92 protein-coding genes and 1 tRNA gene (2 of these 93 running past the window's edge) are annotated in these 115343 nt (G+C 68.5%); 50 read left to right on the top strand and 43 right to left on the bottom strand.

The annotated features are described in order from the left end of the window. Positions 1-485, bottom strand: partial view of a galactokinase gene (gene galK, locus AC1D1A_RS05545; protein ID WP_476947302.1) — the 5' portion only. Its footprint begins 676 nt before the window's first position; the window shows 485 of its 1161 coding nt (coding positions 1-485); its start codon is at positions 483-485; the stop codon falls past the left edge of the window. A 90-nt stretch (positions 486-575) separates the two neighbouring features. Here galK and AC1D1A_RS05550 point away from each other — a divergent pair, with 90 nt between their 5' ends. From AC1D1A_RS05550 to AC1D1A_RS05565, 4 genes are all read left to right on the top strand, one after another. After that, entirely contained in the window at positions 576-1553 is a 978-nt protein-coding gene (locus AC1D1A_RS05550) for an aldose 1-epimerase family protein (protein ID WP_476856578.1), read from the top strand. Positions 1554-1684: 131 nt separating this feature from the next. Then, the gene (locus tag AC1D1A_RS05555) at positions 1685-2998 is read left to right on the top strand and encodes an AI-2E family transporter (protein ID WP_476856577.1); all 1314 of its coding nucleotides are present in this window, start codon (positions 1685-1687) and stop codon (positions 2996-2998) included. Positions 2999-3019: 21 nt separating this feature from the next. After that, the gene (gene ilvA / locus AC1D1A_RS05560; RefSeq protein ID WP_026537791.1) at positions 3020-4258 is read left to right on the top strand and encodes a threonine ammonia-lyase; all 1239 of its coding nucleotides are present in this window, start codon (positions 3020-3022) and stop codon (positions 4256-4258) included. Between the two features lie 5 nt (positions 4259-4263). Beyond that, positions 4264-4890: a rhomboid family intramembrane serine protease gene (locus AC1D1A_RS05565; protein ID WP_476931486.1), complete on the top strand. Its 627-nt coding sequence runs from the start codon at positions 4264-4266 to the stop codon at positions 4888-4890. Positions 4891-5012: 122 nt separating this feature from the next. On the opposite strand, the gene greA is transcribed toward AC1D1A_RS05565, so the two are convergent. Together greA and AC1D1A_RS05575 are read right to left on the bottom strand one after the other, a co-directional pair. Continuing rightward, positions 5013-5507: a transcription elongation factor GreA gene (gene greA, locus AC1D1A_RS05570; RefSeq protein WP_028277369.1), complete on the bottom strand. Its 495-nt coding sequence runs from the start codon at positions 5505-5507 to the stop codon at positions 5013-5015. A 219-nt stretch (positions 5508-5726) separates the two neighbouring features. Next, positions 5727-6179, bottom strand: a complete 453-nt coding sequence (locus tag AC1D1A_RS05575; RefSeq protein WP_476947303.1) for a DUF4307 domain-containing protein — start codon at positions 6177-6179, stop codon at positions 5727-5729. A gap of 116 nt (positions 6180-6295) precedes the next feature. Between AC1D1A_RS05575 and mca the strand changes: the two genes are divergently transcribed. The 4 genes from mca (at position 6296) to AC1D1A_RS05595 (ending at position 10600) form a co-directional block, all read left to right on the top strand. Further along, entirely contained in the window at positions 6296-7201 is a 906-nt protein-coding gene (gene mca, locus AC1D1A_RS05580) for a mycothiol conjugate amidase Mca (protein WP_230008780.1), read from the top strand. A 105-nt stretch (positions 7202-7306) separates the two neighbouring features. Beyond that, entirely contained in the window at positions 7307-7693 is a 387-nt protein-coding gene (locus AC1D1A_RS05585) for a hypothetical protein (RefSeq protein ID WP_223914167.1), read from the top strand. After that, positions 7671-9938: a thioredoxin domain-containing protein gene (locus AC1D1A_RS05590; protein ID WP_476947304.1), complete on the top strand. Its 2268-nt coding sequence runs from the start codon at positions 7671-7673 to the stop codon at positions 9936-9938. The genes AC1D1A_RS05585 and AC1D1A_RS05590 overlap by 23 nt, the downstream gene beginning before the upstream one ends. Further along, on the top strand, positions 9935-10600 hold the full coding sequence (locus AC1D1A_RS05595) for an HAD family hydrolase (protein WP_230012707.1): 666 nt from the start codon (positions 9935-9937) through the stop codon (positions 10598-10600). The genes AC1D1A_RS05590 and AC1D1A_RS05595 overlap by 4 nt, the downstream gene beginning before the upstream one ends. A gap of 126 nt (positions 10601-10726) precedes the next feature. Here AC1D1A_RS05595 and trhA read toward each other — a convergent pair whose 3' ends face one another. Then, the gene (gene trhA / locus AC1D1A_RS05600) at positions 10727-11443 is read right to left on the bottom strand and encodes a PAQR family membrane homeostasis protein TrhA (RefSeq protein WP_230009209.1); all 717 of its coding nucleotides are present in this window, start codon (positions 11441-11443) and stop codon (positions 10727-10729) included. Positions 11444-11597: 154 nt separating this feature from the next. Between trhA and AC1D1A_RS05605 the strand changes: the two genes are divergently transcribed. Then, positions 11598-12359, top strand: coding sequence for an isoprenyl transferase (locus AC1D1A_RS05605; RefSeq protein WP_476947418.1), 762 nt, complete (start codon positions 11598-11600; stop codon positions 12357-12359). 233 nt (positions 12360-12592) lie between these two features. Continuing rightward, positions 12593-14032 (top strand): PhoH family protein, encoded by a 1440-nt coding sequence (locus tag AC1D1A_RS05610; protein ID WP_028277376.1) that lies wholly within the window; start codon positions 12593-12595, stop codon positions 14030-14032. Positions 14033-14498: 466 nt separating this feature from the next. Here the strand turns inward: AC1D1A_RS05610 and AC1D1A_RS05615 are convergent, their stop codons facing one another. Together AC1D1A_RS05615 and AC1D1A_RS05620 are read right to left on the bottom strand one after the other, a co-directional pair. After that, entirely contained in the window at positions 14499-15149 is a 651-nt protein-coding gene (locus AC1D1A_RS05615) for a GNAT family N-acetyltransferase (RefSeq protein ID WP_476947305.1), read from the bottom strand. A 47-nt stretch (positions 15150-15196) separates the two neighbouring features. After that, positions 15197-16024 (bottom strand): hypothetical protein, encoded by an 828-nt coding sequence (locus AC1D1A_RS05620; protein WP_476872697.1) that lies wholly within the window; start codon positions 16022-16024, stop codon positions 15197-15199. A gap of 58 nt (positions 16025-16082) precedes the next feature. Between AC1D1A_RS05620 and AC1D1A_RS05625 the strand changes: the two genes are divergently transcribed. Further along, positions 16083-16640 (top strand): prepilin peptidase, encoded by a 558-nt coding sequence (locus tag AC1D1A_RS05625; protein WP_476947306.1) that lies wholly within the window; start codon positions 16083-16085, stop codon positions 16638-16640. A 142-nt stretch (positions 16641-16782) separates the two neighbouring features. Here the strand turns inward: AC1D1A_RS05625 and AC1D1A_RS05630 are convergent, their stop codons facing one another. After that, complete coding sequence (locus AC1D1A_RS05630; RefSeq protein WP_476947307.1) at positions 16783-18498, bottom strand: MDR family MFS transporter; 1716 nt, start codon at positions 18496-18498, stop codon at positions 16783-16785. Continuing rightward, positions 18495-19211, bottom strand: a complete 717-nt coding sequence (locus tag AC1D1A_RS05635) for a TetR/AcrR family transcriptional regulator (RefSeq protein ID WP_476947308.1) — start codon at positions 19209-19211, stop codon at positions 18495-18497. Before AC1D1A_RS05635 ends, AC1D1A_RS05630 begins: the two co-directional genes overlap by 4 nt. 185 nt (positions 19212-19396) lie before the next feature. Between AC1D1A_RS05635 and AC1D1A_RS05640 the strand changes: the two genes are divergently transcribed. Then, the gene (locus AC1D1A_RS05640) at positions 19397-20065 is read left to right on the top strand and encodes a VWA domain-containing protein (RefSeq protein WP_476947309.1); all 669 of its coding nucleotides are present in this window, start codon (positions 19397-19399) and stop codon (positions 20063-20065) included. A gap of 102 nt (positions 20066-20167) precedes the next feature. Here AC1D1A_RS05640 and AC1D1A_RS05645 read toward each other — a convergent pair whose 3' ends face one another. The 3 genes from AC1D1A_RS05645 to AC1D1A_RS05655 form a co-directional block, all read right to left on the bottom strand. After that, positions 20168-21604 carry a class II fumarate hydratase gene (locus AC1D1A_RS05645; RefSeq protein WP_079553135.1) on the bottom strand — a complete coding sequence of 479 codons (1437 nt, stop codon included), beginning with the start codon at positions 21602-21604 and terminating at the stop codon, positions 20168-20170. A gap of 71 nt (positions 21605-21675) precedes the next feature. Further along, positions 21676-22290 carry a carbonic anhydrase gene (locus tag AC1D1A_RS05650; protein WP_028277382.1) on the bottom strand — a complete coding sequence of 205 codons (615 nt, stop codon included), beginning with the start codon at positions 22288-22290 and terminating at the stop codon, positions 21676-21678. A gap of 9 nt (positions 22291-22299) precedes the next feature. Further along, a complete protein-coding gene (locus AC1D1A_RS05655; RefSeq protein WP_476947310.1) occupies positions 22300-23034 on the bottom strand; it encodes a DUF4245 domain-containing protein in 735 nt (244 codons plus the stop codon). A gap of 195 nt (positions 23035-23229) precedes the next feature. Here AC1D1A_RS05655 and glpX point away from each other — a divergent pair, with 195 nt between their 5' ends. Then, a complete protein-coding gene (gene glpX, locus AC1D1A_RS05660) occupies positions 23230-24252 on the top strand; it encodes a class II fructose-bisphosphatase (RefSeq protein WP_028277383.1) in 1023 nt (340 codons plus the stop codon). A gap of 152 nt (positions 24253-24404) precedes the next feature. Next, complete coding sequence (gene galE, locus AC1D1A_RS05665) at positions 24405-25376, top strand: UDP-glucose 4-epimerase GalE (protein WP_476947311.1); 972 nt, start codon at positions 24405-24407, stop codon at positions 25374-25376. 82 nt (positions 25377-25458) lie between these two features. Here galE and AC1D1A_RS05670 read toward each other — a convergent pair whose 3' ends face one another. The 5 genes from AC1D1A_RS05670 to AC1D1A_RS05690 form a co-directional block, all read right to left on the bottom strand. Further along, complete coding sequence (locus AC1D1A_RS05670) at positions 25459-26430, bottom strand: lipid II:glycine glycyltransferase FemX (protein WP_230008873.1); 972 nt, start codon at positions 26428-26430, stop codon at positions 25459-25461. A gap of 4 nt (positions 26431-26434) precedes the next feature. Continuing rightward, positions 26435-27724, bottom strand: a complete 1290-nt coding sequence (gene manA, locus AC1D1A_RS05675) for a mannose-6-phosphate isomerase, class I (RefSeq protein WP_476947312.1) — start codon at positions 27722-27724, stop codon at positions 26435-26437. An 80-nt stretch (positions 27725-27804) separates the two neighbouring features. Then, positions 27805-29436: an LCP family protein gene (locus AC1D1A_RS05680; protein WP_476947313.1), complete on the bottom strand. Its 1632-nt coding sequence runs from the start codon at positions 29434-29436 to the stop codon at positions 27805-27807. A 22-nt stretch (positions 29437-29458) separates the two neighbouring features. Further along, a complete protein-coding gene (purE, locus tag AC1D1A_RS05685) occupies positions 29459-30070 on the bottom strand; it encodes a 5-(carboxyamino)imidazole ribonucleotide mutase (protein ID WP_476947314.1) in 612 nt (203 codons plus the stop codon). Then, positions 30067-31215: a 5-(carboxyamino)imidazole ribonucleotide synthase gene (locus tag AC1D1A_RS05690; RefSeq protein ID WP_476856644.1), complete on the bottom strand. Its 1149-nt coding sequence runs from the start codon at positions 31213-31215 to the stop codon at positions 30067-30069. The genes purE and AC1D1A_RS05690 overlap by 4 nt, the downstream gene beginning before the upstream one ends. Positions 31216-31483: 268 nt before the next feature. Here AC1D1A_RS05690 and AC1D1A_RS05695 point away from each other — a divergent pair, with 268 nt between their 5' ends. After that, complete coding sequence (locus AC1D1A_RS05695) at positions 31484-32050, top strand: GtrA family protein (RefSeq protein WP_223914153.1); 567 nt, start codon at positions 31484-31486, stop codon at positions 32048-32050. A gap of 49 nt (positions 32051-32099) precedes the next feature. On the opposite strand, the gene AC1D1A_RS05700 is transcribed toward AC1D1A_RS05695, so the two are convergent. Continuing rightward, positions 32100-32804 carry a TIGR03089 family protein gene (locus AC1D1A_RS05700; protein WP_476872704.1) on the bottom strand — a complete coding sequence of 235 codons (705 nt, stop codon included), beginning with the start codon at positions 32802-32804 and terminating at the stop codon, positions 32100-32102. Between the two features lie 370 nt (positions 32805-33174). On the opposite strand from AC1D1A_RS05700, the gene AC1D1A_RS05705 reads away from it, so the two are divergent. From AC1D1A_RS05705 to AC1D1A_RS05715, 3 genes are read left to right on the top strand one after another with little or no spacing between them, the layout of a single operon-like run. Then, on the top strand, positions 33175-33717 hold the full coding sequence (locus tag AC1D1A_RS05705; RefSeq protein WP_230008885.1) for a WhiB family transcriptional regulator: 543 nt from the start codon (positions 33175-33177) through the stop codon (positions 33715-33717). A 29-nt stretch (positions 33718-33746) separates the two neighbouring features. Then, complete coding sequence (locus AC1D1A_RS05710) at positions 33747-37142, top strand: glycosyltransferase family 2 protein (RefSeq protein WP_476947315.1); 3396 nt, start codon at positions 33747-33749, stop codon at positions 37140-37142. Then, positions 37135-38796: a DUF5719 family protein gene (locus tag AC1D1A_RS05715; RefSeq protein ID WP_476947316.1), complete on the top strand. Its 1662-nt coding sequence runs from the start codon at positions 37135-37137 to the stop codon at positions 38794-38796. Before AC1D1A_RS05710 ends, AC1D1A_RS05715 begins: the two co-directional genes overlap by 8 nt. Positions 38797-38825: 29 nt before the next feature. On the opposite strand, the gene AC1D1A_RS05720 is transcribed toward AC1D1A_RS05715, so the two are convergent. Then, on the bottom strand, positions 38826-39377 hold the full coding sequence (locus AC1D1A_RS05720; RefSeq protein ID WP_028277395.1) for a metallopeptidase family protein: 552 nt from the start codon (positions 39375-39377) through the stop codon (positions 38826-38828). A gap of 155 nt (positions 39378-39532) precedes the next feature. On the opposite strand from AC1D1A_RS05720, the gene AC1D1A_RS05725 reads away from it, so the two are divergent. The 5 genes from AC1D1A_RS05725 to AC1D1A_RS05745 all read left to right on the top strand — a co-directional run bounded on the left by AC1D1A_RS05725 (position 39533) and on the right by AC1D1A_RS05745 (position 44712). Further along, on the top strand, positions 39533-39922 hold the full coding sequence (locus AC1D1A_RS05725; protein WP_476856560.1) for a DUF3499 domain-containing protein: 390 nt from the start codon (positions 39533-39535) through the stop codon (positions 39920-39922). 93 nt (positions 39923-40015) lie between these two features. Next, positions 40016-40249, top strand: coding sequence for a hypothetical protein (locus AC1D1A_RS05730; protein ID WP_476931499.1), 234 nt, complete (start codon positions 40016-40018; stop codon positions 40247-40249). Between the two features lie 183 nt (positions 40250-40432). Beyond that, on the top strand, positions 40433-41920 hold the full coding sequence (gene ahcY / locus AC1D1A_RS05735; RefSeq protein ID WP_476947317.1) for an adenosylhomocysteinase: 1488 nt from the start codon (positions 40433-40435) through the stop codon (positions 41918-41920). 157 nt (positions 41921-42077) lie between these two features. Then, positions 42078-43304, top strand: coding sequence for a L,D-transpeptidase (locus AC1D1A_RS05740; protein WP_476856558.1), 1227 nt, complete (start codon positions 42078-42080; stop codon positions 43302-43304). 112 nt (positions 43305-43416) lie between these two features. After that, positions 43417-44712: a TIGR01906 family membrane protein gene (locus AC1D1A_RS05745; RefSeq protein WP_476947318.1), complete on the top strand. Its 1296-nt coding sequence runs from the start codon at positions 43417-43419 to the stop codon at positions 44710-44712. A gap of 21 nt (positions 44713-44733) precedes the next feature. Here AC1D1A_RS05745 and AC1D1A_RS05750 read toward each other — a convergent pair whose 3' ends face one another. After that, complete coding sequence (locus AC1D1A_RS05750) at positions 44734-46563, bottom strand: AMP-dependent synthetase/ligase (RefSeq protein WP_476947319.1); 1830 nt, start codon at positions 46561-46563, stop codon at positions 44734-44736. Between the two features lie 61 nt (positions 46564-46624). Then, entirely contained in the window at positions 46625-48382 is a 1758-nt protein-coding gene (locus AC1D1A_RS05755; RefSeq protein ID WP_476859134.1) for a dolichyl-phosphate-mannose--protein mannosyltransferase, read from the bottom strand. Positions 48383-48586: 204 nt separating this feature from the next. On the opposite strand from AC1D1A_RS05755, the gene rsmI reads away from it, so the two are divergent. Together rsmI and AC1D1A_RS05765 are read left to right on the top strand one after the other, a co-directional pair. Next, a complete protein-coding gene (rsmI, locus tag AC1D1A_RS05760; RefSeq protein ID WP_476859217.1) occupies positions 48587-49408 on the top strand; it encodes a 16S rRNA (cytidine(1402)-2'-O)-methyltransferase in 822 nt (273 codons plus the stop codon). Between the two features lie 292 nt (positions 49409-49700). Then, positions 49701-51200 (top strand): NAD-dependent succinate-semialdehyde dehydrogenase, encoded by a 1500-nt coding sequence (locus AC1D1A_RS05765; RefSeq protein WP_223914141.1) that lies wholly within the window; start codon positions 49701-49703, stop codon positions 51198-51200. Positions 51201-51209: 9 nt separating this feature from the next. Here the strand turns inward: AC1D1A_RS05765 and AC1D1A_RS05770 are convergent, their stop codons facing one another. From AC1D1A_RS05770 to AC1D1A_RS05780, 3 genes are read right to left on the bottom strand one after another with little or no spacing between them, the layout of a single operon-like run. Continuing rightward, positions 51210-53753: a transglutaminase TgpA family protein gene (locus tag AC1D1A_RS05770; RefSeq protein ID WP_476947320.1), complete on the bottom strand. Its 2544-nt coding sequence runs from the start codon at positions 53751-53753 to the stop codon at positions 51210-51212. Beyond that, entirely contained in the window at positions 53750-55279 is a 1530-nt protein-coding gene (locus tag AC1D1A_RS05775) for a DUF58 domain-containing protein (RefSeq protein ID WP_476947321.1), read from the bottom strand. Before AC1D1A_RS05775 ends, AC1D1A_RS05770 begins: the two co-directional genes overlap by 4 nt. Positions 55280-55293: 14 nt before the next feature. Next, entirely contained in the window at positions 55294-56451 is a 1158-nt protein-coding gene (locus AC1D1A_RS05780) for an AAA family ATPase (RefSeq protein ID WP_476849067.1), read from the bottom strand. 177 nt (positions 56452-56628) lie between these two features. Between AC1D1A_RS05780 and AC1D1A_RS05785 the strand changes: the two genes are divergently transcribed. From AC1D1A_RS05785 to sufU, 16 genes are all read left to right on the top strand, one after another. Next, on the top strand, positions 56629-57516 hold the full coding sequence (locus AC1D1A_RS05785; protein WP_476849066.1) for a TatD family hydrolase: 888 nt from the start codon (positions 56629-56631) through the stop codon (positions 57514-57516). A gap of 304 nt (positions 57517-57820) precedes the next feature. Further along, positions 57821-58966, top strand: coding sequence for a ubiquitin-like domain-containing protein (locus AC1D1A_RS05790; RefSeq protein WP_476849065.1), 1146 nt, complete (start codon positions 57821-57823; stop codon positions 58964-58966). Positions 58967-59183: 217 nt separating this feature from the next. After that, positions 59184-60023: a 16S rRNA (adenine(1518)-N(6)/adenine(1519)-N(6))-dimethyltransferase RsmA gene (rsmA, locus tag AC1D1A_RS05795; protein WP_476859216.1), complete on the top strand. Its 840-nt coding sequence runs from the start codon at positions 59184-59186 to the stop codon at positions 60021-60023. A gap of 81 nt (positions 60024-60104) precedes the next feature. Then, the gene (locus tag AC1D1A_RS05800) at positions 60105-61067 is read left to right on the top strand and encodes a 4-(cytidine 5'-diphospho)-2-C-methyl-D-erythritol kinase (protein ID WP_028276492.1); all 963 of its coding nucleotides are present in this window, start codon (positions 60105-60107) and stop codon (positions 61065-61067) included. Between the two features lie 72 nt (positions 61068-61139). Next, on the top strand, positions 61140-62969 hold the full coding sequence (locus AC1D1A_RS05805; RefSeq protein WP_476947322.1) for an ABC-F family ATP-binding cassette domain-containing protein: 1830 nt from the start codon (positions 61140-61142) through the stop codon (positions 62967-62969). Positions 62970-63974: 1005 nt separating this feature from the next. Further along, a tRNA-Gln gene (locus AC1D1A_RS05810) sits at positions 63975-64046 on the top strand. 43 nt (positions 64047-64089) lie between these two features. After that, the gene (gene glmU, locus AC1D1A_RS05815) at positions 64090-65616 is read left to right on the top strand and encodes a bifunctional UDP-N-acetylglucosamine diphosphorylase/glucosamine-1-phosphate N-acetyltransferase GlmU (protein ID WP_476947323.1); all 1527 of its coding nucleotides are present in this window, start codon (positions 64090-64092) and stop codon (positions 65614-65616) included. Positions 65617-65621: 5 nt separating this feature from the next. Continuing rightward, the gene (locus tag AC1D1A_RS05820) at positions 65622-66602 is read left to right on the top strand and encodes a ribose-phosphate diphosphokinase (protein WP_018774662.1); all 981 of its coding nucleotides are present in this window, start codon (positions 65622-65624) and stop codon (positions 66600-66602) included. A gap of 277 nt (positions 66603-66879) precedes the next feature. Beyond that, positions 66880-67479, top strand: coding sequence for a 50S ribosomal protein L25/general stress protein Ctc (locus AC1D1A_RS05825; RefSeq protein ID WP_028276489.1), 600 nt, complete (start codon positions 66880-66882; stop codon positions 67477-67479). A 179-nt stretch (positions 67480-67658) separates the two neighbouring features. After that, on the top strand, positions 67659-68246 hold the full coding sequence (gene pth, locus AC1D1A_RS05830; protein ID WP_223914139.1) for an aminoacyl-tRNA hydrolase: 588 nt from the start codon (positions 67659-67661) through the stop codon (positions 68244-68246). A 238-nt stretch (positions 68247-68484) separates the two neighbouring features. Continuing rightward, positions 68485-71229, top strand: coding sequence for a helix-turn-helix transcriptional regulator (locus AC1D1A_RS05835; protein ID WP_476856549.1), 2745 nt, complete (start codon positions 68485-68487; stop codon positions 71227-71229). Beyond that, positions 71207-73975 carry a LuxR C-terminal-related transcriptional regulator gene (locus tag AC1D1A_RS05840; RefSeq protein WP_476947324.1) on the top strand — a complete coding sequence of 923 codons (2769 nt, stop codon included), beginning with the start codon at positions 71207-71209 and terminating at the stop codon, positions 73973-73975. The genes AC1D1A_RS05835 and AC1D1A_RS05840 overlap by 23 nt, the downstream gene beginning before the upstream one ends. Positions 73976-74259: 284 nt before the next feature. Next, a complete protein-coding gene (locus AC1D1A_RS05845) occupies positions 74260-77001 on the top strand; it encodes a LuxR C-terminal-related transcriptional regulator (protein ID WP_476859125.1) in 2742 nt (913 codons plus the stop codon). Between the two features lie 71 nt (positions 77002-77072). Continuing rightward, the gene (locus AC1D1A_RS05850) at positions 77073-79796 is read left to right on the top strand and encodes a helix-turn-helix transcriptional regulator (protein WP_476947325.1); all 2724 of its coding nucleotides are present in this window, start codon (positions 77073-77075) and stop codon (positions 79794-79796) included. Between the two features lie 1167 nt (positions 79797-80963). Beyond that, on the top strand, positions 80964-82271 hold the full coding sequence (locus tag AC1D1A_RS05855; protein ID WP_476947326.1) for a SufS family cysteine desulfurase: 1308 nt from the start codon (positions 80964-80966) through the stop codon (positions 82269-82271). A gap of 11 nt (positions 82272-82282) precedes the next feature. Beyond that, positions 82283-82738 carry a Fe-S cluster assembly sulfur transfer protein SufU gene (sufU, locus tag AC1D1A_RS05860; protein WP_230009833.1) on the top strand — a complete coding sequence of 152 codons (456 nt, stop codon included), beginning with the start codon at positions 82283-82285 and terminating at the stop codon, positions 82736-82738. Positions 82739-82748: 10 nt separating this feature from the next. On the opposite strand, the gene AC1D1A_RS05865 is transcribed toward sufU, so the two are convergent. From AC1D1A_RS05865 to AC1D1A_RS05885, 5 genes are all read right to left on the bottom strand, one after another. Further along, positions 82749-84062 (bottom strand): UDP-glucose dehydrogenase family protein, encoded by a 1314-nt coding sequence (locus AC1D1A_RS05865; protein WP_476856545.1) that lies wholly within the window; start codon positions 84060-84062, stop codon positions 82749-82751. 29 nt (positions 84063-84091) lie between these two features. Further along, positions 84092-84535 carry a VanZ family protein gene (locus AC1D1A_RS05870; RefSeq protein ID WP_230009621.1) on the bottom strand — a complete coding sequence of 148 codons (444 nt, stop codon included), beginning with the start codon at positions 84533-84535 and terminating at the stop codon, positions 84092-84094. Positions 84536-84630: 95 nt separating this feature from the next. Then, positions 84631-84852, bottom strand: a complete 222-nt coding sequence (locus AC1D1A_RS05875) for an SCO4848 family membrane protein (protein WP_018774651.1) — start codon at positions 84850-84852, stop codon at positions 84631-84633. A gap of 4 nt (positions 84853-84856) precedes the next feature. Next, on the bottom strand, positions 84857-85354 hold the full coding sequence (locus AC1D1A_RS05880; RefSeq protein WP_223914131.1) for a DUF2505 domain-containing protein: 498 nt from the start codon (positions 85352-85354) through the stop codon (positions 84857-84859). 47 nt (positions 85355-85401) lie between these two features. Beyond that, positions 85402-86967 carry an SDR family oxidoreductase gene (locus tag AC1D1A_RS05885; protein ID WP_476887163.1) on the bottom strand — a complete coding sequence of 522 codons (1566 nt, stop codon included), beginning with the start codon at positions 86965-86967 and terminating at the stop codon, positions 85402-85404. 247 nt (positions 86968-87214) lie between these two features. On the opposite strand from AC1D1A_RS05885, the gene mfd reads away from it, so the two are divergent. Both mfd and AC1D1A_RS05895 read left to right on the top strand, forming a co-directional pair. Beyond that, positions 87215-90886 carry a transcription-repair coupling factor gene (gene mfd / locus AC1D1A_RS05890; RefSeq protein WP_476947327.1) on the top strand — a complete coding sequence of 1224 codons (3672 nt, stop codon included), beginning with the start codon at positions 87215-87217 and terminating at the stop codon, positions 90884-90886. 4 nt (positions 90887-90890) lie between these two features. Then, positions 90891-91721: a metal-dependent hydrolase gene (locus tag AC1D1A_RS05895; protein ID WP_018774647.1), complete on the top strand. Its 831-nt coding sequence runs from the start codon at positions 90891-90893 to the stop codon at positions 91719-91721. A 71-nt stretch (positions 91722-91792) separates the two neighbouring features. Here the strand turns inward: AC1D1A_RS05895 and AC1D1A_RS05900 are convergent, their stop codons facing one another. The 6 genes from AC1D1A_RS05900 to nirB all read right to left on the bottom strand — a co-directional run bounded on the left by AC1D1A_RS05900 (position 91793) and on the right by nirB (position 99063). Beyond that, positions 91793-92017, bottom strand: coding sequence for a hypothetical protein (locus AC1D1A_RS05900; RefSeq protein ID WP_230010712.1), 225 nt, complete (start codon positions 92015-92017; stop codon positions 91793-91795). A gap of 52 nt (positions 92018-92069) precedes the next feature. Next, a complete protein-coding gene (gene deoC, locus AC1D1A_RS05905) occupies positions 92070-92768 on the bottom strand; it encodes a deoxyribose-phosphate aldolase (protein WP_476849037.1) in 699 nt (232 codons plus the stop codon). A 160-nt stretch (positions 92769-92928) separates the two neighbouring features. Then, positions 92929-93828 (bottom strand): FAD-dependent oxidoreductase, encoded by a 900-nt coding sequence (locus AC1D1A_RS05910; protein WP_476871277.1) that lies wholly within the window; start codon positions 93826-93828, stop codon positions 92929-92931. A gap of 242 nt (positions 93829-94070) precedes the next feature. Beyond that, positions 94071-95225, bottom strand: a complete 1155-nt coding sequence (locus AC1D1A_RS05915) for a uroporphyrinogen-III synthase (RefSeq protein ID WP_476856642.1) — start codon at positions 95223-95225, stop codon at positions 94071-94073. A 92-nt stretch (positions 95226-95317) separates the two neighbouring features. Beyond that, positions 95318-96352 (bottom strand): uroporphyrinogen-III C-methyltransferase, encoded by a 1035-nt coding sequence (cobA, locus tag AC1D1A_RS05920; RefSeq protein ID WP_476947328.1) that lies wholly within the window; start codon positions 96350-96352, stop codon positions 95318-95320. A 2-nt stretch (positions 96353-96354) separates the two neighbouring features. Further along, positions 96355-99063: a nitrite reductase large subunit NirB gene (gene nirB / locus AC1D1A_RS05925; protein WP_476947329.1), complete on the bottom strand. Its 2709-nt coding sequence runs from the start codon at positions 99061-99063 to the stop codon at positions 96355-96357. A 256-nt stretch (positions 99064-99319) separates the two neighbouring features. On the opposite strand from nirB, the gene nirD reads away from it, so the two are divergent. Then, positions 99320-99700: a nitrite reductase small subunit NirD gene (gene nirD, locus AC1D1A_RS05930; RefSeq protein WP_476931518.1), complete on the top strand. Its 381-nt coding sequence runs from the start codon at positions 99320-99322 to the stop codon at positions 99698-99700. Here nirD and AC1D1A_RS05935 read toward each other — a convergent pair. Then, positions 99697-101436: a phospho-sugar mutase gene (locus tag AC1D1A_RS05935; protein WP_476947330.1), complete on the bottom strand. Its 1740-nt coding sequence runs from the start codon at positions 101434-101436 to the stop codon at positions 99697-99699. The two genes, nirD and AC1D1A_RS05935, sit on opposite strands and share 4 nt — an antisense overlap. Positions 101437-101563: 127 nt before the next feature. Here AC1D1A_RS05935 and AC1D1A_RS05940 point away from each other — a divergent pair, with 127 nt between their 5' ends. Then, positions 101564-102043: an RrF2 family transcriptional regulator gene (locus AC1D1A_RS05940; RefSeq protein ID WP_028278356.1), complete on the top strand. Its 480-nt coding sequence runs from the start codon at positions 101564-101566 to the stop codon at positions 102041-102043. 51 nt (positions 102044-102094) lie between these two features. Here AC1D1A_RS05940 and AC1D1A_RS05945 read toward each other — a convergent pair whose 3' ends face one another. Beyond that, positions 102095-102913 carry a purine-nucleoside phosphorylase gene (locus AC1D1A_RS05945; RefSeq protein WP_028278355.1) on the bottom strand — a complete coding sequence of 273 codons (819 nt, stop codon included), beginning with the start codon at positions 102911-102913 and terminating at the stop codon, positions 102095-102097. A gap of 108 nt (positions 102914-103021) precedes the next feature. On the opposite strand from AC1D1A_RS05945, the gene AC1D1A_RS05950 reads away from it, so the two are divergent. From AC1D1A_RS05950 to AC1D1A_RS05960, 3 genes are all read left to right on the top strand, one after another. Then, the gene (locus AC1D1A_RS05950; RefSeq protein ID WP_028278354.1) at positions 103022-104437 is read left to right on the top strand and encodes an NAD(P)H-quinone dehydrogenase; all 1416 of its coding nucleotides are present in this window, start codon (positions 103022-103024) and stop codon (positions 104435-104437) included. Positions 104438-104490: 53 nt separating this feature from the next. After that, the gene (locus AC1D1A_RS05955; protein WP_476947331.1) at positions 104491-105222 is read left to right on the top strand and encodes a hypothetical protein; all 732 of its coding nucleotides are present in this window, start codon (positions 104491-104493) and stop codon (positions 105220-105222) included. Between the two features lie 174 nt (positions 105223-105396). Next, entirely contained in the window at positions 105397-105870 is a 474-nt protein-coding gene (locus tag AC1D1A_RS05960; protein ID WP_476856537.1) for a DUF805 domain-containing protein, read from the top strand. A gap of 406 nt (positions 105871-106276) precedes the next feature. Here AC1D1A_RS05960 and AC1D1A_RS05965 read toward each other — a convergent pair whose 3' ends face one another. Continuing rightward, on the bottom strand, positions 106277-107734 hold the full coding sequence (locus AC1D1A_RS05965; protein ID WP_476872725.1) for a benzaldehyde dehydrogenase: 1458 nt from the start codon (positions 107732-107734) through the stop codon (positions 106277-106279). A 188-nt stretch (positions 107735-107922) separates the two neighbouring features. Here AC1D1A_RS05965 and AC1D1A_RS05970 point away from each other — a divergent pair, with 188 nt between their 5' ends. Next, on the top strand, positions 107923-108468 hold the full coding sequence (locus AC1D1A_RS05970; protein ID WP_476947332.1) for a flavodoxin domain-containing protein: 546 nt from the start codon (positions 107923-107925) through the stop codon (positions 108466-108468). A gap of 3 nt (positions 108469-108471) precedes the next feature. On the opposite strand, the gene AC1D1A_RS05975 is transcribed toward AC1D1A_RS05970, so the two are convergent. From AC1D1A_RS05975 to AC1D1A_RS05985, 3 genes are all read right to left on the bottom strand, one after another. Next, on the bottom strand, positions 108472-109164 hold the full coding sequence (locus tag AC1D1A_RS05975) for a hypothetical protein (protein WP_476849027.1): 693 nt from the start codon (positions 109162-109164) through the stop codon (positions 108472-108474). A 76-nt stretch (positions 109165-109240) separates the two neighbouring features. Continuing rightward, on the bottom strand, positions 109241-109879 hold the full coding sequence (locus AC1D1A_RS05980) for a hypothetical protein (protein WP_476872726.1): 639 nt from the start codon (positions 109877-109879) through the stop codon (positions 109241-109243). A gap of 337 nt (positions 109880-110216) precedes the next feature. After that, complete coding sequence (locus tag AC1D1A_RS05985) at positions 110217-110438, bottom strand: hypothetical protein (protein WP_230009052.1); 222 nt, start codon at positions 110436-110438, stop codon at positions 110217-110219. A 606-nt stretch (positions 110439-111044) separates the two neighbouring features. Here AC1D1A_RS05985 and AC1D1A_RS05990 point away from each other — a divergent pair. Continuing rightward, positions 111045-111398, top strand: a complete 354-nt coding sequence (locus tag AC1D1A_RS05990) for a hypothetical protein (protein WP_476849025.1) — start codon at positions 111045-111047, stop codon at positions 111396-111398. A 305-nt stretch (positions 111399-111703) separates the two neighbouring features. On the opposite strand, the gene AC1D1A_RS05995 is transcribed toward AC1D1A_RS05990, so the two are convergent. The 3 genes from AC1D1A_RS05995 to AC1D1A_RS06005 all read right to left on the bottom strand — a co-directional run. Beyond that, positions 111704-112417 carry a hypothetical protein gene (locus AC1D1A_RS05995; protein ID WP_476849024.1) on the bottom strand — a complete coding sequence of 238 codons (714 nt, stop codon included), beginning with the start codon at positions 112415-112417 and terminating at the stop codon, positions 111704-111706. 91 nt (positions 112418-112508) lie between these two features. Next, positions 112509-114068, bottom strand: a complete 1560-nt coding sequence (locus AC1D1A_RS06000) for an FAD-dependent oxidoreductase (protein ID WP_230007967.1) — start codon at positions 114066-114068, stop codon at positions 112509-112511. Further along, positions 114065-115343, bottom strand: partial view of a molybdopterin oxidoreductase family protein gene (locus AC1D1A_RS06005; RefSeq protein ID WP_476947333.1) — the 3' portion only. It continues 1013 nt past the right edge of the window; only the last 1279 of its 2292 coding nucleotides appear in the window; its start codon lies off the right edge, out of view; its stop codon occupies positions 114065-114067. Before AC1D1A_RS06005 ends, AC1D1A_RS06000 begins: the two co-directional genes overlap by 4 nt.

Here is a 115343-nt window from a genome sequence, read left to right on the forward strand (position 1 = left end):
CGCTGGGTGGCCAGGACCATGTCCTGCACGGAGAGGCCGGCGTCCATGAGCCCGTTCAGCGCCGAAATCACGGCGCATTCGATGGCATGGGAGGACGACAGGCCCGCCCCGCGCGGAACCTCGGAATCCAGGAGCAGGTCCACGCCGGGAACCTGGAGGCCCCGCTGCTGCAGGGCCCAGATGACCCCGAGCGGGTATTTTGTCCAGCCCCTGGCGCTGGCGCGGTCCAGCGAGCCGGTCTCCGCGGTGGTCAGCCCCTGGTTGCCGAACGTGGAGAGCATCCGCACGGTGGAATCCGGCCGGACTCGGACGGCAACCCGGGCCGCCCGGTCGATGGCGAACGGCAGGACGAAGCCCTCGTTGTAATCGGTGTGCTCGCCGATGAGGTTGACCCGTCCCGGGGCCTGCCACACGCCGTCGGGCCGGGCGCCGAAGACCGTCTCAAACCGGGCGGCGAGCCCGCGGCTGTCCAGGGGTGGATTCATGGCCTGGCTCCTGCGCTGCTGGAAGTCATGGGTCCAAGGTATACGGGTTCGCGGGGTTGTTTGTGTGGTGCGGGCTGTACGGTGGTCACCATGGATCTCTCAGCGACACCCCCGGCATCCGGCACAGTATCCGCCGCCAATGACACGATGCGCAGGTACGCGTCCGGCCGGCAGTACGAGCTCCGGCGCGGCGACGCCCTGGCAGTCGTCACCGAACTCGCCGCCGGCCTGCGGCTCTACAGCCGCGGAGACACCGCCCTGACGGAAACCTACGGGGATGCCGACATTGCGCCCGGCGCCACCGGAATCACGCTGGCACCGTGGGCCAACCGGGTGGAGGACGGGGTCTGGCACCTCAACGGCAAGAAGCTGCAGCTGGACATCACCGAGGTCTCCCGCAATAACGCCAGCCACGGTCTGCTGCGGAACTCCTCCTACGATCTCGTGGACGAGGACGAGTTCTCCGTAACCCTGGAGGCGGCAGTCTTTCCGCAGCACGGCTACCCGTTTCTTCTGCGGCACCGGGTCCGCTATGAACTGGCCGAGGACCTGGGCCTGGTGGTGCGCCAAACCCTGATCAACGATTCCCAGTACCGCGCGCCGTTCGTGCTTGGTGCGCACCCGTACCTGCGGCTGGGCGACGTGCCCAGCGAGGACCTCACCGTGAGCGTCGACGCCCGGACCAGGCTGGTCGCCGACGACCGCCTCATCCCGCGCAGCAGTGAACCGGTCAGCGGCGACTTCGATCTGCGCGGCGGCCGGCCGGTAGGGACACTTGACCTCGATTCGGCCTACACGGACCTGGAGTTCGACGGCGGCGTCGCCCGGCACACGCTGCGCTCACCCGACGGGCGGACGGTGAGCCTGTGGCAGGACGCGAGCTGCGGGTACGTCCATGTCTTCGTGACGACGGAATTTCCGGGCCGGTCGAAGGCGGTCGCGATCGAGCCGATGACCGGTCCCGCCAACGCGTTCAACAGCGGCGAGGGACTGCGCTGGCTTGCGCCGGGGGAGCAGTTCTCCATGACCTGGGGCATCTCGGCCTCGCTGACGGCCGCTGCAGGCTGACCCGGCGGCCTGACCCCAGGAACGGCCCCCGGGCCGGTGCCTCGGCCGTCGACCGGTGTCTGGGCCGTCGCCCGGTGCTGATTGCTGGTTGCTGGTTTCCTATTGAACGTCGCCTACGGAATCATGGGGCTATGACGCCAGCTGAGGACGCCGCACCTGCCACAAGCCCCTCCTATTCCGCGGCCGGGACCGGCGCACGTGCCGGGGCCCGGGTATGGACCGACCGGGAGATCGACCAGGATATTCCCTACGGCGTGCGGATCGCCGCCGCCTGGGCGTGGCGCGGCGGGCTGATCCTGCTCGTGATCGGGTTGCTGGTCTGGCTGCTCAGCCACGTCAGCTTCCTCATCATCCCCGTCATGGTGGCCGCCCTCCTCTCGGGGCTCCTCAGCCCCGCAGTGCGCTGGATGGCCAACCGGCGCGTGCCCAAGGGGCTCGCCGTCGCCATCACTGTGCTCGGCTTCATCGGCCTCATCGTCGGTGCCCTGACCCTGGTCGGGCGCCAGCTCATGCAGGGCTTCGGCGAGCTGTGGTCCCAGGCGCTCGCGGGCGTGCAGCAGGTACAGACCTGGCTGTCGGAAGGCCCGCTGCACCTGACGGCCGCCCAGATCGACAAGTACATCGAGGACGCCACCGCTGCCCTGCAGAACAACAGCAGCAGCATCCTCAGCGGGGCTCTGACGTTCGGGAGCACCGCCGGGCACTTCGCCGCCGGCCTGGTCCTGGCGCTGTTCATCCTGATCTTCTTCCTGCTCGAAGGCGACAGAATCTGGGCCTTCCTGGTCAGGCTCATGCCCCGGAAGGCGCGCCGGGCCACGGACGGCGCGGGCCGCCGCGGCTGGACATCCATGGTCAGCTACGCACGCATCCAAATGTTCGTCGCCTTCGTGGACGCCGTGGGAATCGGCGTCGGCGCCGCCATCATCGGCGTGCCGCTCGCGCTGCCGCTGGGCGTGCTGGTCTTCCTCGGTTCGTTCATCCCGGTGGTCGGCGCGCTGTTCACCGGCGCGATCGCCGTGCTGCTGGCGCTGGTCGCCAACGGGCCCGTCAACGCCCTCATCATGCTGGCGATCGTGCTCGGCGTCCAGCAGCTCGAAAGCCACATCCTGCAGCCCCTCGTCATGGGCAAGGCCGTCTCCCTCCACCCCGTCGCCGTGATCCTGTCCGTCGCGGCCGGCTCCTACCTCGCCGGGATCCCCGGCGCATTGTTCTCCGTTCCGATCCTTGCCGTAGCAAACTCGTCGATTCGCTACATTGCGGGCAGAACGTGGGAACATGATGAAGTGTTGGCAACCGCGGGAGCCGGGGGCGGTCATGCCCCCGAACCCGGCGCAGACACCACCTTCACAGACGTCCACCTGCCGGGCGCAAACCCCGGCGGCGAGGGCGCCGCACCCAACAGCGGTGCTCCGGGCAGTGATGCCGGACGGGGCACCGACGCCTGATCCAAAGAAGGAGAACAGTTCGTGAATACCCTTGAGAGCCTGCCCGTCACGCTGGACGATGTCCTGGAGGCGCAGAAGCTGCTCGACGGGATTATTACGCGGACGCCCGTGGAATCATCGCGAGCCCTCGGCAGCACGGTCGGCGGCGAGGTCTTCCTCAAGTGCGAAAACCTGCAGCGCGCCGGCTCCTTCAAGGTCCGCGGCGCCTACGTGCGGATGGCCAAGCTCTCCGACGCCGAAAAGAAGCGCGGCGTCGTGGCGGCCTCTGCCGGAAACCACGCCCAGGGCGTGGCTGTCGCAGCCAAGAGCCTGGGCATCAAGGCCCGGATCTACATGCCGCTCGGCGTCGCATTGCCCAAGCTCGCCGCCACCCGCAGCCACGGCGCCGAGGTTGTGCTGCATGGCCACAACGTGGACGAGGCGCTGGCGGAAGCCAAGCGCTACGCCGATGAAAGCGGTGCCGTCTTTGTCCACCCCTTCGATGACGTCGACGTCGTCGCCGGCCAGGGGACGGTCGGGCTGGAGATCCTCGAACAGGTCCCCGACGTCGACACCATCCTGATGGGTGTCGGCGGCGGCGGACTCCTCGCGGGCGTTGCCGTTGCGGTGAAGGCGCGCGCCAAAGAACTCGGCCGCGATATCCGCATTATCGGCGTCCAGGCTGAAAACGCCGCCGCCTATCCACCCTCGCTCGCCGCCGACGCCCTCGTCCCGCTCAAGAAGGTCTCCACCATGGCCGACGGCATCGCCGTGGGCCGGCCGGGCCAGTTGCCGTTCAGCATCATCCGCGAGCTCGTCGACGACGTCGTCACCGTCAGCGAAGACGCCCTGGCCCGGGCGCTGATCTTCCTGCTGGAGCGCGCCAAGATGGTGGTGGAACCTGCCGGGGCCGTCGGCGTCGCGGCGCTCATGGAAGGCAAGATCGAAAACCCCGGAACCGTTGCGGTGGTCCTCTCGGGCGGCAACATCGACCCCATGCTGATGCTCAAGGTCATCCAGCGCGGCCTCTCCGCCGCCGGCCGGTACATGACCGTGCGGATGATGCTGGACGACCGTCCGGGCTCGCTGGCCACGATTGCCCGCATCATCGCCGAGAACGACGCCAACGTCACGGGCCTGGACCACACCAGGGTGGGCGGCTCCATCAGCATGGGCGACGTCTCCATCACCGTCAACCTGGAAACCAAGGGCCACGAGCACTGCAGCCAGGTCCTGGCGGCGCTGCGCGCCGAGGGTTTCCAGCCGATCGTGGTGCACTAGGGACCATGGTGACGGACGCGTTTGGGGGCGGGGAGCCGCGGGAAGGGGAGAGCACCGCGGTGCGGGCCCGCCGGGGACTGCTGGTGGTCGGCTCCTTCGTGGTGCTGCTCTACCTGATCGAGATCCTCAACACCGCACTGTTCCACTCCCTGAACCGCACTTTCGGGCTGCGGCCGCGCAGCCTGGACGGGATCCTGGACATCCTGACCTTTCCGCTGCTGCACTCCAGCCTGGCCCACCTGATGTCCAACACGCTCCCGTTGATCATCTTCGGCTTCCTCGTGTTCCTCTCCGGGCGCCGGGTGTTCATCACCGCACTGGCCGCCAGCTGGCTGGCATCCGGGCTCGTGGTGTGGCTCATCGGAGGCGCCAGCGTCACCGTTGGCGCCTCCGGGCTGGTGTTCGGGCTCTTCGCGTTCCTCCTGGTCCGCGGCTTCATCAACCGGAACTGGTGGCAGATCGCCCTGTCCGTGGTGTTGTTCATGGCCTACGGCGGCATCCTGTTCGGAATCCTGCCCACCGTGGCCAGTTTCGTCTCATGGCAGGCCCACCTGGGCGGGGCTATCGGCGGCATCACAGCCGCGCTGCTGCTCAGCACCAGGCGCCCCGGGGCGCTGTCCGCGGGACGCTGAGTACCCCGGGAAGAGGACACCTCCCCAGGACTCCGGCCAAACCGGCCGGCGCCAACGGGCGGAAAAAAACGACGCCGGCCTCCCCGCGAGGGGAGACCGGCGTCGCTGTTATGTCGCTGGTGTCAGCCGGCGTACGGCTTGGCGGAGATGATCTCCACCGTGATGTCCTTGCCGTTCGGGGCGGTGTAGCTGAGCTTGTCGCCCTCCTTGTGGCCGACGATGGCCGCGCCGAGGGGGGACTTCTCGCTGAAGACATCCAGGTCCGAGTCGCCGGCAATTTCACGGGAGCCGAGCAGGAAGCTCTCCTCGTCGCCGGCAATCCTGGCCACGACGATCATGCCGGGCTCCACGATGCCGTCGTCGGCCGGGGCCTCCCCGACGTGGGCGTCCCGGAGGAGGGCCGTGAGCTGGCGGATGCGGGCCTCGATCTTGCCCTGCTCCTCCTTGGCAGCGTGGTAGCCACCGTTCTCCTTGAGGTCGCCCTCCTGGCGCGCCGCTTCGATCTTCTGGACGATTTCTGCCCGGCCGGGGCCGGAAAGGTTGTCCAGCTCTGCCTTCAGGCGGTCAAAAGCTTCCTGGGTAAGCCAAGCCGCAGTTGCGCTGTTGGTGGTAGACACGGACTTCTCCTTTGGGTGGTCATACAAGCAAAGACCCCGCCACGGTGGCCACTTTTATGACGCAGTAACCAGCTCAGCGGGGGAAAGGTATTGATCCATTGTAGTCAATCCTGTGGATAAACCAAAGAGGACTGCGGCGTGGATCACACGGTGTCCCAAGCAGCCTCGGACGGCATCACTGCGTGCGCGGCCCGGCACTTGCCGCGGCCTGTGGTCCCGTTATTGTCCGGCGTCGGGAATCCAGCAGCTGTCCACGACGGCGGAGACCGCCTGGGATTCCGTGCGCAGCTGGGTGCGGTGGGCTGTGGTGCGTCCGCCGTCCGTGCCGGCATCGCCCGCGTTCGGCCCGATGTCCACAACCTTCCAGCCAACAATCGCGAACTTCGAGTCCATGGCCTTCACAGCGCATTTCGCCTCCGCTGCCGGGTCCTTCGTGACCTGGAAGTCGATTTCCGTGACCGTGGCGTCGGGGGTGCTGTAGCCGACATCCTTGTAGCTGACACCGCCGATGGCCGCCGACGTCGAGACCCAGGCCAGAAAGGCAATGCCCACGGCGAGGGCGGCGATCAGGATGTTGCGTTTGACCTTGCGGGACAGCGCGCGCTTTTGGCCGCCGTAACGATTGGATAGGCTGTTAGGTGCCGGCGCGGCAGGCTGGTCCTCGGAAGTCACCAGTCCAGTTTAGTGTGGATCGGACCGGGATATTTCCGGCTGGCCGCACAGACCAAGCCGCACACCAACAGACGCACCCAACAGGGCAGCACAGCAGAAAGAGGAGCCGTCCCACGATGACAGCATCCCCCAGCCCGTCAGCACCGCTTCGTCTGCTGGCGGTCCATGCTCATCCCGACGACGAATCCAGCAAGGGTGCCGCCACGATGGCGATGTATGCTGCCGCCGGCGTGGACGTCCTGGTGGCCACGTGCACCGACGGCTCCCGCGGCGACATCCAGAACCCCGCGATGGAGGGGCAACCGCACCCCAAACGCGACATGGCAGGGGCACGCCGGCTGGAGATGGACGCCGCCGCGAACGTCCTCGGCATCCGGCAGCGCTGGCTCGGCTTCGTCGATTCCGGGCTGCCCGAGGGCGACCCCCTGCCGGCCCTGCCGCCCGGGTGCTTCGCCCTGCAGCCGCTGGAGCGGGCGGCCGCACCGCTGGTCCGGCTGGTCCGGGACTTCAAGCCCCACGTGATCCTCAGCTATGACGAGAACGGCGGTTACCCGCACCCGGACCACATCATGGCGCACCGGGTGGCCGTCGAGGCCTTCGCGGCGGCCGGCGATCCCGCCCGGTATCCGGACGCCGGGGAACCCTGGGTGCCCAGCAAGCTCTACTACGACCGCGCCTTCAGCCCGGACCGTTTCCGTGCCCTCCACTCCGCGCTGGAGGAGGCCGGCCTGCAGTCCCCGTATGCCGAGCGGCTCGCTGCGTGGCTGGAAGCGGACGCCGAGGGGCATACCCCGCCGCCGCCGACACACGCCACCACAACCCAGGTCGAGTGCGGCGATTTCTTCGAAGCCCGCGACGACGCACTCCGCTCACACCGGACCCAGGTGGACCCGGAAGGATTCTTCTTCGCGGTCTCCTCGGCCATGCAGCGCAAGGTCTGGCCGTGGGAGGACTACTCCCTGATCGAATCCCGGATCCCCGTAGATCTGCCGGAAACGGACCTCTTCGCCGGGCTAAGATAGAGACGAAATGGCTCTTCTATCCAGTGTAGAAAAGATGTTGTAGACAAAGCACTGTAGAAAAGTCACCGCAGAAAAGACACCCAGTTCCACAGAAGGTTTCCCACCGTGCATTCCTTGCTCATCGCCCTCGCAACAACCCCGGCGCCGACCCCTACGCCGTCGCTGCGCCCGGGCCTGTCCGAGGACCAGGTCACCCCGGGTCTGCTGGGCTTCCTGCTGACAGCCTTCATCGTGGTGTTGACCGCGCTGCTGATCGTGGACATGGTGCGGCGTATCCGCCGGGTCCGCTACCGTGCCCAGGTGGAGGAAGAGCGTGCGGCCGCCGAGGACGCATCCCAGGAACCAGGGGCCCCGGGCGGCGTATTCCCTGCCGACGGCGCTGCCTTCCGCGCTGACGGCACGGCCTTCCCCGCCGACGGCGGGGTTTCCCGGTCCGACGGCGCGGTTAACCGGCCGGAAGTCAACGGCGATGCGGGACCCGGAACCCGCTGACCGCGGATTCCCCAACCCGCCGTCCGGGGCCTCGAATGCCCTGGCGGCGGAACCCTCTGCGTACCTGCGCCAGCACGCCGGCAACCCCGTTCACTGGCAGCCGTTCGGTGACGCGGCCTTCGCCGCCGCTGCCGCCCGGGACGTGCCGGTGTTCCTCTCAATCGGCTACGCGGCCTGCCACTGGTGCCACGTCATGGCCCATGAATCCTTTGAGGACCATGACACCGCCGACTACCTGAACGCCCACTTTGTCTCCATCAAGGTGGACCGGGAAGAGCGCCCCGACGTCGATGCCGTCTACATGACAGCGACGCAGGCGATCAGCGGCGAGGGCGGCTGGCCGATGTCCGTCTTCCTCCTGCCCGATGGCCGCGCCTTCCATGCCGGCACCTATTTCCCACCCCGGCCCATGCCGGGCCGTCCGTCCTTCCGGCAGGTCCTTGAAGCCGTGAGCGAGGCCTGGACGGAACGCCGCGGCGCCGTCGAGGCCAACGCGGCCACCCTGGCGCGCGGCATCGCCGCCTCCCAGCCGGCAGCCGCCCTGCGCCTCGACGGGCCGCCCGAACCCCTGGACGCGGCGCTCCTTGGCGAAGCCGTCACCGCCCTCTCCGGCGTCGAGGATCGGGCCCACGGCGGCTTCGGCGGCGCACCGAAGTTCCCGCCCGCGGCCGTGCTCGAATTCCTGATCCGTCACGCCGCAGTGCCCTCGGACAGCATGCCGCCGGCAGCCGCTCCGGACACCGCTGGCCACGACTCCGCGGGCCTGGAGACCGCGACGGCGGCCCGGGACATGGCCGGTCAGTGCCTGGCAGCAATGTCCCGCTCGGCGTTGTTCGACCAGCTCGACGGCGGCTTCGCGCGCTATTCGGTGACGGGAGACTGGTCCGTTCCGCACTTCGAGAAAATGCTCTACGACAACGCCCAGTTGCTGCGCGTCTATGTCCATTGGGTCCGGCTGGGCGGCACGCCGGAGTACCCGGCGGCCGAGGCCGCCGGGATTGCCGGGCTTACCGCCGACTGGCTCCTGGCCCGCCTCGGGCTGGCACCTGCGACGGGCCCGGCACCAGCCCCTGCGGCGGGCCCTGCGACGGGACCGGACACCGGGGTCGTGGCCCTGGCGTCGTCGCTGGACGCCGACACGGTCGTCGACGGCGTGCACGCCGAGGGGGCCAGCTACCTGTGGACTCCCGGCGGCCTGGAGTCGCTCCTGGGCCCGGCCGACGGCGCCGCCGTGGCGGCCCTCATGAACGTCCGAATGCCCGGAAGCGTGACCGCCGACGGTTCGCCGCTGCATCCGGGCCGGGAGATGTCCGGCGGGGACGCCACGCTGTGGCAGCGGGTGCGCCCGCTGCTGGCGCAGGCGCGCAGGAACCGGCCCCAGCCCGGCCGGGATGACAAGGTGGTGGCGGGCTGGAACGGGCTGGCAGTCGCCGCCCTCGCCGACGCCGGCGCCGTCCTGGCACGCCCGGAGCTTGTGGCCGCGGCGGAGCGGATCGCGGACTATCTTGAGCGCGTGCACTGGCGGCCCGCGGCGGATGGCCCCGGCAGGCTTCTGCGCGTCTCCCATGACGGAGTGGCGGGCGGAATCGGCGGTTTGCTGGAGGACTACGCCTTCTGCGCCGAGGGACTGTTCGCGCTCTATGCGGTTACCGGGCACACCCGCTGGTTTAGGCTGGCCGAGGCCATTCTGGACGCCGCCTGCAGGCGGTTCGCGGCCGACGGCGGCCTGAGGGACGCTGCGGGGGAGTCCGCGCAGGTCACGGCCGCTCAGGGCGGCCGTGACGGCCTGGAACCGTTCGACGGCGCCACCCCCAGCGGCGCCGCCGCGCTGGCCGGTGCCCTGCTGACCCACTCGGCCTTCTCCGGCTCGTCCGAACACCGCACCCTGGCGGCCAGCATCCTCGCCCTGTTGCTTCCTCCGCTTGCGGGCCAGGCACCCCGCGCCGCCGGCTGGCTGCTCGCGACCGCCCAGGCCGCCCTCGCCGGTCCCATCGAGGCCGCCGTCGCCGGACCGGACACCCCGGAACGGGCCGTGCTGCACCGGGAGCTGCTGCTCTCGGCGAGCCCCGGGCTGGTGGTCGCGGTCCAGGACGACGGCGCCGCCCGGCCAATACCGCTGCTGCAGGGCCGCGGCGCGGGCCCGGACGGCGCCCCGCAGGTGTTCCTGTGCCGCGGCATGGTCTGCGGCCTCCCCTCGACTTCCGTCGAAGAAATGCGCGGGCAGCTGGCTAGGATGTCCTCATGACTGGTCAGGACGGCTTTGAGCTGGTGGTGTTCGATTGCGACGGTGTGCTGGTGGATTCCGAGGTGATCGCCATCCGGGTGGACCAGCGAGTGCTGGCCGATCTCGGCTGGGACCTGGAACTCGATGACATCGTGGAACGGTTCGTCGGAAAATCCGAGGCGCACTTTGTGGCCGCCGTGGAACAGCAGCTCGGGGTCCGGCTGGCCGACGGCTGGGACCGCGACTACGGTCGCTGGTACCAGGAGGCGTTTGAACGTGACCTCGAGGCCGTTGATGGCATCGAGGACGCCCTGGACCGGCTGTCCCTGCCGCACTGTGTCGCCTCCAGCGGCAGCCACGAAAAGATGCGCCGGACCCTGGGCAAGACCGGGCTGCTGCGCCGCTTCCAGGGCCGCATCTACAGCGCCACAGAGGTGGCCAACGGCAAACCCGCGCCGGACCTGTTCCTCCACGCCGCGGCGAGCCTGGGCACTGCTCCCGGGCGGTGCGCCGTCGTCGAGGACAGCGCCTACGGCGTCCAGGCCGCCCGGGCGGCGGGAATGCACGTCTTCGCGTATGCCGGCGGTGTCACCCCGGCTTCCCGATTGGCCGGTCCCGGAACCACCGTCTTTTCAGACATGCGGCTGCTGCCCGAGCTCATTGCGGCAGGGCATCCCGGCTGAGCCGGGGGCGAGCTCCTAACGCCGGAATTCCCCTCGATTGAAGCTGGCGCCCGGCGTGTCGGGCCGAACTGCCGGCGAGTCCCGGCGTCGCAGTTTCAAAGGTGGGGAGAATCAGCGCAGCCGGCGTCAGCCCAGGACCGCGATGGCAATGGCGATGTAGTGCGCGGCGAAGGCAAAGACCGTCAGCGCATGGAACAGTTCATGAAAGCCGAAGTGTTCATAGCTGAAATTCGGCTTCTTCAGCGCATAGAACACGGCTCCCGTGATGTACAGGACCCCGCCGACGCAGATCAGCACCGCCGAGGCAGCGTTGGCGGCGAAAAAGTCCGGCAGATAGAACAGCGAGCCGCAGCCGAGTGCGATATAGATCGGCACATAGAGCCACCGCGGGGCATTGGTCCACAGCAGGCGGAACAGCACACCGAGGATGGCCCCGGACCAGATCACCCAGAGCAGCACTTCGGCTTGCTGCCGGTCCAGCAGGGCCCAGGCGAGCGGCGTGTAGCTTCCGGCGATCACCAGCATGATGTTCGTGTGATCCAGCCGCTTCAGGACGATCTTCACACGCGGTGACCAGTTCCCGCGGTGATAGACGGCACTGACGCCGAACAGCAGGACCCCGGTAACGGCATAGACGGCGCAGGCCACCTTCAGGTCCGGCGGCGCCAGGATCACCAGCACCAGCCCGGCGGCCAGTGCCAGCGGGGCGGTGACGGTGTGGATCCAGCCCCGCCATTTGGGCTTGATCATCAGCAGTTCAGCCAGGCGCACCGCGGCGTCGTCCACCGGGGTTGCCCGCTTCGCCGGAGGCTCCGGCCGGGGCTCCGGACTGTTGCTTTCCATGCCGTAATAGTAACCTACGCCCTAGTAAGTTACCGGTGAGTAACAAGCGGTCCGGGGCTGTCCTGTGACGGAGCTGCACCCGGCACGGCCCTCCGGCAGGTAGCCTAGGATGTGCACTGAACAAGTACCTCAAGGAAGCCAGGTGAATCTCCGGATGGAAATGCCCGGATTCCTCTACGGCTTTTACGAGCGCAAGCTCCAGCGCTCCCTCGATCCTGACCGGATCCCGCGCCACGTCGGCGTCATGGTCGACGGCAACCGGCGCTGGGCCCGCCAGTTCAACGCCCCCACGAGCCAGGGCCATCAGGCCGGCGCGGACAAGATCCACGAATTCCTCGGCTGGTGCCAGGAGCTGGGCATCAAGGTGGTCACCTTGTACATGCTGTCCACGGACAACATGAACCGCTCCGGCGAGGAACTCGACCTCCTGATGGGCATCATCGCCAACACCCTGGACCGGCTGGACGAGGACGCCAACATCTCGGTTCACGCCATGGGCGCCCCCGAGCTGCTGCCGGACTACCTCGCCGAGCGGCTGAACAACCTGACGGCGCGCACGCCCGCGCAGGAGAGGCTGCACGTCAACGTCGCCGTCGGCTACGGCGGACGGCGGGAGATCGTCGACGCCGTCCGGGAACTGCTGCACGACGCCGTCGCCCGGGGAGCGGACATTGGACAATTGGCCGATGAACTCACCGTGGATGACATCTCGCGCTTCCTCTACACCCGGGGCCAGCCGGATCCGGACCTGGTGATCCGGACCTCCGGGGAGCAGCGGCTGTCCGGATTCCTCATGTGGCAGAGCGCGTACAGTGAGTTCTACTTCTGCGAGGCCTTGTGGCCGGCGTTCCGCAAGGTGGATTTCCTGCGTGCCCTGCGCGACTACGCCGGCAGGCAGCGCCGCTTCGGCGCCTGAGCGGTTCACGCGGAGTTCACAAGACGGCAACAAGAATCGCCGAAAAATTATCGGACAAACCGGCCCCCGGAGACGTACGTTAATCCCATCGGCAGGCAATTCGCCGGCCGATCGGGGAGGCCAGTACATGGAGCGGATTTTCGCACCGGGTGTATGGGAGGCCGCGTCCGGCCTCCAGGCCGAGCCGCCTCACCAATAACAATTCCGGGCATTGGCCCGGGGCTGGAGTCGATGTGGCTATTTCTGAGCAACTGCCCGACGTCATTTCCGATCAGGGACAGAAAGCTACCTCTCGCGCCAAGCGAGCCACCTCAAAGACCGGTGCAGCGGATTCCGCGGCGGCCGGTCTTGCTGTTTCCGGGGAAGGAACAGGGAGCCGGGGCACGGCCCGCAGTTTCGTGATCGATACCTCCGTCCTGCTCTCCGATCCGCGGGCCCTCCTGCGCTTCGCCGAGCACGAGGTCATCCTGCCGATCGTTGTCATCACCGAGCTCGAAGGAAAGCGCCACGACCCGGAGCTGGGTTACTTTGCGCGCAAGGCCCTCCGGCTGCTCGATGACCTGCGGCTCGAGCACGGCGGCCTGGACCGTCCCATCCCGCTCGGCCCCGACGGCGGCACGCTCATGGTGGAGCTGAACCATATCTCCGCCGAGGTGCTGCCCGCCGGGTTCCGCGGGGTGGACAACGACAGCCGCATCCTAGCGGTGGCCAAGAACATGGCCAACGAGGGCCGCGACGTGACGGTGGTGTCAAAGGACCTGCCGATGCGCGTCAAGGCCTCGGCCATGGGGCTGCTGGCCGACGAGTACCGCAATGAACTCGTCAAGGACTCCGGCTGGACCGGCGTCGCCGAGCTCGACGCGGGCGAGGACGAGGTTGCCACCTTGTACGGGCACGAGCCGGTATTCATCCCGGCGGCGGCCGAGATGCCGACCAACACCGGGCTGGTCCTGCTGTCCAGCCGCGGCTCGGCCCTCGGACGGGTAGGGGCGGACAAACAGGTCAGGCTCGTCAAGGGCGACCGCGACGTCTTCGGACTCCACGGCCGCTCGGCCGAGCAACGGTTGGCGATCGACCTCCTGATGGACCCGTCGGTCGGCATCGTGTCCCTCGGCGGCCGGGCCGGCACGGGCAAGTCCGCACTGGCCCTGTGCGCCGGTCTCGAAGCCGTCCTGGAGCGCCGGGAGCACCGCAAGGTGATAGTCTTCCGCCCCCTGTACGCGGTGGGCGGCCAGGAACTCGGCTACCTGCCCGGGTCCGAAGCGGAAAAGATGAACCCGTGGGCGCAGGCGGTCTTTGACACCCTGGGCGCGCTGGTCAGCCAGGAAGTGGTGGAGGAAGTGATGGACCGGGGCATGCTTGAGGTCATGCCGCTGACGCACATCCGCGGACGCTCCCTGCACGACGCATTCGTGATCGTCGACGAGGCGCAGTCCCTGGAGAAGAATGTGCTGCTGACAGTGATGAGCCGGATCGGCCAGAACTCCAAGATCGTCCTGACGCACGACGTCGCCCAGCGGGACAACCTGCGGGTGGGACGGCACGACGGCGTGGCGGCCGTCGTCGAGACCCTGAAGGGACACCCGCTGTTCGGCCACATCACCCTCACCCGCTCGGAGCGCTCGCCGATCGCAGCCCTCGTGACGGAGCTGCTGGAGGGGGCGGAGATCTAGCCTCCCGAGGTTGGGGGCCGTGGTCCGGTTCGCCGGACCACGGCCCTTCGCCGTGGTTGGGTACGCCGTGCAGCGGTCCTTCGCTGTGGTCGGGTAACCGTGGTTGGGTTCGCCGGGCAGCGGCGTCCCGCCGTCGCTTAGACACCTCCCGTCGCTGCGCTGCGGTCGCTGGGCGACCTTCGCTTCGCTTTGGTCGGCGATGCGCTCCTTAGCGGGACACCGCTGCCCCGCGATGGTGAGACGCCCACCAGCCGGGTCGCCGTCTTTCGTAGAGGAGCGCATCGCGGCGCATCGGATCCCCGGAGGTCGCCCAGCGACCGCAGCGGGTCCCATGCGTCGTGTCTAAGCGACGGCGAAAGGTGGCGGTCCGGCGAACCCAACCACGGCACCCGCAACCACCGCAACCCAGCGACGGGAAGCGACAGGAGGCGTCTGAGCGACGGCGGGCGCCGCGGCCCCGCTGGGGCTATTCGTGGATGCCCAGGAATTTGGCCGTGGGTTCGTGGCCTTTTACCTCGAGCTGCCAGTCGGGGCGTTTGAAGGTGGCGGGGGTGAGGCGGACGTTTTGGACCTCCTGGGCCTTGCCGCCCCAGGCGGCGCGGGTGACGCCGTTGAGCTCGTAGCCGAGGGAGCGTGAGACGCCCAGGGACTGCTGGTTCCAGGCGGCGGCCTCGGATTCCGCCACTTCGGCGCCGAGCCAGTCGAAGGCATAGAGGGCGACGGCGGCACGCATTTCCTTGCCGATGCCGCGGCCCTGGACGCTCTGGCGGAGCCATGAGCCTGTGGTGACCGTCTTCAGCGTGGCGAAGTCTTTGGCCTCGACGTCCTGGCATCCGACGAATTCGTCCTCGTGCCAGATGCCGAGCAGGAGGGTCCAGTCCTGCGGTGTCATGTTCCCGCGGCACCGCCAGTACCACTGCGCCATGTTCGGGCCGAGCTCCTCAGCGGGGGATTCGGCCCAGGGCCTGCTGAAGGGGCTGCGGCCCGGCTCGTGCACGCCGCTCAGGGCGGCTGAGACCGCGGCCGGAATGTCCGCGTCGCGGATGGGGCGCAGCTGAAGACGCGGCGTGGTCAGGCTCAATCCGAAAGGGGGCCAGTAGTCGGCGGGTTCAGTCATCGGCGAAGCCTAGCGGTGCCGGCGGGCGGATGCGAGTCACGGCCGGGCTACTCCGCGGGGACGTCCCAGCTGATGTGGCGCCGGACGTCCGTGAGGTTCATCGATTCGGCCAGGAACAGGTCATCGAGCATGTATTCGTCGACGCCCAGGATGCGGAGCCAGTGCCCGTAACCGTCCTGCTCTGAGCCGGCCCCGGGCGCGTCCAGCCAGCGGCTCGCAACGCAGACGCCCGTGCCGGCGTCAATCCTCAGCAGTGTGCGTCCCGGACGGCATAGCGGGGCTCCGGGATCGGCGGGACGGTAGGAGAGGTTCGGGCTGACCGTCGATTCCAGGGCCGGCCGGCCCTCGTGGTCTACCTCCGTGATGGGGCCAAGCTCGACGGCGTTGGAGTTGGGGAACTCCAACGGGACGGGGGCGTTCCCCGCAAGCTCCACCGGGTCCAGGACGGCGGCGAACCTGCCGTTGCCGAACGACGGCTCGCCATAAGCTGCCTCCGGGCGGCGGCGCACCAGCCCGTCGTCGTCGTACACCGGCGTAACCAACTGCGGGGGCAGGAGCCAGGTCTTCCTCGTGGAGCTGATATAGAAGCCGCCGCGGGAATCATTGATGCCGGTGGTGCTGCCGATGACCAGTCCGTCGGCAGTCTCCAGCCGCAAGGCACCGGGCCGGCGCAGCCACCCCCTGACGAGGTCGCCGGGGGAGGGGGCGGCCGGGGAAACCGCGGAAACCGTGAGCGGCCGGTCCAGGTACTCGAACCTCAGCGACTGCCACTTCCAGGGCGATGACCGGCACAGGTTCCGGAAGGCCGCGGCCTTCTCCGCCGGGCCGCGGGGCGCGTCCGGCCCGCGCCGGTTCGTGCTGTCCCATGCGGCCATATCCACAGTTTACGCGCGGGGACCGCCGGGCCGGACGAATATCAAGTAGCATCCGAGGGTGATCGAACGACTCGGCACCCTGGGCGCCGCCAACCCGCTGGCTTTCTGGCTTGCCCTGGCTGCGTGCGCGTATTTCTTCGTGATGGCCGCTCGGCTCACGGTCATTGACGTCCGGCACCACCTGCTCCCGGACAGGATCGTCTTTCCCTCCTATGGGATCGCCGGAGTCCTTCTGCTGGGCGCGGCGGCCAGCCAGTTGCTTCCCGGCGGGCAGGACGTGGCCGGCACAGCCGACGCCGGGGCTTTCGGCATTCCGGGGCTCCGTGTCCTGGCCGGCGGGGCAGCCCTCTGGCTTTTCTACTTTCTCCTGCACGCGGTATATCCGCCGGGAATGGGATTCGGCGACGTGAAACTCGCGGGCGTCCTGGGAATGTACCTGGGATTCCTGGGCTGGGGGCACGTCATGGCGGGGACCTTTGCGGCGTTCGTCCTCGGCGGGCTGTGGAGTCTCGGATTGCTCGCCGCACGGCGCGGGACGCTGCAGTCGGCCATTCCCTTCGGGCCCTTCATGCTGGCCGGCACGGCCGCCGCCATGCTGCTGCCGGCCGCCGGATAGGCCGACTGCACGGCCATCCCGGCCTGCCGGAGCCGACCGGCCGGCACGCGGCAGGGGCGCCGCACCCCCAAAGGTTGCGGCGCCCCTGCTGGCACTCACCGGCTGCTGCCGGGCCGTCTCCGGACCGTCAGTTTCCGGACACTCAGCCGCGCAGGCGGGTGAGCTCGTCTTCGTGGCCGGACCCACCGGTGTTGCCGTGGGCTGAAAGCCCTTCCGGCCCCGTGGACTCCGCGGCGTCGGCGGCGTGGCGGGTTGCCGCCCGTTCCGCCTCGAGCCGCTCGGCTTCCTCGCCGCCGACTGCTTCGCCGCGGGCCACCATGCCGGCGGTGTCCGACAGGGGGATCTGCTTGAGGGTCAGGGCCAGAATCAGGGCGATGACCAGGAAGGGCAGCAGGTACCAGAAGACGGGGGCGAGCGAGTCCGCGTAGGCGTTGACAATCGCGTCCTTGAGCTGCGCCGGGAGCTGGCTGAGGACCTGGGGGTCCATCGTCCGGGTGGACTGCGACGCCTGCTCAGCGGACGCCCCGGCGCCGGTAAAGGCATTGGTCAGGGACTCGGAGAGCCGGGTGGTGAAGATGGAGCCGAACACCGCGACGCCCAGGGATGCGCCCACCTCGCGGAAGTAGTTGTTGGTGCTCGTGGCCGTGCCGATCTGGTCCGCCGGCACCGAGTTCTGGACCACCAGGACAATCACCTGCATGATCGAGCCCAGACCGGCGCCGAAGACGAACAGCTGCACGCAGATGACCCAGATGGGCGTGGCGGCCGTGAGCGTGGTCAACCACAGCATTGCCGCGATGGTCAGGGTGGCCCCGAGGATCGGGAACATCTTGTACTTGCCGGTCTTGGAAATGCGGATGCCGGAGAAGATGGCCATGCCCATGAGTCCCACCATCATGGGCAGCATCAGCAGGCCGGATTCGGCGGCGGAGGTCCCGGAGGACATCTGCAGGAAGGTCGGGACGAAGGCGATCGCCGCGAACATGCCCAGCCCGAGGGTGAAGCCGATGGCGGTGGAGTTCACGAAGATGCGGTTCTTGAACAGGCTCAACGGAATGATCGGGTCCTCGGCCCGGCGCTCCACCAGGATGAAGGCCGTAGCGGCGAGCACCAGCCCGGCGCCGAACGCCCACGTCAGCGGGGAATCCCAGCCTTCGTCCTTCTTGCCGCCGAAGTCGGTGAAGAAAATCAGGCACGTGGTGGCCGCGGAGAGCAGCAGCACGCCCAGGATGTCGATCCGCTTCTCGGCCTTCTTGTTCGGCAGCGTCAGGGTGAACCAGGCGATGGTGAACGCGGCGATGCCGATCGGGATGTTGATGTAGAAGGCCCATTCCCAGGTCAGGTGGTCCACGAAGAAACCGCCCAGCAGCGGTCCGGCGACGGCGGAGAGGCCGAAGATTGCGCCCAGCGGGCCCATGTACTTGCCGCGCTCCTTGGCCGGAACGATGTCGGCGATGATGGCCTGGGACAGGATCATCAGGCCGCCGCCGCCGAGGCCCTGGATGGCGCGGAAGACCACGAAGCCCCAGAAGTCGGTGGCGAGGGCGCACCCGACGGAGGCGAGGGTGAAGAGCCCGATGGCGATGAGGAACAGGTTCCGGCGGCCCAGGATGTCGCCGAACTTTCCATAGATGGGCATGACGATGGTGGTGGCGAGCAGGTAGGCCGTGGTAATCCAGGCCTGGTGTTCCACGCCGCCGAGCTTGCCGACGATCGTCGGCATGGCGGTGGAGACGATGGTCTGGTCAAGGCTGGAGAGCAGCATGCCCGCGATGAGGGCGGAGAAGATGATCCAGATGCGTTTCTGGGTCAGCAGCAGCGGCTCGGCTGCTGGTTTGGTGCTGACGGCGGCGCTCATTGCGCTCCTTCGGAAGGGTTGGGCTGGACTGTATTTGACTCGACTCCGTCGAAGTGGACTGTGTCGAACTGGGACATGGTGAACGGCAGGGAGAAGAGCATGCGGGCTGCTGCAATGTTTTCCAGCAGCAAGTCCTTGTAGGGGCGGGCGTTGCCCTCGGAGAAGTAGTCGGCGCTGGTTTTCCTGGCGACGTTTCCGAGGAGGACCACGGCCATGCGGACTACGGGATGATCGGCAGGTACGCCTTCCCTGGCCGCGAGCAGCCGGGCAAAGTCGGCCTCGCGTGCCTCGGTGGCGCCGATGATCTTCAGCATCAGCTGGGGCTCCTTCTTGATCACCCCGATCAGCTGGCGGGTCTCTTCCTCGGAGCCGCTCATCCGCTCTGACAGATCAAGGGACAGGCGCACGAGGTCGGCGAGGAGTGAGGCCGAGATTTCCCCGGCGGGCGAACCCGCGCCGCCCGCCATGAACCGGGCCACCACCTCTTCCGGAAAGTCGTCGTCGACGTGGCCCAGGATCGCATCTTCCTTGGCAGGGAAGTAGTTGAAGAAGGTCCGGCGGGAGATGCCCGCGCGCTCGCAGACTTCCTCCACGGTGTAGCCGCTGAGGCCGCGTTCGGCGGTCAGGGAACGCGCGACGGCGGTGATCGCCGCCCGTGTTGCGGCCCGCTTGCGCTCGCGGAGGCCGCCCGAAGTAATTGCACTGTTTCCCATGAAGTGTATTTTTGCACTAAATTATAAATAGTGCAAAAGAAAACTTTGGGCTGTTTACGTTGTTTGGGCTGTTGCCGGCAATAATGTCGCTGCCCGGCCGTAGCCTGCTCCTGTCCAGCCATACCGCTGGCAACAGGTGGCCCGCGACGAGGCAGAAGCGCCGTCGGGGCCGGAAATGGGGAAGCATGACAGATTCAGCCCTGACGCACGTGTACGTCCTCCTGGACCGTTCCGGGTCGATGAGCGCCATCGCCGATGACACTGTGGGCGGGTTTGCGGCGTTCATCCGCGAACAGCGGGCAGTGGCGGGCCGGTGCCGGCTGTCGCTGGCGCAGTTCGATGACACCTACGAGCGCGTCTACGCCTCGGTGGACATCCAGGACGTGCCGGCCCTGGACCTGCAGCCGCGGGGCAGCACCGCCCTGCACGACGCCATGGTCCGGCTGATCGGCGAAGCGGGTGCGGAACTGGCGGCCCTTCCGGAGGACGAGCGCCCCGGCACTGTGCTGGTGGCCGTGCTGACGGACGGCCACGAGAACTCCTCGCGCGAGGCCACGGGCGAGCTGGTCAAGGCCCTGGTCCAGCGGCAGCAGAGCCAGTGGGGCTGGCAGTTCACGTATTTGGGCGCCAACCAGGACGCCGTATTGACCGCCGGCGGCCTCGGCATCCGCGCCGAAGACGCCCTGACCTATGCCGCCGGGAACGTCGATGCTGCCTTCTCCGTCCAGTCCGCCAAGACGCGGCGGTTGCGGGAGGCACGGATCGGCGGTGCCAGCATGGCGGATGCCGCGGCCGCGGCGGCGTACACGGCGCAGGAGCGGGAGGCCGCCGGCGGGGAACCGCCCAGCGTCTAAGTTCTGACCTGCGGTGCAGACATGCCGACGGCCGGCACCCTTCCAGAAAGGATGCCGGCCGGCGGCGCTTGTACTCTTCGGGGGCGGCGCCGCCCGGAGCCGTTAGGCCTTGTGCGGCGGGCGCGTCATGGACATGACGTCCAGGGCGGTGTCCAGCTGCTCCTCGGTCAGTTCGCCGCGCTCGAGGAAGCCCATGGAGACGACGGTCTCACGGATGGTCAGGCCCTCGGCCACGGCCTTTTTGGCGATCTTGGCGGCGTTCTCGTAGCCGATGAACTTGTTCAGCGGGGTCACAATCGACGGCGAGGCCTCGGCGAGGAAGCGGGCGCGCTCGACGTTCGCGGTGATGCCGTCGATCATCTTGTCGGCCATGACGCGGCTGGTGTTGGCCAGCAGGCGCACGGATTCAAGGAGGTTGGCGGCCATGACCGGGATGCCGACGTTGAGTTCGAAGGCGCCGTTGGTGCCGGACCACGCGATGGCGGTGTCATTGCCGATCACCTGGGCGCAGACCATGATGGAGGCTTCGCAGATGACGGGGTTGACCTTGCCCGGCATGATCGACGAGCCCGGCTGCAGGTCCGGGATGGCGATTTCGCCGAGGCCGGTGTTGGGGCCGGAGCCCATCCAGCGCAGGTCGTTGTTGATCTTCATGAAGGAAATCGCGATGTTGCGCAGCTGGCTGGACGCTTCGATGAGGCCGTCCCGGTTGGCCTGGGCCTCGAAGTGGTCGCGGGCCTCGGTCAGGGGCAGTCCGGTGTCGGCCGCCAGCAGTTCGATCACGCGCTCCGGGAATCCGGCCGGCGTGTTGATGCCGGTGCCCACGGCGGTGCCGCCAAGCGGGACCTCGGCGACGCGGGGGAGGGCGGCGTTGATGCGCTCGATGCCGTAGCGGACCTGCGCGGCGTAGCCGCCGAACTCCTGGCCCAGCGTGACGGGGGTGGCATCCATGAGGTGCGTGCGGCCGGACTTCACGACGTCCTTGAATTCGGTGGCCTTGCGCTCCAGCGACTCCGCCAGGTAGCCGAGAGCCGGGATCAGATCGTTGATAAGGGCGGACGTGGCGGCGACGTGGACGGACGTGGGGAAGACGTCATTGGAGGACTGCGAGGCGTTGACGTGGTCGTTCGGGTGGACAACCTTGTCGCTTCCGGCAGACGTGAGGGCACGCGTGGCGAGCTCGGCGATGACCTCGTTGGTGTTCATGTTCGAGGACGTGCCGGAGCCGGTCTGGAAGACGTCAATCGGGAAGTCGCCGTCGTACTTGCCGGCCGCAACCTGGTCGGCTGCGTCGGCAATCGCCTGGGCGAGCTCGCCGTCGAGCACCCCCAGTTCTGCGTTTGCCTGGGCGGCGGCCTTCTTCACCCGTGCCAGGGCTTCGATGTGGGCGCGCTCCAGGGTCTTGCCGGAGATGGGGAAGTTCTCGACTGCCCGCTGCGTCTGTGCGCGGTACAGGGCGTTCACGGGAACGCGGACTTCGCCCATCGTGTCGTGTTCAATGCGGAACTCTTCGGTGTTCAACTCATCTGTGGAAGTCATGGGGCTAGCTTATTGGGAGTAGGAGTCCCACCGAAAACCGTGAGCAGGCTGCGACGGCCGGGCGCCGGGGTTTACAGCCTGCCGATGCTGGAAACGAGATCGGCCCGGCCGTCAGCCAGGCTGTAGGCGAGGCCGATCACGGCGGTGCGGCCGCTGTCGACTGCGCCCGAAATCACCCGGGAACTGTCCACCAGCCGCTGCGAGGTCTGCTTGACGTTCTCGACCACCATGTCGTTGACGTCGGTCTGATTGTTACGCAGCGAGGTCAACACGGACGGGGTGATCCGCTCCACCAGGCTGCGGATGAAACCGACCGGCATCTGGCCGGTTTCCACGGCGTTCTTGGTTGCAGTGACAGCACCACAACTGTCGTGCCCCAGGACGACGATCAGAGGGACGTCCAGTTCGCTGACGCTGTATTCCAGCGAGCCAAGCACGGCGTCGTCGATCACCTGGCCGGCGGTGCGGACCACAAAGGCGTCCCCGAGGCCGAGGTCGAAGATGATTTCGGCGGCAAGCCTGGAGTCGGCGCAACCGAAGATCACCGCGAAGGGGTGCTGGTTTTCAACCAGCGACGAGCGTCGCGACGCGTCCTGGTTGGGGTGTGAGGACGTGCCGGCGACAAAACGCTTGTTGCCTTCACGGAGACGCTGCCAGGCGAGTGCGGGAGTCAGATAAGTAGCCACGTGGCTACTTTACGGTGAAGGGCTGGCCGAAGGTGAAACTGTTGCGCCTGGCGTGCTGGACGATGCCCCGGCGGGAGGGTTGCTTTCGAGCGACTTCACCACGGCGGTGGCCAGGGCGGAGAACTCCTCCAGCGTCGCGGATCCGGAGAGGATGACGGTGGTGCCGCGATCAGTCAGCACCATGGATTTCTCGCCCTTGCCGGTGTCGCGCAGTTCCCAGTCGCGGCCGCCGGCGTTGCGGGTGCCGGTCACGGGAGCGTTCTTGGTCTGCTGCAGGAGCCAGGTGGGGTTGGCCGTGCGGGTCTGCACGAGGGCGATGAAGGATTCCTTGGGCGTCAGGTAGCCGACTTCCCAGGCGGGGACGCCGCTGCCGGCGCCGGACTCCCAACGGGCGTAATTGGCGCGGAATGTGTCGCCGGTATCGGCCGCCACGGGTGTGAATCCCGCCACACCCGCCGCGTTCTGCGCGGTGGCGCTGACATTGACGTTGGGCCGGTAACCGTCGGTCTTCGGAGACGGATTCATGAGGACGATCGGCAGGAACGCGGCGATGCTCACCACCAGGGCGATGATCATGCCCATCACGGAGGCGTTGGCGCGTTTGGCCGCCGCGGCGGCGATGACGGGCTTCACGGGCGGCTGTCCGGAAGGGGCCGGGTCTGCCGCGGGGGAGCTGCCAGCCGGCGAACCGGGGGCGGCGGGGGAAGCGTCCTGCAATTCACTCACCCCTCTATAGTCGCGCATGTCCGGGCCGATCTCACATTCGCGGCGCAGCGGCCCCTCCGGCGGTGAAGTGCGTCACGCGCCGGTCATCCCATGACCTTCCGGGTCCGCCCCGACTATGATCAATATCAGACGAATCACCGCGACGGATCGATCCTGGCCGTACGGGTTCAACGACCGCCACTCGAAGAAGAGGTTCACGTGACACCAGCGCCCATGTCCCAGAAGTACTCCACGCTTTCCCCGTCGCTCGCCGTCGGGATCGATGAGCCTGACCGCAACCTCGCGCTGGAACTTGTCCGCGTCACGGAAGCCGCGGCCATCGCCGGCGGCCACTGGGTGGGTTTCGGCGACAAGAACAAGGCCGACGGCGCCGCCGTGGACGCCATGCGCTCCTTCCTGCAGACCGTGCACTTCAACGGCGTCGTTGTCATCGGTGAGGGCGAGAAGGACGAAGCCCCGATGCTGTTCAACGGCGAGCACGTCGGTGACGGCACCGGCCCCGAGTGCGACGTCGCCGTCGACCCCATCGACGGAACCCGGCTGACCGCCCTTGGCATCAACAATGCCCTGGCCGTCCTGGCCGTGGCCGAACGCGGCTCCATGTTCGATCCCTCCGCCGTGTTCTACATGGAAAAGCTCGTCACCGGCCCGGAAGCGGCCGACATGGTGGACCTGCGCCTGCCGGTCAAGCAAAACCTGCACCTGATCGCCAAGGCCAAGGGCGTCAAGGTCAACCAGCTCAACGTCATGATCCTGGACCGCGACCGGCACCGCCCCCTCGTGGAGGAAATCCGCGAAGCCGGCGCCCGCACGAAGTTCATCATGGACGGCGACGTCGCGGGGGCCATCGCCGCTGCGCGTGCCGGCACCGGAGTCGACGCCCTCATGGGCATCGGCGGAACCCCGGAAGGCATCGTCGCGGCCTGCGCCATCAAGTCCCTCGGCGGCGTCATCCAGGGCCGCCTGTGGCCCACGAGCGACGAAGAGAAGCAGAAAGCGATCGACGCCGGCCACGATCTGGAGCGCGTGCTCTCGACCAACGACCTCGTCTCCAGCGACAACTGCTACTTCGCGGCCACCGGCATCACCGACGGCGACCTCCTCAAGGGCGTCCGCTACTCCAAGGACAAGGTCCTCACCCAGTCCATCGTGATGCGCTCCAAGTCCGGCACGATCCGCTTTGTCGACGGCGAACACCAGGCCAGCAAGTGGGAAGGCTACGCCCGCAGGAGCTAGCACCTGAACGGCAACACTGAACTGCACGATAGAGCACAGCGAATCCCGGGCCGCCTCCGCGGTCCGGGATTCGTCGTCTTAAACCAGGTGCATGATGACGTGTCTATTGCGGTGCGGCGGCCGGGGCCCGTGGGATTAGATAGGGTGGAGCCATGACGTGGCTCGTAACTGGCGGTGCAGGATATATCGGTTCTCATGTGGTTTCCGCTTTGCGCGGTGCCCGGATTCAGCCGGTGGTGATTGACTCCCTCTCCAGCGGGCACCGTGAGTTCGTGCCGGCCGATGTGCCGTTCATCCATGGCAGCATCCTCGACGCCGACCTCGTGGCCCGCACGCTGCGGGAGCACGCGGTGACCGGGGTGATCCACCTGGCCGGTTTCAAGTACGCCGGGGTTTCCGTCCAGGAGCCGCTGCTGACTTATGAACAGAACGTCACGGGCACCGCGCAACTGCTCAAGGCCATGGAGCTCACCGGCGTCGACAAACTGGTGTTCTCCTCGTCCGCGGCTACCTACGGCACGCCCACCGGCGACATCGTCACCGAAGCGACGCCCACCAACCCGGAATCGCCCTACGGCGAGAGCAAACTCATCGGCGAGTGGCTGATCCGTGACCAGGGCCGGGCCCGGGGCCTGAGCCACACCTCGCTGCGGTATTTCAACGTGGTCGGCTCAGGTGCGCCCGAGCTTTACGACACCAGCCCCCACAACCTTTTCCCGATCGTGCTGCGGGCGCTCACGGCCGATAAGACGCCGCGCATCAACGGCATCGACTACAACACGCCGGACGGAACTTGCGTGCGCGACTACGTGCACGTGGCGGACCTGGCCACCTCGCATGTGGCCGCCGCCCAGGCGCTCGAGGCGGGCAAGCCGCTGGAGCGGGTGTACAACCTCGGATCCGGGGACGGGCTGTCCGTGCGCCAGATCATGACGGCGATGGCCGACGTCACGGGGATCGATTTCGAACCCGAAATCGGTCCGCGGCGGGCGGGGGATCCGGACCGGATCGTGGCCGACGGCACGCTGGCCGCCCGCGATCTCGACTGGAAGATGCGGCACTCCGTGGAGCAGATGGTGGCCAGCGCCTACGACGCCCAGCGGCACGCCATTACGGCCAACTAACGCCCCCACCAACACCGGCCACCGGGAAACAGCGGCCCGGCTGGCCGGGGCGACCCGGTGGCCGGTGCCGCCTGCTGGGCCCTTAGCGGTTTGCGAGGGCCCGGGACCGGGCGCGCAGCTTCTTCGCGAGCTGGGCGCCTTTGCGGGCCAGCTGGTAGCTGCCGTAGCGCACCTTCCGGACCGGCAGGTCCCACGTTCCGGGATACGCGATCCCGCGGCCCCCGAACGACTTCTTGAACGCCGTGAACCCGGCCCATTTGTGGTCGGGCTGGTCCTCCGGCGCCACGCCCCAGAGATCCACGTGCTTGAGGCCCTTCGCCTGGGCGTCCGCGATCAAGGTGACAAGCAGGGGGATGCCCGCGCTGAGTTTGCGGTGGGTGTCGTCCAGGGCGGCGTGCGCGTAGGTCCGGGTGTCGGCCGAGTCGTAGGCCAGGGCTGCGGCGATGGGGTGGCCGTCGAGCTCCGCGATGAACAGCGTCGCCGCGCCGGCCGGCATCAGCGAGAGGGCCACCTGGGTCAGGTATTCGTCGCTTTGCGGCTTGAAGCCGTTGCGGGCGGCCGTCATGTGCAAGAACTCCAGGAGGACGGCGATCTCTGCCGGATCCTGGCTGGAGCGGAAGCTCACGCCCTTCTTGTGGATGTTGCGGAACAGGTTCCGGTTCGCCGGCTTCATATCCGCCAGGACGTCCTTGAAATCCCGGTCGAGGTCCACAATCCAGCTGAGCTCGGGCTGCTGGCTGGCCGGGGCCGGCTGCAGGCCGCGGCTGCGGAGTACCGAGTCGGCTTCGGCTGCGGTGAATCCTGCGGTGACCGGCTCAACCCGGACAAACACGGCCCCGCTGGTCCGGGCGAGGTCCGTCAGGGCCGCCAGTGCGGCGTCGAACGCTGCCAGTGACTCGGCGACCGGGCCGTACGGGGAGTACAGCAGTTTACCGGCCGGATTGGATTCCTCCACCGCTAGGAAGCGCCACCCGGGCCCGGACTGTTCGTGGACGGTGCGTCCCAGCGAACGCTGGAACTGTGCCCACTGCGGGCTCTGCAGGAAATAATCCATGGTGTCAGGCTTCCAATGCGGTGGTGACGGCAAATGCCAGGGCGGGGCCGGTGGCGCCGGAGACGGCGTGGACATTGACCGGCGCCTCGGCGGCGGGCAGGAAGGCACTGGCGCCCCTTTCCAGCCGGAGCTCTCCCTTGGGGGAGTCGAGGCGGACGGAGCCGTGGGTGACAATGACGACGGCGGCACCGGACTGCGCCAGCGGGACGGGCTCCGCGCCGGGCGCCACAACAATTCGCTGCAGCTGGAATTCCCGGAACGGCGGGCGGAAGAGTTCCTGGCCCAGCATGGTGGTCTCGGCGGGGAGCATGGGCACGTCGACGGCCTCGAACGCCACGGTCTTCAGCAGTTCCGGCACGTCGACGAATTTCGGCGTGAGCCCGCCGCGGAGCACGTTGTCCGAGGACGCCATGACCTCGATGCCGAGGCCGTGCAGGTAGGCATGGACATTGCCGGCCGGGAGGTACACGGCCTCACCGGGGGCGAGGGAAATCCGGTTCAGCAGCAGGGAAATCAGCACTCCCGGATCTCCGGGGTACCGGCCGTTCAGGCTCACCGCGGTGGACAGTTCCGCCTCGTGCCCGGCCATCGGGGCACCGGAGACGAGAGCCGCAACGATCGTCGCCGTCGCCTCGGCGACGTCCCCGCCGCCGGAGATGAGGCGTTCGAAGGCGGAGCGCAGGGCCGCGGGTTCGTCCGGCCGCGCCAGGTCCTCGAGCAGTTGCGGGACCAGCGGCGGCAGCTCCAGCCCGGCGAGCTCGAAGCACGCCGCCAGATGCTGGAAGACCGCACGGGATTCCGCGGCCGGCCGGAACCCGCAGAGGGCCTCGAACGGAGTCAGCGCGAAGATCATTTCGGGCTTGTGGTTATCGTCCTTGTAGTTGCGCTCCGTCGCGGCGGGGTCGACGCCGGCGGCTTCCTCGCGCGCGAAGCCCTCCCGGGCCTGGGCGAGCGTCGGGTGCACCTGCAGGGACAAGGGCGCCTCAGCCGCGAGGACCTTGAGCAGGAACGGCAGGCGCGGACCGAAAGCGGCCACGCTCGCGCTGCCCAGGCAATGTTCCGGATCCCCGGCGATCAGGGCGTCCAGCGGCAGCCGTCCGCCGTCGTGCGGTGCGGGTGCGTGCGGGCCGGCACCGCCGGGCGCCGGCGTCAGCGCGACGGACGGGGAGCCCGGGTGGGCGCCGATCCAAAGCTCCGCTTCAGGACCGCCGGAAGCCGGCCTGCCCAGCAGCCCGGCGATGGCCGTCGGGGAGCCCCAGGCGTAGGGCCGGAGGACGTTCTCAAGTTCGTACATGGCCTGGTCCCTGTCTGATCAATGAAATGTCTCGTCAAAGAAATGTGGTCGCACTGCTGCGGTCAAGGCTGCTGCCGGGGTTAGAGCGGCGCGCACTGTCCGTTGGTGGCGACGAGGTCGCGGATGGACTGTTCGTCGCCGTTGCGCTTGAACTGGTTCAGCATCTCTTCGGTGATCTGCTCGCCGTCCGGCGTGGTGGTCACGGGGGTGAAGTCCGACGGCGCGGGCGGGGGATCGGCGGCCGGGACGGGGCCGGCGGCGGAGACCGGCCCGGCGGCCGTTCCGGGCTGCAGGACCGCATCGTCAGGTGCGGCTGCGGCGCCGGCGGACGGGCTGGCCAGCAGTTTGGCCACCCGCGCGTGGATGACGTCGAAGTCCGGGGACGTGGAGAAGGCGGCGTCGAAGTCCGGCGGACCGATGGTCAGGCGGCTGACGTCCTGTCCTTTGGCCTTCATGGCCAGGTCCACGAAACTGCCGAGCTGGCCGGAGGAGATGTTCGACTCGACCACCTTGGTGCCGGCCTTGGCGATGTCCTCGAACTTGGCCAGCAGTGTTGCCGGGTCGAGCTGCTTCAGCATCGCCTGCTGCACGCACTGCTGGCGCTGGATGCGGGCATAGTCGTCCACGAATTCCCGGGACCGGCCGTACCAGAGGGCGTGGAAGCCGTCGAGCGTCTGGTCTCCGGCCGGAATCCAGCCGTCCGGCATGCCGTGGATGCCGTTGGCCTCATCCACCATCGGCCCGCTGATGGGGACCCAGCCGCCGGCCTTGATCCGGATGCCGCCCATGGCGTCGATGAGCTTGGAAAAACCGTCCATGTCCACGAGCACGTAGGCCTGGACCTTGATGCCCAGCGTTCCTGACACCGCTTCGAGGGTGGCCTGCGCCCCGGGGTCGGCCACCCCGGGATAGAGGTCCTGGTGCTGGTTGGTGACCTCGGTGTTGATCGCGTTGATCAGGCATTCGTCGCCGCAGTTGTAGCCATCCGGGTACACCTGGCGCATCGGCGATTCCGCGCTGAACTGGGCGTTCTGGAGGTTGCGGGGCACGGAGATGATCGCCGTGCTGCCGGTCTTGGCATCGACGCTGATCACCGAGAGGCTGTCCGGGCGGCGGCCTGTGCGGTCCGCTCCGGCGTCGCCGCCCATCATCAGGAAGTTGTACCGGCCATCGGACGGCTCAAGGGTGGGGCCGGAGCCGGAGAAGATGCTGCCGATGGCGTTGCGGCTGATATTGAGCAGATAGGCCGCGTAGCCCAGGGATCCGCTGCTGAGGATCATGGCCAGCACGAGCGCCAGCACCACCGCGGGACGGATCCTGGGGGCGAGCGTCCCGGGCCGGATCAGCCGCAAGGTGTTCAGGAACAGGGCGGCCCAGCCGATGGCCAGGCAGGCGAGGCCGAGCACCAGCAGGAGCGAGGGCACCGTGCCGGTGAGGAGGTTGATCAGCGTGGAGCGGGACACGAGCAGGAGCAGCAGGGCCAGCAGGGCCAGCGCCCAGACCGTGAAGGTCACGCGCAGCGCGGCCCGTCCAAGCCGGCGGCTGCCCGCGACGGTTTGGGCGCTGCCGGGAACCAGCAGCGTCATGAGGATCAGGACGAACGCCCGCTTGGTGAGCACCGGGGACGGGGCGCCGGAGGGGTGCCGGACCGGGTCGCCCAGTGCCCGCCCGGACTGCTCAGGGCGGTGCGTGGGGGCGTAGCTGCTGCTCATGCCGGGATTCCTAATGGCTGCCTTAATTGCCGCTACGCGGGGTGACGTTTCCGGCGGCGAACACTTCGCTGACCTTGTGCCGGAGGTTCGCGCCCTTCCGGGTTGCGACGTCGTTCAGCTCCTGGGCGAACTCCAGGAGGTCCGCCCGGAGCTGGACTGCCAGTTCGTCCGTGCCCGAGGCCAGCATGCGCACGGCCAGGAGGCCGGCGTTGCGCGCGCCGCCGATCGAGACGGTGGCGACCGGAACGCCTGCCGGCATCTGCACGATGGACAGCAGGGAATCCATGCCGTCCAGGGTCTTCAACGGCACGGGGACGCCGATCACCGGCAGGGGAGTGACCGAGGCCAGCATGCCGGGAAGATGCGCGGCGCCGCCGGCGCCGGCAATGATCAGGCGAAGACCGCGCTCGTGGGCCGTCTGGCCGTAGCGGATCATCTCCGTGGGCATCCGGTGGGCCGAGACGACGTCGGCCTCGAACGGGATTCCAAACTCGGCGAGGGCTTCGGCGGCGGCTTCCATGACCGGCCAGTCCGAATCCGAGCCCATCACGAGGCCCACGAGCGGGGTGCCCGCGCGGGCGCCGGCGAGGGGGTTTCCCGCTTTGTTGGCTTTGGGGCTGGCTGCTGTGCTCATGCGGTCTCCTCGGAGGTTGCCGGCATTGCGCCGGTGTGGGCCCGGCCATTCCGGATGATGTCGGCCACGGTGGTGGCCCGCTGCCGCACGGAGTCGACGTCGGCGGCTGAGGTTCCGACCAGGTTGACGTGGCCGATCTTCCGTCCGGGCCGGACGGCCTTGCCGTAGCAGTGCACCTTCGCGGCCGGTTCGCTCGCGAGGGCGGCGGGGAAGGCGGAATAGAGGTCCTGGTTGGCGCCGCCGAGGAAGTTCTTCATCACCACGACGGGCCCCAGCAGGTCAGTGGCGCCCAGCGGCAGGTTCAGGATGGCCCGCAGGTGCTGCTCGAACTGGCTGGTCACCGAGCCGTCCTGGGTCCAGTGCCCGGTATTGTGCGGGCGCATGGCGAGTTCATTGATCAGGAAGCCTGCGCCCACGCCCGGGGTCTCGAAGAGTTCGACGGCCATGACACCGGTCACGCCGAGTTCGCCGGCGATCCGGACCGCGGCGTTTTCCGCGGCTGCGGCAACATCGACGGAGATGTCCAGGGCCGGGGCAATGACTTCATCGCACACCCCGTCCACCTGGATGGTGTGCACCACCGGCCAGGCCCGTGTTTCACCGTCAGGCGTCCTCGCGACCATGGCCGAGAGCTCCCGGCTGAATTCCACCTTGGCTTCGGCCAGCAGGGGGGACATGGCCTCGAACCAGTCGGCGGAGGCCGCCGCGTCCTCGGCTGAGGACACGATGCGCACGCCCTTGCCGTCGTAGCCGCCGCGGGGCATTTTCAACACCACCGGCCAGCCGGTCTGCTCGCCGAAGGCGACGAGGTCCGCGACATTGGCGACGGAGGCCCATGTGGGGTTCGGAAGCTCGAGCCGGTCGATCGCGGCGCGCATCACCAGCTTGTCCTGGGCGTTGACCAGGGCATCCGGGCCGGGATGGACGTTCACGCCGGCACCGATCAAGGACCGCAGGTGCGCCGTGGGGACGTGTTCGTGGTCGAAGGTCAGGACGTCGAGGCCGCGGGAGAACTCGAGCAGATGCTCCAGGTCCTTGTAGTCGCCGACCGGGGCGTTAGCCACGGCAGAGACTGCGGAGACGTCCTCGCCTTCGGCGAGAACACGGAGCTCAAAGCCCAGGGCGGTCGCGGCAGGGGCCATCATGCGGGCAAGCTGGCCGCCGCCAACAACACCGATTACAGGAAAAGTCACAAGTCCCAGCCTACCGAAAACCTCACGGGAACCCGGCTTTTGGGGATTGGCAAGCGCGGGAACGGTGCCGGGACGGGGGTTTCGCACCCGCCCGCCCGGCGCCCGCCGCCGGGTCCGCAGGGAGCCGTCTGAGCGGCCGCTGCGGGCGGACTCCCGGGAAACGGCGCTAAAATGGGCGTTTGGCCCAATGGCCGACAGTTCCAGAAGGCCACGGAGGGTCATGATTACTACACTTAACGAGCGCATGCGCGGGCTTGCCTCGCTGTTCTGGCGCGAAGTGGCCAAGTTCGGTGCCGTCGGCGGCATCGCGTTCGTCATCGACAACGGACTGACGTTTTACCTGATGCACGGTCCCATGACCGACAGCGAGGCCAAGGCCCGCTTCTTCGGGGCCAGCGTGGCGACGGTCTTTTCCTGGGTTGCGAACCGTTTTTGGACGTTCCGGCACCGCCGGCAGGCCAACGTGCTGCGCGAGTTCGTGATGTTCCTCATCATCAACGGGATCGGCATCGGCATCTCCACCGGCCTGACCGCCGTCGCGAAGTACGGCATGGGAGTCACCGACAAGAACATGCTCTTCCTGGCCGGGGTGGTCGGCATCCTGGTCGCGACCGTGGTCCGGTTCTTTGCCTACCGCTTCCTGGTGTTCAACCAGGAACTCGACGCAGAGCCCGAGTTCTCGCACGACCACGAGATCATCGAACGGCACCCGCACTCCCAGCCGGTTGCCACGGCAGCCGTCAGGGAACCCGTCAACGATCCGGAACTGCCCGGCCCGCCGGCCTAAGGAACCGCCGTCCCAGGGGGATCAGTGCCGGGAATTCAGCGCGTGGGGATCAGTTCCCGCTGATGCGCTCGGCGTCCCGCAGTTTGCCGGTCACCTCTACCTCGGGGTGCACCAGGACCACGGAACCGTCGGCCTTCCAGGTTCCCAATGACTGCGCAAGGACGGTTTCGAGGCCGTCGGCCGCCGGAACGAGCAGCCGCAGCCCGGGGCCCTGGGCCGCGGCAAAACCGTCCAGGAGCGCCCCGTGCGCATGGGCTGCGCCGTCGGAGGTGCGGACGGCGAGACGTCCCGCCTCCGGATCCACGTGGGGCATGAAAATGTCGCCGTGGGAGCGGACCTCGGCGGCGTAGTCGAGGACGCCGCTGGGCAGTTCACCCGTCCACCGCATGGCCAGTGCCGGCAAAGACACGGCCAGGACGGCGTCGAACCCGCCCGCGGCAGCGCCCGGACCCGGGTCCGCGGTGGCAAGCAGGTCAGCCTCCGCGTCGTCGAAGACCACTTCCATGCCAAGCTGCCAGGCCGCGAGGGCCAGGATCACCGACTTCCAGTGCGCGGGCAGGTCCAGGCGCAGCCGCATGCCCGGTTCGGCGTCGAGTTCGTCCTGCAGCAGGTTGGAAGTCTTCGCGACCCAGTTGTCCAGCACGCGGCCAGAGAGTTCAACCCGTTCCGAATCGGGGCCGTACCAGGTCAGCCGGGGCGCCGTGGCCTGGCCGGACCGCAGCGCTGTCATCAGGTCGATTGCCGGAATGCTCATGCCCTCATCTTGCCACGGCTGTTGTCGCGGCCGATGAGTCCCCGGCTCCGTGACGTCCGTCACCCCGGCGGCCCCGGCGTTCGGCGGGGTCCGCGCAGGGCGCGGGAAAATTTCCCGAAAATTCAATGAAAAGCCCCAAAAGTGCTCAGTACCCTGATTATTCCGCGGGTTCTCGCGGGAGAGGCGAAAAAATTCCGGGCGTGGCGTGCCTCCACTTTGTGTATCAAGTTGATTATTATCTCCGCCGTGGCTTGACTCCCGGATACTTACACGCGTGTAATTAGTTATCTAAAGCCACTGCACAAAAACCGGCACTCAACCGAGTGTCCAAGGGGGTCTTGCAGTGGCCGCAAATCAGGAGGGGGACGCCATGGGGCTAGCAGAGCGTATCCATGAAGATGCCGTAGTTGCCGGCCAGGCCACGGCGAAATACCGGTCACGCGGCGTGCCGACTGACTGGTACGTAGATCCGGCGGATCCGGACGCAGCTGACCGCTATAACGAACACACCAAGGATTCCCTGCAGGAGGCCGCCACGGCCTTCCTCGCAGCGCACGACGAGCTCCTGTCCGGCCCGGATCATGACACCGATCCCCTCGACCCGCCGATGGAGCTCCATTCGCCCGGTTCCGGTACCGCCGGGCAGCCGGTCTGGATCGGCCTGCCGTCCCGGCAGGAATTCGACGACGAGGGCGAGCTCGGCTGGCAGACCGATGCCCTGTGCGCCCAGACTGATCCCGAAGCCTTCTTCCCAGAAAAGGGCGGCTCCACCCGCGACGCCAAGAAAGTCTGCGGCGCCTGCAATGTGCGTTCCCAGTGCCTCGAGTACGCCTTGTCCAACGACGAGCGCTTCGGGATCTGGGGAGGCCTCTCCGAGCGCGAGCGGCGCCGGCTTAGGAAGCGAGCAGTCTAATTCTTCAAGAAGTACGAGTCACCGCCGTCGTGGTCTCCCACGACGGCGGTGATTTTCTCCCCAGGACCCTTGCGGCGCTGGCGGCCCAAACACGGCCCGCCGACGCCGTGATCGGTGTCGACACCGGATCCCGCGACCACTCCGCCGCCCTCCTTGAACAGGAACTGGGCAAGGCCAACGTCACTGTCTTCGACCAGCCCAGGTCCGGCATGGGTGGCGCCGTCATGGCCGGGCTCAAGGCCCTCGCGCCGTGGCCTGCGGAGGGCTCCGCCGCCACGGCGCCGGGCACCGACTGGATCTGGCTGCTGCACGACGACGCCGCACCGGCACCCGAGGCCCTGGCCGAACTCCTCCGTGCGGTCGAGCGGGCGCCGTCGGTCACGGTTGCAGGCTGCAAGCAGCTGGACTGGCATGCCGAGCGGCGGCTGATCGACGTCGGGCTCTCCACGAGCCGCTGGGCCGAGCGGCTGACGCTGATCGACGCCGACGAGCTCGACCAGGGCCAGTACGACGGCCGCAGCGATACCTTTGCGGTCAATTCCGCCGGCATGCTGGTCCGCCGCGACATCTGGGAGGAGCTCCGGGGCTTCGATCCGGCCCTGCCCGGCAGCGGCGACGACGTCGACTTCTGCTGGCGCAACCGTCTCGCCGGGCACCGCGTGGTGGTGGTCCCCAGCGCCCGGATGTTCCATGTCTCGCACCGTCCCCACGCCCTTGGCAACGCGACGGCCGCACGCAAGGCACAGGTGCACCTGCGGCTCAAGCACGCGGCCGGCTGGAAAGTCCCGCTGCACGCGGCCGGCGCCCTCCTGGGCAGCCTCTTCAAACTCGTCCTGAGCATTGCGGTCAAGGACCCGGGACACGGGTTCTCCCAACTGCTGGCGACCTTTGCCGCACTGGGCCGCCCGGCGGCGGTGGTCCGCGGACGCCGCAACGCCGCGCGCACCCGCCGGATCCGGCGCTCCGTCATGAAGGGACTGCAGACGCCGCGCCGTGAGGTCTGGGCGCACCGGCGCTCCCTGATTGAGGCGCTCGGCGCCGACGACTTCGGCAGCGAATTGACAGGTGCCGGTCCGCTGGCCGAGCAGCCCACCGGGAACACCGGCAATGCTGACGATTTCGCCGCCATCGCCACCCCGGACCGCGGCTGGGTGGGCAGCGGTGCGGTGCTGGCCATACTCCTGACCCTGGCGGTCTCCCTGACAGGGCTGCTTAGCCTGTTCCGGGCCCCGGCCGTCTCCGGCGGCGCGCTGATCCCCGTCTCATTGCGCCTCTCCGAAATCTGGAACCATGCCTCCACCTGGTGGATCAGTCTGGGCGCGGGCCTGCCGGGCCACGGCGACCCCTTTGGCTACCTGCTGTGGGTGCTCGGTGTGCTCGGCGCCGGCGATGCCAACGGCGGCGTGGGCTGGTTGTTGATCCTCGCCATGCCGCTGTCTGCGCTGGGCGCGTGGTTCGCTGCCGGCGCCCTGACTGCCCGCCGGAGGCTGCGCCTTGCGGCCGCTCTGCTGTGGGCCGCGGCGCCGGCACTCCAGGTGTCCCTGAACCAGGGCCGGCTCGGCGCCTTGGTCGCGCACGTCATGATCCCGGTGGTCGTCCTGGCGCTGCTCCGGGCGACCGGCACGGCCGCGGGCCGCGGCATCCATGCCGTCCCGGCCCCGGGGCAGGGACGGCTCATCCCCACGCCGGCCGCCCGTCCCGGCGTCAACGGGACGCCGTCGTGGACGGCTGCGGCCGCCGCGGGCCTCGCCCTGGCCGTGGTCACCGCCGCGGCGTCCTCGCTCCTGCTGCCGTCCATGGCCGTCGTGGCCCTCTGCGGCGTGCTGTTGGGGCGGCGCGGCCGCACGGTGTGGTGGGCGCTCCTGCCCAGCCTGGCACTGTTCCTGCCCTTCGCCTTCTCGGTCCTGGACCGGCCGCGGGCGCTCCTGGCCGACCCGGGCCTGCCGCTCGGTTTCGACGCCGCCCCACTGTGGCAACAGGCCCTGGGGCAGCCACTGAACTTCGACGCCGGCGCCGGACTCACCGGGCTCAGCGCCTTCGGCGGGTCCGCCGCAGGTTCCGCCGGGCCGGCCGGTCTGCCGTGGGCACTGCTGCTGGCCTTGCTGTTGGGGCTGCCGGTGCTGCTGCTGGCCCTGGCCGCACTCTTCATGCCGCGCCGGCTTGTGCTGGCCGGACGCACCCGGACGGCACGGGGCCTGTGGGCCGTGGCCGTCCTGATGCTGGCCGGCGGCTGGCTCGCCGGGCATGTCGCCTCCGGCGCCAGCGCCGAGGTCCTGGTCACGCCGTTCCCCGGCCCCGCCGTCTCGGCTGCCGCGTTCGCGTTCCTGGGCGCTGCCCTGATCGGAGCCGAAGGGCTCCTGGACGCCGCCGACCGGACCGCCGGTACCGGGCTGGCACGGAAGGTCCTGATCCGCGGCACGGCCGCGGCATCCATGGTCCTGCTGCTGGCTGCGCCCCTGGCCGGGTTCACCGTGTGGACCGCACAAAACCTGCTGCAGCCCACGTCGCAGACACCGACACAGGCAGCGGCAGCCACCGCGGGACCCTCCGGTCTCGGGACCCCGAGGCTCGTCCAGCCTGCCCAAGCCCGCACGCTGCCCGCCACGGCGGTTGATCGCGGCGAGGGCCCGGAACAGTCCAGGACGCTCCTGATTGCCAGCAACGAGGACGGAAGCTTCGACGCAACACTCATGCGCGGCGCCGGGACCACCCTGGACGCACTCTCAACGATCGCCGCCGCCCGCGGCATCATGGGAGCGCCGGGCCAGGAGACGGTCCGCGACGACGACGCCGTCGCCGGATCGCTCCGGAACGTCGTGGCCACCATCGTCGCCGGCGAAGGCGTGGATCCGCGGGAGGACCTCGAGCGGCTCGGCGTCGGCTTTGTCGTGCTCCGGGTTGCCGATTCAGCCTCCGAATTGACGGCCAGCCGCATGGACGCAGTCCCCGGACTTGTCGCCGTCGGCCAGACGGGGACGGGCTGGCTCTGGCGGGTCAGCCCGCAGGACCGGCCCGGCATCACGGACTCCGACGTCGCGCACCGGGTCAGGGTAGTGGACGGCAGCGGCGCCGCCATCGGACTGCTCCCGTCCGAAGAAGTCTCGGCGGCCGGCACGGTCCCGGCCGGCCCCGAGGGCCGCCTTGTGGTGCTCGCCGAGCGGGCCGATCCGGGCTGGAGCGCCTGGCTTGACGGGCGCCGCCTGACCTCAACGACGTCGGGATGGTCGCAGGCCTTCACACTGCCGGCCCAGGGCGGCCAGTTGAGCATCCGTTACGAAGCGCCGTGGGCCGTCCTGATCGGGATTGCGCAGGCCGTGATGATCGGGCTGACCGTCCTCCTCGCCGTGCCCATGCCTGCCCGCCGGTCCAACACCGGCCTGTCCAGGGACGAAGCCTCCCTGCGTAAGGAACATCAGCATGTCTAAGGGCCACAACGAAAAAGAAACCGAAACGGAAGCCGAGACGGGTCCGTCGCCGCGGAAGCGGCGGCTGCCGCGGGCCGGAGTGATCGGCGGCATCCTCTCCGCGGTGGCCCTCGTTGCCGCGGGCGGCGGCTTGGTATCGGCGGCGTCGCTGACGCCCCAGAACCCCGCCAGCAGGCAGCTCGAGGCCCCCGTCGCCGCGGTTCCGGCCGGCAGCAGCGTCGGGGTCTGCCCGGGCCCGGCCCGGCTCCTTGAGGGCACCCCCGTGGGCACCGACCCCCAGTTCAGTCCGGAATCCGCCACCGCGAAGACAGCCGTCAGCGCCGCCGTGCTCGGCTCAAGCGCCGGCATCATCCCCGGCAGCCGGCTCGCCCCGCTTAAAGGTGCCCCCCTCGCCGACATCGCGCCGGGCGCCGCGCCCACAGCTTCCGCGCCCCCGGCTTCCGCGGCTGCGGCCCGCACGCCCGTGCTGGTCGCCGGCGTCGTGCCCCAGCGCGAGGTGGACAACATCAGCGTCCTCAGCGCCGATGCCCAAAACAACCACCAGGCAGCTGCCGGCGCCGTCCTGAGCTACACGGCCGAGGACGGGGACCTCCAGGGTTCCGCGGCTGCCGCGTGCCAGCAGCCCGGCAACGATCTCTGGCTGGTCGGCGCCAACACTGCGCTCGGCCGGTCGGCGGTCCTGAACCTGACCAATGCCTCCAGCACGCCGGCGACGGTGAGCCTGGACCTCTTTGGCTCCGAGGGCCCGATCCAGGCTCCCGGAAGCCGCGGCCTGCTGGTGGCGCCCGGCAGCACCCGCTCCATCATCCTGGCCGGGCTCGCGCCGGGACAGGAACGGCTCGGCGTGCGGGTCCGCAGCACCGGCGGTCCGGTGGCTGCCGTGATCCAGCAAAGCGTGCTCCGCGGCCTCACGCCCGGCGGCGTCGACTTCATCACCCCCGGCACCGCCCCGTCCGTCAGCCAGGTGGCCGCCGGTCTCGACATCCAGGATCCCGCCGCGCTGGCCGCGCTCAAGGCAAAGCCCGGCTTCGCCGACGCCGGACCGGCCCTCGAAGTCGCCGTGCCGGGGGCCACCGACGCGGTGGTCGAGATCAAGCTGTATGGTCCCGACGGCCAGAAGGCGCTGCCCGGCGGCGGCGTGGTGACGGCGAAGGCCGGCGCGGTCACGGAAGTTTCCCTGGCCGGGGTCCCGGCCGGGACCTACACCGTGGCGGCGAGCTCGGATGTCTCGTTCGCGGCCACGACCCGGCTCACGCGGGGACTGCAGGCCGGGGACGCGGCGGACATCGCGTTTTCCGCCGCCTCGGCGCGGCTGGGCAGCCAGCACATCGTTGCGGTTCCGCGCACGGGCGACCGGCAGCTCGTTCTCGGTGCCCCCGCCGGCCGGGCGACCGTGACCTACACGCCAATCACTGCGGACGGCAAGATCCGGACCGCAGGCACCGCCGACATTGCCGGCGGAACCACCGTTTCCATCAAGATCCCCGCTGGCGTGGGCGGCTCGCCGCTCGTGGGCTATGTGGTGTCCGCCGCCGGGGATCCGGCGTACGGGGCACTTGTTCTGGCGCGGGACGGCCGGCAGGACATTTCCGCGGTGGCGCTGGCGCCGGAAGCGGCAGGACAACGGCAGGTCCCCGTCACGCTGGGCTACTAGGCCCGGGGCAGGCCGGACGCAGGCTCGGGCTAGTACCGGCGGCGGTAGACGGGGTCGAGGGACTCCGGGGGTACGCCGAGCATCTCGGCCGTGTATTCCACGACGACGTCGTGCACGAGGTCCTGGAGTTCGTCCCGGGTTCCGCATACCTGCTCCACCACCCGGCGGTACAGCGTGATGACCGGTCCGTCCTCGGCCGTGGCAGCAGTGAAAGCGCCCATCGGCGCGGGCGTGCGGTCCGCCACGAGCTGCTCCAGGCCCGGGGGGATCTCGTCAACGGCGAAGCGGACGCCGTCGAGCGGCTTGCCCCAGATGTCGTGCAGCCGCTGGGCCGAGTCCAGGACGAAGTCATCGAAGCGGTCGGAGCGGGTCCGGTAGCCGGGCAGGGTGGGGAGTATGAGCTCGCCGCGAAGGCCCCGGCCGTGCCGGTTCCTGCGGCGCTGCCGGAAGGTCTTTCCCTGGACGGCGGCAGGCGACCCGGCCAGCGGCGCGCCGGCGGGGCCGGAACCGGCGCCTGTGCGTCCGGCGTCGGGGTCAGCCAACCGGACCGTGAAACCCGAATCGTGGTGCGATGACTGCATATCTTGACTCTAAACCCGCGCAATGAAATACGCGATACAGCCCCGACGGCGATCCGCCGCCGCGCCGCCGCGGCCCCGCCGCGGCCGCGGCGCGGCATAACCACTGCCGTTTCAATGCGCAGCCCCCGGCCCGAGGGGGAGTAGTCTGTGATGTCGTGGGTGCAATTCGTATTTGTTCTAGGTCTGCCTGCCGCAATTCTGCGGTGGCCACTTTGACGTACGTCTACGCCGACTCCACGGCCGTTCTGGGCCCGCTGGCGACGTACGCCGAACCGCACTGCTACGACTTGTGCGAACAGCACGCCGATTCGCTGACCGTGCCGCGCGGCTGGGAAGTCATGCGGCTGGCGATGCCCGCAACCCCGGCCGGCCCCGGCCCCGACGACCTCCTGGCCCTTGCCAACGCGGTCCGCGAAGCGGCCTCCCGTCCGGCTGCGGGGGAAACGGCGAAGGGGCAGCGCACGCTGCACCCGGCCCTGGAGGCACCGGCCCCGGCCGAGGGCGTCCGGCGCGGACATCTGCGCGTCCTGCGCGAACCTTCCTAAGGCGTCAACTGGCGGTAGGGTGGAAACTGCAAAAAGCCGTCAGCCACTTAGCCACCGGCGCCCTGTTGCGGCGCCCATCAGGGAGCGTTCACCATGCCCAAGCTCAGTTCCGAACTGTTGTCTGTCCTGCGATGCCCCGTCACCGGCTCCGGCCTGGTGCAGGACGGCGACGAGCTCGTCACCGTCACGGCAGATGGCGCCGGGAACAAGCTGCGGTACAAAATCGAGGACGGCATCCCGCTGCTGCTTCCGCCGGAACTGCTGCCCGCCGCCGCGGCGGCCCCCGCTGATCAGCACGACGCCGCCCCGCGCCACGCCGCGGAATAGCGCGCCCCGCGCCACGCCGCGGAATAGCGCGCCCCGCGCCACGCCGCGGAATAGCCGCCCCAAAACGCCGCCGGGCACCCATCAGGGAGGCCCGCGGCACCGAATGACTGCTTAGATCCTGCTCCAATCCAGAATCGCCCAGCTCCAGACACGCGATGCCACCGGCCACAACAAAGGACTCAGATGACTTTCGATTACAAGATTGCGGACATTTCCCTGGCCGAGGCGGGCCGCCACCAGATCCGCCTCGCCGAGCACGAGATGCCCGGACTCATGTCCCTGCGCGAGGAGTTCGGCGCCAGCCAGCCGCTCAAGGGCGCCCGGATCGCCGGATCCCTGCACATGACCGTCCAGACCGCGGTGCTGATCGAGACCCTTACCGCCCTCGGCGCCGAAGTCCGCTGGGCCTCCTGCAACATCTTCTCCACCCAGGACGAAGCCGCCGCCGCAGTGGTGGTCGGCAACGGCACCGTCGAGGACCCCCAGGGCGTCCCCGTCTTCGCCTGGAAGGGCGAGACGCTGGAGGAATACTGGTGGACCGCCCAGCAGATCCTCACGTGGCCGGGCGCCGACGCCAACCCTGAGCTGGGCCCGAACATGATCCTGGACGACGGCGGCGACGCCACCATGCTGGTGCACAAGGGTGTCGAGTTCGAGGCCGCCGGCGCTGTCCCCGCCGCCGCCGAGGACGACTCCGAGGAAGGCCGGGTGTTCCTCGACGTGCTGCGCGCATCCCTCGAGGCCGACCCGCAGAAATGGACCCGCATCGGCGCCCTCCTGCTCGGCGTCACCGAGGAGACCACCACGGGCGTGCACCGCCTGTACCAGCTGGCGGAACAGGGCAGGCTGCTCTTCCCGGCGATCAACGTCAACGACTCTGTCACCAAGAGCAAGTTCGACAACAAGTACGGCATCCGCCACTCCCTGCCGGACGGCATCAACCGCGCCACCGATGTCCTGATGGGCGGCAAGGTCGCCGTCGTCTGCGGTTACGGCGACGTCGGCAAGGGCGCAGCGGAGGCCTTCCGCGGCCAGGGGTCGCGCGTGATCGTCACGGAGATCGACCCGATCTGCGCGCTCCAGGCGGCCATGGACGGCTACCAGGTCGCCAAGCTGGAATCCGTCCTCAGCGAAGGCCACATCTTCATCACCACCACGGGCAACAAAGACGTCATCATGGCCAAGCACATGGCCGAGATGCGTGACAAGGCCATCGTGGGCAACATCGGGCACTTCGACAATGAGATCGACATGGCCGGGCTGGCGCGGGTCCCCGGCATCAAGAAGGTCGAGATCAAGCCCCAGGTGCACGAGTGGGTCTTCGAAGCTGACCCGGCCACGGGTAAGGGCGGCCGCTCCATCATCGTCCTGTCCGAAGGCCGCCTGCTGAACCTCGGCAACGCCACCGGACACCCCTCGTTCGTCATGAGCAACTCCTTCGCCAACCAGACGATCGCCCAGATTGAACTGTTCACGAAGGCCGGCCAGCCCGAGGGCGAGCGGGAATACGAGAACCAGGTGTACGTCCTGCCCAAGATCCTGGACGAAAAGGTCGCCCGCCTGCACCTGGGTGCCCTCGATGTGGAGCTGACCGAGCTGTCCAAGGAACAGGCGGAGTACCTGGACGTCGACGTGGCCGGACCGTACAAGCCCGGTCACTACCGCTACTAGGAACCCTCCCAAAGGGCCCCGGACGAAGGTCCGGGGCCCTTTGTTGTGACCGTTTTGGGGGCACTTTTGTAACCGGATCGTGGTCGAATCGGGCCGGGGTTCCAAGGTAATTCGCTTATGCTGGCAGGATGACGTGTGGAAACGCCCGGGTCCTGTGATGGCCCTGAAAACCTGGAGTACCGGCCGAAAGATCGCCCTGCTGGGGGTGCTCTGTGCCCTGGCAGCCGGCGGCGGAGCCTTCGCCGCGGCGGCTCCGGGGCTGGCCCAGTCCGGGATTTCCTCCGAGGCCGGGTCCCCGTCCCGGACGACGCCGGGACTCGCCGTCCCGGTGGTCGCCCCCGCAGAACTGGCCGTCTCGCCCGCCGACGGCGCCAAGCAGGTCAACCCTGCGGCGCCGGTTTCCCTCAAGGTCACGAACGGCCGGATTGACCGCGTGGCTCTGACGAGCGATGACGGCGACACCGTTGACGGCACCTTGGGCACGGACGGGTCCGCCTGGACGTCCTCCGGCAACCTGACATTCAACACGCGGTATAACTTCACGTACTCCGTGGTGGACGACGCCGGACGCGAGACCCACAGCACGCGCGCGTTCACCACCGTGTCGACCGCCAACGAGGCCGACGCCGCCATATACCCCCTGGACGGGATGAAGGTAGGTGTGGCCCAGCCCCTGCAGATCACTTTCAGCGAGCCGGTCCTGAACCGGACCGCCGTCGAAAAGGCCATCAAGATCACCTCGACGTCCGGCCAGGTGGGTGATTTCCACTGGTTCAACAACAACACTGTTCGGTACCGGCCGGAGGCCTTCTGGGCCGCGAACAGCACCATCACCATGGACATGAAGCTGTTCGGCGTCGAGCTCGGCAACGGGCAGGTCGGCAACTTCAACAAGACAGTAACGGTCCATATCGGGGACAAGAAGGTGGCCGTCGCCGACGCCAAGGCCCATACGTTCTCGGTCAGCATCAACGACAAGCCGGCCGGACACTGGCCGGCGACCATGGGCGACACCCGGTTCCCGTCGGCACGGGGCTTCCTCGTGTTTATGGAGAAGCACCGTGTGGAGCACATGGATGCCTCCACGATTGGGCTTAAACCGGGGGACCCGGCCTACTATGGCCAGCTGGACGTCAACTACGCCACGCGCCTGACGCCCAGCGGGGAATTCATCCACCAAGCCACGGAGTCCGCGATGCCCTACATCGGCAAGACGAACCTCTCCCACGGCTGTATCGGCCTGGGCCCGGACGGCGCGAAGTGGGTGTTCGACAATATGACCACCGGCGACGTCGTCCAGGTGGTGAACACCGAGGGGGAGTACGCCAACTTCGATGACGGCTTCGGGGACTGGAACATCCCTTGGGCCCAATACGCCAACTGACGGGGTGGCACCTCGCTGAGCCCAATCCTCTGACGGTAGGCTCAGAGCCAGATAAGTTGCGCAGCCGGGCGCAGGCCGGGCAGCGCAGAAGCCTACGGAAGCGAAGCTCCACGTGACTGACAAGAGTCCCACCCCTCCCGACCGGCCGGATCCGCACCTGGATCCGTCGGACGACACCGACGAACCGGCGTTCGACTGGATGAAGCCGGCCGCCGCCGGCAAGCCCACGGCGGGCACGGCAGCCGGCCCGGCAGGATCAGCCGCAGCAGCCGGCCCGGCAGGGCCGGCCGCAGCCGCCGGCAAGGCAGGATCAGCCGCAGCAGCGGGATCAGCAGAGGGCACGGCAGCGCCGTCGGCAACGCCCACCGCCAGCCAGCCGGAGAGCCGCGCCGACCGCAAGGCGGCCGAGGCCGCCGCCACGGGGCCGTCGGATACTTCCCCGTCGGACGTGGCCACGTCGAATGCTGCCACGTCGAATGACGAGGCGCGCGGGGCAGGAGCCGGCGCATCAGCCGGCGCACGTCCTGACACCGCCCCCGAGGACGAAGTCGAACGCCGCAACGCCGAACGCCGTAATGCCGAACGCGAGCAGGCGGCCAAGGCCAAGCCCGTCCTCCCGCGGGTGCTTCAGGTGCTGCTCGCCGTGTTCTACCCGGTCATCCTGCTGGTGCTCGCCGTCCGCGCCGTGACCAGCCCCCTGTTCCTCTGGGTGGAATACAACCGTCCGGGCTTCCCCGGTGACGGCTACGGCTTCAGCACCGATGACCGCATGACGTACGGTTCCTACGCGGTGGACTACCTCAGCAACTGGTCGGGCCCCCGCTACCTCGGCGATCTTGTGGACCAAAGCGGGGAGCGGTTGTTCAAGGACGGCGAAGTCAGCCACATGGCCGACGTCAAGGCCGTGATCCTGTCCACTTTCGGCGCCGGTACCCTGCTGATCCTGCTGGGCCTGGCGGCCGTGATCTACCTCAAGCGGCGCCACAACGGGGGAGTCCGCCGCGGCCTGTTCGCCGGCTCGATCGTCACCCTTGCGCTCATCACCGGCCTCGGGACCCTCGCGGTACTCGGCTGGGAGCAGTTCTTCACCGATTTCCACCGTATTTTCTTCGCCAACGGGACCTGGACATTTACACTTCAGGACACCCTGATCCGGCTCTTCCCGGGCCAGTTCTGGATGGACGCCGGGATCGTCATCGGAAGCCTCGTGCTGCTCGCTTCCTTGGTCACCCTCGTCCTGACCTGGCCCACGCGCCGGCGCCGCGGCCTCGGCAAGAAGGCCGCCGCCACGTCCAAGGGCACCGATACTGATGCCGGCGCCGGCGCCACCGCCGAGGCTGCGCCCGCGGCGGACGGCACGGCCGGCAGCGACGCAGAGGGCCCGGCGCGCACCCGGCACACCGTCTGACGACGGGCCGGTTGTCCGGGGTCAGCCGTAGATGCGGTTGATGTGCTGTTCGTAGTCCCGCACGACGGCGGCCCGCTTGAGTTTGAGCGAGGGGGTCAGGTGCCCTGATTCCACGGTGAAGTCGGCGTCCAGGATGACGAAGCTGCGGATGGACTCGGCCTTGGAGACCGTGAGGTTCGCGGCATTGATGGCTTCCTGGATCGCGGCCCGGACCGTCTGGTCCGCGGCGGCTTCGGCCGGCGCCATGACGGGCACCTTCCGGGCGGCGCACCAGTTGCGCAGTCCTTCCGGGTCCAGGTTCACCAGTGCCGAGACGAAGGGCCGGCCGTCGCCAACGACCACGGCCTGTCCGACCAGCTGGTGCTCCCGGATCTTCTCCTCGAGGGGGCCCGGGGCGACGTTCTTGCCGCCGGCTGTGACCAGCAGGTCCTTCTTCCGGCCCGTGATGGTCAGGAATCCGTCCTCGTCGAGGGAGCCGAGGTCGCCGGTCCGGAAGAAACCGTCCACGAAGGCCTCAGCGTTGGCGGCCTCGTTGGCGTGGTAGCCCTTGAAGACGCCGATGCCCTTGACCAGGATCTCGCCGTCGTCGGCCACCCGGACCGTGGTGCCCGGCACCGGGATGCCGACGGTGCCTACCTTGGTCCGCGCCGGGGTGTTGGCTGTGCAGGGCGCCGTGGTTTCGGTCAGGCCGTAGCCTTCCAGGACGGGGATGCCCACGCCGCGGAAAAAATGGGCGTCGTTGGAGCTCAGCGGGCTCGCGCCGGAGACCGTGTACCGCAGCTGGCCGCCGAAGGCCTGCCGGAGCCTGGGATACAGGATCCGGTCGAAGACTGCGTGCCGGGCACGCAGCAGGAGCCCCGGGCCCGTGCCGTTGCCCCGGGAGGCGGCGTCGAGGGCCTTGGAGTAGTCGATCGCGGCCGCGGCTGCGGCTGTGAAGATCCGTTCCTTGCCGGCGGCGTCCGCCTTCTGCGCGGCTCCGGCGTAGACCTTTTCGAAGATCCGGGGGACCACCAGCAGAAAGGTGGGTTTGAAGCTGTCCAGGTCGTCCAGGAGCTCTTTGGCACTGGCGGTGTGGCCGAGGGTGGATCCGGAGCTCAGGCAGACCACCTGTACCGCCCGGGCCAGGACGTGCGCCAGGGGCAGGAACATCAGCGTCCGGGAACGCGGCTGCATGAGGAGCTCGGGCAGGAACAGGACGATGTTCTTGGCCACGAGGGCAAAGTTGGCGTGGGTGATCTCGCAGCCCTTGGGCTTGCCGGTGGTGCCCGAGGTGTAGACCAGGGACGCGACATCCGCCAGGGACGCCGCGGTCCGGTGGCGTTCCAGCTCGGCGTCGGTCACCCCGGTGCCGGCCGCGGCCATGCTTGCCAGGTTCGGTGCGGCGCCGTCGTGCTCCATCCGCACGACGGCAACAAGCCGGTCACCGAGGACGGTGGAGGCGTCCAGGACGCCCTGGACGAGGGCGGCCCTGGCGTGGTCCTCGACGAACACCCGCCGGGCCCCCGAATCATGGAGAATCCACTCGACCTGGGCCGCGGAGGAGGTCTCGTAGATCGGGACGGTGACGCCGCCGGCGAACCAGATGGCGAAGTCCACCACCGTCCACTCGTACCGGGTGGCGGACATGACCGCGACGGTTTCGCCCGGCGTGAGTCCGCCGGCGATCAGGCCCTTGGCCAGGGCAGTGACCTGCTCCAGGAAGTGCTGGACGGAGACGTCGGTCCAGCCGGCGGGGCCTTTGCGGGAGTAGAGGGCGTGCACGGGATCCTTCGCGTGCTGCTCCAGGAGCAGGTCGGTCACGTTGCTCTCCGGGTCCAGCTCCACGAGCAGTCCGGTGCTTGCTTCTCTCACAGCCGAGTCTCCATTTCCTGGTCCGCCCGGAGTTCGGCGGACATTCCCCTGCAATCCTGCCCTAGATCCAGGACGGCATCCACATCCGGATGCGCCAGTCCTGGTACGGGATCACCTCGGCCGTCCAGACCGGGTAGAAGAACGCGGACACCAGCACGGCCGCCACCACGAACAGCGCCACCAGGTAGAACCCGGACCGCCGGCGCCAGAGGGGGTCGGCGCGCTGGCCGAGCACCAGCCCCAGGCAATAGACGAGCGCCAGCACCAGGAACGGTTCAAAGGACACGGCGTAGAAGAAGAAGGTGGTGCGCTCCGGGTACATGAACCAGGGGAGATATCCTGCGGCCACTCCGGCCAGGACTGCGCCGGCGCGCCAGTCGCGGCGGCCCGCCCACCAGAACAGCAGGACACCCAGGCTCACGGCCGCGCTCCACCAGATCAACGGGTTGCCGACGGAGAGGATGGCGGTGGTGCAGTTGGTCAGCTCGCAGCCCGGGGTGCCCTGCCCGGGGGATTCGTAGAAGAAGGACGTGGGCCGGCCCATGACCAGCCAGCTCCAGGCGCTGGCCTCGTAGGGGTGGTCGGCACTGAGGCCCTGGTGGAACTTGTAGGCCTCCAGGTGGTAATGCGCCAAGGACCGTACGGCGTTCGGCAGCCAGCCCCACTCGGCCGAGGGGTTGGCGTCGGCCCAGTGCCTGAAGTAGGCGTCCGTGGAACGGAACCATCCGGTCCAGGTGGCGCCGTAGACCAGGGCGGCCACCGGAACGATGCTCAGGAAGGCCGGGATGCCGTCCTTGAGGATGCCGCCGCTGATCCAGGCATGCACGCCGGCTATGCGCCGCGCACTGAGGTCCCAGAAGACGGTCAGCAGGCCGAATCCGGCCAGAAAGAACAGGGCGGACCATTTCGTGCCGACCGCCAGGCCCAGGCAGACGCCCGCCGCGAGGCGCCACCACCGGATGCCGAGCCAGGGCCCGGAGGTGAGCTGCAGTGCCGAGGGCCGCCCCGTGGCGGAGGCCGCGGCCTGCCGGCCGAGCCGGGCAGCGAGCCGCCTCCGGCCGTCGTCGCGGTCCATCAGCAGGGCCCCGAACGCGGCGAGGATCCAGAACATCAGGAAGATGTCCAGCAGCGAAGTCCGGGACATGACCAGGTGGTGGCCGTCCACGGCAAGCAGGATGCCGGCCACGGCACCCAGGGTGAGCGAGCGGAAGAGCTTTTGCGCGATCAGGGCCAGCAGGAGGATGGACAGCGTCCCCGTCAGGGCGGCACCGAACCGCCAGCCGAAGGGGTTGTCCGCCCCGAACAGCCACATGCCCGCGGCGATCATCCACTTGCCGACCGGCGGGTGGACGACGTACTCCGGCGTGTTCAGCAGCACGCCGGGGTGGCCGGCGATGAAGGAGTCGTTCGCCCGGTCCGGCCAGCTGCGCTCGTATCCGCTGACCAGGAAGGAGTACGCGTCTTTGACGTAGTACGTTTCGTCAAAGACCAGGTTGCGCGGCGTGTCCAGCCGGACGAACCGCAGGACGCCGCCCAGCGCGGCCGTCAGGACGGGAATGAGCCAGTACCAGAGCCGAAGCGACGCCGGGTAGTCCCGCCAGCTCTGAAGGCCGCCGATCAGGCGTTCCCTGAGGGCCTCCGGGGTGTTGGCCTCGGCGGGGCGGCCGATCCAGCGGTGCCCTTCAAGGTTGCGGCCGGCGCTGAAGCGGCTCCGGTCCTTGCCGGCTGCCCGGCCGTCGGGACGGCTGGGACCTGTTGCCGGCGATGCATCGGGGCCAGTCTCGGGCTGCCGCGTGGGGGTCTGGGTCACGTTGCCCATGCTACCTTTCGCAGCTGTGCTCGCAGGCCCCCGCCCCGGCGGCAGTAGGCTGGTCCTGTGGACCACGAACCCAGCCCTTCCCCCCTTCCTCCCCTCGATCCTCCCTTCGACGGCGATGCCGCCGCCGCCGTTCCCGCCCCTGATTCCGCGTCTGATTCCGCCGCTGTTTCCGCCAGTGTTCTCGCCCCTGGCGGTTCCGGCAGGATCGTTCTCGCCGCGACGCCGATCGGCAATGCGGGCGATGCCTCGGCGCGGCTCATGGAGTTGCTCGCGACGGCGGACATCGTCGCCGCGGAGGACACCCGGAGGCTGCACCGCCTTGTGCAGAACCTCGGCGTCACCGTGGCCGGCCGGATCATCAGCTATCACGAGCACAATGAGGCAGCCAAGACGGCTGACCTGCTGGAGCAGGTCCGGTCCGGCAAGACTCTTGTGATGGTGACCGACGCAGGCATGCCCTCTGTCTCTGATCCGGGGTTCCGGCTGGTTGAAGGCGCCGTCGCGGCCGGCCTCACCGTCACCGCGGCCCCGGGACCCTCCGCCGTGCTGACCGCCCTGGCCCTGTCGGGCCTGCCGACGGACCGCTTCTGCTTCGAGGGTTTCCTGCCCCGCAAGGCCGGTGAACGCTCCTCGCGGCTGGCCGATCTCGACACCGAGCGGCGCACCATGGTGTTCTTCGAGGCGCCGCACCGGCTGGAGCCCATGCTGAGGGCCCTGCGTGAGAGCTTTGGCGCCGACCGCCGGGCCGCCGTCTGCCGCGAACTCACCAAGACCTATGAAGAGGTCATCCGCGGCACCCTGCGGGAACTGCTTGAATGGGCCGAGTCCAGCGAGGTACGCGGCGAAATCGCCGTGGTGGTGGGCGGCGCCCCGGAACGCGAACCCGGCCGCCCCGAGGATCATGTGGCCGCCGTCAACGGGCTGATAGCCCAGGGCATCCGGCTGAAGGAGGCTGTCGCCGCAGTGGCCGATGACGCGAAGGTCAGCAAGCGCGAACTCTATGCCGCGGTCCTCGCCGCGCGCTGAGCCGTGCGCTGAGCCAGGTGGAGGGTGCCGGGCGGCGGGTTCCGGCGCGCTGCTTGCCCCGGGGGCCGGCCGGAACCGGGCTCCACGCGCACGCAGAACGGTTGTGCAGCTGCACAGCATAGTCTGGATACAGTAGTGCGCGCATGCATAGACTTGCCAGTGAGCGCGGCAGTAGCGTGGCAGTAATCCAGACGCCCGTGCCTGCCTGTGGGAACGAGCGCCTACAACGAAAACTCATTCAAGAAACTTGTGCCCACACTAGTTCAACCGAATTGCTGACGAGGGAGTCATTGTGACTGTAACTGCCCAGCCTATTGTTTCCGCGGACCGGGAGAGCGCCCTGCTGGCGTCCGTTCCGACGGGTCTGCTGATCAACGGCGAATGGCGTCCGGCCGTGTCCGGGAAGACCTTCGACGTCGAGGATCCCGCGACCGGGAAGGTCCTGCTCAGCATTGCCGACGCCGGTCCCGAAGACGGCAAGGCGGCCCTGGACGCGGCCGCTGCCGCGCAGGAGTCCTGGGCCAAGGTCCCGGCCCGGGAACGCGGCGAGATCCTGCGCCGCGCCTTCGAGCTGGTAACCGAACGGGCCGAGGACTTCGCGCTCCTGATGACCCTGGAGATGGGCAAACCGCTGGCCGAGGCCCGCGGCGAGGTCACCTACGGTGCCGAGTTCCTGCGCTGGTTCTCGGAAGAGGCCGTCCGCGCGTTCGGCCGCTACTCGGTTTCCCCGGACGGCAAGTCCCGGCTGCTGGTGACCAAGAAGCCCGTAGGCCCGTGCCTTTTGATCACGCCGTGGAACTTCCCGCTGGCGATGGCCACCCGCAAGATCGCCCCGGCGGTCGCGGCCGGCTGCACGATGGTGCTCAAGTCCGCGAACCTGACCCCGCTGACCTCCCAGCTGTTCGCGGCCGTGATGGTCGAGGCCGGCCTGCCCGCCGGTGTCCTGAACGTCATCCCGACCTCCACGGCCGGCGCCACCACGGGCCCGCTGATCAAGGATCAGCGCTTGCGCAAGCTGTCCTTCACCGGTTCCACCGAGGTTGGCCGCCGGCTGCTCGCGGACGCGTCCGAGACGGTGCTGCGGACCTCGATGGAACTCGGCGGGAACGCCCCGTTCGTCGTCTTCGGGGACGCCGACATCGACGCCGCCGTCGCCGGGGCGATGCTGGCGAAGCTGCGGAACATGGGCGAGGCCTGCACCGCGGCGAACCGGTTCATCGTGCACGAGTCCGTCGCGGCCGAGTTCGCGGAGAAGTTCGCCGCGAAGATGGCGGATATGACCACCGCCCGCGGCACCGAGGCCGAGTCCAAGGTCGGCCCGCTGATCGATGCCAAGAGCCGGGACAAGGTCCACGAACTCGTCACCGACGCCGTGAACTCCGGTGCTGTCGCCGTGACCGGCGGCTCCGCCGTCGAAGGCCCGGGCTACTTCTACAAGCCCACGATCCTCACCGGCGTGAGCGAGGGCAGCCGGATCCTGTCCGAGGAAATCTTCGGACCCGTCGCCCCGATCATCACCTTTGACACCGAGGACGAGGCCGTCCGGCTCGCGAACAACACCGAGTACGGGCTGGTGGCCTACGTCTTCACCCGGGACCTGAACCGGGGCATCCGGATGGGCGAACGGCTCGAGACCGGCATGCTGGGCCTCAACGCCGGCGTGGTCTCCAACGCTGCCGCCCCGTTCGGCGGCGTCAAGCAGTCCGGTCTGGGCCGTGAAGGCGGCCTCGAGGGCATCGAGGAATACCTCTACACCCAGTACATCGGCATCGCCGACCCCTACGCCGGCTAGCCACGCCAGCTACCCGCGGCGCACCCGGCGGACGGAGTTGCGGATCTTTCCCCAGGATCCCGCGAACCCCCGCCGGGTGCGTCGTGCTGTCCGGGAGTATTGTGCTGTCCGGGAGAGGAACCCGCGGGGCAGCCGGAGGGCCCGTCGCCAGCCGGACATGACCGAGGGCGGCAGCCAGGCCGCGCGCAGCCGGACCAGGAAGCCGGCGTTGGCGCGCAGCGAGGCCTGCACCAGGGCGATCCTGGCCGCGGCGGAGTCGGCCGGATCCGCGGAGCCTGCGGTCCGCGCCGGACCGGCCACGCCGCCCGGGCGGCCGTACTGCTCACGTTCGAAGTCCTCGGTCAGGGCCGCCGCGGCCCGCTGGCCGGGCCCGTCCGCACCGCCGGGTTCCCCCAAAACCGTCGAGGCGCGCAACCGCTCGGCGAAATTCCGCGGCGTTTCGCTCGCTCCGGGCGCCACCCCGTAGTCCGTGGCCAGATCCCGCAGTTCCGCCCAGGCCGGCAGCGCCGTCCCGGCCGTGACGCCGGGATAGCCGCGGGCCGCCGTCCTCAGCCTGCGGCGCCGCACGCCGCTGCGCACCAGCCGCGGGGAGGCCACCAGCAGCGCCAGCAGCAGCACCGCGGCAACGCCGTACAGCGCCTGTGCCGCCTGCGCGCCGCTGGGCGCCGGCGTGCCCGCTCCGGGAAGCGGGACCGTCCCGGGGACCGGGAACGGTGCCTGGGTGGAACCGTCACCGGGGGTCAGGGCGTCGTTGCGGTCGTTGGTGCTGGCACCGCTGCGTGCGGCAGCATCCGTGGCGTACGCCGGAACGACGCCGCGGGACGGTGTCGGCTCAAACGCGACCCAGCCGATGCCCTGGAAGTAGAGCTCCGGCCAGGCGTGGGCGTCCCGGGCATCGACCTCGAACTCCGGAAGCGGGCCCTGGCCCGAGACCGCCACGGTGGCCCCGGTGGGGCGCCCCGGCGCGTAGCCCACGGCGATCCTGCTCGGAATGCCCTCCAGCCTGGCCATCACGGCCATGGCGGAGGCGAAATGAATGCAGTAGCCGCTCTTCTGGGTCAGGAAGTCCGCCAGCACGGACAGGCCGTTGCCGTCGTAGCCGCCCTGCACGGGGGACTGCAGCGAGTAGCTGAACTCGGCGGAGCGCAGATACCTCTGGATGGCCATGGCCCGCGAATACGGCGAGTTGGCACCCGCCGTCACAGTTTTAGCCGTGCTGCGCACAACCTCCGGAACATTCGACGGTTCCCGGAGGAACAGCTCGGGGACACCGGTCACCGGCCCGGAAGCGCCCGCCAGCAGCGCTGCCGTGAGCTGCGGAGTGACGGACGAGACCACATATTGCTGGTCGCGGGAATTTGTGTCCACACCCTTGATGCTCAGCGTGGCGGGGTCCCAGCTCCAGCGCCCTGAGAGTCCGTTGACAGCTTCCGGCGCATACGGTGCGGGCAGGTACGGGCTCGTGTACTGGCCGGTGTTGACGGCCGTAATTACGCGGAGCTCGGCCGGGGCGGTTTCATGCCCGGCCTCGAGCCGGCCGGTTCCCGGCTGCCGGCTCGACTCCCGGTCATCGGGTGACCAGGAATCGCCGTCAAAGGTGTCCACGGTCACCGAGCGCAGGTACGGCGTCGTCGGCGCGTTCGTGGCGAAGGTGATCCGGCCCTCGCCGGAGGGGCTGCGCAGGCTGTTGCCCAGGCTGATCATCGGATTGAGGCCGGTGGCGCCGCCGAACGGGTTCAGCCGCGAGCCCTGCGGGAACGTGCCCTGGTCGAAACCCGGGATGACCAGCTGCAGCACCAGCGTGAGGGTCAGCGCCGCGACGGCCGTGACCGTGCCGCGCCGGAGCTGCCCGGGGTTGCGGGCGGTGTCGGCCAGGGTGCGGGTATCCGGCGTGTACCAATGGCTGCAGCCGAGGATCAACAGGTACCCGACGACGGCGCCCACGAACCCCAGCACTCCCACGCTTTGCGGCTTGACCATGGCCGGCACCACGAGGATTGCCAGGATCCCGAGCCCGCTCGTGGCCGGCAGCGCCAGCGGGAACGCCAGGGCATCGATGAGGATCACGAGCAGCCCGAGGACCGCGCAGATCAGCATGACGATTCCGGCGTTGGGGGCCACTGGGGTGCTCTCGGCCAGAACCGTTTCGCTGGCCCGCCGGAGGAACTTTCCCAGGTAGTTCATGGTCTCCGGGGAGGGGATGAACCCGGCAATGCTGTGCTGCCGGAAGAAGATGAAGGTCACGGCCACGATCAGCGCCACCAGGCCGCCGGCGGTCACCAGCCAGGGCCGGGCACGCAGGGACCGGAGCACCGCGAGGGAGAACGCAACGGAGAGCACGGTACTGAACACCGGGGAATACCAGGCCCAGCCACGCAGGACGCCGTTGAATCCGAGGGCAGCGCCCGCGACGGCTACCGCGACGGCGGTCGCCATCACCCAGGGCCGGGCGCCGGGTCCGTCCGGCCGGGACGCCGCACCGGGGGAGAGGGCCGTCGGTTCTTCTCCGCCGGCCGTGCCGGTGCCTTGGCTGCGTTGCGGGGCGAGCGTCATGGCCGGCCCCCCACGCCGCGGCGGACGTCGGCCCCGGCGGACATCCCCGGGTCTGCCTGGTCGAAGGCTGCCCAGGCGTCAGGCAGCGAGCTCTGGGCGGACACCGCCAGGGCCCGCCATCCGCCCAGCCGCAGCGCCTCCAGCACCTCGGGCACTTCGCCGGAGTCCTGTGCCCGGTCCGTGACCAGCAGCGCGAAGGCGTTCGCGCCGAACCCGGCGGCCGGGGACAGCGCCCGGGCCTCGGCCGGGGTCAGGCTGCCCAGGACCGCCAGGACAGGTCCGCGCAGCCGGTGGGCGGAAAGTTTGTCCATCAGGGTGTCGTCGAAGGCGTGCGGGGCATTACCGGTGCCCGCACCGGCCCCGGAGCGGAATCCCCCCGGCGCGGAAGATCCGGTGCTGGTTCCCGCCGCGGCCTTCTGCGGGCGGGGCCCCGTGCGGTCACGGTGCGGGTGGTTGTGGTGGTGGGTGTGGTGCGGGCCGGAAAGCTCGATGGCAGCCAGGCTTTCGGCGATGGACTGCAGCCCGGCCGTTCCGGTGTATTCCTCGGCTTCCGGGTCGGGAGCGGACGGCGAAAGCCGGAAGGCCGGCTCGCCCGCGCTGTCCAGGAACCGCAGCGAGTAGTTGCGTTCCGCGAGGTGCGCCCCGATCGACATCGCCGCCGTGACAGCCCACTCGAAGGCATCAGAGGTCAGCAGGTCGTGGCCGTCCCCCTCCCCGCCGCCCGGGTGGCCGCCGGAGGAATGGGCACTGTGGCCGAACACCCCGTGGGGGTAGGCGGAGAGCCGCTGGTCCAGGATGATGGTCGCCTCGGGGGTCGTGACGGATTCCTCCTGCCGCACCATGAGGGACCCGTGGCGGGCGGTCGCGGCCCAGTGCACCCGGCGCAGCGGATCCCCGTGGCGGTATTCGCGGGTCATGACGTCGTCGTCGCTGGGATTGGCCCGGGCCCGCGTGGGTGTGACACCGTCGTGTCCGCGGGCACCGGCGAGCCCCGTCTCCGGCAGCTCGATGGCGGCGGGCGTGACGGTGAGGAGGTCGCCGTCGTCAATTGCGTGGCGGTGGAAGGAGAGCCCGAAGGGATCGCTGAATTCCGCCGTGACGGGCCCGATCAGGAACTGGCCGCGCCTGGCCGAGCGGAGGTGGTACTCATAGCGGCTGGTGCCGCCGGCTGCCGCACGGGCCGGGAACCGGAAGACGGGCGATTCGCCGAACCGGGCCGGCAAGTGTTCCTCCATGACCGCGTGGCCTGTGCCCGCCCCGGTCCGCGCGACGGCCAGCCGCACCGTGGCACGGGCGGAGGTTTCAACCGGCGACGGGCTGAATTCGCGGTAGACCCGGAACCTCGGCTTCAGGACCCGGGTTCCGGCCAGGGCGAGCGCCGGCAGCACCAGCAACAGGACGGCCAGGGCCAGCAGGTCCCGGCGCCCCATGATCTGCGCGGCCAGCAACGACACCGCACCCGCGCCGAGCAGGCCCCAGCCGCGGCTGCTGAAGAAGTGCCCGGGGAACCGATCCCTTAACGCCACGGCGGAGCCATTCCCTAGCGCGGATTGGGCAGGTTGGGCGGCGGCGCGGCTGCCATGGCCGAGGCCTTCTTCCGGCCAGGGCGGCCGGTTCCGTTGGGTGAGGCCGTCACGTCCGGGGTGACGGGTATCTTGGCGATTATGGCCCGGATGACGCTTTGCGGCGTCTCACCCGCGCTGGCCGCCTTGCGGTCGAGGATGATCCGGTGGGCGAGCACCGCTTCGGCGACGCTGACGACGTCGTCCGGCAGCACAAAGTCCCGGCCCTCCAGCGCGGCGGTGGCCTTCGCCGCACGCAGGAGCTGCAGCATGGACCGCGGACTGGCGCCGAGCCGGAGAAGCCCGCTTTCCCGCGTGGCCCGGCCCAGGGCCACGGTGTACTCCTTGATCGACCGGGACACGTACACCTGCTGCACCGTGGCAATCATGGCGGCCACTTCCGCCGCGGTGACCACTGCCGTCACACGCGCCAGCGGAGAGGAGGCCTGGTGGGTTTCGAGCATCTCCATCTCGGACTCACGGTCCGGGTAGCCCATGGAAATCCGGGCCATGAAGCGGTCCCGCTGCGCTTCCGGCAGCGGATACGTGCCCTCCATCTCAATGGGGTTCTGCGTCGCCACCACCATGAAGGGCTCATCCAGCCGGTAGGACGTGCCGTCCACCGTGACCTGGTGCTCCTCCATGCACTCCAGCAGGGCTGACTGGGTCTTGGCCGAGGCGCGGTTGATTTCGTCCCCGATGACGATGTTGGCGAACACCGCGCCGTGCCGGAACTCGAAGGTCCGGGTCGCCTGGTTGTAGATGGACACGCCCGTGACGTCGGACGGGAGCAGGTCCGGGGTGAACTGGATCCGGCTGACGGAACAGTCGATGGTGCGGCCCAGCGTCTTCGCCAGGAGCGTCTTGCCCACCCCTGGGACGTCTTCGAGGAGCAGGTGGCCCTGGGCGAGGAGGACCGTGAGCGCCAGTTTGGCCGCTTCGGCCTTGCCGTCGATGACCGTATTGATCGCCGTCAGGATCCGGGTGCTGGCTGAGTGGAAGGCGTCGGCTTCCATGGCCGGCAGTTCATGCCGCGGGGGCCGGTGTCCGGCTGCGTTTGGATCCAAGGAAGCGCGGCCCGGGAGGCTCTGTCCTTGGGGGAGGATGTCGTCTACGGAAGTGCGGTGGTAATCCATCGGCAGCCTTTCAGCCCTGGTGGGTCCCGGATCTGACCGCCCGCGGCGGCCGGGCCCCGCAGTGGCATTCACCTGTTTCCTAACGGGGAAATTACAGAGTATTAACAGACTACTAACACAACTGCCGGCCCTGACAGAGAGTTCCGGGGAAATCTGGCCTCCGGTTAGGGTGGATGAATGCTCAGTCCCCTCACTCCCGTCCCCTTCCGGTCGCCTGGACACGACGGTACCGGACGCAGCGGGTATCCGCCCGCACCTGAACCGCTTCCCGTGCCGGTCATGGACAACCACACGCATTTGGATTTTCCCGACGCGGAGCTTGAGGTGGGCATCAAGGACGCCCTCGATGCCGCCGCCGCCGTGGGCGTGCAAGGCGCCGTGCAGGTGGGCTGCGACCTCGAATCGTCCCGGTTTACGGTCAACGCGGTCGACCTCGATTCACGGCTCCTGGGCGCTGTTGCCCTCCACCCCAACGACGCCCCCGGCTACGCCCGGCGCGGCGGCCTGGAGGAGGCCCTGGCCGAGATCGAGGAGCTCGCCGCCCATCCGAGGATCCGGGCGATCGGGGAGACCGGCCTGGACTTCTTCCGGACCGAGGGCGAGGGCCTGGTCCACCAGCGCTATTCGTTCCGCCGCCATATCGACATCGCCAAACGGCTTGGACTGACGCTGCAAATCCACGACCGCGACGCCCACGACGACGTCGTCCAGGTCCTGCGCGAAGAGGGGGCACCGGAGCGGGTGGTCTTCCACTGTTTCTCCGGCGGCGAGGCGCTCGCCCGGACCTGCAACGCGGAGGGCTGGTACATGTCCTTTGCCGGAACTGTGACATTCAAGAACGCGACGGACCTGCGGGAAGCGCTGGCTATCGCTGAGCCGAGCCGGATCCTGGTCGAGACCGACGCGCCCTTCCTCACCCCGCACCCGCATCGCGGCCGGCCGAACGCGAGCTACATGGTTCCGTACACGGTGCGGGCCATGGCCGATGTGACTGGGTCGGAGCTTTCCGGGCTGTGTGCGCAGATCGCCGCAAATACGGTGCGGGCGTACGGATCCTGGGACTGAACCGCCCTCATCCAGCCTCCCGGTGTAGATACGGGGTATGCACAAATTCTTGGTTCCTTTATAACGCTTCGATTACAGTGGTCAACTATTAGCCGGGGTCGGGGAAGGCCTACGGATAATTTCACTCCAGCAGGGCGTGCATTGTGGCCAACGAACCACATGCGCGCTCTCGTTTTGGGTGAGGCAGTGCACGCATGTTCCGTGACGCTCCGGACGCTGTCCGGAGCCGCCGTTGGCGCGCTCGCGGGGGATGGCCACGTGCACTTTTCCCCGTGCCCGGAAGGTCCAAGAGATTCGGGCAATTGTGGTCAAGTTCTTCACATCGGACGGCAAGTTCAGCTTCGTCAAGGTTGGCACGCAGCTCGTGGTGCTGGTGGCACTGGTGCTGGGCCTCGTGGCCTTCGTCGGCAATAACAAGACGATCACACTCAACGTGGATGGCAAAGTCAGCTCCGTCCAGACCTTCGGCGGAACCGTCGGGGAAGTCGTCAAGAGCGCCAAGGTTGAACTGCAGCCATCTGACAGGGTGTCGCCTTCGGCGGACGCCCACGTGCAGGACGGGTCAGTCATCAACGTCAACCTCGCCAAGGCCGTCAAGGTCAGCCTGGACGGCGCCGAACGGACCATCTCCACCACCGCACCCACCGTCGAAGGTCTCGTGACCGAACTCGGCGTGGCCAGCGCCTCGCAGGTCTCCGTGCCCAAGGACGCCCAGCTCGCCGTCTCCGGCTCCTTCGTGTCCATCTCGACGCCTAAAAAGGTGAGCCTCGTTGCGGACGGCAAGGCGGCAGCGACCACGACGACGGCGGCCACAGTCGCCAAAGTGCTCGAGGACGCCGGGCTTTCGCTCGGGGCCAGCGACCGCGTCTCCCAGCCCGGGAACGCCCCGGTGGTCAATGACATGGTGATTAAGGTCTCCCGCGTCGACGTCAGCAAGACGGCCAACACCACCGAGCCCGTCGCCTTCGAAACGCTCACCACCGAGAGTGCTGACATGTTCAAGGGTGAGAAGAAGGTCACCCAGGCCGGCGTCGCCGGCACCACCAGCAAGAACTTCAAGCTGGTCCTCGTGGATGGCCGCGAAGCCTCCCGGACCCTGGTGTCCGAGACCGTCAGCGTCCAGCCCGTCACCGAAAAGGTCACTGTCGGCACCAAGGAAAAGCCCAAGCCCGCCGCCAACACCGGTGCGGCCGCCCCCGCCATGATGAACCAGGGCATGTGGGACAAGATCGCCCAGTGCGAATCAGGCGGCAACTGGTCCACCAACACCGGCAACGGCTACTACGGAGGCCTGCAGTTCGACGTCGGCACCTGGCTCAGCTCGGGCGGCGGCGCCTACGCCCCGAACGCCGCGGCCGCCACCAAGGCCCAGCAGATCGCCGTCGCCAACCGGGTCTACGCCCAGCGCGGACTGCAGCCCTGGGGTTGCGGCTGGGCCGCCTCCAGCTAGCAGGCCAGGCCGGCGGCTGACTGCCCGCCACTGAACGCCCGCCACTGAACGCCCGACTCCCGCGGCTGCCGACCACAGCCAGGGGAGAGCACAGGCCGGGTCCGGATTCCCTCCGGACCCGGCCTGCGGCGTACCGGCGCCGGGATAGGATACCTAGGTGACTGAACCGAGCCCCTCCGCCCCCGAAAGCCTGCCCGGAGCGGCGCCCGCACCGCTGATGGGTGCCTCCGATATCCGCCGGCTGGCAGAGGAAATCAGCGTGCGGCCCACGAAGACCCTCGGGCAGAACTTCGTGATCGACGGCAACACCATCCGGCGGATCGTGAACGCCGCCGACATCCGGGCCGATGAGACCGTCCTGGAAGTCGGCCCCGGACTCGGGTCACTGACCCTTGGCCTGCTGGACGCCGCCCGCAGCGTGGTCGCCGTCGAAATCGATCCGGTCCTTGCCGGGCGCCTGCCGGCCACTGTCGCCGCGTGGCGACCGCACGCCGTCGGGAACTTCCACCTCGTGCTGGCGGACGCCATGCGGGTCACCGAACTTCCCGTCGAGCCGACCGCCCTCGTCGCGAATCTTCCCTACAACGTGGCCGTTCCCGTGGTGCTGCACCTCCTGCAGCACTTCCCGAGCCTGCAGCACGGCCTGGTCATGGTCCAGGATGAAGTCGCCGACCGGCTCGCGGCCGGGCCCGGCTCCAAGACCTACGGCGTTCCATCCGTCAAAGCCGCCTGGTACAGCAGCATGCGCAAGGCCGGCGTGATCGGCATGAACGTCTTCTGGCCAGCGCCCAAGATCCATTCCGGACTCGTCGCCTTCACGCGCCGGGAGCCCCCGGTTACGACCGCCACCAGGGAGCAGGTCTTCGCCGTGATCGACGCCGCCTTCGCGCAGCGCCGCAAGACGCTCCGGGCCGCGCTGGCCGGCTGGGCCGGCAGTGCCGCCGAGGCCGAACGCTGCCTGCGGGCCGCCGGCGTCGACCCCACAGCACGCGGCGAAGTGATCGACATCGCGGCGTTCGCCAGAATCGCCGAAGCCCACGGACAAGCGGACTCCTGAGCTCCTTGTGAGCCCTGCATGGGCGCCTCCGGGGGCGGTTGCGTGCTTGGAGCCCGGGCCGCGATGCCATAGCGTGGAGCCATGAACGCAGTGAGAGGGCGCTTTGCCGCGAGGACCGTCCGGGTGAAAGCTCCAGGCAAGGTTAACGTCTCACTGGACGTCGGACCGCTGCGGCCGGACGGCTACCACTCCGTGGCCAGCGTCTACCTGGCTGTCTCGCTCTACGAAGAAATTGCCGCCACCAGCACCGATACCGGCGAGATCACCGTCAGCATCAGTGATGCGAGCACCGTGGACCTCGACGGGGTGGACATTCCGCTCGATCACCGCAACCTGGCCTACAAAGCCGCCGCCATCATGGCCGACGTCTCGGAACACTCCACGGGTGTCCACCTGGAGATCACCAAACGGGTGCCCGTGGCTGGCGGCATGGGCGGCGGATCGGCCGACGCCGCCGCCACCCTGCTGGCCTGCGACGCGTTGTGGAACAGCGGACTGTCCCGCGATGAGCTGGCCCACCTGGCCGCCGAGCTCGGCGCCGATGTTCCCTTCGCGCTGCTGGGCGGCACCGCCGTCGGACTGGGCCTGGGCGATGACCTCTCGCCGGCCCTGGTCAAGGCCCAGACGGACTGGGTCCTGGTCAGCGCGGACTTCGGCCTGCCCACCCCTGAGGTCTACCGCACCCTGGACCGCCTGCGCGCGGCCGAGGGCCTGGCGGTGGACGAACCCGACGCCGTGGATCCCGGCGTGCTCACGGCTCTGCGCAGCGGCGATGCCGACGCCCTGAGCCGCGTGCTGGTCAACGACCTCCAGCGCGCCTCGATCGAACTGGCCCCGGGCCTGCGCGAGACCCTGGGCCGCGGCGAGGCCTGCGGCGCGATCGCAGGCATCGTCTCCGGCTCCGGACCCACCGTCGCGTTCCTCGCGCACAGCCCCGCCGCGGCCGCCGGGCTCGCCGAAGAGCTGCGGCACCACAGCCTCGACGCCATGGCGGTGCACGGGCCGGTGCACGGGGCCCGCATCATCTCCGATACGCTCCTTTAGGAGCTTTTGACGCATCGCATCCGATGACTTCACAGCTTCACTTCACCGATACACCTAAGAAAGCAGTTCCCAGTGGCACACCTGCTCGGCGGCGAGAACCTCACGGTCTCGTATGCAACCCGTACCGTCCTCGATGGCATTACCCTCGGCCTTGAAGAGGGCGACCGGATCGGCATGGTGGGCCGCAACGGTGACGGCAAGTCAACCCTGATGCGGTTGCTGGCCATGCGCTCCACCCCGGACTCCGGCCGGGTGACCAAGCGCAGCGAGGTCAACATCGGCTACCTGGACCAGAGCGACGTGCTCGACGGCGATCTCACCGTCGGCGCCGCGATCGTGGGGGACCAGGCCGACTACGAGTGGGCCCGCAATCCCCAGATCCGCGAAGTCATGGGCGGGCTGGTGTCCGACGTCGACTGGCACGCCAACGTCCACGCGCTCTCCGGCGGGCAGAAGCGGCGTGTGGCGCTGGCCAAGCTGCTGATCGAGGACCACGACGTCATCATGCTCGACGAGCCCACCAACCACCTCGACGTCGAAGGCGTCGCGTGGCTGTCCCGGCACCTGAAGACCCGCTGGCGGGCCAACCAGGGCGCCTTCCTCGTGGTCACCCACGACCGCTGGTTCCTCGACGAAGTCTGCACCAAGACCTGGGAAATCCACGACGGCATCATGGACCCGTTCGACGGCGGCTATGCCGCCTACGTCCTGGCCCGGGCCGAGCGCGACCGCTCCGCTTCCGTGATGGAAAGCAAGCGCCAGCAGCTCGTGAAGAAGGAACTCGCCTGGCTCCGGCGCGGTGCCCCGGCCCGCACCGCCAAGCCCAAGTTCCGGATCGAGGCAGCCAACGCCCTGATCGCGGACGTCCCCGAGCCGCGCGACTCGACGGCGCTGAGCAAGATGGCCACCGCCCGGCTGGGCAAGGATGTCCTGGACCTCGAGCACGTCTCGCTGGACTTCCTCGGCGGCGAGCCCGGGCAGAAGCTCTTCGACAACATCACGCTGCGCCTCGCCCCCGGGGAGCGGCTGGGCCTCGTGGGCGTCAACGGCGCCGGCAAGACCACCCTGCTCAAACTCCTCAACGGTGAGATCCAGCCCAGCTCCGGGAAGGTCAAGCGCGGCAAGACGGTGGTCACCGCGGTCCTGACCCAGGAGGTCAAGGAACTCGACGACGTCTCGGACCTGCGCGTGATCGAAGTGATCGAGCGGGAAAAGCGCTCCTTCAACGTCGGCGGCAAGGAATTCACCGCCGGCCAGCTCGTTGAGCAGCTGGGCTTCACCAACGAGAAGCAGTGGACCCCGGTCAAGGACCTCTCCGGCGGCGAACGCCGGCGGCTGCAGCTCCTGCGCCTGCTCGTGGGGGAGCCGAACGTGCTGATGCTTGACGAGCCGACCAACGACCTCGACACCGACACCCTCGCCGCCGTCGAAGATGTGCTCGACGGCTGGCCGGGCACGCTCGTCGTCGTCAGCCACGACCGCTACCTGCTCGAGCGCGTCACGGACCACCAGATGGCGCTCCTTGGCGATGGCAAGATCCAGGCCCTGCCGCGCGGCGTGGACCAGTACCTCGAACTGCGGGAAGGGGCCCTGGCCGGCTCCACCATCACCGGCGGCGGCAACCCCGTCACCTCCGCCGGCGGGGGATCCGCTCCCGCCACCAGCGGCCCTTCCGAGGCCGAAAAGCGCGACGCCCGCAAGGCCAAGAACCGGATCGACCGCCAGCTGGGCAAACTCAAGCAGCAGGAAGACAAGATCCACGCCCAGATGACCGCCGGGGCCGGGGACGCCAGCAAGTTCGACCAGCTCGCCGGGCTTAACGCGAAACTCCAGGAACTGGCCGGGGAACGCGAAGCCCTTGAACTCGAATGGCTCGAGGCCCTGGAAGTGCTGGGGGAGTAGCCTCCTGCCCCCCCGGGACATGCCCAGCGTGAGCACCCACCGCTGGACATGTCCCTCGCAGCCCTCAAAACCCACGGGACATGTCCCTCGCCGCGGACCAACACCGGACATGTCCCTTGGCGGGCTCAAATCCCGCAGGGCATGTCCCACGGCGCGGACCAGCATTGGACATGTCCCTTGGAGGGCTCAAATCCCGCCGGGCATGTCCCTCGCCGCGGGCCAGCATTGGACATGTCCCTTGGAGGGCTCAAATCCCGCCGGGCATGTCCCTCGCCGCGGGCCAGGGATGGGCATATTGGCGTTATGCCCATTGTCCGGGACCAACACTGGGCATATCCCGCATAGGGACCGAGGTCTCTGCGCACGCCCGGGAAGGCACGTCCCGCGGAGTGCGTGAATCCTGCGGCACATGTCACTTTGCGCGGGCCAGCACTGGACATGTCCCTTGGAGGGCTCAAATCCCGCAGGGCATGTCCCTCTGCGCGGACCAGCATTGGACATGTCCCTCGGCGCGGGCCAGCACTGGACATATTGGCATCATGTCCATTGCTCGGGACCAACACTGGGCTCATCCCGCGTAGGGGCCGAGGTCTCTGCGCGCCCAAAGAGGCACGTCCCGCGGAGTGCGTGAATCCTGCGGCACATGTCCGGCCGCGCGGACCAACACTGGACATGTCCACTGGAGGGCTCAATTCCCGCCGGGCATGTCCCTCGGCACGGGCCGGGGATGGGCATATTGGCATTATGTCCATTGCTCGGCTCCAACGCTGGGCATGTCCCGCGTGGGGAACGGGGTCTCTGCGCACACCCAGGAAGGCACGTTCCGCGGAGCTCGTGAATCCCGCGGCACATGTCCCGCCGCGCGGACCAAGAATGGGCATGTCCCGTGGCGCCGGCTGCACCGCCCACCCGCGCCTGCCCGCTCCTTCCGCGGCGCTGAGTCGCACGAGCATCAACCTTCGTGGCAGAATTGATTCTCGTGCCACAGGTCAAGCCTGGGCACGGTCCGCTCTGGTGTAATGGCAGCACCCCGGCCTTTGGAGCCGTGGAGTATAGGTTCGAGTCCTATGGGCGGAACTTGGCGAGACACACCGCGCAACCAAGCAAGGAGAGCCAATACGTGAGCCCCGAGAATACTGGCCCGGCCGCCGTGATCGTCCTAGCTGCAGGGGCCGGTACCCGGATGAAATCCCGTACCCCCAAAATTCTCCATGAGATCGGCGGCCGCTCGCTGGTCGGCCACGCGCTCCAGGCGGCCCGCAGTATCAGCCCCCGCGAGCTGGCCCTGGTGGTCCGGCATGAACGCGACCTCGTGGCCGCCCACGTCTCCGCCCTCGATCCGAAAGCCCTGATTGTGGACCAGGACGATGTGCCCGGCACCGGCCGCGCGGTCGAGGCGGCACTGGAAGCGCTCGACACCCTCGACCCCCAAGGCCCGCTGGGCGGAACGGTCGTGGTCACGTACGGCGACGTCCCGCTGCTCACCGGTGGCCTGCTCGGCGAGCTCGTCGCCGCCCACGAGGCCGAGGGCAACGCCGTCACCGTCCTCACCGCCGTGCTCGAGGACGCCACCGGCTACGGTCGCATCCTCCGCGCAGAAGACGGAACCGTCACGGGAATCCGCGAACACAAGGACGCCACCAGCGCCGAACGCGAAATCCGTGAGGTTAACTCCGGCATCTACGCCTTCGACGCCGCCGTCCTGCGCGACGCGCTGGTCCACGTCACCACGGACAACGCCCAGGGCGAAAAGTACCTCACCGATGTCCTGGCCCTGGCCCGCACCGCGGGCGGCCGCGTCGCCGCCGTCGTCACCGACGACCGCTGGCAGGTGGAGGGCGCCAACGACCGCGTCCAGCTCTCGGCGCTCGGCGCTGAACTCAACCGCCGCACCCTCGAAGCCTGGATGCGCGCCGGCGTGACCGTCGTGGATCCCGCCACGACGTGGATCGACGCCACGGTGACGCTCGACGAGGACGTCCGGCTCCTGCCCAACACCCAGCTGCACGGCAGCACCACGGTGGCGCGCGACGCCGTCGTCGGCCCGGACACCACGTTGACCGACGTCACGGTGGGGGAGGGCGCCACGGTGATCCGCACCCATGGCTCCAGCTCCACGATCGGGGCGCGCGCCAGCGTCGGCCCCTTCACCTACCTGCGCCCGGGCACCGTCCTGGGCGAGACCGGCAAGATCGGCGCGTTCTACGAAACCAAGAACGTCACGATCGGCCGCGGCTCGAAGCTGTCCCACCTCGGCTACGCCGGGGACGCGGAGATCGGCGAGGACACCAACATCGGCTGCGGCAACATCACGGCCAACTACGACGGCGAGAAGAAGCACCGTACGGTGATCGGCTCGGGTGTGCGCACCGGTTCGAACACCGTGTTCGTGGCCCCCGTGCGCGTGGGCGACGGCGCCTACAGCGGCGCCGGGGCGATCATCCGCAAGGACGTCCCGGCCGGCGCCCTCGCCGTCACCCTGGCCAAGCAGCGGAACTCGGACGGCTGGGTTGCGGCCAACCGCCCCGGTTCCGTTTCCGCCGGCCTGGCCGAGTCCGCCCTGGCCGAATCCGCTGCCGCGGTGGATTCCGCCGCGGGCGCCGCCCCAACATCCTCCACTACTCCGGCACCGACAGAAGAGGGCTAGCAATCATGAGCGAAATTACGGCACACGGCGAGAAGAAGCTGGTGCTGGCCGCGGGGCGCGCGCACCCTGAGCTGGCGAAGGAGATCGCGAAGGAGCTCGGCACCGAGCTGCTGCCCCTGGACGCCTACGACTTCGCCAACGGCGAGATCTACGTGCGGGCCGGCGAGAGCGTCCGAGGCACCGACGCCTTCGTGATCCAGGCCCACCCGGCCCCGTTGAACAACTGGCTCATGGAACAGTTGATCATGATCGATTCGCTCAAGCGGGCCTCCGCCAAGCGCATCACTGTGGTGTCCCCGTTCTACCCCTACGCCCGGCAGGACAAGAAGGGCCGTGGCCGCGAGCCGATCTCGGCACGCCTCGTCGCCGATCTGTACAAGACCGCCGGCGCCGACCGCATTATGAGCGTGGACCTGCACACTTCCCAGATCCAGGGCTTCTTCGACGGCCCCGTGGACCACCTGATGGCCATTCCGCTCCTGGCCGACTACATCCGCACCCGGGTCGGCTCGGACAAGGTCACGGTCGTCTCGCCGGACACCGGCCGCGTCCGCGTGGCCGAGCAGTGGGCCGAGCGCCTCGGCGGCGCGCCGCTGGCGTTCGTGCACAAGAGCCGGGACCTCACCGTGCCCAACCAGGCCGTCTCCAAGACGGTCGTGGGCCAGATTGAAGGCCGCACCTGCGTCCTGATCGACGACATGATCGATACCGGCGGAACCATCTCCGGCGCCGTCCAGGTGCTCAAGAACGCCGGCGCCAAGGATGTCATCATCGCCGCGACCCACGCCGTGTTCTCCGATCCGGCGGCCCGCCGGCTCTCCGAGTCCGGCGCCCGCGAAGTGGTGGTCACCAACACGCTGCCGATCACCGCGGACAAGCGCTTCCCGCAGCTGACCGTGCTCTCCATCGCGCCGCTGATCGCCCGCGCCATCCGTGAAGTGTTCGACGACGGCTCCGTCACCAGCCTGTTCGACGGCCAGGCCTAAGCCGGCCGGCGGAGGGCCCGGTTTCTGAAACCGGTCCTTCCGCTGGTAGCCTTGTACCGAAACCTTGGCGAGGGAGAGCGCCGGCATTCTGTATTGAATTCCTTATTGACGGGAAATTAATCGGAACCCGGACTGCTGGTCTCCGTAATCGACTGGGTCTGAATCTCCTTCTGAAGGGCAGCCGTACGGCAGCCCGGCGTTGAAGGTCGTAAACAGACCTCCGCCCTTGCTGAACACCGTTTAGTCCCACAGCTTGAAATCCCACGAGGAGATATCCATGTCTGAGCAGAAGCTCGCAGCAGAAGTCCGCACCGAATTCGGCAAGGGCTTCGCCCGCCGCGCCCGCATGGCCAACCTGATCCCGGCCGTCATCTACGGCCACGGTGCCGAGCCGATCCACATCACCCTGCCGGCGAAGGCCACCACCCTGGCCGTCCGCACCGCCAACGCCCTGCTGACCCTGGACATCGACGGCGAGCAGCACCTGGCCCTCGTCAAGGACATCCAGCGCAACCCGATCAAGCAGATCATCGAGCACCTCGACCTGCTGACCGTCCGCACCGGCGAGAAGGTCACCGTTGACGTGCCCGTTCACCTCAGCGGAGAGCTGGCCCCGGGCAACGTCCACAACCTGGAAATGACGGTCGTTTCCGTCGAGGCCGAGGCAACCCACCTGCCGACCGCCATCGAGGTCAGCATCGAAGGCCGTAGCGCCGGCGAGCACATCCACGCTTCCGACCTCGTCCTGCCGAAGGGTTCCACCCTGCTGGCCGACCCCGAAGCGCTCGTCGTCAACATCTCCGAGGCCACCGAAAACGTCGAAGAGGGCGAAGAGGGCGAAGCAGCCGCACCGTCGGCCGAAGCAGCAGCCGAGTAATTCCGTTGAATTTTACGGCGGCCGGGTCCCTCAGGGGCCCGGCCGCCGTCGTCTCTGATGCCGTATCCCGCGCCGTACGCGCCCCGTAGCCGGCTGCCTGCCCCGACCCACTTGACCCGTCCCACCTGACCCGCCCCACTGGCCGCGCCCCCGGCTGCGTCCCACCGAAGGACTGACCCATGACCGACACCTGGCTGATCGTAGGCCTTGGAAACCCCGGATCCGAGTACAGCCACAACCGGCACAACGTCGGCCAGATGGTCCTGGACGAACTCGCCTCGCGCGTCGGCGGTGGCTTCAAATCGCACAAATCGCGTGCCCAGGTCCTCGAAGGGCGCCTGGGCATCGGCGGACCCCGGATCGTGCTGGCCAAGCCGCTGTCATACATGAACGTCTCCGGCGGCCCAGTGTCTGCCCTGGCCCAGTTCTACGGCATCGATCCGGCCCACGTCATTGCCGTCCATGACGAGATCGACATCCCCTTCGACACCGTGCGGCTCAAGATCGGCGGCGGCGAAGGCGGCCACAACGGACTGCGCGACATCTCCAAGGCCCTGGCCACCAAGGACTACCTGCGCGTGCGGGTCGGCGTCGGGCGTCCGCCCGGACGGATGGAGACCGCGGACTTTGTCCTGCGTGACTTTTCCGCGCCGGAGAAAAAAGAACTGCCCTTCCTCATCGACTCAGCTGCCGACGCCGTCGAACTCCTGGTCCGGGACGGCCTCACCGCCGCCCAACAAAAGTTCCACCCCGCCAAGGCGACGTAGCCCTCCCGGACGTAAACGCAGGCAAAACACCACGCAGCCGAAACGCCCCGACCGCGGGCCGGCCCGGGCCCGCGGCCGGCGGCCGGCGACTAAGTTGCATGCCGATTGCGTGTTTCCTTTCCAAGCTTTCCGCATTCCAGCTATGATCTGTCTACTCTCACGTCGGGGGATAGGGATACGCTACTTCTAAGTGGGCAGTCCGGGGTTGCTGTCTGCAAAGCGGTACGAAGGAAACTACATGTCGAGGGATTCGCTGGGCTGGGGGAATGTTTCCACTACATTGGCACCCGCCGAAGAAGAACATGCTGCCGGCCAGGTCGCGAGACACGGCTGGTCCGGTTTGGCGCGGAACGCTGATGCCGAGCGTGTCCGCCAGGAACTGCTTGCCCAGGACCGGATGGGCGTCGTCATCACCGGCGACCGCGGCGTGGGCAAAACGCTTGTCGGCCGGACCGCCCTCGCGGGCTTCGGCCCCGAGGTGTACACCATCCAGCTCCGCAGTTCAGGGCCGGGTTCGGCAACGCCGTACGGCTGCCTCGCCTTCACCCTTGCGCGGCTCCCGCAGAGTTCCCTGGGCTCGCCGACCGCCATCCTGCACGGCATTACCTCGCTGATCCGCGACGACGCCGCCGGGCGCCAGTGCGTGATCCTGCTCGACAACGCCGGTGCCCTCGATGAACTCAGCACCGGGGTCCTGCTCAACCTGCTCCAGACCCGGACCGCCCGGTTGATCGCAACGGCCCAGCGCACCACTGACCTTCCGCCCGATTTCTACTGGCTCATCACTTCCGGCCAGCTCGCCGAGGTCCGGCTCGCCAACCTGACCGAACTCGAGACGCTGGAGGTCCTGCAGTCAGCTTTGGGCCATCGGGTCTCGACCGCCCTGGCAAGCCAGCTGCACCAGCTGGTCGGCGGCAGCCCCACGCTCCTGCAGGCCGTCGTCTCCGAACAAATCGAACGCGGAAACCTTGTCCTGTCCGGATCCGTGTGGACACTGCTCGATGAGGTTGTGCTGGATGGCCGCACGGCGCTGGAAGATATTGTCCGGGCCAGGTATGCCAGGGAAACACCCGAGGCCCGGGAGGTCATCGACGTCCTCTCCTGCGCCCGGACCCTGCCCCTGTCCCGGCTCGCCAGGATGTACAGCCCCGGTGTCATCGCCGACATGGAAGAGGCCGGCCAGATCGTGGTCGACCGCGCGGACCGGCACCTCGTCACGCTGGGCGACCGCTACCTCGGCGACATTGTCCGCAACTGGCTCAGCGTGGAGCGCCGGCTGGAGCTCCGGGACAAGGTCCCCGGACACCAGGAACATGAACTGGACGAACTGACAGTCGAAGACCTGCTGGCCTACGCGGCGTGGACCCACGACTGCCACGCCCAGCTGGCCCCCGCCCACGCCGTCGCGGCTGCCAGTGCCGCCGTCAAGCTCTTCGACCCGAAATTTGCCCTCAAATGCGCCGGCAGCCTCTCTCCCTCGGACCCTGAATGGGCCGAAGGGCAGCTCCAGAAATCGGCTGCCTACCTCCAGCTCGGCCTGCCGCTGCAGGCCATGTCCGCGCTGGACGACGTCTCCGAACGGCAGGTCAACGGCCTTGCGGCCGAGAACTTCGCCGAATTCATCGCGGCGAAGGCTGACTGCATGGCGTGGCTGGACGACCGCTCCGGCCAGGTCCCCGAACTGCTCGGGCAGGCCAGGGTACGGCTCCAGGACCTGAGCCTGGACGAGCCGTCCCCCGCCCCTGCGGCGCTTGCCCGGGCGGGGCTCTGCCTGGATCTGTGCGAGTTCAACTATTTCTCTTTCATCGGGGATTTCCAGCCCATGATGCAGCGGCTTACCACCGCGGCCACCACGGACGTGCCCGGCGCCGATCCCGTGCACCGGCTCAGGTCGGCCATCATCCTGATGGAGGCCTGGTCCATGACCGGCCACGAACTCGACGCCCGCAAACTCATGCGGGAAATCGGCGGACAGCTGGGCGAGTGGTCCAACGTGCCGCGCATCCGGGAAAACTTCGCCTGGCGCTCTTTCAACGTGCTGCTCCTCTCGGGCCTTTGGCGCCAAGCCATCGACATGCTCAAGGACGCGAGCGGCCGGGCCGGGCACGGGCTGCATTCCGGCAGCGCCGCAACGGACCTCGCCGTCGGACTCGCCTATGTCTATGCCGGCCGCGGGTACATGGCTCTGGATCCGTTGCTGGCCGCGATCGCCCAGCTGGAGGTGCGGGCGAGCCTGCAGTCCCTGCGCCAGGCCTACGCCGCCACTGCTTTTGCCTACGCCCAGACCGGCAACTCGGTCCAGGCCACGATCTACCTGGACCGGGCCCGCTCGGCTGACGGCCCGGCCCGCTTCACGGTCGGCAGTTCCACCGAGTTCTGCATGGATATGGCGTCGCGGTGGCTCGGTGACCCCGAAGCCAAGGACCGGCTGATACGGACCGCGGAGGAGCATTTCCGGAAGGGCCGCTACACCCTGGCCGGCATCTGCATGCTCGGGGCCACCGTCAACGGCACCGTCAAGGATTTTCTTTTCATGGAGGAAATCGCCGGGCTGCGGCAGGGGCCGCTGGCCGAGCTGTCCCGGACGGTCGCCGTCGGCAGCCGGAAGAAGGACGCCGCGATCATGCTCGAAGCCGCCGGGCAGGCCGCGGGCCTCGAACTGGACGCCGTCCAGGCCCGGTGCGCCGCGCTCGCATTCGACTTCGCGAAGGGCGCCGGACTGACCGCCAGCGCCAACGCCGCCTACAGCATGCTGGAGAGCCTCTCGGAGTCCGTACCGGCGCTGCCCGTCATGCCGCGCAACAAGGGCCCGCTGCTGACAGACCGGGAGCGGCAAATCGCCACCCTGGCCGGGAACGGGGTCTCCAACAAGGACATCGCCCTGGAAGTGGGCATTTCCGTCAGGACCGTGGAGGGCCACTTGTACCAGGTGTTCACGAAGCTCGGCGTTTCTTCGCGAAGTGATCTGCTTGGACTCATCTAGGGGGCCGGCGGGAAACCCCGGCACGGCGCCGGCCCGCGCCTTGACCGGGAGGTCGGAAGATTTGATGTCGGCAGTGGAAGCCCTCCAGGGCGGCAGCCATGTGGCCGTGTTCGTCCTCGGCGACAGCGGGATGGGCAAATCAAGGCTCATCGATGCCGTCGTCGGGGAACTGGGGCCCGAGGTGACGCCGGTGCCGATCCACGGCAGCGCGTCGCTGACCAAGGTGCCCTACGGTGTCCTGGGTCCCTTCATCGTCGGACTGCCGGTCCAGGAAGCAACATCGCAGCTGGCCGTGCTGAGGACGCTGTGGGCGCATCTGGAAGAGCAGAAGCGGGCCACCCAGAAGCCCCTCCTGCTGGTCGTTGACGACGCACACGATCTCGACGAGGCGACGGCCGGAATCCTCGCGGAGCTGGCGGCGGCCGGCTGGGCGAAACTGCTTGTGGGCGCGGCGGCCCGGCCCGGACTGCCGGAACCGCTCCTGCAGCTCTGGTTTGAAGGCATCGCCGAGCGGCACGACCTGCGCCCGCTCACCCTCGCGCAGACCACAGAGATGCTGGAGGGCGAGCTCGGCTCGCAAGTGCTGCCAAACGTCGCCGAGATCCTCTGGGAGGCCTCCGGGGGCAACCCGATGCTCCTCAACGGGCTCCTGGACGACGCCAGGAACGACGGGACGCTGCTGCGGCGCAACGGTGTCTGGTTGTTCACCCGGCACCTGAACAGCCACGGTGACCGGCTGACCGACGTCGTGCGCCGCCAGTTGCTGCTGCGCTCGCCGGAAGAACGGCAGGCCCTGAACCTCGTTGCGCTGGCCGAACCCGTGTCCCGGGAACTGATCGAGTCGGTGGCCGGCGAAGAGGCCGTGGGATCACTGATCGACAGCGAACTGATCCGGGTCACGGACACCGGGACGGGTGAGCTGCGGCTGTGGCATACCGTGTACGGCGACACCTTGCGGAACCTGATTTCACCGGCCAGGAGCCTGCAACTTCGGCAAAGCCTGCTGCGCAAGATGGACAGCGAGCCGACGTCTGCCGAGGGACTGCTGCGGCAAGTGAGCTGGTCGATCGAATGCGGCGCGGAGGTCGAGGACCGGCAGCTCCTGAGGGCGGCCGTGCTGGCGAGCCGGCTTTACGAGGACGAGCTCGCCCGCAAGGCTGCCGTCCTCGTCAAGGATCCGGAACTGCAGATGGCGGCCCGCGCCGTGATAGCACGGACCCGCTACAACGCCTCCGACTACATGGCGGCCCGGGACATCCTCGACGCCGATTTCGGGCAGGGAAACAGCATCCCCGGGCTCTTGGCCGGATCCCTCCTGTGGGCCGCAACGATGTCAGCGCTGGGCCACACACCGGCAGAGATCATCAAGCGGGCACAGGTGCTCCGACGCGCCGCCGAACGCCTCGCCGCGGCCCGGCCGGACGACGCCGAAGCCATTCACCGTGCCACGGAAGAGCGGCTGGAGATTCTGGAAGCCATGGTCCTGGCGCTGGCGGGCGAGTACGCGGCAGCCCCGGCCGCGGCGGCGTCCGGCGGGGACGCGGCTGCCGGCACCCCGCCGTCGAACACCCCACAGTCGAACACCCCACCCTCGAACACCCCGCCGTCGAACACCCTCGTACAGGCGTTCCGGCTCTGCCTCGACGCGGAGCGGCTCCTTGCCGGCGGCAAGGGACTGAGCGCCCTCGCCGCGATGACCCGGGCCATCGAGGCCGCCGGGGCCGATCACGATGAGCTCTACTTCCTCACCGACTTCCTCGTCGTCCGATCCGCGGCCGCCGCAATCCACTCCGGCGACTGGCAGGGGGCGGAAAGCCTCCTGACCGGCTTCGTCGCCGGATCCGGGCCCAACCTGATTTCCTTCGGCGGGGGAGTGCACGCGGCGCACGGCATCATTCTGCTCTACCAGGGCAAGGCCGCCCAGGCCCTGAACACGCTAAGTGCCGCGCTCGAAGCGCTGCGGTTGACCGACCCCCAGCAGCTGTTCGCGCTCACGGCGGCCATGGCCTTCGCGGCAGCCGCCGAAGTCGGTGCCCAGACGAAGGCGGAGCTACTCCTCGCCGACTTCGAGGCAGCACCCGCGGCCCTGCCGCGGTACATGCGCTCGCTGGCCGCGATGGCCGTGGTCTATGGAAAGGCCCGGCTCGGGAACTACCCGGGTGCCATCGCGGAACTGAAGCGGCTCGGCCGACCTTACCCGGAAGTGGACACCGCCGGGCTCGAACTCGACGCGCTGGCCTTCTGCCTGGCCCTGGGGGACACGGACTCGGCGCCGAGGCTGCTCGAACTCCGGGCCGGGCTCGAGGGGCCAAGGCCCGCCGCGATCTGCGCCTACGCCGCAGCCATCAGCGCGGACAACGCCGCAGACCTCCTTGAGGCCGCGAAAGCCTGTGAAGCGGCGGAATTGTGGGCCTTTGCCGCCCTCGCCTACGACGCCGCGGCGCACGCCTACCGGGCCGCGGGCGACACCCTCAGGGAGCGCATGGCCAATTCCCAGCGGAAGCGGTGCCTGGACCGGGCCGATGACCTTCCCGGCGACGAAGCGGCCAAGAACGATGACTCGCTCGGCATACTGACCCGCCGCGAGCGCGACATTGTGGCGCTGGCGGTACGCGGCCTCACTGACCGGCAGATTGCCGCAGAGCTCCAAGTGTCCGTGCGCACGGTTGAAGGCCATCTCTACCGCAGCTACGCGAAGCTCAACGTCAAGGGCCGTGAGCAGCTTCCCGGTATCGGCGGGCACTAGCGGCAAGCAAGGGAGAGGCCGCGTGGGCCCGTGTCCGCCGGCCGGCCCGCCGTGGCGGGGCCGCTTCCCCGGTGTCCGGGCCGCTACCGGCGCCGGACACGTGCGGCGGGATGGCGACTACTTGGTTTGGGCCTTGCGGCAGCGCCGGTCCAACTGAGTACAGCTACGTAGAGCGGGCGGAATACTCGCTAGGTAATCGAGTACTACTTACGCATACCGAAAATACGCCTAGTCCCTACCGTTGAGGTATCACCGCTCACACTTTGATTGCGAAGGTCTCTCATATGTTCCAGCAAGACGCCGGCTTGCCAACGGGCAGCGGCCAGACAGAAATAGTGTTTCCGGCGCAAAGAAACGGTCATGGCCGCAGTAAGGACAGACCCTTCACCCGCCAGGAGGTCGTTGCCGACATCGTTGAGACCCTGACGTCGGGTTCCGGCTGCGGCATCGTGCTCGTGGGCGACCACGGGGCCGGCAAGTCCTTTATCGCCCAGCGCGCCCTGGAGCAGCTCGGCGACGAGTACCTGGTAGTCCAGGTCAGGGGCAGCTCCATATCCTCCAAGCTTCCCTACGGGGCCTTGAGCGTCCTGCTCAACGACCTCGACGCCTCCCACCTCGAGCACCCGCTGATGGTGCTGCGCGGACTGACCCAGCTGCTCCACAACAAATCCGAAGGCCGGCGAATCGTCCTCTTCGTGGACAACGCCCATGACCTCGACGAGCTCTCCAGCATGATGGTGGCCCAGTTGAGCGCCGGGTCCCATGTCACGTTGCTGGCGGCGTGCGTTGACATGCCGCACATTGGCGGGGACATCATGGGCCTGTGGAAGGATGACCTGCTCCGACGGGTGGACCTCGGGCCGTTCGACTTCGCAGAGACGGCAACAACGTTGCACCACGAATACGGCGGCCGGTTCTCCCTGACCGCTGCCCGGGCGCTTTGGAGTGCGAGCGGGGGCAATGCCTTGTTCCTCCATTCCCTGGCCCGGGAGCAGATCAAGCTGGGCACAGTGATCCGCCAGGACGGTGTATGGTTCCTGGGCAACGGCCCCATCGCCTTGACCGGAGAGATCCGGGACGTCGTGAAGGCACGCCTCAACCGGCTCGGCAACGGCCAGCGCGACGTCTTTGAACTCCTGGCACTCGCCGGGGCAGTCCCGCTGCAGACCCTCATGCTCATCGCCAACCCGCAGGATATGGACGCGCTCCAGGAGCGGGCCCTGATCCGGGTCACCCATGACCATCCGCCGATGGTCAGCATCGCCAATCCGGTGACCGCCGGAATTGTCGCCAACGTGGTCCCGCCCGGGCGCAGCGCCGAACTCCGCCGCCGGCTCACGGCCGTTCTCCAGGAATCGGACGCGCTGGACACCGGCGGCTCGGCCGGCGTCGCCTGGGCGCTGGATTGCGGGGAAGAGGTGAGCTCCCAGGTCGCCCTGGCCGCCGCACGCGCCGCGAACGGTGCATCCGACCACGCGGCCGCCTTGCGATTTGTCCAGGAGGTCGAAGGAAGCGAACCCGCTGCCCTGATGGCCATCGAAACAGTCAATGCCCACATCTCGGTGAACAACGAGGACTCCGCACGCCGGGTTCTGGAGGCACTGGATGACGGCGCGTGCGCCAAGCTTCCCCTGACCGAGTGGACCGCTTTGCAGCTGCTGCGCGTGGAACTGGACAAACGCAGCACCGCCCCGGGCGCCGACCCCGAAGCCCGGATACAGGAGTTCGCCGAGCGGCTGGCTGCCGAGCCCGCCGCACAGAGTTCAGTTGCCGTTGCAGCCCGGGAGCGGCTGCGCCTGGCGGAGGCTGGGCTCGCCGCTTTCCGTGGACGCTACGACGAAGTCCTGGCCATAACCGACGGCGTGGACGCGGGGGACCTGGGCAGCGAACCAAGGATCCTGACCGCCAGCGTGCGCAGCGAGGCCCTGGCCGTCACCGGCAACGTGGTGCGGGCGCTCGCCCTCGGAAAGCAGATCCTGGCGGCCACAGCCGGCGTGCAGCTCCCGGACCATGCGGTTCGTGAGATCAGGGGCAGGTTCCTCCTCCTCCTTTTGCTCTCCGGCAAGTTCAGGGAAACGTCCGTCTATCTTGAGGAGACGTACAGCGGCGCAGAGCCCCAGACCAGGCTGGGCGGGATGTTTGAGATCGGGCACGGCGTCATGGACCTGCATGCCGGACACCTCGACGACGCCTTGTCCCGGCTCCAGGCGGGCCGGTGGCAGCTTCGGGCGCAGGACCCCGACGCTTTGGGCGGCCTGGCCGCGGCCGTGTGTGCCTATGCCGCCGCACTCCAGGGCGAAGAGGAAATGGCCGGCCTGCTACTGGACGATCTTGCCCAGGCCAGGCCGCCCGCGGCCTGGCTGGTGGAACGGCTCACACGCTATTTCGAACTGTCGGCCCAGGCCGAGCTCGGCCAGAGGGCAATGTCCATCCGTGCGCTCTCAGCCGAAGCGGGCAACGACGCCGAAACGTCAGCACTGGCCCCCGCGCTCCTGTTCCAGTCCGCCGCGGCCCGGCTGGGAGACCGCCAGACGGGCCAGAAGCTCGGCAGCCTGAGCGGGAGGGTGACCGGACAATTTGCGGCCCTGTGCTCGCGGCTGGCCGAAGGCATGCGCGAGGCTGACAGCGAGCAGTTACTGGCAGCATCCAAGGAAGCTGAGGCATGCGGCAACACCGTGTTCGCCCGGGACGCGGTGCGGAAAGCCGTCGGCTGCGCGAACGACGCCGGCAACCGCATCGCGCTGCGGATCGCCCAGCGGGCGCAGCAGTCCCTCGATGACAAGTTCGGCAGTCCGAAGAACGGGCTGCGGTCGCTTACAACCTCAACCCTGACGGCGAGGGAATGTGAAGTGGCGGTCCGGGCCGCTGCCGGTACGTCCAACCGCAAGATCGCGGAACAGATGCACGTATCCGTCCGCACTGTGGAGGGACACCTCTATCAGGTGTATTCGAAGCTGCACGTCGCCAGCCGATCGGAACTCAAAGATGTCATCTCGACTCCGGCAGACAGCGCCAGGCTCGGCTGAGCCCGGCAGACTGCAGGCGGCAACCCGGACGGCTATTCAAGACGGGCAGAAACTGGCAGGAAGAACCGGCGATGGAAAGCCTGGCTGAGACCTCGGCACTGATCGAGCGCTCGGCGCTGGTCAAGGACCTGGTGCGTTGCCTGCGTGACGACACCCGATCAGGTGCGCTCATCGTCGGCGGCGCGGGCGCGGGCAAGACCGCCGTCCTCAAGGCCGCCATCCGCGAACTCGAGCCCCACCGCCACCTGATTCGGCTGACCGCCACTTCGGCTCTGGCCAGCGTTCCTTTCGGTGCCCTGGCGCCGTACTTGTCCCGGCTTCCTGACCGGGAACTCGACTCCTACGCAGCCGTCGTGGAAGCGATGGCGCGCAGCCTGAAATCCGAGGCGGACCGCCCTCTGTTTGTGGTCGACGACGCGCATTGCCTCGACCATGGGACCGTCCGGCAGTTGGCGCAGGCGGCCGCGACCGGCGCCGCGGGAATCCTCGTGGCCTGCCGTCCCGGGCCGATGATTCCGGAAGAGTTCCTGGCGCTTTGGGACGACGGGATAATTTCCAAGTTCGACCTTTACCCGCTGAGCCGGATCGGAACCCACCAACTGTGCGAGCAGGTCCTGCGGGCCGACGTCTCTCCGTGGGTTAGTGCGTTGTTCCATAAGGCGGCCGACGGCAATCCGCTCATGCTGATGTCCCTGATCCAGCATGCCCGGGCCAGCGGCGCCTTGGGCCTCCGGCACGGAGTATGGTTCCTGCTGGCCAACCCCGACATGGCCCAAGTTCCGGCCGCCGACGTTGTGGACCGGCAGTTGCGCTCCATGACACCGGAGGAAAAGACCGCCGCCACGATCGTTGCCATGGCCGGACCGCTATCCCTGTCCCAGATTCTGCGGATCAGTGGTCCCAAGGCCGTTGATGCCCTGGACACCGCGGGCATCATTGCCGTCTCCACGGGTCATGACCGGCTGGTTCGGGCGGCCAGCCCGATCCTTGGCGAGATTATCCGCCAGCGGGTCCCGGCCGGCCGCAGTTCGGCCCTGCGTTCGAGCGTGTTGTCGCTTCCGTCGGCACGGGCCGCCGCGCCGGGAGCGGCCCTCAACCGGCTGCGCTGGTCCATGGACTGCGGCGTAGAGATCCCTCCGATCCAGCTCCTGCAGGCCGCTGTCGCCGCGAACACGGACCTGGACCCTGCGACCGCGGCCCGGGTGGCTGGCGCCATCCGGGACGCCCGGTTCCTCCCCGAGGCCCGGATCCAGCTGGCCTATTCGCACTTCATCGCGGGGCACACCGAGGCCGCTGTGGCGTGTCTGGAGTCCGCACAGCCGGTGCCCTCCGGACGGCCGTCCTACCTGGCAGCCCTCCTGGCAGCCCGGCTCGGGTCCGCAACGCCGGCCCGGCAACAGCATCCCGACGCCGGGACGCACCGCGTGGCCTTTGGACTGCCCATGGAACCAGGGCTCCTGGAGTCGCGGGCCCGGGATTCACTGTCTGCGGATTTCGCGACGTGCACCGACCTTTCCGGACGCGCTCCGGCGGGACAGCCGTCGGACGTGACAGCCGCCGGGGGGCTGGCCACAGAGCTTCTGAGTCACTCGTGGGACGGCAAGTTCATGGCAGTTGGAACTGTGCTGCGCGAACTCATCGCCGCGGCCGGCGCCTATCCCGAAATCCGGGTCCCGGCAGTTTCCCTCCTCGCCGAACTCTTGACCGCCCAAGGTCAACTCCGCGCAGGGCTGCGATTGGACGGAGAGGCATGGGGCGGCGCCCGAACCGCAAGCCTGGAACTTCCCTTGGTCTACGAGGACCTCGTGGTGCGCCACTGCCTGAATCTGATCTGGGCCGGCGACTGGGACCGGCTCGGAAATGTCCTGGACGATTACGCGGCCCGTGAGCCTGGGCGTCTGCTGTACAGCGGCGGCATGCTGCACCTCATGCGGGGCTATTCGCGGTTGCGCCAGGGCAGGATGCGTGAAAGCTTGGCCGAACTTCGGCTGAGTGTCGAAGAGCTTACTATCGCCGACCCGTTAGGTCTGTTGCCGTTTGCGCGCGCCGTTGCGGCCTACGCCGCAGGCGCCGTCGGACGCCACCATGAGGCCAGCCAGCATGTGCTGGCCTACCGGCTCTCGGAGTACCGGGAGCCGAAAACCCTTCACCTGCTGGCAGAGGCGTACTGCCGGGCGGCTGAACCCGGAGAAGGGCCCGGAGGGAGCGGTGCCGGAGCTTTGGCGCGGCTGGCGGACGAGGCCCTGCACGAGAGCCTGCGGGGCGTTGAAACCGATATCAGGCGGCTCGCGCTCCGCGGCGGTGACACCTCGGGCGCCGAAGCCCTCGCCCTCAGCAGCGGCGCAGTCGACGGCCCGGAAGCCAGGCTGGTGGAGTCCTACGCGCGAGCGGTGTCGGCGTCCGATGCGTCCGACCTCATTGGCATCAGCGACGACGCGCTCAATGCAGGGCACGGGCTCCTTGCCCTTGAGGCCGCCCAGCAGGCCGAGCGGATCCTGGCAGACGACCCGGAGCGGTGGCGGCTTACCGCGGTCCAGCGCCGGGTCCATCACCGCCTGGTGGAGGCCGGAATGTTGTCGCAATTGGAGGTCGTCCGCAGCGATCACGGCGCCCCGTTGACTGCCCGCGAGACCGAAGTCCTGGAACTGGTGTCGGGCGGGGCCACGAACGCCGAGATCGCCACCGCGCTCTGTGTGTCACTTCGGACAGTGGAGGGGCACCTGTCCCGGATCTTCGCCAAGCTCGGCGTGGGCCGGCGGGCGGACCTCCTGGACCTCGGCCCGCTGCCCTCCTGACCGGCCCGGCCCGGCATGGCGTGACCTGGCTGTGGCGTGCGTACAGCACGGGTGGCCTGCGGGACCAGCGGGAGTAGCTCCAAGTAGTGCCATGGCGAGTAGGGCGTCAGAAATCGGGTAAACGCTACTCGTGTGCAGAGTCCGTTCGGGCGATTGACTTAAGCCAGTCCCACGAACAGCCCCATCCCGAACAGCTCCACCCCGAACAGCTCACAAAGGTCTCAAAATGAGGAACTTGAGGGCGGTCAGCAACCGCAAGCATGGCCCGAGGAAAGTGTGGTCTCAAATTCCTTGCTTGCGGATGCGGCCACTGCCACCATTAGAGGTGATCGGGCCGTAATCTTTCCCACTAACTCCTTCATTGGAATCGTGCGGTGCCTCAACAGGCAGCCGCGCGCCAAGGTCGGAGCCGGCGGCGTCAGAGCCTTCTGAGACCGAGGCTCTCCCCCCAGCCGCCGCCGGCTCCCTTAATCGGTCTACACGCGGGTCCGCGCCATCGAGAAGCGCGGCCCGGACACCGGCTCCGTCGGGCATCGCCGCAGGGGGTAGCGGCGCGTGACGACGTCTTGTGTGCGAGCCCTCGCCGGCCCTGGCGTCACGCGCCGGCATGTCGGGCGAGCCTTGCGCCGCGCAGGCCTTGCGCCGTAGCAGTGAGAGCCGGCCGGATGTTCCGGCGCCCCTGTTGGATGCCGCTGCTGGATGCCCCTGTTGGATGTCGCTTTGGATGCCGCTGCTGGATCCCGTCGGCCCACGGCTCCCGCCAATGGGTCCAGGCGACGCACACCCGCGGCCCCTGCGATCATCGCCGCGGCCGCTATCAGTTGTCGTCTGCCATTTTGGGGCAGCACCAGCCCAACCCGCTTGGCTGGGGGTTGATTGCGGCTGCCCTTGGGCAATGCTCCTGTCGCGGTCCGGGTCTTGGCCGCCGAAGGGCACCGCCGCGGGAGCCGATGGCCGCCGGAGCCGGCTAACGGGGCGCGGACCTCCGCCCGGGTTCCGCGGTGTGCGGGTCCGCGCGGTGGCCGCGCGGTGGGCGCGCGGTGGGCGCGCAGGAGGGCTGCAGGAACGTGGGATAATTAGGTTTAATCTGTGTGACGTATTTTGCACGCTGGCCGCCCGGCCGGCGCGGTGTACGCCGCAGCGAACGCCGATCCAGGAGTCTCCGCCATGGTTGCCACCCCAGCCCATCTCCGCCGCTCTGCCGCCGCGCTCGGAAACGAGGAGGTCCTGAGGATCCGCAACGACTTCCCAATCCTGCAGCAGCACGTCAACGGCAGGCCGCTCGTCTACCTGGACTCCGGTGCCACCTCGCAGAACCCGCTCAGCGTGCTCGAGGCCGAGCAGGAATTCTATGAGCAGCGGAACTCCGCGGTCCACCGTGGGGCACACCACCTCGCCGTCGAGGCCACCGAGGCGTTCGAAAACGCCCGGGAAACGGTGGCGGACTTCGTCGGGGCGGAGTGGGATGAGCTGATCTGGACCTCCAACGCCACGGAGGGCCTGAACCTGCTCACCTACTCCTTCCTCAACGCTTCCCTGCCGGGCGCCGGACCCGAAGCGGCCCGGTTCGCCCTGGCCCCGGGCGACGAGCTCGTGGTCACGGAGATGGAGCACCACGCCAACCTGATCCCCTGGCAGGAGCTGGCGGCCCGGACCGGCGCCGTCGTGAAGTTCATCCCGATCGACGACGCCGGCGCCCTTGACCTGGAGGCCGCTGCCGGCATCATCGGCCCGCGCACCCGCGTCCTGGCGTTCACGCACGCGTCAAACGTCCTCGGCACCATCAACCCGGTGGCCGCCCTGGTGGCCCTGGCCCGGTCCGCGGGAGCCCTCGCGGTGCTCGACGCCTGCCAGTCCGCACCGCACCTGCCCCTGGACGTGAAGGCGCTCGACGTCGACTTCGCGGTGTTCTCCGGCCACAAGATGCTTGCCCCCACCGGCATCGGCGCCCTCTATGGCCGCTCGGAACTGCTCAACGCGATGCCGCCGTTCCTGACCGGCGGCTCCATGATCACCACCGTCACGATGGAACGGGCGGGTTTCCTGCCCAGCCCGCAACGCTTCGAAGCCGGCACCCAACGCATTTCGCAGGCCGTGGCACTCTCCGCGGCGGTAAATTACCTCAGCGAAACCGGGATGGACCGCATCCACGCCTGGGAAGCCGAACTCGGCCAGCGCCTCGTGCGCGGCTTGGAGTCCATCCCCGGGATCCGGGTGCTGGGTCCGGCGGCCGGGCAGGAGCGGATTGGCCTGGCGGCATTCGACGTCGCTGGCGTCCACGCGCACGACGTCGGCCAGTTCCTGGACAGCCGCGGCATCGCCGTGCGGGTCGGCCACCACTGTGCCCAGCCCCTGCACCGCCGGCTCGGGCTGACGGCGACGACGCGCGCCAGTACGTACCTTTACAACACCACGGACGATGTGGACGCGTTCCTGAACGCGGTCGCCGATGTCCGTGCCTACTTCCAAGCCTAGGACGGACATCCATGAGTCTTGACCAGCTTTACCAGCAGATCATCCTCGAACATGCCAAGGCCCGGCACGGCAGCGGCCTCGCCGCCGCGGACGCGCCCAAGGAGGCCAGCTGCGGCCAGTCCCACCAGCTGAATCCGACCTGCGGCGACGAAATCACGGTCCGGGTGTCCGTTGCCGGCGGGAAGGTCAGTGAGCTGCGCTGGGACGGCGACGGCTGCTCGATCTCGATGGCCTCGGCGTCCGTGCTGACAGACCTCGCCGAGGGCATGACAGTCGAGGAACTCAGCGCCGTCATTGACAGCTTCCGCGAGGTGCTGCGCTCGCGCGGGAAGGTGCCGGCCGACCCGGAGGTGCTGGGCGACGCCGCGGCGTTTGAGGGCGTGTCCCGTTATGCTGCCCGGGTCAAATGCGCCATGCTCTCCTGGGTGGCCGCGGAGGACGCCCTCGGCCAGGCGCTGACGGCCTGACGGCAACACATCAGGGCCGGCCCAGGCCCTTGTAGGTCCAGCCGGCCGCCCGCCACTTGGCAGGGTCCAGGACGTTGCGGCCGTCCAGGATGCGCGGCGCGGACACGAGCGCTTTGGCGGCGTGCGGATCCAGCTCCCGGTACGCCTGCCACTCGGTCAGCAGCAGCACGGCATCGGCCCGGTGCAGCGTCGTCTCCAGGTCCGGTTCCAGCTGGAGTTCGGGGAAGCGCTTGGCGGCATTGGGCAGGGCCTGGGGATCGGTGACCGTCACCACGGCGCCCTGCAGCTGCAGCTGCGCGGCGGCGCTCAACGCGGGGGAGTCCCGGACGTCGTCGCTTTCGGGCTTGAACGCCGCGCCCAGGACTGCGACCCGCTGGCCCAACAGGGACCCGCCGCACAGTTCGCGTGTCAGCTCCACCACCCGGGTCCGGCGCCGCATGTTAATCGCATCCACTTCCCGCAGGAAGGTCAGAGCCTGGTCCGCCCCCAGCTCGCCGGCGCGGGCCATGAAGGCACGGATGTCCTTGGGCAGGCACCCGCCGCCGAATCCGATGCCTGCGTTCAGGAACTTCCGCCCGATCCGCTCGTCGAGCCCGATCGCATCGGCCAGCCGGGTGACGTCGGCGCCGGTGGCTTCGCAGACCTCGGCCATGGCGTTGATGAAGGAGATCTTGGTCGCGAGGAACGAGTTGGCTGCCGTCTTCACCAGTTCTGCCGTGGCGTAGTCCGTCACCAGCCGGGGTGTCCCGCCTGCCAGGGGAGTCTCGTAGACCCTGTCGAGGACGGCCACCGCGGGATGGTCTTCGCTGCCGTCCGGCGTGCCGTAGACGAACCGGTCCGGGTTCAGGGTGTCTGTCACGGCATGGCCTTCGCGCAGGAACTCGGGATTCCAGACCAGCGAGGCGCCGGGCTCTGCCTCCGCCAGCACCTCGGCCAGGCCCGCGGCGGTTCCCACAGGCACCGTGGATTTGCCGGCGACGACGTCGCCGGGGGAGACGTATTCAGCGAGCGAGGCGACGGCGGCGTCAACATAGCGCAGGTCGGCGCCGTTTTCGCCGCGTTTCTGCGGCGTTCCGACGCAGATGAAGTGGACCTCGGCGCCGCGGGCGGCCGCCATGTCGGTGGTGAACCGCAGCCGGCCCGATTCCTCAAGTTGGGACAAGAGTTCGTCGAGCACGGGTTCGTAAAAGGGGGCGTGGCCTGCTGAAAGCTGTGCCACCTTGTGTTCGTCGACGTCGATTCCGACGACGTCGTGACCCAGCTTGGCCATGCATGCGGCATGGACCGCGCCCAGGTAACCGCAACCAATAACCGAGATCCGCATAGTTCCGATTTCCTCCCGTCGGGCCCTGTTCACAGGGTACGTGGTGGACGTCGGGATCGCACAGCCTCACGGCGTGCCATGAACAGCCTGGCCACGAGCGCGCCGGCCATGGCGCCGATCGTGTTTGCGGCGACGTCGGCGACGGACGGAAAGCGCGCCGGCAGGAACGCCATCTGGCCGAGTTCGATCACGACGGAGAGGATGAACCCGGCAACGGCCCCGCCCCACCAGAGCCGCAGGCCCAGGATGATGGCGACCAGGGCGCCCAGCGGAATAAACAGGATCACGTTTGAGGAAAATTCCACCACCCCGTAGTCGAACCAGGGAGGGACGCCCCAGCTGTGCAGTTGCCGGAGCCACCGCATGAGGTAGGTGGCCGCGCCCCGGTCAACGGGCACCGGCCAGAAGGCAATCAGGCCGAGGACCGGAACGCAGGCGCACAGGCCCCAGATGGCGACGCGGCGGGGTAGCAACTGGCGTCCCCTTTCAGCGGTCCACCTTTTTGCTGATTCTAGCGGCCGGCGGCGGCAGGCGCAGGGTGCGCGTGCCGCCGCCGGTGTGCCGGATGCTAGCTGAGCAGCCCGGCCACGCCAATCGCCGCCGTCGCGGCCCCCAGCAGCATGGAGATGCTGACCAGGACCACATGGACGGTCAGGAAGCGCGTGGCCTTGCCGTTGGCGTCGCGGGCACGCGGATCCTTCATGACCCGGCGCAGGAACTGCGGCCAGACAACAAGGGACCAGACGCCGGCGACTATCAGGACGACGGCGAGTACCGCGGGCAGTTCCACGGGGTCAGTGGCTTTCGAGCCAGGCCTGGGCCTGCTGGGACTGCAGGTTCAGGGCCTTTCCGACCATCGGTTCTGCGGCGTCGGCGATCTTGCCGCCAAGGAACGGCACCGAGGAGGTCACGTCGCCCTCGAGCTCGATCCGGGTGCTGCCGCCGTCGGACACGAGACGCTGGACAGCCTTCACGTCCAGCGGGGCGCCGGAGACCTTCAGGGAGATCTTGCTCTGCCGGGAGCCGTCGGCGGCGGGGGCCTCCCAGGCCTCCAGCTGCGTCACCTTCAGGCTTTCGCCAACAAATTTCCGGGCAATGTCGGGCATCCGGGTGGTGGGGATGGTCCGCACGGTGGTGGTGTTGAAAGCGCCGGCGGTGTCACCGTCGATGGCGAAGGATTCCAGGGTGCCGCCGACGAGTTCGCTCGTGTGGCGCAGGAAGTCTTCATTGACGAAAACCGCGGTAACGCGGTCGACGCTGTGCGGAACGGTGGTGGATGCACTCAGGGCCATAGGGGGTCCTCCGTGATGTGGAAGTGGACGTTTCGGGCTCCAACATCCTACGTGGTGTGCCGGGCTGGCTCCGATTCGAGGTTTTCCAGATCCCGGGCGGCGGCGGTGATATTCCGCGACATGGCGGGAAAAATGACGCTGTGGAACGGCAGCACTGCGAGCCAGTAGAGGCGGCCGCTGAGGCCCTTGGGGAAGAAGATGGCGCGCTGGCGGTAGCGGCTGCCCGTCCCCTCCGGCTCCACGGAAAGTTCGAGCCAGGCCCGGCCCGGGGCCCGCATTTCGGCCCGCAGCCGCAGCAGCCGGCCACGGTCGATCCGCTCGACCCGCCACCAGTCCACCACCTCGCCCTCGGCCAGCAGGTGCGGGTGCCGGCGGCCGCGCAGCAGCCCCGCCCCGCCGGTGAGCTTGTCCAGCCAGCCGCGCACCTGCCAGGCCAGTGGCAGGGAGTACCAGCCGTTCCGGCCGCCGATTCCTTCGATGACGGTCCACACATACTTGGGGTCCACGTCGCTTTGGAAGCTTCGCTCGTCCACGTACACGGCGTGTCCGGACCAGTCCGGGTCGCTCGGCAGGGGATCGGCGTCGACGCCGGCGCTGGCCCACGTGGTCTCCACCTGGCCGTCGCGTTCCTTGCCCAGGGCGAGGGCCACGGCCCGCCGGTAGGGGGTCAGGCCGCCCTCCGGCGCAGGGATGTACGCGTCGATGTCGTGCTCGGCGGCGACGGCGTCGTGCTGGAGTGATTCGACGAGCGGCAGGGACATGGAGAGCGGGATGGGGGTGGTCAGTGCCACCCACAGACCGGCCAGTTTGGGGGCCGGCACCGGCAGCGCCAGCACCACCCGGTGCGGCAGGCGGGCCTCTGCGGCGTATTCCTGCATCATTCCGGCGTAACTGAGCACCTGGCGGCAGCCGATGTCGAAGGTCCGGTTGATGGGTCCTTCCAGCGACGCTGCCGCCACGAGGTAGTACAGGACGTCACGGACCGCGATCGCCTCGATCTTGTTGCGCACCCAGCTCGGGGCGGGCATCAGCGGCAGCGTCTCGGACAAATGCCGGATCATTTCGAACGACGCCGAACCCGAGCCGATCACGACGCCGGCCTGGAACACCACCGCGTCCACCGGGCTGTCCAGGAACACCTTGCCCACCGCCTCGCGGGAGCGCATGTGGGTGGACAGTTCGGCCCCGGCCGGGTGCAGGCCGCCGAGGTAAACGATCCTGTCCACACCGGCGGCCGCCGCGGCCCGGGCGGCCGTCCCGGCCATCGTCTTTTCCTTGGCCTCGAAGCCGGCCCCGGCCGCCATGGAATGGACCAGGTAGTACAGGACGTCGACGCCGTCGAGCGCCGTCTGCAGGGCGTCCCCGTCGTCGAGGCTGCTGTGGATCACCTCGACGTCGTCCAGCCAGGGCACGCCGGCGATCTTGGCCGGGGTGCGGACCACGACTTTGACCCGGTGCCCGGCTTCCAGGAGCCGGGGGACAAGCCGGCCGCCGATGTAGCCGGTGGCCCCGGTGACGAGCACGGTCTTAGGGGATGCGGCCTTCGCGGTGGCTGCCTGCGGGGCTGGAGCAGGGGTTCCAGCGGGTTCGGGGGTTGCGGTTGTGGCGTTCATGGTGACTCCTTGTCAGCCAGCAGTTGGCGGGTGGCCTACCAAGCGATTCGGTGCGCGGCCCGCGTTGGATGGGCCGCCCGCTCCTGAAGCCAGCCTAGCCCCGTCGGCGGCGCCCCGGGCAGGCCTCACCGGCCGGGCCCGTCGGCGGGCCCCGAGGCTCCGCGGTAGGCTTGGAGGGCCCGGGATTCTCGCGAATTTCGGCTATTCGTGTTGCCTGCACCCCGTGATCCCATCAGGAGCAACAGCTATGAGCCTCAACGGCCCCTCTCTCACCGGTTTGCGCCGTGTCCTCGCCGAAGACCGGAACTACGCCCGGATCCAGGCCGAGGCCGCCCGCGGGTTCGCCGCCCGCAGCGAGGATTACCAGATCAGCGCCCCGGCCGGAATGCGGTCCACGCTGCTCGCAGAAATGGCGGACGGACTCGCGACCCTGGCGGGAAACGAAACCGGCTCTGCAGGGGCTGGCCGGGGAGTGCCCGTGGTCCTGGCCGTCACCGCGACCGGCCGCGAGGCTGAGGACCTGACCGAGGCCCTGCGCGCCTTCCTGCCGGCCGAGACGATCGCGGAGTTCCCCAGCTGGGAGACGCTGCCGCATGAGCGGCTCTCCCCGCGCTCGGACACCGTGGGCCGGCGGCTGTCTGTGCTGCGGCGGCTCGCGCACCCCGAATCGTCCACCGCCGGTGCGCTGCGCGTGGTGGTAGCCCCCGTCCGCGCCGTCGTGCAGCCGATCGTCGCCGGACTCGGCGAACTGGTGCCGGTCACCCTGAAAGTCGGCCAGGAGGCCCCCTTCAGCGGTGTCGTCAAGAGCCTGGCCGACGCCGCCTACGCCCGGGTGGACATGGTGACCCGCCGCGGCGAATTCGCCGTCCGCGGCGGCATGCTGGACGTCTTCCCGCCCACCGAGGACCACCCCATCCGGGTCGAGTTCTTTGGTGACGAGGTGGACCAGATGCGCTGGTTCGCCGTCGCCGACCAGCGCTCGCTGACCGCGCCCGGCCTGCACCATCCCACCGAACTCCATGCCCCGCCGTGCCGCGAAATCCTGATCACACCCTCCGTCATGTCCCGCGCCGCGACCCTGAAGTCCCAGCTCCCGGCCGCCGCGGACATGCTGGAGAAAATCGCCGGCGGCATCGCCGTCGAGGGCATGGAATCGCTGGCCCCCGTGCTGGTGGACGCCATGGTGCCGTTCCTGGACCAGCTCCCGGCGGGTTCCATCGCGGTGGTGATCGAGCCGGAGAAGGTCCGCACCCGGGCCCACGACCTCGCCGCCACGAACGAGGAATTCCTCGAGGCCGCCTGGTCCACGGCGTCCGACGGCGGCACCGCACCTCTTGATCTGACCTCTGCGGCGTCCGAAGCGCTGCACTCGGCCAGCTTCCGCTCGCTGACCGAAACCCGCACCGCGGCCCTCGAGCACGGCGTCTCCTGGTGGTCCATCACCTCGCTGGCCAGCGACGAGGAGCTGCTGCCCGACGTCGACGTGCTGAACCTGCACGCCCGGGAACCCCGCGGCTACCAGGGCGACGTGGCGGAAATGATGGACTTCATCGGCTCCCGCGTCCGGGACCAGTGGCGGATCGTCGTGGTCACCGAGGGCCCGGGCCCGGCGCAGCGCCTCGCCGAACTCTTCCACGACAACGACATCCCGTGCGCGCGGGTTGACACGCTCGAGGCCGATCCGCAGGCCGGGCTGATCGAGGTGACCACCGCCGCCGTCGGCCGCGGTTTTGTCCTGGATCCGCTCAAGCTGGCGCTGCTGACCGAGGCTGACCTGCTGGGCCGGACCTCTGCCGGTTCCACGAAGGACATGCGCCGGATGCCGTCCAAGCGGCGGAATGCCGTGGATCCGCTGCAGCTCGTGGCCGGGGACTCCGTGGTGCACGAACAGCACGGCATCGGCCGGTTCGTGGAACTGATCCAGCGCAAGGTTGCCGGTGGCGGTGAGGGCGTGCGCGAATACCTGGTCCTGGAGTACGCCCCGTCCAAGCGCGGAGCCCCGGGCGACCGGCTCTTCGTGCCCACCGACCAGCTGGACCAGGTCACCCGGTACGTGGGCGGCGACACTCCGGCGCTGAGCAAGATGGGCGGCGCGGACTGGGCGAGCACCAAGTCCAAGGCCCGCAAGGCGGTCAAGGAGATCGCCGGCGAGCTGATCCGGCTGTACTCGGCCCGGATGGCCTCCCGCGGCTACGCCTTCGGCCCGGACACCCCGTGGCAGCGGGAACTGGAGGAGGCCTTCCCGTACGTGGAGACCCCGGACCAGCTGACCACCATCAACGAGGTCAAGGCCGACATGGAGCGGGAGATCCCGATGGACCGGCTGATCTCGGGCGACGTCGGCTACGGCAAGACAGAGATCGCTGTCCGGGCCGCGTTCAAAGCGGTCCAGGACGGCAAGCAGGTCGCCGTGCTGGTGCCCACCACGCTGCTCGCCCAGCAGCACTACGAGACGTTCACCGAGCGGTTTTCCGGCTTTCCCCTCGTCGTCAAGCCGCTGTCCCGCTTTCAGACCGGCAAGGAGGCCAAAGAAACCGCCGACGGCGTCAAGTCCGGTTCCGTGGACGTCGTGATCGGCACGCACCGGCTGCTGTCCAAGGACTTCGGCTTCAAGGACCTCGGCCTGGTGATCGTGGACGAGGAGCAGCGTTTCGGCGTCGAACACAAGGAAGCGCTGAAGAAGATGCGCACCAACGTCGACGTCCTGGCCATGAGCGCCACCCCGATTCCGCGCACACTGGAAATGTCCCTGACCGGCATCCGCGAAACCTCCACCCTGGCCACCCCGCCGGAGGAACGGCACCCCGTGCTGACGTATGTGGGCCCGTACACGGACAAGCAGACTTCCGCCGCGATCCGCCGTGAGCTGATGCGCGAAGGCCAGGTGTTCTTCGTCCACAACCGGGTGTCCACGATCGACCGCACCGCGGCGAAGATCCGCGAACTGGTCCCGGAGGCCCGGGTGGAGGTGGCGCACGGGCAGATGTCCGAGAGCCGGCTGGAACAGATCATCGTGGACTTCTGGGAAAAGCGCTTCGACGTCCTGGTCTGCACCACCATCATCGAGACCGGCCTGGACATCTCCAACGCCAACACCCTGATCGTGGACGGCGCAGACAAGTACGGCCTCTCCCAGCTGCACCAGCTGCGCGGACGCGTGGGACGCGGCCGTGAACGCGCCTACGCCTACTTCCTCTACCCCTCGGAAAAGCCGCTTGGCGAGGTGGCGCTGGAACGGCTCAAGGCCGTCGCGACGCATAACGAGCTCGGCGCCGGCATGCAGCTGGCCATGAAGGACCTGGAGATCCGCGGCGCCGGCAACCTGCTCGGCGGCGAGCAGTCCGGCCACATCCAAGGCGTCGGCTTCGACCTCTACATCCGGCTGGTCGGCGAGGCCGTGGCCGAATACCGGGGCGAGGCGGAGGAGAAGGCCGCCGAAATGAAGATCGAACTGCCGGTCAACGCGCACCTGCCGCACGACTACGTGCCGGGCGAACGGCTGCGCCTGGAGGCTTACCGCAAACTCGCCAGCGCCATCACCTACGAGGCGATCGAGGAGGTCCTCGCGGAGCTCGTGGACCGTTACGGCGAGCTGCCGCTGCCGGCCACCAACCTGATCGACGTCGCCCGGTTCCGGGTGGGCGCCCGCGAGGCCGGATTGTCCGACGTCGCGCTGCAGGGCAACTTCATCAAGTTCTCCCCGGCACAGCTGCCCGAGTCCAAGCTCATGCGCCTGACCCGGATGTACCCCGGCGCGCAGGCGAAGCCGGCTCTGGACGCCGTGCTCGTTCCGAAGCCCAAGACGGCCAGGATCGGCGGCCGGGACCTGCAGGACGCCGAGATCCTGGAGTGGGCCAACGGCGTGATCCGCAACATCTTCTCCGACGCCCCTGTCTCTGCCACACCGGCGGTGAAATAAAAGAATGATGGGAGGACATCACGCCGCGTCGGGAGCCGCGGCGTGGGTAGCCATTGCCTCGACCGGCCCGTATGCGCTCGGCTGGTACCCGCTGGATCCCACCGGAATCGTGATCGGCGCGATGGCGACGGCGGGGACCGCGCTGGTCTGCGACTGGGACCACCGCGCCAGCACGGTGGCGCACGCGCTGCCGCCGCTTTCCAACCTGGTGGCGCGCGGCATTGAGAACGCCAGCGGGGGCCACCGGCAGGGCACTCATTCGGTGCTGGGCGCGGCGTTCTTCGTGCTGCTGGCCACGATCGCCGGGCAGTGGCAGGTGCAGACCCAGTGGGGGCTGCTGTCCGTCGGAGCCGGCCTGCTGTGCATGTTCATGATCAACATCGCCGCGAAGGCACTGAAACTCTTCCCGAAATTCGGCTGGATCAGCAACTGGATCGTCGGGCTGCTTATGGCCGGACTCGTGACGTGGTTCGCGCCGCACCAGTGGACCTGGCTGCCGGTTTCGATGCTTACCGGGGTGCTGGTGCACATTGTGGGGGACATGATCACCACCGGGGGAGTGCCGCTGCTCTGGCCACTGGTGATCAAGCCGCCCAAGGTCCTGCGGAAACTGCCGCTGCTGAAGAACATCTGGAGGGCCAACGGGGCGTTCTCCATCCCGCTGCTGGGCCGGGCGGGTTCGCGGCGGGAATGGTTCGTCCTGATCCCGGTAAGCGGCTACGCCATGGTGGGGATGTTTGGCGCCGGGCTGGCGGTGGCCAAAGCGCACTTTCCCGCGGCCCTGGCCCTCGGCACGGGGCTGGTCAAGGGCCTGTTCGCGCTGGTGCCCGGCTAGGACTGCCACCGGTTAAATGACGGAAGCTCCGGATGAACCGGAGCTTCAGTCATTTAAGGGTCAGGAGTGGCCTAGTTTTCGCCGGCCGAGTCCGAGCGTCCCAACAGGGTCTGCGGGATCCAGAACGCGGCGGCGAAGAGAATCAGGCAGACGGCCATCGGCCAGGTGTTTTCCAGCGTCAGGAAGGACAGCGAGTAGATCGCACCGAGGAACAGGACCATCATCGGCACGAACAGGGCGATGCTGGATCCGAGGCTGTTCTCGACGCGCCGGGACGGGGTGGTGTTGCTGGACATTCGTTCCTCCTCGGCCCCGGGGGGCTCAAAACTGTGGGCGGTGCCGGCACGGTCAGTACGCGGACGAACCCTGTTCACCCTTGACGATCGCGATACCGGAGCTGGCGCCAATACGTGTTGCACCTGCAGCAATCATAGCCTGAGCATCGGCCAGGGAACGCACGCCGCCGGAGGCCTTGACACCCAGGTCCGGGCCGACGGCGCGGCGCATGAGAGCGACGTCCTCGGCAGTGGCCCCGCCGCCGTTGAAGCCCGTGGAGGTCTTCACGAAGTCCGCCCCGGCTTCCACCGCGGCCTCACAGGCGAGCACCTTCTGGTCATCGCCCAGCAGTGCCGTTTCGATGATGACCTTCAGGATGGCTCCGCCCTCGTGCACGGCGGCCGCGACGGCGGCGATGTCGTCCACCAGCGCGCCCTTGTCATTGGCACGGGCCGCGGCGATGTTGATGACCATGTCCACTTCTTCGGCACCGTCCAGGACCGCGCCGCGGGCCTCGAAGGCCTTGACGTCGCTCGGCGTGGCGCCCAGCGGGAATCCCACCACGGAGCACGTCAGGACGCCGGATCCCTTGAGCGCTTTCTTGACGGTCTTGACCCAGACCGGGTTCACGCAGACCGACTTGAAGTGGTACTCCGCCGCCTCGGCGCAGACCTTGAGGATCTCCGCCTCGCTGGCCTCCGGCTTGAGCAGGGTGTGGTCGATGTAGGAGGCGATGTTGGGCGTCCCCCCGGTGGCGGCTTCTTGGCTCATGGTGGTCCCTTTCGTGGCGGGCCTGGGACGCGGCGGTCCCTTCCCGGGCCTTGTGGGCCTGCGGGCCCTGGCGGCGCCGCGTGGTGCGCGGCTTATCAGGGAACCATCTTGCCATAGGAATGTGCCCGGCGGATGCCCCCGGCCGGGCCTCCCCGGCACGTCAGGCGGCGGCCGCCAGGGCCCGGCCCATGGTGGCCTGAAGCAACTGGGAAGCGCACACCGACGCCGCGGAACCGGAGGCCACGAGCAGCCCCAGCCGGACGCCGTCGTAGGCTGCCGCGTCACCGATCGCCCAGATGCCCGGCACGGAGGTGCGGAAGTCCTGGCCGATGACGATCCCGCCGCCGGCAGCGGTCGCGAGCCCGGCCGTGGCGGCCAGCTCGTCGCGGGCGATGCGCTCCTCGGCGAGGATCACGAGGTCACCGTTCATGCTGGAGCCGTCCTCGAAGACGATGCCCGACGCCGGCAGGGCGGACCCGGCGGCGGTGGGAACGACGGCGGCGGGACGGACGGTGGTGCGGACCGGGCGGACGCCGCGGGACCGGAGCACGGCCTCGGCCTGGCCGGCGGCCGAACCCGTACCGACCAGGATGCCCAGGGGGCGGCGGCCCAGGACCCGGGTGACGTCCTTGACGGCCTCGCCCAGCCCGGCGGCGTCGTCGATTGTGGAATAGCTCAGGCAGCGGGCGGCACCTTCCACCGGAGCCTCGGCGGGAGCGGAACCGGTGGCGATGACGAGCTCGTCGTAGTCGAACTCCATGCCGTCGGCGGTGGTCACGCTGCGGTTTTCCGCGTCGATATAGCTGGCCGGCTGGCCGAAGCGGACGGATACCTGGGGCAGGACGGCGAGCTCCAGCAATTCCTCGGGTGCGTCGTCCCGGTTGCTGAGGACCGTGATGGCGCCGGCGAACGGGGTCCGGGTGAGCTGCCGGACGAGCGCCTGGGCGGCCCGGCCGGCGCCGGCGATGACGATCCTGGGCCGGGCGGCCGTGGTGGCGGCGGCAGCCGGAGCGCCTGTCAGGGAGGAAGTGGAGATGGGAGACATTGCCGGAGCGGACATGTGCTGGCCCTTTCGCTGGGTGGCCATCGTGTGGCCGGTGTGCTTGATGAACCCCAGCGTAGGCGTCCGATTTTTCCGGGGTGTTTCCCGGGTGTTGCCGCTTCTGCCCTGCCCGTTCGCCAGTATTTACCGGCCGGTAATGCCGTGGGTCACACCCCGCGAAGGCCGGCAGCAAAGCAACGCGGGGTCACTTAGCGCCTATAGATAGCGGTGGGATGGGCGCTATGTGACCCCGCGTTGGGTTAGACCCTGATCCGGTAGCCGCGTTTCACCACGGTTTCCACCAGCCGGGTGTCCGGCAGCGCGGACCGCAGCCGGCTGACGGTCATGTCCAGGGCATGCACGGAACCGCGCAGCTCCAGCAGGTCCGAGAGTGCCTCGCGGGACAGCACTGCCCCGCCGGCGCCGATGAGCGCGCGCAGCAGCAACAGCGGTGCGGGCGCCATCTCGACCGGCTCGCCGTTGATGCGCAGCGACCGGCCGCGCAGCTCCACCCTGCCGGAAACGGTGTCGAGCCGGCGGACGTGGTTCAGCGCCAGGTGCTCGCAGACCAGCCGGATCAGGGCGCCCATCCGGAACCGTTCCGGGATCAGCGGGTGCAGCCCGGCATCGAGCAGCGGCTGCGCGGTGATGGGCCCGACGACGGCGGTCGCCACGGTGGTCTTCAGGCTCTCCACGAGCTGTTTGTAGACGCCCATCTCGTGCGCCGTGCTCCACATCGCGTCCACGGCGGGCGCGCTGGTGAACGTCAGGACATCCAGGTTGCCGCTGCACGCGGCTTCGATCAGCTTGGGCAGCCGGTCGGCGCCGTCGGGCTTGACCCAGCGGTACGGGGTGACCGTCAGGACGGTGGCGCCGGACATGCGCAGGCGCTCGAGCTGGCGGACATCGGTGTAGCCGTGCAGCTGCACCGCGACTGTCTTGCCGCGCACACCCTCGGCCAGGAGCATGTCCACGAGCGTGGACGTGGTTTCGTCGCTGCTGATTCCGACGTCGGCGAGCCCGGCGGCGCGCACGGCGCCGCGGGCTTTGGGCCCGCGGACGAACATCCGGGTGGCGGAGAGGGTCTCCAGCAGCTGGTCGCCAATGCCAAACGTGTCCGCGGCCTCGCACCAGCGGCGCATGCCGTAGGCGGTGGTCGCGATGCAAAGATCGGGCCGGGCGGCGATGATCGCCCGGGTGTCCTCGATCAGGCTCTGGTCCTCCCGGACCGGGGCGATCTTCAGTGCCGGGGCGTGAAGCACCTCGGCACCGCGGCGTTCCAGGGCCTCGATGAGGTCCTGCGAACGGCGGTGCGAGGTGACGCCGATCCGGAAGCCGTCCAGGGGAAGGTCCCGGTCGGTCGCGTCCTCGGCGGGTTCGGGCGCGGGGGCGCCGGCGGTCGCGCCGGCGGTCAGTGCGGAGGCGAGGGCGGGGTTCAAGGGGGACAGTGGTGCGCCGGGCTCCGGGAGGGCTGCGGCGACGGCGTTCAGTGCGCTCATGGGAATCCTTACGCCTCCATCAGTGATGCGGCCAGACGGTCGAGCTCTGCCGTGGCACCGGCACAGCCCCGGTTGGCTTCGGCCACCCGGACAACGTCCCCGATCACCAGGACGGCGGGGTTGCTGCAGCCCGCGGCTGCGGAGGTGATGGTGCCCAGCTCGGCGATCGTGGTGCGCTGGCCGGGGCGGTAGCCGCGTTCGACCACCGCCATCGGCATGTCGGCCCGCATCCCGGCCCGGCGGAGTCCGGCCGCGAGGTGGTGCAGGGTGCCGATGCCCATCAGGACCACAATGGTTCCGCCGAGCCCGGCGAGGTGCGTCAGTTCGTTCTCGGTCAGCGGAGCATGGCCTGAAACAACCGTGAACATGTGGCTGACTTCGCGGTGCGTGACCGGGATGCCGGCGGCGGCCGGAACCGAGATGGCGCTGGTGACTCCGGAGATGACGCGGACCGGAACCCCGGCCGCGACGCAGGACGCGACTTCCTCGCCGCCGCGGCCGAACACATAGGGGTCCCCGCCCTTGAGGCGGACCACGTTGTTGCCGGCCAGCGCGCTTTCCACCATGAGCTTTTCGATGTCGGCCTGGCTGACCTTGTGGTGGCCGGGCTTCTTGCCCACATCCACTAGCTCTGCCGTGGTCAGGGACGGCAGGTCCTGGTACGGGGCGAGCCGGTCGTAGAAGACGACGTCGGCATCGCGCAGCGCGGCGACGGCGGCGACCGTGAGCAGCTCGGTGGTCCCGGGTCCGCCGCCGACCAGCGTGACGTGGCCCGCCGCGCCGGCCGGGGGCTCGGCCGCCACCGGGATGCCGGTGGCACGGCACCGGCCGAGGAGGGCCTCCCAGCCGGGCTGGCCGTCGTCGACCGCCGCGACCAGGAACGGGCGCTCGGGCAGCGGGCCGTCAATGCCGGCGCCCTGCGGGGTGCTGAGGCGGAACACGACGGCGCCGGCCGCCTCATAGCGCCGCACGGCCTGACGGGCGGCGTGGTCCGCGCCCGTGACCAGGACTTCGCGTCCGGTGAGGTCAATGGTGAGCTGCATGGCTATACCTCGTTCTCGTCAGGCAGTCCCGGGGTGGTGGCCCGGACCGGAATGGAAGCCCCGATCAGGACCGGCTGCTTCCCGGCCCGCGCCTTCTCCTCCGCTGTCGCGGGGCGCATCTGGCCGCGCTCGTCGGAGACGAAGGTGATCGAATCGTCTTTCTGGTCCGGGGCGTTGACGAAGGAGCGGAAGCGGCGGAGGCGTTCGGGATCCTTCAGGGTGTCGGCCCATTCGTCGACGTAGGTGTCAACGTGCTTGGCCATGGCGGCTTCGAGGTCCTCGGCGATGCCCAGGGTGTCGTGGACCACCACGTCCTCGACGTGCTTGATGCCGCCGTCGAGCTCTTCCTGCCAGCGCGCGGTGCGCTGCAGCCGGTCGGCCGTGCGGATGTAGTACATGAAGTAGCGGTCGATGTACTTGATCAGGGTTTCGTCGTCGAGGTCCTTGGCCAGCAGCTGGGCGTGCGCCGGAGTGGCGCCGCCGTTGCCGCCGACGTACAGGTTCCAGCCGTCGGCGGTGGCGATGACGCCGACGTCCTTGCCCCGGGCCTCCGCACATTCGCGGGCGCAGCCGGAGACGCCCATCTTCAGCTTGTGCGGGCTGCGGAGGCCGCGGTAGCGCAGCTCGAGCGCGATGGCCATGGCCACCGAATCCTGGACCCCGAAGCGGCACCAGGTGGAGCCGACGCAGGACTTCACCGTGCGCAGGCTCTTGCCGTAGGCCTGGCCGGATTCGAAGCCGGCATCGACCAGGACCTTCCAGATTTCGGGCAGCTGCTCCAGCCGGGCGCCGAACATGTCGATCCGCTGCCCGCCGGTGATCTTGGTGTAGAGGCCGTACTGCTCGGCGACCGTGGCGATCACGCCGAGTTTCTTCGGGGTGATCTCGCCGCCGGCGATCCGCGGGACCACCGAGTAGGTGCCGTCCTTTTGCATGTTGGCCAGGGCGCGGTCGTTGGTGTCCTGCAGGGTGCCGCGGCCGGCGTCCAGGACGTAGGCGCTGTTCTGGCTGGCGAGGATGTTGGCGATGGTCGGCTTGCAGATATCGCAGCCGGCGCCGGTGCCGTACTTGGCCATGATCTCCTCGAAGGAGGTCAGCTCCAGGACCCGGATGGCGTCGAAGAGTTCCTGGCGGGAGAGCTCGATGTGTTCGCACAGGGCCTTGGAGACTTCGACGCCGGACTTGGTCAGTTCGGTTTCGAGCAGCTTCTTGAGCATCGGCACGCAGGAACCGCAGCTGGTGCCGGCGCGGGTGCAGCCCTTGAGCTCGCCGAGTTCCCGGACCGGCGCGTTGCCGTCGCAGCTCCCGCAGCCGTTGACGGTGTCACGGATGGTTCCGGCCGAGACGTTGTTGCAGGAACACAGGATCGCGTCATCCGGCAGTTGGATCTCCAAGACTCCGTCCCCGGCGTCACCGCCGCCGGCCGCGGTGAGGTAGGCGCCGGGTTCGGCGGCCAGTTCGCGGCCCAGCATGGGGCGCAGGGAGGTGTAGGGCGAGGCGTCGCCGACGAAGATGCCGCCGAGCAGGGTCTTGGCATCGTCGGTGGTGACGATCTTCTGGTAGACGCCGCGGGCGGGGTCGGCGTAGACGATCTCGAGCGCGTGTTCCGTGCGGGCGAAGGCGTCACCGAAGCTGGCGACGTCGACGCCGGAGAGCTTGAGCTTGGTGGCGGTGTCGAAGCCGGGGAAGGTCGCGTCGCCGCCGTGCAGCCGGTCCGCGACGATTTCGGCCATCGTGTTGGCCGGGGCCACGAGTCCCAGGCACATGCCGCCGAAGTTGGCGACCTCGCCGATCGCCCAGATGCCGGGAACCTCCGTGGAACAGTCGTCGGAGATGACGACGCCGCCGCGCTGGCCGAGCTGGAACTGCTGCGGTCCCTTTTGCCCATCCGGGCCATCCGCCGCCCGGAACAGTTCGTCGCGGGGCCGCACGCCGATCGCGACGATCACGATGTCGGCGTCGATGATCCGGCCGTCGGCCATGAGGACGCCGGTGACCTGGCCGTCGTCGTCGGAGAGGACCTCGGAGGGGAACACCCCGCCGTGGACGGTGAAGCCCTTGGCCTCGATCAGCCGGCCGAGCGCCTGCCCGGCGCCCTCGTCCAGCTGGGTGTTCATGAGCCACGGCGAGCCGTTGATGACGATCGGGGTGGCGCCGAGCTGTTCGGTGCCGGCGGCTGATTCCAGGCCCAGCAGACCGCCGCCGATCGTGACCGCGTTGACCTTCCGGCCCAGCTTCGCGGTGAGGTCCGCGATGGCCTTGTTGATGGACCAGACGTCCTCAAGGGTGCGGTACACATGGGTGAGTTCGGCGCCCGGGATGGGCAGGCGGGCAGCGTCCGAGCCCGTCGCGACCACCAGCTCGTCATAGGGATAAATGGTTCCCGCCGCGGTCCGGACGGTCTTGCCGGCGGCGTCGATGCTGGTGACGCGCTCGCCGGTCTTGAGGTTCAGGGCCGTGTGGTCCCACATGGAAGCGCTGCCCAGGGTGAGGTCGACGTCGCTGTCGGTGAGTGCCTTGCTCAGCGCGACGCGGTCATAGGGGAGGTGGGCTTCCTCGGTGAGGACGGTCACGTGCCAGCCATCGAGTCCGCGGGCGTGCATGGCATCGGCGAAACGGTGCGCCGCGGGGCCGCCGCCGGCCACCACAATACGGCGCGGGGCGGCGCTGGTTGCGCCCTGGTTCGGGTGGCTTGAGGGGTGTCCGGTCACGGTGGGCCTTTCGCATGGGCCGCAGACGGTGCTCTGCAGCTTGTCGTCCCAGACTAGGCAACCGGAATTTCGCTTCAGTTTCCCTTATGTTTCGTGATCTTAACTTCTGCATCACGAATGCATTTCCCGCCGTGTGAGCTCTCTTTTACGCGCCGGACACATCCGGCGCGTCCGGATGAAACACCGCGCGCCTAGCTTGAATATGTGGCCGCAGCAGCGGTTGAGCCCGTAAGGGATGTATCAGAGAGGGGCCGGGATGACCGCCGTACTTGAAACCGCCGTACACGACGTTGAGGACCAAATTACTGAAGCCGCAGCCGGCTGGCACCGGGTGTGCGCCGTGGCGGACCTGGAACCCGCCTGGGGCGAGGCGGCACTGATTGCGGGCCGCCAGGTGGCTCTGTTCCGCACCCTGTCCAGTGAGGTTTTCGCCGTCGCGCAGGAGGACCCGGCCACCGGGGCGAACGTCATGGCACGCGGCATCACCGGATCCCGCGGGGACCGGCCCACGGTGGCATCTCCGTTGCACAAGGAGGTCTACGACCTCGGCACCGGAGAATGCCTCGGCAGCCCGGAACTCCGCCTCGCCACCTTCGGTACCCGGATTGTGGGCGGGTACATTGAGGTGCAGCTCTAGAGGCCCAGTGCCTCGCGGACGTCCGCAAGGACGCCGTCCAAGGCCGTGCGGGCCTCGTCCCGGGCTGCCGGAAGCTCGGCGGCCGAGCCGACACTGCGGATGACTTCCAGGTAGCACTTGAGCTTCGGTTCCGTACCGCTGGGGCGGATGATCACACGGCTGAGGTCCCGGGTCAGGTACAGCAGGCCCTCGGTGGGCGGGAGGAGTTCGCTGCCCTCGGCAAGGTCCGTGACGGCCTCGACGCCGGAGCCGCCAAACGATTCCGGCGGGCTCACGCGCAGCCGGTTCATCATCGCGTCCAGCAGGCCGAGGTCCGCCACCCGGATGCTGAGCTGGTCGCTCGCGTGCAGCCCGTGCACCAGGTACAGCTCGTCCAGGGTGTCAAAGATCGTCTTGCCCTCGGCCTTTGCGGCCGCCGCGAGTTCGGCAATGAGGACCGCAGCCGAAATGCCGTCCTTGTCGCGCACCAGCGACGGAGCAACGCAGTAGCCCAGCGCTTCCTCGTAGCCGTAGACCAGCCCCGGCACCCGGGCAATCCACTTGAAACCGGTCAGGGTTTCCTCGTGCGCATAGCCTGCCGCGGCCGCGATTCGCGCCAGCAGCCGGGAGGACACGATCGAGTTGGCGAACACGCCGGCCGGTGCTTCGCCACTGGCGGCCTGCCGCGCCACGACGTGGGCACCTAGCAATGCGCCTACCTCGTCGCCGCGCAGCATGCGCCACGCGCCGGTATCAGGATCCTTCGCCGCCACCGCTGCCCGGTCGGCGTCGGGATCGTTGGCGATCACGATGTCGGCGTCCTCGCGCGTCGCCGCCTCGAGGGCGAGATCCAGCGCCCCGGGCTCCTCCGGGTTCGGGAAGTTTACCGTGGGGAAGTCCGGATCCGGCTGCGCCTGTTCGGTGACGAGCGTGACGTCGTCGAATCCGGCGGCGTTCAGCACCGCCACGGCCGTTTCCCCGCCCACACCGTGCATGGGGGTCAGGACGATCTTCAGCCCGCGGGCCGGGAAGTGCGCAGGGACTGCCAGGGCCGCGACGGCGCGCTGGTAGTCGGCCGCGATGGAGGGCTCCAGCACGGTCCACCCGTCCGCGGCCAGGACGATCGAGTCCAGGGCGCCGACGGCGTCGATCTTCGCCGCTATCAGGGCGTCGTAGGGTGCCACGATCTGGGCGCCGCGGCCGCTTTCCTCCACCGCGTGACGGCCGAGGTACACCTTGTAGCCGTTGTCCTGCGGCGGGTTGTGGCTGGCGGTAACCATGACGCCGCCGTCGCAGTCCAGCGCCCGCACCGCGTAGGCGAGCAGCGGGGTAGGCAGCGCTGCCGGCATCAGGAAGGTCTCAACCCCCGCCGCGGTGAGGATCGCCGCGGTTTCCTCGGCGAAAATGTCGGAGTTGTAACGGGCGTCATAGCCGACGACGGCGCGCGGCCGGGTGCCGGGGGAGGCCTGCCCGACCGCGTTGGTGAGGAAGGCGGTGAAGCCGGCGGCGGCGCGGCGGACCACCACGCGGTTCATCCGGTTCGGACCCGGGCCGAGGGCTGCCCGCAGTCCAGCGGTGCCGAACTGCAGGGTGCCGCTGAAGCTGTCGGCCAGTTCCTGGCGGGCCGCGGCGACGCCCCCGTCGGCGCGGCGGACGAGTTCGGAGAGTGCGGCGGCGGTGGCGGGGTCCGGGTCCTGGCTTGCCCAATCGCGGGCATCGCTCAGGAGGCGGGCGAGTTCGGCATCAGAAGACGTCATGGAACCAAACTATCGCCAATCGTGGGCGATTCCTGCCCAGACAATCGGGAGTTCGGGTTTCAGTTCCATCTCGAGGCTTTTCGCGGGACCTTGACACCCAAATTTCCGGACACGTAACGTCTGGAATATGAAGATGGGCCGTGGTGTCGAATGGGCCGTGCACAGTTGCGTCAACATGGCATGGACACCGCCCGGTGAACCGGTGAACAGTGCCCGGCTGGCAGAGTTCTACAAACTCCCGGCGGCCTATCTCAACAAGCAGTTTCAGTCGCTGGTCCGCGCCGGCGTCCTGGACTCGGTGTCGGGTCCCCGCGGCGGCTTTCTCTTGGCGCGCCGGCCCGAAAATATCACCGTGCTGGACATCGTGCTGGCGCTGGAGGGCCAGGACCCGGCGTTCCGGTGCGAGGCGATCCTCGGAAATGTTCCGGAACCGGACCGGCAGGAGAACTTCGCGCGGACGTGCCTGATTTCCCAGACTATGCGCCAGGCCGAACTCGCCTGGCGGCAGGCGCTGGCCCGCCAGAGCATCGCCGGGATCGCGGACTCGATGGAGCGGCGGTTCCCGGCGGATAAAGCAAAGGTCCTGGACTACCTGGCCGCGGAATAGCCGCAGCCGGGTGGCCCAGGACCTGTCGCGGGGCCTAGCCCAGAACCAGGATCAGAGCTTGGCGATGATGTCTGCCAGCAGCTTGGAAATCCGCGGGCCGGCGGCCTCGCCGGCCTCGAGGACTTCCCCGTGGCTGAGCGGCACGGGGCTGATCCCGGCGGCGAGGTTGGTCACCAGCGAGATGCCGAAGACCTCCATGCCGGCGTGACGGCCGGCGATCGCCTCAAGCGCCGTGGACATGCCCACCAGGTCGGCGCCGATCCGCTTGGCGTACTGCACCTCGGCGGGCGTCTCATAGTGCGGGCCGGTGAACTGGGCGTAGACGCCCTCGTCCAGCGACGGGTCCACCTCGCGGGCCAGCCCGCGGATCCGGGAGGAGTACAGGTCCGTCAGGTCCACGAACGTTGCCCCTTCCAACGGAGAGGTGGCGGTGAGGTTGATGTGGTCGCTGATGAGCACCGGCGTGCCGGGCGTCCAGTTCTCGTTAAGCCCGCCGCAGCCGTTGGTCAGCACGAGGGTCTTGCAGCCGGCCGCGGCGGCGGTGCGCACCCCGTGCACCACGGCTCGGACGCCCTTGCCCTCGTAGTAGTGCGTGCGTGCGCCCAGTACCAGGGCGCGCTTGCCCTCTTTGGTCAGGACCGAGCGGATGGTGCCCACGTGCCCCACCACGGACGGTGCGGAGAAGCCGGGGATTTCGGCGGCGGACAAGGTGGCGGTCGTCTCGCCGATGAGCTCGGCGGCGTCGCCCCAGCCCGAGCCGAGGACCAGCGCGACGTCATGGGAGTCGACGCCCGTCTCTGCAGCGATGTAGTCGGCGGCGGCGCGGGCGGCGTCGAAAGGGTCCGTGTTCAGGAATTCTGTTGTACTCACCGGTACAAGTTATCGCGGCCGGGGCCCGCTGCCCAGCATGCACGGCCGGACCCGCGCGCGGCCCGGATTCTTGGTGGCTCCGGTTCAGATGGTGGACAATGGTTGATTGTGACTACGCATCCTGACTTCAGCTCACCCCGCATCGCAATTCTCGGCGGAGGCCCTGGCGGCTACGAGGCCGCCATGGTCGCCGCCTCGCTGGGGGCGCAGGTCACCATCATCGAGCGTGCGGGCCTCGGCGGCTCGGCGGTGCTGACCGACGTCGTTCCGTCCAAAACCCTGATCGCGACGGCAGATCTGATGACCCGCGTCGGCGAGGCCGGCGAGCTCGGGGTTAAATTCGACCTCGACGGCGGCGACTGCACCCCCACGATGCGCGCGGACCTCAAGCACATCAACGACCGCCTGCTGCGGCTGGCGCGGAAGCAGTCGGAGGACATCCAAGTCGGGCTGGAACACCAGAACGTCCGCATCCTGATCGGTTCCGGCAGGCTGCTGGACAACCACACCATCGAGGTCCTCACCGCCAACGGCACCGAGACGGTGGAAGCAGACACCATCCTGCTGGCGGTCGGCGCCCACCCGCGCGAGCTGCCCACGGCCCGCCCGGACGGTGAGCGCATCCTCAACTGGGCCCAGATCTACAACATGGACGTGCTCCCCGAAGAGCTGATCGTGGTGGGTTCCGGCGTCACGGGCGCGGAATTCGCCTCGGCCTACAACGGCCTGGGTTCCAAGGTCACCCTGATTTCCAGCCGCGACCGCGTGCTGCCGGGCTCGGACACCGACGCCGCCGAGGTCCTCGAGGGCGTCTTCGAACGCCGCGGGCTTAAGGTCCTCTCCCGCGCCCGCGCCGAGACCGTCGAGCGCACGGACGACGGCGTCGTGGTCACCCTCGGCGACGGTTCGAAGGTGACCGGCAGCCACTGCCTGGTCTGCGTCGGCTCCATCCCCAACACGGCCGGCATCGGCCTGGAGGAAGCCGGCGTCGCGCTGACCGAGAGCGGCCACATCAAGGTCGACGGCGTCTCGCGCACCACTGCGCCGAACATCTACGCCGCGGGCGACTGCACCGGCGTGCTGGCGCTCGCCTCCGTCGCCGCGATGCAGGGCCGGATCGCGATCGCGCACTTCCTGGGCGACAGTGTCATGCCCCTTAAGCTGCACCAGGTCGCGTCCAACATCTTCACCTCGCCCGAGATTGCGAACGTGGGCGTCTCCGAGGCCGAGATTGATTCGGGCAAGTACCAGGCCGACGTCATCAAGCTGTCGCTGCGCAGCAACGCCCGCGCCAAGATGCGCAACCACCGCGACGGTTTCATCAAGATCTTCGCCCGTAAGGGCTCCGGCACCGTGATCGGCGGGGTGGTGGTGGGGCCGAACGCCTCCGAGCTCATCTTCGCGATCTCGATCGCCGTGACCCAGAAGCTGCACGTCGACGACATCGCCAGCACTTTCACCGTGTACCCGTCCCTGAGCGGCTCCATCTCCGAAGCAGCCCGGCGGCTCCACGTCCACATGTAGATTGCGCACGTAGAGTTACAGAGCGGGCCCGCCGCAATCCGGAGGCTGATGCCATGCAGAGTCCCCAGGCGCTGGTTGAAGCCGCCGAGCGGGCCGCCGCGCGCTCTACTGCGCACGGCGCCGCGGGGGACGTCGCGGGGGAAGAAGAATCCTTCACCGGGTTCGGCGTCACCGGGGTTCCGTTCAGTTCAGGCTACGTACTGGCGTTGCGGCGCTTCGCCGGGTCATCGATCGGGCCGGGGTACACCTCGGTCTGGATCCGCGACCCCGCCGGAGCATGGTCAATGCATGGCACCGTGGCCCCAGGACTCTCGTGCCCCCGGTACTTCGGCGCCGCCCTCGATTCGGCGTCAACCTCCCGCATTTCCCTCACGTGGAGCGGCAGCCACGCTTTCACGGTCGACGTCGACGTCGACGGCGGCGCTGCGCTGCACTGGCAGCTCACGCTGCGCTCCACGACGATCACCAGATTCATGACGGTGGTGTCCGGTGCCGTTCCGGACCGGCTGTGGCGCAGCCGGGCGTTCCTGCGCGCCATGGGTGCCGTTGCCGGACCGCTCCTCGGGGCGGGCCACCTGGGCCTGACTGGCCTCGCCCCCAACGGCCAACGATTTGCCGTCCACCCTCGGCGCATGTGGTTCGTCGCAGACAGCCGGGCCGTGCTCAAGGGACGCGACTTGGGAGAACCCACTGCCTTGCCAGTCCAGGACAGGTTGGGGGACTTCTGGATACCCCGGCGAGGCATCCTGATGATGGGAACCGCGGTGTTCGAGCCGGGAGATTAAGCACGACGGTTGACCGGCGCCTGAGGTTCCGCGTCCACTGATCCGGGTCTAGCCTCCTGCGCCGCACACATGCGCGGGTGAACGCAGTGTAAATTCTCGCCGCCCAACAGGCATTCATGTCCGCCGGCGGCCCTAGGATGAATCTCGTCATTCGCACTCATTCAAGGGGACTACATGAGTTATCCGCAGCAACCGAATGCATTTCCGCCCCAGACCGGAGAGACTCCGCTTTGGGCGCCGCTCTATGGGGCTACCCTCAAGCAGGCCGTCCAGCGATTCTTCAAGAAATACGCCATCTTCTCCGGCCGGGCAAGCCGCAGTGAGTACTGGTGGTGGGCACTGGTGTCCCTCATCGTCGGGATAGTCATCAACATCATCACCAGCACCGGCACGACGACTAATGCGTCCGGAACCGCCGTGACGGGACCGGGTGCCATTGTCGGCTTGATCCTTGCTGTCATTTGGGGGCTCGGGACAATCGTTCCGTCCGTTGCCCTGCTGGCACGGCGCCTCCACGACGTGAACCTGAGCGCCTGGCTGATCCTGCTGGTCCTGGTGCCGTTCCTCGGCGGCCTGGCGCTGTTGGTGATGACAATTCTGCCCTCCAACCCTGCCGGCCAGCGGTTCGACCAGCCCTCCGGCTACTAGTGCGCTTCCGCTGAGCGAAGAATCCCTGGCCGGGAATCCGGGCAGGGATTCTTCGTTTTCGGCAGTCGGGCGCACCGCCGTGCGGGGGCCGCGGTTTCGCGTCAACGTCGCAACACCTAACTGGGAAGGGTGCTGTTTTATGGGACGTTCGGCGCGTAGTTTGCGGAAAATGGGACCACCGGGCCTGCTTGATAAGCGGCCCGGATATGTTCAGCTCATGAAAGGCGGGCATTCGAACTTAGCGGCATGAAGGATCCTCGGGACCAGCCGGAACACAGGGAGCCGTAGCCGGCCCGGCGCTGGGGGCGGTGCACTTCGGGCTGACGGGCGGACCGGCTCCGGCCATCGTGCCCGCGGAGTCCGGCTCCGCGCCATCTGCGGCGTGGAACTCCCGCATTTACCCGGCCTAAAACGGGTACGGCGCGATGTCCGGCCGCACGGTCAGCCACTGGATTTCCGTGAAGGATTCCATGTTGGCGTGATGGCCGCCGATCCGCGAGCCGTTGCCCGAGTTCTTGACCCCGCCGAAGGGCGAGTTGGCCTCGTCGGATACGGTCTGTTCGTTGATGTGGACCTTGCCGGAGTCGAGCCGGTCGGCGATCGTCATGGCCATGCCGACGTCGCCAAGAATCCCGATGGAGAGCCCGTATTCGTTGTCGTTGGCCAGGGCCACGGCCTCGTCCACGGTGGAGAACTTCATCACCGGCGCCACGGGGCCGAAGATTTCGTCCTTCCACGCAGGGCTGGCGAGGTCGAGGTCGGCGAGCACGGTGGGCTGGTAGAAGCGGCCGTCGTGGCTGCCGCCGGCGGCCAGGCGCGCGCCGCCCTGCACCGCGTCCTGAACGATCGTGTCCACCCGGTGGAGCTGCTTCTCGTCGATTACCGGGCCCAGCGCCACTGTTCCGCTCTTTGGGTCGCCTACCGGTAGATGGCGGGCCTTTTCCGCCAGGGCGCTGACGTAGTCCTCGTAGATGTCCTCGTGCACGATATGCCGGCCGGACGCCATGCAGATCTGACCCTGGTGCATGAAGGAGCCAAACGCGGCGGCGGAGACAGCTTTGGGGAGGTCGACGCCGGGCAGCACGATCATTGCGTTGTTCCCACCGAGTTCCAGGTGGGCGCGCTTGAGCAGCCGGCCGGCCGCCTCGCCCACTTTGCGCCCTGCCGCCGTCGACCCCGTGAAGGCGATGACGCGGACCTCGGGTGCCTCTACGACGGCCGAGCCGATCTCGGCGCCGCCGGGCAGCAGGGAGAGCAGGCCGGGCGGAAGACCCGCCTCCTCGAACACCCGGACCAAGGTGACGCCACCACAGACCGCAGTGCGCGGGTCCGGTTTGAGCAGGACGGCGTTGCCAAGGGCCAGCGCCGGGGCGACTGCGCGGATGGAGAGGATCAGCGGGAAGTTGAAGGGTGCAATCACCGAAACGACGCCGACGGGCCGGCGCCGGGCGAAGGACCAGCGGCTCTCGTTTGAGGTCAGCACGTCGCCAGCCGGGAGTGAGGGCAGGGCGGAGGCGTCGTAGCATTCGTTGGCCGCGATGTGGGTTTCCAGCCCGGCTTTGGGCGGGATGCCGCCGGATTCGCGGACGATCCAGGCCTGGATTTCCGCCGAGTGTTCCTCCCAGAGTTGTCCCGCGCGGCGGAGCACGGCGGCGCGGTCTTCCGGGTTGCGGGCGGCCCAGTCCTTTTGCGCTTTCGCGGCTACCGCGGCGGCTTCGCGGACATCCTCCACGGAGGCCACGCCATAGCGGCCCAGCGTTTCTCCGGTGGCTGGTTCGACGGCGTCACCGGTCCCGCCGCGCCCGGGCCGCCAGCCGCTGAGGTAGATCTTGCCGTCCCAGAGGGCGGAGTCGAGCAGGGACATGTTGCGTCCTTTCATCGAGGGTTCTGCTTGTGTACCGGCCGGTCGAAACAGAACCGCACCGGGCCTTCGTCCATCTCATGTCGGTAGGCCGCCGCCGTCAAGAGTGCGGGCGTCAAGAGGGCCGTGCGTCGCCGCCCGCGGGACCTTCGGCCGTAGTGCGTCACAGCCGGGCGAGGTCAACTTGGCACATGGCCAAAATCTATATCCCCTACGGGACCGTCGAAGGACAAACCGCGCAGATCGTGGAGTACATCGCCGAGGTGGTCCGGGCGAACGGGCACCAGGCGGAGACGGCGGACCTCAAGCATTCCCCGGACCCTCTTCCGGGCGGCTATGACGGCGTGATCGTGGCGGCCTCCGTGCACGTGGGAAAACACGAGGGGTACGTCGCAGACTTCGTTAAGAAGAACCGCGGTGAGCTCGAACGCTTGCCGTCGGCCCTGGTTTCGGTGAGCATGGCCGCACACGGAGACGAGCAGACCGCGGAGGGCTACGTGGAGAAGTTCGAGCAGGACACGGGCTGGCGGCCCGCCCACGTCGGGTTGTTCGCCGGCGCCGTGCTCTATACCCACTACGGGTTCATCAAGAAGCACGTCATGAAGAAGATCGCCAGCGACAAAGGATCCTCGGACACGGACACGTCCCGTGATTACGTGTACACCGAGTGGGACGGCGTCCGGCGCTTCACGGAGGACTTCCTGGCCCGGTTCGCCGAGCCGCCCGCCCAGCCGTAGGGCTCAGGAGTAGGCGTACGGCGGAACCGTGTCGCCGGGGGTGAAGGGTATGAACCACTGCTCGAAATCCAGACTTGCGGCGTCGTCCTCGAGAACGTCAAGGTTGTCGGAGTAGAGCGCGTCACTGTCGGCATCCTCCAACAGGACTTCCTCGACGTCGGCCCGCCAGTCCTCCGGAAGATCCAGTTCGTAGATGTCCTCGGTGATTTCCGCCTGATCGAGCAGGCAGCGGACGGCTAGTTCCGCTGCAAGGCAGCCGGGGGCGGTCCAGCCCCGGACCAGCGACGCGGTGACGTCGGCCGCGACCACGATGAACTTCTGGGTGAACTTCGCGTCGTAGCTGGCGGCGAACTGTGGCGGCAGCGAGGACAGGACGGAGGTCCCGGCGATGTCGGCCGGCGTGAGAACATCCAGCGTGCTGAGCGTTCCGAGATCGCGGAACAACTGGTCGATCAGAATGCTGGACGAGTTCCACAGGAGTCCGGCCAGCAGACGGGTCTGGCCCACGGCTTTGCGCCGGTCTTCGGAGGAGACGGAGGCCATTTCGGCCAGGTCCTCGGGATCAAACTGGAGCCGCTGCTCGGCTGTCATGTCGTCCGGGTGGGGGTCGAGCCCAAGCAGTTCCAGGCTCAACCCGGTCAGCTTCCGGGCGTCGGCCAGCAGTTCTTCGGTGATGTCGTCGTCGTCGGCGCTCATGGCCCCGATGCTACCCGCCGTTGGCCCGCGGCCCGATTTGCGTTACGCGGCCGGGTTTGGCGGCGGTGCGGCAGCCTTAGGCGGCCGCGGGGTGGATGGTTCCCGACGTCGAACCCGCCCTGGCCATCCGGACGGACAGCAGATAGGCGATCCCGCAGGCCAGGGGAACCAGGCTGGCCGCGATCAGCGATCCGACCGCACCCGACCTTCCGATGATCGTGATCAACAGCGGCAACACCCCCAAGCCCACTAACAGCCAGCCGGCCAGTGCGGTAACTTTCAGGCCGAGGATTGCGGCCGGGAACGCCAGCGCGAGAACGCTGACGGCGATGAGGGGGCCGTTGTCGTTGAGGAAGGCGCTGAGGGCAGCGGGGTCGAAGGCGAGCCACACGCACGCGGCAATGAAGGCCGAGGCGAGGGCGAGCAGCAGGGGAGCGGTTGCCGCCGGCCAGAACCAGGCCGAGACCGCGAGGATGAGCATCGGAACCACCCAGGCGAGCGTGATCAGCGTTCCGGATGATCCGCCCGGGTCCTGCATCGCGAAGCCGCCGATGAAGATTCCCCCGATGATGGTGAACGCCGCCATGACGGCCGCTCCCGTGCGCGTCAGCGCGGCCGCCCGACGTTGCGGATCCTTTTCGCGCGACATGACAACGCCCATCACGACGGCGAACACAATGATCGCGCCGAGCGCCAAAATGACCGGGACGTTCATGGGATGCCTCCTGCGGCTGAACGGAACCTACGTTCATTGCAGCCCCGCCCCTCGGCCGTGCCAAGGGGAGAAAGGCCCGCTTCGGAGCTAGTGGAGTTGCTGAGTGCCCTGAACTCCGGGCTTCCCGATTATTGTTCAACCCAGATGGCGTGGGACAGCCGAACCGTATGTGGCAACTTGGCCTGCCCCGCAGTCCGGGGTGGCCGGACGCACTATACCGAGAGGGGAATGGGATGCACCTCGTCCGCAGGGTGACCCGTGCGGTCATGAATGCGCTTCACAGCATCCGCGGCTTTAATGTTCCTCTTCGGGGGAATGGTGACCGCCTGCTCCAAAGTTACGGACGGTTAAACTCCTGCTGCCACCGTGCCTTATCCCACCTCTCCTGCAGCTTTCGGTCCATGGTCCATTTACTCTCCCATGTGTCGAAGTTGGCCTTGAAGGTGGGCACGTAGTAATTGGAGCCCTTGCGGTGGGTTCTCTTCTTGAGTCTCAGCAAGAGGCCGAGCAGGATCCACACTGCGATGAGAATTACGACCAGGAAGAATACTGTCTCCACGGGCAACCAGTCCTCGAAGGGGTTTAATGCCCCCAGTTTAATCCAAGTAGCGCCGGATAACGAAGCATGCCGCTTCCCACCGGCAGTGCCACTGCCCGTACCGTTGTCGCACGAACAGGAGTTCTGTTCGCCGGTAGGGAAAACAGGTGAGACCTTCGTCCTTCTAAGCCCCCAAGTGTCGCAAGCGTGCGTCTGACTGACAATGGCCGGACTCGGACTCGGACTTGCCCGACGTGCGGTTACAGCTGGCGGGAGGTTGGTGCACTGCGTTTCAACAAGGTCCGGGCTCCCCAATTCACGCACGACGTCAAGACCAGGACGGGGATTGCATTGGTAGAGCATGACCGCTTCGAAGTAGCGATCGATATTCCCACGCTGACTATGTCCGGGCTGCCCTGTATGTGTTCGTTCCGGTGTGGTTTGGTAGGCGGCGTACCCCAAGCGGAGGGTCCACGCCAGAGCACTCACGGTGGTCGGGCCTCTCCTCAGTTCCTTCTCATCATCCGGCCCGACATTGTGATGACCATGAGGACGACAACTCACCTGCGGGGCGATCAGGAAAAAAGACCTCTACCTCCTGGTGCGTCGAAAATGCATAATGGCGTCATGTTCCTATTCGTGCTAGTAGCCATTTTGCTGCTGGTCTTGTTTTGGCAATACATCGTGGCTGGGATCGGCCTGTGGGTGCTCGTGCTGATCATGCGCACCTTGATCAATTGGACGATCGCCGACCCCAAGCCGAACTACCGCCGGGAGCACGTTCAGACCCGGCCTGTGGCCAGGCCCGTCCAGGCTCGCCCTGTTGCCAAGTCCATCCAGACCCGGCCAGCGGCCAAGCCCAGGCCTGCCCTCGAGTTGCCACGGCCCGACTATCTGCCCAGGTGGACTGCCAGCCGCCGGCTGGATGCCGCCCGCGAGCATGCCCAGTGGCAGAAGAATTTCGACAACGCAGCGCAGTAAACCCCGCCGGCCCGGGGTCTAAAAGGGGTAGCGGGGCCGCATCGGTGTCCGGCGGAGAGCGTATTCCGGGGCGCCGGAACCATGGCCCGGTCCAGCTGTGCCTCGCGGGCACCGATGGCGGAAACCCCGCGGATATAGTTCGCCGCCACGCCCAACACGGCTGCCCGTTCACCGATACGCGGGCAACGTTTCTGAACTGGGCCTCAGGCTTGTTCGACCTTGCCGACCACACGCCCGATTAGCTGTAGGTGGTAAACGTACGACCCACACCTGGTACCGGCAACATTGTTGTTGCGCACGCGGAGTCAGTCGCCCGTCTGCGACGTTGCCGACCAGTACCACGTGTGTGAGGCGGGATAAGGACGCCGCCTCGTTCGTGGGGTGAAGTCCTCGTCCGTGGCGTCGACTATCTTTAGCTGGCCGCCCTCGTCAACCATCCTCGCAAGGTCGGCCCTGCTCAACTGCTCGGCCAGCCTCTGCCGGACTGCCTCGGTCACCTCGAAGAGGCGATCGTCCACTGTTTCGACGAGTTCGCGGAAAAGCTCCACGAGCGGAGGCGGCAGCGTCTGCGACGCGGTCATTGCCGACACATCCCGCACTCGAAGGGTTGAGGCATCGAGGACACCCACCGGAAAAGTTGTCGCCACGTTTGATTGCGAGTGCGCAATCGTGGTGTTCCTGAATGCCCCCACCAGCTGGTGAATGTCTAAGAGCTCATCGGGGATGGCGATGTGGTCGGTCAGTGGCTTGCGCACGTTCGAGTGGAAGTAGGTGCGGCAGTATGCGACGACGGCGAAGGCGATCAGATAGGCGCCCGCGTCCTCGAGCTGAGAGCCCTCCCCACGGGACTTGATCGCGAGATCGAGCGCATGGCGAGCTTCAGCAAGATCCGCCCCGTAGCTCGACAACTCGACGAACAACCGAGCATCTGCGGAGTCCGGTACCGTCACGATCTTTAAAATTGATTCCTCAGCGCTGTTCACCGGACCATCATCGCCGAGATCGACTACCGCGGCCATCGTTGCGACATGTGTCGCATTGTCGGGCGGACGCCAGACACAAGATGCTGACGGCCTTCGTCGGTGTTGGGGCGCAGCAGTGGCCGGATGATCAGGCAGCCGCCCCCTGAAAGTGGGCCTCGATGATGCCCTTGATGTCCTCGTGGCAGCCGCCGCAGCCCGTGCCGGCGCGGGTGGACGCCGATACCTCGGGCACCGTTCCGCAGCCCTCGGACACGGCCGTAGCAATCGCCGTGCCGCTGACGCCGGCGCACCGGCAGACGGTCCGGGCGGGGTCGGCGGCACCCGCGGAAGCGATCTGGTCCGGCCCGTCCAGGCGCAGCAGCAGTGACCTGTCGGCGGGCAGTTCCGCGCCGCGTTCGAAGAGCTGCACCAGCTCGGCCGAGGTTCGCGGCATGCCCACGGCCACGAGCCCTTCCAGCACGCCGGCGCGGGTGGTCATCTTGACGTAGCGGCCGTGCTCGGGATCGGCCCACTGGGCGATCTGCAGCCGGGGCCGGCCGTTCACGGCCCCTGAGTTCAAGGCTTCCTCGTCCCAGGGATCTGCGGACACGTCCCCGGCCACGGCCATGTTCATGCCGCGGGCCTTGAGCACGATCACGCCCGGCAGTTCCGCCGGCAGGGACGGCAAAGCTTCGGCCTCCGCCTCGGGCCCGGACGCCAGCAGGGTCAGATAGTCGGCGAGCCATTCGGCCTGCCGCCAGCCCGGGCCGACCAGCCCGGAGGGTCCCCTCGCAGTCCGGCACTGAACGCATTCGGGGTCCGGGCAGCGGACCTCGGCGCAGTCGCCGATCGCGAAGATGTGGGGCTCGTGGTGGGCGCGGAGCTTGTGGTCCACCAGGATCCCGGCACCGGTGGAGAGCCCGCAGCCCTCCGCCAGTTCGGTCCGCGGCCGGACACCGCAGGAGAGGACCAGGAGGTCGCCGTCGATCGCGGAGCCGTCATCCAGCAACAAGGCGGAGAAACCGCCGTCGGGCGCGTTGTGTTCGACGCCGACCGAGCGGGCGTTGCCGGCCACCCGCACGCCGCAGTTCCGCAGGGACGCCGCGAGCACGGCGCCGCCGCCGCGGTCGATGTTCCGGCCCAAGGGATGCGGGCCGTTGTGCACCACGGTCACCGTGGCGCCTTCCTCGGCCGCGGCGAGGGCCGTCTCCAGGCCCAGCACACCGCCGCCCAGGACCACCACGCGCTTGCCGCCGGCCACGGCAGAGTGCAGCACGGACGCGTCGCGGAGATCGCGCAGGGCGGTCACGCCCGGCGGCAGCACCGGCGCGGCCGGGTCCGGATTGAGCCCGGTCAGGTTGGGGATGACCGGCCGTGAACCGGTGGCGAAGACGAGCCGCTCGTAGCCGGGGGAGGTGCCGTCGCTCAACAAGACCTGCTGCCGGGCGCGGTCCACGCGGCGGACGCGGACGCCCAGCCGGACATCGACGCCGTCGGCCACCAGTGCCGCCGCGTCCGCGAGGGCGAGCGCGGCCGGCGTCGTCCGGCCGACGCCAAGATCCGCCACCAGCACTCGGTTGTACGCCGCCTCGGACTCTTCGCCGACCACGGTCAGGTGTGCGATGCCGCTGCGCACGGCCGGCAGCAGCTCGTCGATCAGCCTCGCGGCGACGGGCCCGAAGCCCACCACCACAATCCGCTCAGTCATGAGGTCTCCTCTGCTTGAAGAACGCGGGCTGGAACGCCGCTGTGCTTGCCGGCCAGGGCATCCAGGGAAGCTGCCGGGCGGATCCACACTTTGCTGGTCTTGAACTCGGGCATCCCGGAAATGGGGTCCGTGGCCGCCTCCGTGAGCCGGTTGGCGCTCTCGAGCTCCGGGAAGTGGAACGGCAGGAACACCGTCTCCGGGCGGATATCTGTGGTCAGCTCGGCGCGGCAGCTGACCACGCCGCGTTCGTTGGAAATCGAGACGTAGTCGCCGTCGGCGATGCCCTGGGCGGCAGCCGCGGCGGGGTGGAGCTGGAGCCGCGCCTCCGGCTGTGCCTCGGCCAGGGCTGCCACCCGGCGGGTCTGCGCGCCGGACTGGTAGTGCTCCATCAGGCGGCCGGTAATGAGGGTCATCGGCGTGCCGGGACGATCGTCGCCGGCTCGGTCGTCCCGCTGGTCCGCCCGGCGGTCCGCCGCGGACGGGACGCCCGCAGAAGAAGAACGACGCCGGGGCGTCACCGGCGTGAACACTGCCCGGCCGCCCGCATGGGCGAAGGCGTCCAGGAAGAGCCGCGGCGTGCCCGCGCTCCCGGCGGGGTAGGGCCAGTAGGCGGCCTCGCCGCGGTCGAGCATGGCGTAGTCGATCCCGGAGTAGTCGGCCAGGCCGCCGGAGGACGCGAGCCGGAGCTCCTCGAACACTGTTTCCGGATCCTCGCTGAAGGTGGAGGGCGCGTGCAGCATTTCGGCCAGCCGGGTCATGATCCACAGCTCGCTGCGGACACCGGGCGGGGGAGTGAGGGCCCGGCGGCGGCGGAGCACACGGCCCTCGAGGTTGGTGAGGGTTCCTTCCTCTTCGGCCCACTGGGTCACCGGCAGGACCAGGTCCGCCTCGGCGGCGGTCTCGGAGAGGAAGAAGTCGCACACCACCAGGAAGTCCAGGCTGCGCAGGCCCGCGATCACGGCATTCGCATCCGGCGCGGACACCGCCACGTTGGCGCCGTGCACGAAGAGGCAGCGGACGCCGTTTGGCTGTCCCAGCGACTTGAGGAGTTCGATGGCGGGAAGGCCGGGGCCGGGAATCAGGGGTTCGGGCACGCCCCAGACCCTGGCCATGTGGGCGCGGGCGGCGGGATCGGTGATCTTCCGGTAGCCGGGGAGCTGGTCCGCCTTCTGGCCGTGTTCGCGGCCGCCCTGGCCGTTGCCCTGGCCGGTGAGCGTGCCGTAGCCGCTGCGCGCGGAGCCCGGCAGGCCAAGCAGGAGGGAGAGGTTAATGGCG

It is taken from the genome of Arthrobacter sp. P1_B9 (genome assembly GCF_056406495.1).

What these genes read in the sequence shown, in the direction of transcription:
- AC1D1A_RS05955 (WP_476947331.1), top strand. Translation starts at nt 104,491, where the DNA reads ATGCAGAGTCCCCAGGCGCTGGTTGAAGCCGCCGAGCGGGCCGCCGCG.
- sufU (WP_230009833.1), top strand. Translation starts at nt 82,283, where the DNA reads ATGAGTCTTGACCAGCTTTACCAGCAGATCATCCTCGAACATGCCAAG.
- AC1D1A_RS05555 (WP_476856577.1), top strand. Translation starts at nt 1,685, where the DNA reads ATGACGCCAGCTGAGGACGCCGCACCTGCCACAAGCCCCTCCTATTCC.
- AC1D1A_RS05645 (WP_079553135.1), bottom strand. Translation starts at nt 21,604, where the DNA reads ATGACTTCCACAGATGAGTTGAACACCGAAGAGTTCCGCATTGAACAC.
- nirD (WP_476931518.1), top strand. Translation starts at nt 99,320, where the DNA reads ATGACCGCCGTACTTGAAACCGCCGTACACGACGTTGAGGACCAAATT.
- mca (WP_230008780.1), top strand. Translation starts at nt 6,296, where the DNA reads ATGACAGCATCCCCCAGCCCGTCAGCACCGCTTCGTCTGCTGGCGGTC.
- glpX (WP_028277383.1), top strand. Translation starts at nt 23,230, where the DNA reads ATGTCCCAGAAGTACTCCACGCTTTCCCCGTCGCTCGCCGTCGGGATC.
- AC1D1A_RS05865 (WP_476856545.1), bottom strand. Translation starts at nt 84,062, where the DNA reads ATGCGGATCTCGGTTATTGGTTGCGGTTACCTGGGCGCGGTCCATGCC.
- AC1D1A_RS05565 (WP_476931486.1), top strand. Translation starts at nt 4,264, where the DNA reads ATGGTGACGGACGCGTTTGGGGGCGGGGAGCCGCGGGAAGGGGAGAGC.
- AC1D1A_RS05720 (WP_028277395.1), bottom strand. Translation starts at nt 39,377, where the DNA reads ATGCAGTCATCGCACCACGATTCGGGTTTCACGGTCCGGTTGGCTGAC.
- AC1D1A_RS05670 (WP_230008873.1), bottom strand. Translation starts at nt 26,430, where the DNA reads ATGGATTATTTCCTGCAGAGCCCGCAGTGGGCACAGTTCCAGCGTTCG.
- AC1D1A_RS05970 (WP_476947332.1), top strand. Translation starts at nt 107,923, where the DNA reads ATGGCCAAAATCTATATCCCCTACGGGACCGTCGAAGGACAAACCGCG.
- AC1D1A_RS05690 (WP_476856644.1), bottom strand. Translation starts at nt 31,215, where the DNA reads ATGATGGCCCCTGCCGCGACCGCCCTGGGCTTTGAGCTCCGTGTTCTC.
- AC1D1A_RS05700 (WP_476872704.1), bottom strand. Translation starts at nt 32,804, where the DNA reads ATGAGCATTCCGGCAATCGACCTGATGACAGCGCTGCGGTCCGGCCAG.
- trhA (WP_230009209.1), bottom strand. Translation starts at nt 11,443, where the DNA reads ATGGAAAGCAACAGTCCGGAGCCCCGGCCGGAGCCTCCGGCGAAGCGG.
- deoC (WP_476849037.1), bottom strand. Translation starts at nt 92,768, where the DNA reads ATGAGCCAAGAAGCCGCCACCGGGGGGACGCCCAACATCGCCTCCTAC.
- AC1D1A_RS05845 (WP_476859125.1), top strand. Translation starts at nt 74,260, where the DNA reads ATGTTCCAGCAAGACGCCGGCTTGCCAACGGGCAGCGGCCAGACAGAA.
- galE (WP_476947311.1), top strand. Translation starts at nt 24,405, where the DNA reads ATGACGTGGCTCGTAACTGGCGGTGCAGGATATATCGGTTCTCATGTG.
- AC1D1A_RS05910 (WP_476871277.1), bottom strand. Translation starts at nt 93,828, where the DNA reads ATGTCCGCTCCGGCAATGTCTCCCATCTCCACTTCCTCCCTGACAGGC.
- AC1D1A_RS05635 (WP_476947308.1), bottom strand. Translation starts at nt 19,211, where the DNA reads ATGGGAAACAGTGCAATTACTTCGGGCGGCCTCCGCGAGCGCAAGCGG.
- AC1D1A_RS05780 (WP_476849067.1), bottom strand. Translation starts at nt 56,451, where the DNA reads ATGGATTACCACCGCACTTCCGTAGACGACATCCTCCCCCAAGGACAG.
- AC1D1A_RS05615 (WP_476947305.1), bottom strand. Translation starts at nt 15,149, where the DNA reads ATGACTGAACCCGCCGACTACTGGCCCCCTTTCGGATTGAGCCTGACC.
- AC1D1A_RS06000 (WP_230007967.1), bottom strand. Translation starts at nt 114,068, where the DNA reads ATGACTGAGCGGATTGTGGTGGTGGGCTTCGGGCCCGTCGCCGCGAGG.
- AC1D1A_RS05605 (WP_476947418.1), top strand. Translation starts at nt 11,598, where the DNA reads ATGGAAATGCCCGGATTCCTCTACGGCTTTTACGAGCGCAAGCTCCAG.
- AC1D1A_RS05835 (WP_476856549.1), top strand. Translation starts at nt 68,485, where the DNA reads ATGTCGAGGGATTCGCTGGGCTGGGGGAATGTTTCCACTACATTGGCA.
- AC1D1A_RS05755 (WP_476859134.1), bottom strand. Translation starts at nt 48,382, where the DNA reads ATGGGCAACGTGACCCAGACCCCCACGCGGCAGCCCGAGACTGGCCCC.
- purE (WP_476947314.1), bottom strand. Translation starts at nt 30,070, where the DNA reads ATGAGCACAGCAGCCAGCCCCAAAGCCAACAAAGCGGGAAACCCCCTC.
- AC1D1A_RS05900 (WP_230010712.1), bottom strand. Translation starts at nt 92,017, where the DNA reads ATGTCCAGCAACACCACCCCGTCCCGGCGCGTCGAGAACAGCCTCGGA.
- AC1D1A_RS05640 (WP_476947309.1), top strand. Translation starts at nt 19,397, where the DNA reads ATGACAGATTCAGCCCTGACGCACGTGTACGTCCTCCTGGACCGTTCC.
- AC1D1A_RS05885 (WP_476887163.1), bottom strand. Translation starts at nt 86,967, where the DNA reads ATGAACGCCACAACCGCAACCCCCGAACCCGCTGGAACCCCTGCTCCA.
- AC1D1A_RS05770 (WP_476947320.1), bottom strand. Translation starts at nt 53,753, where the DNA reads ATGACGCTCGCCCCGCAACGCAGCCAAGGCACCGGCACGGCCGGCGGA.
- AC1D1A_RS05880 (WP_223914131.1), bottom strand. Translation starts at nt 85,354, where the DNA reads ATGGCCCTGAGTGCATCCACCACCGTTCCGCACAGCGTCGACCGCGTT.
- AC1D1A_RS05820 (WP_018774662.1), top strand. Translation starts at nt 65,622, where the DNA reads ATGAGCGAAATTACGGCACACGGCGAGAAGAAGCTGGTGCTGGCCGCG.
- AC1D1A_RS05960 (WP_476856537.1), top strand. Translation starts at nt 105,397, where the DNA reads ATGAGTTATCCGCAGCAACCGAATGCATTTCCGCCCCAGACCGGAGAG.
- AC1D1A_RS05695 (WP_223914153.1), top strand. Translation starts at nt 31,484, where the DNA reads ATGATTACTACACTTAACGAGCGCATGCGCGGGCTTGCCTCGCTGTTC.
- AC1D1A_RS05895 (WP_018774647.1), top strand. Translation starts at nt 90,891, where the DNA reads ATGATGGGAGGACATCACGCCGCGTCGGGAGCCGCGGCGTGGGTAGCC.
- AC1D1A_RS05715 (WP_476947316.1), top strand. Translation starts at nt 37,135, where the DNA reads ATGTCTAAGGGCCACAACGAAAAAGAAACCGAAACGGAAGCCGAGACG.
- ahcY (WP_476947317.1), top strand. Translation starts at nt 40,433, where the DNA reads ATGACTTTCGATTACAAGATTGCGGACATTTCCCTGGCCGAGGCGGGC.
- AC1D1A_RS05655 (WP_476947310.1), bottom strand. Translation starts at nt 23,034, where the DNA reads ATGCGCGACTATAGAGGGGTGAGTGAATTGCAGGACGCTTCCCCCGCC.
- AC1D1A_RS05965 (WP_476872725.1), bottom strand. Translation starts at nt 107,734, where the DNA reads ATGTCCCTGCTCGACTCCGCCCTCTGGGACGGCAAGATCTACCTCAGC.
- AC1D1A_RS05620 (WP_476872697.1), bottom strand. Translation starts at nt 16,024, where the DNA reads ATGGCCGCATGGGACAGCACGAACCGGCGCGGGCCGGACGCGCCCCGC.
- AC1D1A_RS05995 (WP_476849024.1), bottom strand. Translation starts at nt 112,417, where the DNA reads ATGGCCGCGGTAGTCGATCTCGGCGATGATGGTCCGGTGAACAGCGCT.
- AC1D1A_RS05630 (WP_476947307.1), bottom strand. Translation starts at nt 18,498, where the DNA reads ATGAGCGCCGCCGTCAGCACCAAACCAGCAGCCGAGCCGCTGCTGCTG.
- AC1D1A_RS05980 (WP_476872726.1), bottom strand. Translation starts at nt 109,879, where the DNA reads ATGAACGTCCCGGTCATTTTGGCGCTCGGCGCGATCATTGTGTTCGCC.
- AC1D1A_RS05935 (WP_476947330.1), bottom strand. Translation starts at nt 101,436, where the DNA reads ATGACGTCTTCTGATGCCGAACTCGCCCGCCTCCTGAGCGATGCCCGC.
- pth (WP_223914139.1), top strand. Translation starts at nt 67,659, where the DNA reads ATGACCGACACCTGGCTGATCGTAGGCCTTGGAAACCCCGGATCCGAG.
- AC1D1A_RS05680 (WP_476947313.1), bottom strand. Translation starts at nt 29,436, where the DNA reads ATGAGCAGCAGCTACGCCCCCACGCACCGCCCTGAGCAGTCCGGGCGG.
- AC1D1A_RS05800 (WP_028276492.1), top strand. Translation starts at nt 60,105, where the DNA reads ATGAACGCAGTGAGAGGGCGCTTTGCCGCGAGGACCGTCCGGGTGAAA.
- AC1D1A_RS05590 (WP_476947304.1), top strand. Translation starts at nt 7,671, where the DNA reads ATGCGGGACCCGGAACCCGCTGACCGCGGATTCCCCAACCCGCCGTCC.
- AC1D1A_RS05855 (WP_476947326.1), top strand. Translation starts at nt 80,964, where the DNA reads ATGGTTGCCACCCCAGCCCATCTCCGCCGCTCTGCCGCCGCGCTCGGA.
- AC1D1A_RS05595 (WP_230012707.1), top strand. Translation starts at nt 9,935, where the DNA reads ATGACTGGTCAGGACGGCTTTGAGCTGGTGGTGTTCGATTGCGACGGT.
- mfd (WP_476947327.1), top strand. Translation starts at nt 87,215, where the DNA reads ATGAGCCTCAACGGCCCCTCTCTCACCGGTTTGCGCCGTGTCCTCGCC.
- AC1D1A_RS05975 (WP_476849027.1), bottom strand. Translation starts at nt 109,164, where the DNA reads ATGAGCGCCGACGACGACGACATCACCGAAGAACTGCTGGCCGACGCC.
- AC1D1A_RS05550 (WP_476856578.1), top strand. Translation starts at nt 576, where the DNA reads ATGGATCTCTCAGCGACACCCCCGGCATCCGGCACAGTATCCGCCGCC.
- cobA (WP_476947328.1), bottom strand. Translation starts at nt 96,352, where the DNA reads ATGCAGCTCACCATTGACCTCACCGGACGCGAAGTCCTGGTCACGGGC.
- AC1D1A_RS05730 (WP_476931499.1), top strand. Translation starts at nt 40,016, where the DNA reads ATGCCCAAGCTCAGTTCCGAACTGTTGTCTGTCCTGCGATGCCCCGTC.
- AC1D1A_RS05705 (WP_230008885.1), top strand. Translation starts at nt 33,175, where the DNA reads ATGGGGCTAGCAGAGCGTATCCATGAAGATGCCGTAGTTGCCGGCCAG.
- AC1D1A_RS05825 (WP_028276489.1), top strand. Translation starts at nt 66,880, where the DNA reads ATGTCTGAGCAGAAGCTCGCAGCAGAAGTCCGCACCGAATTCGGCAAG.
- AC1D1A_RS05990 (WP_476849025.1), top strand. Translation starts at nt 111,045, where the DNA reads ATGTTCCTATTCGTGCTAGTAGCCATTTTGCTGCTGGTCTTGTTTTGG.
- AC1D1A_RS05850 (WP_476947325.1), top strand. Translation starts at nt 77,073, where the DNA reads ATGGAAAGCCTGGCTGAGACCTCGGCACTGATCGAGCGCTCGGCGCTG.
- AC1D1A_RS05940 (WP_028278356.1), top strand. Translation starts at nt 101,564, where the DNA reads ATGAAGATGGGCCGTGGTGTCGAATGGGCCGTGCACAGTTGCGTCAAC.
- manA (WP_476947312.1), bottom strand. Translation starts at nt 27,724, where the DNA reads ATGTACGAACTTGAGAACGTCCTCCGGCCCTACGCCTGGGGCTCCCCG.
- rsmA (WP_476859216.1), top strand. Translation starts at nt 59,184, where the DNA reads ATGGGTGCCTCCGATATCCGCCGGCTGGCAGAGGAAATCAGCGTGCGG.
- AC1D1A_RS05740 (WP_476856558.1), top strand. Translation starts at nt 42,078, where the DNA reads ATGGCCCTGAAAACCTGGAGTACCGGCCGAAAGATCGCCCTGCTGGGG.
- AC1D1A_RS05785 (WP_476849066.1), top strand. Translation starts at nt 56,629, where the DNA reads ATGCTCAGTCCCCTCACTCCCGTCCCCTTCCGGTCGCCTGGACACGAC.